105 protein-coding genes and 3 tRNA genes (2 of these 108 running past the window's edge) are annotated in these 114,422 nt (G+C 74.6%); 46 read left to right on the top strand and 62 right to left on the bottom strand.

Features of this window, described 5'->3' with window-relative positions; all coding sequences use genetic code 11:
- Positions 1–1,161, top strand: partial view of a beta-ketoacyl synthase gene (locus INN71_RS05235; RefSeq protein WP_277498935.1) — the 3' portion only. It extends 87 nt beyond the left edge of the window; 1,161 of the gene's 1,248 nt are visible here — the last part of the coding sequence; the start codon falls outside the window, past its left edge; the stop codon is at positions 1,159–1,161.
- Positions 1,161–2,645 carry an acyl-CoA carboxylase subunit beta gene (locus INN71_RS05230; protein WP_277498936.1) on the top strand — a complete coding sequence of 495 codons (1,485 nt, stop codon included), beginning with the start codon at positions 1,161–1,163 and terminating at the stop codon, positions 2,643–2,645. Before INN71_RS05235 ends, INN71_RS05230 begins: the two co-directional genes overlap by 1 nt.
- Positions 2,646–2,746: 101 nt before the next feature.
- On the opposite strand, the gene INN71_RS05225 is transcribed toward INN71_RS05230, so the two are convergent.
- Positions 2,747–3,265: a DUF3145 domain-containing protein gene (locus tag INN71_RS05225; RefSeq protein ID WP_277498939.1), complete on the bottom strand. Its 519-nt coding sequence runs from the start codon at positions 3,263–3,265 to the stop codon at positions 2,747–2,749.
- Positions 3,266–3,483: 218 nt separating this feature from the next.
- Here INN71_RS05225 and INN71_RS05220 point away from each other — a divergent pair, with 218 nt between their 5' ends.
- The 13 genes from INN71_RS05220 (at position 3,484) to INN71_RS05160 (ending at position 17,259) form a co-directional block, all read left to right on the top strand.
- Positions 3,484–5,025, top strand: a complete 1,542-nt coding sequence (locus INN71_RS05220) for an aminotransferase class V-fold PLP-dependent enzyme (RefSeq protein ID WP_277498941.1) — start codon at positions 3,484–3,486, stop codon at positions 5,023–5,025.
- A complete protein-coding gene (locus INN71_RS05215; RefSeq protein ID WP_277498943.1) occupies positions 5,025–6,332 on the top strand; it encodes a lysine N(6)-hydroxylase/L-ornithine N(5)-oxygenase family protein in 1,308 nt (435 codons plus the stop codon). The genes INN71_RS05220 and INN71_RS05215 overlap by 1 nt, the downstream gene beginning before the upstream one ends.
- Positions 6,329–6,910, top strand: a complete 582-nt coding sequence (locus INN71_RS05210) for a GNAT family N-acetyltransferase (protein WP_277498944.1) — start codon at positions 6,329–6,331, stop codon at positions 6,908–6,910. The genes INN71_RS05215 and INN71_RS05210 overlap by 4 nt, the downstream gene beginning before the upstream one ends.
- Positions 6,907–8,739 (top strand): IucA/IucC family siderophore biosynthesis protein, encoded by a 1,833-nt coding sequence (locus INN71_RS05205; RefSeq protein ID WP_277498947.1) that lies wholly within the window; start codon positions 6,907–6,909, stop codon positions 8,737–8,739. Before INN71_RS05210 ends, INN71_RS05205 begins: the two co-directional genes overlap by 4 nt.
- A gap of 45 nt (positions 8,740–8,784) precedes the next feature.
- A complete protein-coding gene (locus tag INN71_RS05200; RefSeq protein WP_277498948.1) occupies positions 8,785–10,125 on the top strand; it encodes an acyltransferase in 1,341 nt (446 codons plus the stop codon).
- A 51-nt stretch (positions 10,126–10,176) separates the two neighbouring features.
- Positions 10,177–13,395 carry a PAS domain-containing hybrid sensor histidine kinase/response regulator gene (locus INN71_RS05195; protein ID WP_277498950.1) on the top strand — a complete coding sequence of 1,073 codons (3,219 nt, stop codon included), beginning with the start codon at positions 10,177–10,179 and terminating at the stop codon, positions 13,393–13,395.
- A gap of 110 nt (positions 13,396–13,505) precedes the next feature.
- Positions 13,506–13,889: a hypothetical protein gene (locus INN71_RS05190; protein ID WP_301799799.1), complete on the top strand. Its 384-nt coding sequence runs from the start codon at positions 13,506–13,508 to the stop codon at positions 13,887–13,889.
- Between the two features lie 70 nt (positions 13,890–13,959).
- The gene (locus tag INN71_RS05185; RefSeq protein WP_277498955.1) at positions 13,960–14,223 is read left to right on the top strand and encodes a DUF3072 domain-containing protein; all 264 of its coding nucleotides are present in this window, start codon (positions 13,960–13,962) and stop codon (positions 14,221–14,223) included.
- A 69-nt stretch (positions 14,224–14,292) separates the two neighbouring features.
- Positions 14,293–14,366, top strand: a tRNA-Ile gene (locus tag INN71_RS05180).
- 57 nt (positions 14,367–14,423) lie between these two features.
- Complete coding sequence (locus tag INN71_RS05175; RefSeq protein ID WP_277501143.1) at positions 14,424–15,374, top strand: NAD(P)-dependent oxidoreductase; 951 nt, start codon at positions 14,424–14,426, stop codon at positions 15,372–15,374.
- A gap of 75 nt (positions 15,375–15,449) precedes the next feature.
- On the top strand, positions 15,450–15,944 hold the full coding sequence (locus INN71_RS05170) for a transporter substrate-binding domain-containing protein (protein ID WP_277501144.1): 495 nt from the start codon (positions 15,450–15,452) through the stop codon (positions 15,942–15,944).
- Positions 15,941–16,972, top strand: a complete 1,032-nt coding sequence (locus INN71_RS05165) for a cation transporter (RefSeq protein ID WP_277501145.1) — start codon at positions 15,941–15,943, stop codon at positions 16,970–16,972. The genes INN71_RS05170 and INN71_RS05165 overlap by 4 nt, the downstream gene beginning before the upstream one ends.
- Before the next feature lie 59 nt (positions 16,973–17,031).
- Positions 17,032–17,259 (top strand): hypothetical protein, encoded by a 228-nt coding sequence (locus tag INN71_RS05160; RefSeq protein ID WP_277501146.1) that lies wholly within the window; start codon positions 17,032–17,034, stop codon positions 17,257–17,259.
- A gap of 137 nt (positions 17,260–17,396) precedes the next feature.
- Here INN71_RS05160 and INN71_RS05155 read toward each other — a convergent pair whose 3' ends face one another.
- The 9 genes from INN71_RS05155 to INN71_RS05115 form a co-directional block, all read right to left on the bottom strand.
- Positions 17,397–18,428, bottom strand: a complete 1,032-nt coding sequence (locus tag INN71_RS05155; protein ID WP_277501147.1) for a GNAT family N-acetyltransferase — start codon at positions 18,426–18,428, stop codon at positions 17,397–17,399.
- A gap of 142 nt (positions 18,429–18,570) precedes the next feature.
- Positions 18,571–18,643 (bottom strand) — tRNA-Asn (locus INN71_RS05150).
- A 72-nt stretch (positions 18,644–18,715) separates the two neighbouring features.
- The gene (locus INN71_RS05145) at positions 18,716–19,297 is read right to left on the bottom strand and encodes a hypothetical protein (protein ID WP_301799797.1); all 582 of its coding nucleotides are present in this window, start codon (positions 19,295–19,297) and stop codon (positions 18,716–18,718) included.
- Positions 19,294–21,207, bottom strand: a complete 1,914-nt coding sequence (gene dnaG / locus INN71_RS05140; protein ID WP_301799796.1) for a DNA primase — start codon at positions 21,205–21,207, stop codon at positions 19,294–19,296. Before dnaG ends, INN71_RS05145 begins: the two co-directional genes overlap by 4 nt.
- 11 nt (positions 21,208–21,218) lie before the next feature.
- A complete protein-coding gene (locus tag INN71_RS05135) occupies positions 21,219–22,580 on the bottom strand; it encodes a deoxyguanosinetriphosphate triphosphohydrolase (RefSeq protein ID WP_301799795.1) in 1,362 nt (453 codons plus the stop codon).
- A gap of 38 nt (positions 22,581–22,618) precedes the next feature.
- Positions 22,619–23,608: a hypothetical protein gene (locus INN71_RS05130; protein ID WP_301799794.1), complete on the bottom strand. Its 990-nt coding sequence runs from the start codon at positions 23,606–23,608 to the stop codon at positions 22,619–22,621.
- Positions 23,609–23,771: 163 nt separating this feature from the next.
- On the bottom strand, positions 23,772–24,932 hold the full coding sequence (gene dusB / locus INN71_RS05125; protein WP_301799793.1) for a tRNA dihydrouridine synthase DusB: 1,161 nt from the start codon (positions 24,930–24,932) through the stop codon (positions 23,772–23,774).
- Positions 24,933–24,983: 51 nt separating this feature from the next.
- Positions 24,984–25,745, bottom strand: a complete 762-nt coding sequence (locus tag INN71_RS05120; protein ID WP_301799792.1) for a hypothetical protein — start codon at positions 25,743–25,745, stop codon at positions 24,984–24,986.
- A 121-nt stretch (positions 25,746–25,866) separates the two neighbouring features.
- Entirely contained in the window at positions 25,867–27,264 is a 1,398-nt protein-coding gene (locus INN71_RS05115) for a glycine--tRNA ligase (protein WP_301799791.1), read from the bottom strand.
- Positions 27,265–27,416: 152 nt separating this feature from the next.
- Here INN71_RS05115 and INN71_RS05110 point away from each other — a divergent pair, with 152 nt between their 5' ends.
- Genes INN71_RS05110 through INN71_RS05095 form a run of 4 tightly spaced genes read left to right on the top strand, consistent with a single transcriptional unit; the run spans position 27,417 to position 30,870 of the window.
- A complete protein-coding gene (locus INN71_RS05110; RefSeq protein WP_301799790.1) occupies positions 27,417–28,559 on the top strand; it encodes a metal ABC transporter substrate-binding protein in 1,143 nt (380 codons plus the stop codon).
- Positions 28,556–29,509 (top strand): metal ABC transporter ATP-binding protein, encoded by a 954-nt coding sequence (locus tag INN71_RS05105; protein WP_301799788.1) that lies wholly within the window; start codon positions 28,556–28,558, stop codon positions 29,507–29,509. Before INN71_RS05110 ends, INN71_RS05105 begins: the two co-directional genes overlap by 4 nt.
- Positions 29,506–30,381: a metal ABC transporter permease gene (locus tag INN71_RS05100; protein ID WP_301799787.1), complete on the top strand. Its 876-nt coding sequence runs from the start codon at positions 29,506–29,508 to the stop codon at positions 30,379–30,381. Before INN71_RS05105 ends, INN71_RS05100 begins: the two co-directional genes overlap by 4 nt.
- 24 nt (positions 30,382–30,405) lie before the next feature.
- Complete coding sequence (locus INN71_RS05095; protein ID WP_301799786.1) at positions 30,406–30,870, top strand: Fur family transcriptional regulator; 465 nt, start codon at positions 30,406–30,408, stop codon at positions 30,868–30,870.
- 42 nt (positions 30,871–30,912) lie between these two features.
- Here INN71_RS05095 and INN71_RS05090 read toward each other — a convergent pair whose 3' ends face one another.
- The gene (locus INN71_RS05090) at positions 30,913–31,713 is read right to left on the bottom strand and encodes an isoprenyl transferase (RefSeq protein ID WP_301799785.1); all 801 of its coding nucleotides are present in this window, start codon (positions 31,711–31,713) and stop codon (positions 30,913–30,915) included.
- Positions 31,714–31,751: 38 nt separating this feature from the next.
- On the opposite strand from INN71_RS05090, the gene INN71_RS05085 reads away from it, so the two are divergent.
- Positions 31,752–32,216, top strand: a complete 465-nt coding sequence (locus tag INN71_RS05085) for a MarR family winged helix-turn-helix transcriptional regulator (RefSeq protein WP_301799784.1) — start codon at positions 31,752–31,754, stop codon at positions 32,214–32,216.
- A gap of 4 nt (positions 32,217–32,220) precedes the next feature.
- Here the strand turns inward: INN71_RS05085 and recO are convergent, their stop codons facing one another.
- Positions 32,221–32,985 carry a DNA repair protein RecO gene (gene recO / locus INN71_RS05080; protein ID WP_301799783.1) on the bottom strand — a complete coding sequence of 255 codons (765 nt, stop codon included), beginning with the start codon at positions 32,983–32,985 and terminating at the stop codon, positions 32,221–32,223.
- 118 nt (positions 32,986–33,103) lie between these two features.
- On the opposite strand from recO, the gene INN71_RS05075 reads away from it, so the two are divergent.
- The 3 genes from INN71_RS05075 to INN71_RS05065 all read left to right on the top strand — a co-directional run bounded on the left by INN71_RS05075 (position 33,104) and on the right by INN71_RS05065 (position 36,487).
- The gene (locus INN71_RS05075) at positions 33,104–33,907 is read left to right on the top strand and encodes an ion transporter (protein WP_301799782.1); all 804 of its coding nucleotides are present in this window, start codon (positions 33,104–33,106) and stop codon (positions 33,905–33,907) included.
- 103 nt (positions 33,908–34,010) lie between these two features.
- A complete protein-coding gene (locus INN71_RS05070) occupies positions 34,011–35,489 on the top strand; it encodes a hypothetical protein (protein WP_301799781.1) in 1,479 nt (492 codons plus the stop codon).
- Complete coding sequence (locus tag INN71_RS05065; protein WP_301799780.1) at positions 35,486–36,487, top strand: phosphatase PAP2 family protein; 1,002 nt, start codon at positions 35,486–35,488, stop codon at positions 36,485–36,487. Before INN71_RS05070 ends, INN71_RS05065 begins: the two co-directional genes overlap by 4 nt.
- Here the strand turns inward: INN71_RS05065 and leuA are convergent.
- Positions 36,474–38,177 carry a 2-isopropylmalate synthase gene (gene leuA / locus INN71_RS05060; RefSeq protein ID WP_301799779.1) on the bottom strand — a complete coding sequence of 568 codons (1,704 nt, stop codon included), beginning with the start codon at positions 38,175–38,177 and terminating at the stop codon, positions 36,474–36,476. The two genes, INN71_RS05065 and leuA, sit on opposite strands and share 14 nt — an antisense overlap.
- 206 nt (positions 38,178–38,383) lie before the next feature.
- Here leuA and INN71_RS05055 point away from each other — a divergent pair, with 206 nt between their 5' ends.
- From INN71_RS05055 to INN71_RS05045, 3 genes are read left to right on the top strand one after another with little or no spacing between them, the layout of a single operon-like run.
- A complete protein-coding gene (locus INN71_RS05055) occupies positions 38,384–38,911 on the top strand; it encodes a flavodoxin family protein (protein ID WP_301799778.1) in 528 nt (175 codons plus the stop codon).
- A gap of 56 nt (positions 38,912–38,967) precedes the next feature.
- Positions 38,968–39,810: a septum formation family protein gene (locus tag INN71_RS05050; RefSeq protein ID WP_301799777.1), complete on the top strand. Its 843-nt coding sequence runs from the start codon at positions 38,968–38,970 to the stop codon at positions 39,808–39,810.
- A complete protein-coding gene (locus tag INN71_RS05045; RefSeq protein ID WP_301799776.1) occupies positions 39,807–40,652 on the top strand; it encodes a septum formation family protein in 846 nt (281 codons plus the stop codon). Before INN71_RS05050 ends, INN71_RS05045 begins: the two co-directional genes overlap by 4 nt.
- 56 nt (positions 40,653–40,708) lie before the next feature.
- Here the strand turns inward: INN71_RS05045 and era are convergent, their stop codons facing one another.
- From era to INN71_RS04995, 10 genes are all read right to left on the bottom strand, one after another.
- Positions 40,709–41,644, bottom strand: coding sequence for a GTPase Era (gene era, locus INN71_RS05040; RefSeq protein ID WP_301799775.1), 936 nt, complete (start codon positions 41,642–41,644; stop codon positions 40,709–40,711).
- Positions 41,641–42,465, bottom strand: a complete 825-nt coding sequence (locus INN71_RS05035) for a siderophore-interacting protein (protein ID WP_301799774.1) — start codon at positions 42,463–42,465, stop codon at positions 41,641–41,643. The genes era and INN71_RS05035 overlap by 4 nt, the downstream gene beginning before the upstream one ends.
- A 52-nt stretch (positions 42,466–42,517) precedes the next feature.
- Positions 42,518–43,183 (bottom strand): N-acetyltransferase, encoded by a 666-nt coding sequence (locus tag INN71_RS05030; protein ID WP_301799772.1) that lies wholly within the window; start codon positions 43,181–43,183, stop codon positions 42,518–42,520.
- A gap of 1 nt (position 43,184) precedes the next feature.
- Positions 43,185–44,492, bottom strand: a complete 1,308-nt coding sequence (locus INN71_RS05025) for a class I SAM-dependent methyltransferase (protein WP_346812815.1) — start codon at positions 44,490–44,492, stop codon at positions 43,185–43,187.
- Complete coding sequence (locus tag INN71_RS05020; protein WP_277498482.1) at positions 44,489–45,880, bottom strand: FAD-binding oxidoreductase; 1,392 nt, start codon at positions 45,878–45,880, stop codon at positions 44,489–44,491. The genes INN71_RS05025 and INN71_RS05020 overlap by 4 nt, the downstream gene beginning before the upstream one ends.
- Before the next feature lie 116 nt (positions 45,881–45,996).
- Entirely contained in the window at positions 45,997–46,362 is a 366-nt protein-coding gene (locus tag INN71_RS05015) for a cytidine deaminase (RefSeq protein WP_277498483.1), read from the bottom strand.
- Positions 46,359–47,654, bottom strand: coding sequence for a hemolysin family protein (locus INN71_RS05010; protein WP_277498484.1), 1,296 nt, complete (start codon positions 47,652–47,654; stop codon positions 46,359–46,361). The genes INN71_RS05015 and INN71_RS05010 overlap by 4 nt, the downstream gene beginning before the upstream one ends.
- Positions 47,655–47,668: 14 nt before the next feature.
- Entirely contained in the window at positions 47,669–48,124 is a 456-nt protein-coding gene (gene ybeY / locus INN71_RS05005) for an rRNA maturation RNase YbeY (RefSeq protein WP_277498485.1), read from the bottom strand.
- Complete coding sequence (locus INN71_RS05000; protein WP_277498486.1) at positions 48,121–49,176, bottom strand: PhoH family protein; 1,056 nt, start codon at positions 49,174–49,176, stop codon at positions 48,121–48,123. The genes ybeY and INN71_RS05000 overlap by 4 nt, the downstream gene beginning before the upstream one ends.
- A gap of 110 nt (positions 49,177–49,286) precedes the next feature.
- Positions 49,287–49,625, bottom strand: a complete 339-nt coding sequence (locus INN71_RS04995; RefSeq protein WP_277498487.1) for a histidine triad nucleotide-binding protein — start codon at positions 49,623–49,625, stop codon at positions 49,287–49,289.
- A gap of 125 nt (positions 49,626–49,750) precedes the next feature.
- Here INN71_RS04995 and INN71_RS04990 point away from each other — a divergent pair, with 125 nt between their 5' ends.
- Positions 49,751–50,656 carry a Gmad2 immunoglobulin-like domain-containing protein gene (locus INN71_RS04990; RefSeq protein ID WP_277498488.1) on the top strand — a complete coding sequence of 302 codons (906 nt, stop codon included), beginning with the start codon at positions 49,751–49,753 and terminating at the stop codon, positions 50,654–50,656.
- Between the two features lie 26 nt (positions 50,657–50,682).
- Here INN71_RS04990 and INN71_RS04985 read toward each other — a convergent pair whose 3' ends face one another.
- The 3 genes from INN71_RS04985 to hrcA all read right to left on the bottom strand — a co-directional run bounded on the left by INN71_RS04985 (position 50,683) and on the right by hrcA (position 53,737).
- Positions 50,683–51,426: a 16S rRNA (uracil(1498)-N(3))-methyltransferase gene (locus INN71_RS04985; protein ID WP_277498489.1), complete on the bottom strand. Its 744-nt coding sequence runs from the start codon at positions 51,424–51,426 to the stop codon at positions 50,683–50,685.
- Positions 51,427–51,434: 8 nt separating this feature from the next.
- Complete coding sequence (gene dnaJ / locus INN71_RS04980) at positions 51,435–52,625, bottom strand: molecular chaperone DnaJ (RefSeq protein WP_277498490.1); 1,191 nt, start codon at positions 52,623–52,625, stop codon at positions 51,435–51,437.
- Positions 52,626–52,708: 83 nt separating this feature from the next.
- Positions 52,709–53,737: a heat-inducible transcriptional repressor HrcA gene (hrcA, locus tag INN71_RS04975; RefSeq protein ID WP_277498492.1), complete on the bottom strand. Its 1,029-nt coding sequence runs from the start codon at positions 53,735–53,737 to the stop codon at positions 52,709–52,711.
- A gap of 168 nt (positions 53,738–53,905) precedes the next feature.
- Between hrcA and INN71_RS04970 the strand changes: the two genes are divergently transcribed.
- The 4 genes from INN71_RS04970 (at position 53,906) to INN71_RS04955 (ending at position 57,095) form a co-directional block, all read left to right on the top strand.
- Entirely contained in the window at positions 53,906–54,607 is a 702-nt protein-coding gene (locus INN71_RS04970; RefSeq protein ID WP_277498495.1) for a hypothetical protein, read from the top strand.
- A gap of 75 nt (positions 54,608–54,682) precedes the next feature.
- Positions 54,683–55,564 (top strand): MBL fold metallo-hydrolase, encoded by an 882-nt coding sequence (locus tag INN71_RS04965; protein ID WP_277498497.1) that lies wholly within the window; start codon positions 54,683–54,685, stop codon positions 55,562–55,564.
- A gap of 79 nt (positions 55,565–55,643) precedes the next feature.
- Positions 55,644–56,501 (top strand): DUF3097 domain-containing protein, encoded by an 858-nt coding sequence (locus tag INN71_RS04960; RefSeq protein ID WP_277498499.1) that lies wholly within the window; start codon positions 55,644–55,646, stop codon positions 56,499–56,501.
- A gap of 15 nt (positions 56,502–56,516) precedes the next feature.
- Positions 56,517–57,095 (top strand): DUF4870 domain-containing protein, encoded by a 579-nt coding sequence (locus INN71_RS04955; protein WP_277498501.1) that lies wholly within the window; start codon positions 56,517–56,519, stop codon positions 57,093–57,095.
- Positions 57,096–57,114: 19 nt separating this feature from the next.
- On the opposite strand, the gene hemW is transcribed toward INN71_RS04955, so the two are convergent.
- The 3 genes from hemW to INN71_RS04940 form a co-directional block, all read right to left on the bottom strand.
- Entirely contained in the window at positions 57,115–58,356 is a 1,242-nt protein-coding gene (gene hemW, locus INN71_RS04950; protein ID WP_277498502.1) for a radical SAM family heme chaperone HemW, read from the bottom strand.
- 23 nt (positions 58,357–58,379) lie between these two features.
- On the bottom strand, positions 58,380–59,321 hold the full coding sequence (locus INN71_RS04945; protein ID WP_277498503.1) for a 3,4-dioxygenase subunit beta: 942 nt from the start codon (positions 59,319–59,321) through the stop codon (positions 58,380–58,382).
- A 100-nt stretch (positions 59,322–59,421) separates the two neighbouring features.
- Positions 59,422–61,251 (bottom strand): long-chain fatty acid--CoA ligase, encoded by a 1,830-nt coding sequence (locus tag INN71_RS04940; RefSeq protein ID WP_277498504.1) that lies wholly within the window; start codon positions 61,249–61,251, stop codon positions 59,422–59,424.
- Between the two features lie 161 nt (positions 61,252–61,412).
- On the opposite strand from INN71_RS04940, the gene INN71_RS04935 reads away from it, so the two are divergent.
- Both INN71_RS04935 and INN71_RS04930 read left to right on the top strand, forming a co-directional pair.
- Complete coding sequence (locus INN71_RS04935) at positions 61,413–61,883, top strand: hypothetical protein (RefSeq protein WP_277498505.1); 471 nt, start codon at positions 61,413–61,415, stop codon at positions 61,881–61,883.
- Positions 61,880–62,200 (top strand): transcriptional regulator, encoded by a 321-nt coding sequence (locus INN71_RS04930; RefSeq protein ID WP_277498506.1) that lies wholly within the window; start codon positions 61,880–61,882, stop codon positions 62,198–62,200. The genes INN71_RS04935 and INN71_RS04930 overlap by 4 nt, the downstream gene beginning before the upstream one ends.
- Here INN71_RS04930 and INN71_RS04925 read toward each other — a convergent pair.
- Positions 62,197–63,093 carry an aminoglycoside phosphotransferase family protein gene (locus tag INN71_RS04925; RefSeq protein WP_277498508.1) on the bottom strand — a complete coding sequence of 299 codons (897 nt, stop codon included), beginning with the start codon at positions 63,091–63,093 and terminating at the stop codon, positions 62,197–62,199. The genes INN71_RS04930 and INN71_RS04925 overlap by 4 nt on opposite strands.
- Entirely contained in the window at positions 63,090–63,941 is an 852-nt protein-coding gene (locus INN71_RS04920) for an AraC family transcriptional regulator (RefSeq protein WP_277498509.1), read from the bottom strand. The genes INN71_RS04925 and INN71_RS04920 overlap by 4 nt, the downstream gene beginning before the upstream one ends.
- A gap of 51 nt (positions 63,942–63,992) precedes the next feature.
- Between INN71_RS04920 and INN71_RS04915 the strand changes: the two genes are divergently transcribed.
- Positions 63,993–64,610: a TIGR03086 family metal-binding protein gene (locus tag INN71_RS04915; RefSeq protein ID WP_277498511.1), complete on the top strand. Its 618-nt coding sequence runs from the start codon at positions 63,993–63,995 to the stop codon at positions 64,608–64,610.
- 37 nt (positions 64,611–64,647) lie between these two features.
- Here INN71_RS04915 and INN71_RS04910 read toward each other — a convergent pair whose 3' ends face one another.
- Both INN71_RS04910 and lepA read right to left on the bottom strand, forming a co-directional pair.
- A complete protein-coding gene (locus INN71_RS04910; protein WP_277498513.1) occupies positions 64,648–65,586 on the bottom strand; it encodes a serine/threonine dehydratase in 939 nt (312 codons plus the stop codon).
- Complete coding sequence (lepA, locus tag INN71_RS04905) at positions 65,583–67,475, bottom strand: translation elongation factor 4 (protein WP_277498515.1); 1,893 nt, start codon at positions 67,473–67,475, stop codon at positions 65,583–65,585. Before lepA ends, INN71_RS04910 begins: the two co-directional genes overlap by 4 nt.
- 199 nt (positions 67,476–67,674) lie before the next feature.
- On the opposite strand from lepA, the gene rpsT reads away from it, so the two are divergent.
- On the top strand, positions 67,675–67,935 hold the full coding sequence (gene rpsT, locus INN71_RS04900; RefSeq protein ID WP_277498517.1) for a 30S ribosomal protein S20: 261 nt from the start codon (positions 67,675–67,677) through the stop codon (positions 67,933–67,935).
- A 111-nt stretch (positions 67,936–68,046) separates the two neighbouring features.
- On the opposite strand, the gene holA is transcribed toward rpsT, so the two are convergent.
- From holA to leuS, 5 genes are all read right to left on the bottom strand, one after another.
- Entirely contained in the window at positions 68,047–69,063 is a 1,017-nt protein-coding gene (holA, locus tag INN71_RS04895) for a DNA polymerase III subunit delta (RefSeq protein ID WP_277498519.1), read from the bottom strand.
- A gap of 55 nt (positions 69,064–69,118) precedes the next feature.
- The gene (locus tag INN71_RS04890) at positions 69,119–71,566 is read right to left on the bottom strand and encodes a ComEC/Rec2 family competence protein (RefSeq protein WP_277498521.1); all 2,448 of its coding nucleotides are present in this window, start codon (positions 71,564–71,566) and stop codon (positions 69,119–69,121) included.
- A 3-nt stretch (positions 71,567–71,569) separates the two neighbouring features.
- Positions 71,570–72,547 carry a ComEA family DNA-binding protein gene (locus INN71_RS04885; protein WP_277498523.1) on the bottom strand — a complete coding sequence of 326 codons (978 nt, stop codon included), beginning with the start codon at positions 72,545–72,547 and terminating at the stop codon, positions 71,570–71,572.
- A 96-nt stretch (positions 72,548–72,643) separates the two neighbouring features.
- Positions 72,644–73,561: a DegV family protein gene (locus INN71_RS04880; RefSeq protein WP_277498524.1), complete on the bottom strand. Its 918-nt coding sequence runs from the start codon at positions 73,559–73,561 to the stop codon at positions 72,644–72,646.
- A 10-nt stretch (positions 73,562–73,571) separates the two neighbouring features.
- Positions 73,572–76,070: a leucine--tRNA ligase gene (leuS, locus tag INN71_RS04875; protein ID WP_277498526.1), complete on the bottom strand. Its 2,499-nt coding sequence runs from the start codon at positions 76,068–76,070 to the stop codon at positions 73,572–73,574.
- A gap of 330 nt (positions 76,071–76,400) precedes the next feature.
- Between leuS and INN71_RS04870 the strand changes: the two genes are divergently transcribed.
- The 3 genes from INN71_RS04870 (at position 76,401) to INN71_RS04860 (ending at position 79,978) form a co-directional block, all read left to right on the top strand.
- Positions 76,401–77,771, top strand: coding sequence for an MFS transporter (locus INN71_RS04870; protein ID WP_277498528.1), 1,371 nt, complete (start codon positions 76,401–76,403; stop codon positions 77,769–77,771).
- Between the two features lie 99 nt (positions 77,772–77,870).
- Entirely contained in the window at positions 77,871–78,587 is a 717-nt protein-coding gene (locus INN71_RS04865; protein WP_277498529.1) for a response regulator transcription factor, read from the top strand.
- Positions 78,584–79,978 (top strand): HAMP domain-containing sensor histidine kinase, encoded by a 1,395-nt coding sequence (locus INN71_RS04860; protein WP_277498532.1) that lies wholly within the window; start codon positions 78,584–78,586, stop codon positions 79,976–79,978. The genes INN71_RS04865 and INN71_RS04860 overlap by 4 nt, the downstream gene beginning before the upstream one ends.
- Here INN71_RS04860 and INN71_RS04855 read toward each other — a convergent pair.
- The 3 genes from INN71_RS04855 to INN71_RS04845 are packed head-to-tail and all read right to left on the bottom strand — an operon-like array spanning position 79,908 to position 83,013.
- Positions 79,908–80,912, bottom strand: a complete 1,005-nt coding sequence (locus INN71_RS04855; RefSeq protein WP_277498533.1) for a TAXI family TRAP transporter solute-binding subunit — start codon at positions 80,910–80,912, stop codon at positions 79,908–79,910. The genes INN71_RS04860 and INN71_RS04855 overlap by 71 nt on opposite strands.
- Before the next feature lie 2 nt (positions 80,913–80,914).
- The gene (locus INN71_RS04850; RefSeq protein ID WP_277498534.1) at positions 80,915–81,931 is read right to left on the bottom strand and encodes an aldo/keto reductase family protein; all 1,017 of its coding nucleotides are present in this window, start codon (positions 81,929–81,931) and stop codon (positions 80,915–80,917) included.
- Positions 81,932–81,960: 29 nt separating this feature from the next.
- Positions 81,961–83,013, bottom strand: a complete 1,053-nt coding sequence (locus tag INN71_RS04845; protein ID WP_277498535.1) for an AraC family transcriptional regulator — start codon at positions 83,011–83,013, stop codon at positions 81,961–81,963.
- 71 nt (positions 83,014–83,084) lie between these two features.
- Here INN71_RS04845 and INN71_RS04840 point away from each other — a divergent pair, with 71 nt between their 5' ends.
- The 3 genes from INN71_RS04840 to INN71_RS04830 are packed head-to-tail and all read left to right on the top strand — an operon-like array spanning position 83,085 to position 86,943.
- A complete protein-coding gene (locus INN71_RS04840; protein ID WP_277498536.1) occupies positions 83,085–84,620 on the top strand; it encodes an NAD(P)/FAD-dependent oxidoreductase in 1,536 nt (511 codons plus the stop codon).
- Positions 84,581–86,323 (top strand): FAD-dependent oxidoreductase, encoded by a 1,743-nt coding sequence (locus INN71_RS04835; RefSeq protein WP_277498537.1) that lies wholly within the window; start codon positions 84,581–84,583, stop codon positions 86,321–86,323. The genes INN71_RS04840 and INN71_RS04835 overlap by 40 nt, the downstream gene beginning before the upstream one ends.
- Positions 86,320–86,943, top strand: a complete 624-nt coding sequence (locus INN71_RS04830; RefSeq protein WP_277498538.1) for an acetoacetate decarboxylase family protein — start codon at positions 86,320–86,322, stop codon at positions 86,941–86,943. The genes INN71_RS04835 and INN71_RS04830 overlap by 4 nt, the downstream gene beginning before the upstream one ends.
- A gap of 15 nt (positions 86,944–86,958) precedes the next feature.
- Here the strand turns inward: INN71_RS04830 and INN71_RS04825 are convergent, their stop codons facing one another.
- On the bottom strand, positions 86,959–87,519 hold the full coding sequence (locus INN71_RS04825) for a TIGR03086 family metal-binding protein (RefSeq protein WP_277498539.1): 561 nt from the start codon (positions 87,517–87,519) through the stop codon (positions 86,959–86,961).
- Positions 87,516–89,834 carry an FdhF/YdeP family oxidoreductase gene (locus INN71_RS04820; RefSeq protein WP_277498540.1) on the bottom strand — a complete coding sequence of 773 codons (2,319 nt, stop codon included), beginning with the start codon at positions 89,832–89,834 and terminating at the stop codon, positions 87,516–87,518. The genes INN71_RS04825 and INN71_RS04820 overlap by 4 nt, the downstream gene beginning before the upstream one ends.
- Positions 89,835–89,897: 63 nt before the next feature.
- Between INN71_RS04820 and fdhD the strand changes: the two genes are divergently transcribed.
- Together fdhD and INN71_RS04810 are read left to right on the top strand one after the other, a co-directional pair.
- The gene (fdhD, locus tag INN71_RS04815) at positions 89,898–90,785 is read left to right on the top strand and encodes a formate dehydrogenase accessory sulfurtransferase FdhD (RefSeq protein WP_277498541.1); all 888 of its coding nucleotides are present in this window, start codon (positions 89,898–89,900) and stop codon (positions 90,783–90,785) included.
- A gap of 340 nt (positions 90,786–91,125) precedes the next feature.
- Positions 91,126–92,649, top strand: a complete 1,524-nt coding sequence (locus tag INN71_RS04810; protein ID WP_277498542.1) for an HNH endonuclease signature motif containing protein — start codon at positions 91,126–91,128, stop codon at positions 92,647–92,649.
- A gap of 275 nt (positions 92,650–92,924) precedes the next feature.
- Here INN71_RS04810 and INN71_RS04805 read toward each other — a convergent pair whose 3' ends face one another.
- The 6 genes from INN71_RS04805 to INN71_RS04780 are packed head-to-tail and all read right to left on the bottom strand — an operon-like array spanning position 92,925 to position 100,630.
- Positions 92,925–93,608, bottom strand: a complete 684-nt coding sequence (locus INN71_RS04805) for a response regulator (RefSeq protein WP_277498543.1) — start codon at positions 93,606–93,608, stop codon at positions 92,925–92,927.
- Positions 93,605–96,175: an ATP-binding protein gene (locus INN71_RS04800; protein ID WP_277498544.1), complete on the bottom strand. Its 2,571-nt coding sequence runs from the start codon at positions 96,173–96,175 to the stop codon at positions 93,605–93,607. The genes INN71_RS04805 and INN71_RS04800 overlap by 4 nt, the downstream gene beginning before the upstream one ends.
- Before the next feature lie 10 nt (positions 96,176–96,185).
- Positions 96,186–96,806 carry a potassium-transporting ATPase subunit KdpC gene (gene kdpC, locus INN71_RS04795; RefSeq protein WP_277498545.1) on the bottom strand — a complete coding sequence of 207 codons (621 nt, stop codon included), beginning with the start codon at positions 96,804–96,806 and terminating at the stop codon, positions 96,186–96,188.
- A gap of 28 nt (positions 96,807–96,834) precedes the next feature.
- Positions 96,835–98,850, bottom strand: a complete 2,016-nt coding sequence (gene kdpB / locus INN71_RS04790) for a potassium-transporting ATPase subunit KdpB (RefSeq protein WP_277498546.1) — start codon at positions 98,848–98,850, stop codon at positions 96,835–96,837.
- The gene (gene kdpA / locus INN71_RS04785; protein WP_277498547.1) at positions 98,847–100,511 is read right to left on the bottom strand and encodes a potassium-transporting ATPase subunit KdpA; all 1,665 of its coding nucleotides are present in this window, start codon (positions 100,509–100,511) and stop codon (positions 98,847–98,849) included. Before kdpA ends, kdpB begins: the two co-directional genes overlap by 4 nt.
- Positions 100,508–100,630 (bottom strand): hypothetical protein, encoded by a 123-nt coding sequence (locus tag INN71_RS04780; RefSeq protein ID WP_277498548.1) that lies wholly within the window; start codon positions 100,628–100,630, stop codon positions 100,508–100,510. The genes kdpA and INN71_RS04780 overlap by 4 nt, the downstream gene beginning before the upstream one ends.
- A 166-nt stretch (positions 100,631–100,796) precedes the next feature.
- On the opposite strand from INN71_RS04780, the gene INN71_RS04775 reads away from it, so the two are divergent.
- Positions 100,797–101,831 carry a mechanosensitive ion channel family protein gene (locus INN71_RS04775; RefSeq protein ID WP_277498549.1) on the top strand — a complete coding sequence of 345 codons (1,035 nt, stop codon included), beginning with the start codon at positions 100,797–100,799 and terminating at the stop codon, positions 101,829–101,831.
- 38 nt (positions 101,832–101,869) lie between these two features.
- Here INN71_RS04775 and INN71_RS04770 read toward each other — a convergent pair whose 3' ends face one another.
- The gene (locus INN71_RS04770) at positions 101,870–102,022 is read right to left on the bottom strand and encodes a hypothetical protein (protein ID WP_277498550.1); all 153 of its coding nucleotides are present in this window, start codon (positions 102,020–102,022) and stop codon (positions 101,870–101,872) included.
- Positions 102,023–102,192: 170 nt separating this feature from the next.
- On the opposite strand from INN71_RS04770, the gene INN71_RS04765 reads away from it, so the two are divergent.
- The gene (locus INN71_RS04765; RefSeq protein ID WP_277498551.1) at positions 102,193–103,713 is read left to right on the top strand and encodes a PLP-dependent aminotransferase family protein; all 1,521 of its coding nucleotides are present in this window, start codon (positions 102,193–102,195) and stop codon (positions 103,711–103,713) included.
- A gap of 110 nt (positions 103,714–103,823) precedes the next feature.
- On the opposite strand, the gene katG is transcribed toward INN71_RS04765, so the two are convergent.
- From katG to INN71_RS04705, 12 genes are all read right to left on the bottom strand, one after another.
- Positions 103,824–106,076: a catalase/peroxidase HPI gene (katG, locus tag INN71_RS04760; protein WP_301799771.1), complete on the bottom strand. Its 2,253-nt coding sequence runs from the start codon at positions 106,074–106,076 to the stop codon at positions 103,824–103,826.
- 65 nt (positions 106,077–106,141) lie between these two features.
- Positions 106,142–106,549, bottom strand: a complete 408-nt coding sequence (locus INN71_RS04755) for a Fur family transcriptional regulator (RefSeq protein ID WP_277498575.1) — start codon at positions 106,547–106,549, stop codon at positions 106,142–106,144.
- A gap of 204 nt (positions 106,550–106,753) precedes the next feature.
- Positions 106,754–106,829: transfer RNA gene (locus INN71_RS04750), tRNA-Ala, on the bottom strand.
- An 88-nt stretch (positions 106,830–106,917) separates the two neighbouring features.
- Entirely contained in the window at positions 106,918–107,580 is a 663-nt protein-coding gene (locus INN71_RS04745) for a histidine phosphatase family protein (RefSeq protein ID WP_277498553.1), read from the bottom strand.
- Complete coding sequence (gene rsfS / locus INN71_RS04740; protein WP_277498554.1) at positions 107,573–107,950, bottom strand: ribosome silencing factor; 378 nt, start codon at positions 107,948–107,950, stop codon at positions 107,573–107,575. The genes INN71_RS04745 and rsfS overlap by 8 nt, the downstream gene beginning before the upstream one ends.
- Entirely contained in the window at positions 107,947–108,597 is a 651-nt protein-coding gene (gene nadD / locus INN71_RS04735; protein WP_277498556.1) for a nicotinate-nucleotide adenylyltransferase, read from the bottom strand. Before nadD ends, rsfS begins: the two co-directional genes overlap by 4 nt.
- 1 nt (position 108,598) lies before the next feature.
- Complete coding sequence (locus INN71_RS04730; RefSeq protein WP_277498557.1) at positions 108,599–108,745, bottom strand: hypothetical protein; 147 nt, start codon at positions 108,743–108,745, stop codon at positions 108,599–108,601.
- A gap of 36 nt (positions 108,746–108,781) precedes the next feature.
- Entirely contained in the window at positions 108,782–110,029 is a 1,248-nt protein-coding gene (locus tag INN71_RS04725; RefSeq protein WP_277498558.1) for a glutamate-5-semialdehyde dehydrogenase, read from the bottom strand.
- 182 nt (positions 110,030–110,211) lie between these two features.
- Entirely contained in the window at positions 110,212–111,165 is a 954-nt protein-coding gene (locus INN71_RS04720; protein WP_277498559.1) for an electron transfer flavoprotein subunit alpha/FixB family protein, read from the bottom strand.
- Positions 111,166–111,181: 16 nt separating this feature from the next.
- Complete coding sequence (locus INN71_RS04715; protein WP_301799770.1) at positions 111,182–111,982, bottom strand: electron transfer flavoprotein subunit beta/FixA family protein; 801 nt, start codon at positions 111,980–111,982, stop codon at positions 111,182–111,184.
- A gap of 85 nt (positions 111,983–112,067) precedes the next feature.
- Positions 112,068–112,478, bottom strand: coding sequence for a hypothetical protein (locus INN71_RS04710; protein WP_277498561.1), 411 nt, complete (start codon positions 112,476–112,478; stop codon positions 112,068–112,070).
- Positions 112,479–112,641: 163 nt separating this feature from the next.
- A complete protein-coding gene (locus INN71_RS04705; RefSeq protein ID WP_277498562.1) occupies positions 112,642–113,421 on the bottom strand; it encodes an enoyl-CoA hydratase/isomerase family protein in 780 nt (259 codons plus the stop codon).
- A gap of 160 nt (positions 113,422–113,581) precedes the next feature.
- On the opposite strand from INN71_RS04705, the gene glgX reads away from it, so the two are divergent.
- On the top strand, positions 113,582–114,422 hold the start of the coding sequence (gene glgX, locus INN71_RS04700; RefSeq protein WP_277498563.1) for a glycogen debranching protein GlgX. 1,337 nt of this gene lie beyond the right edge of the window; 841 of the gene's 2,178 nt are visible here — the first part of the coding sequence; it begins with the start codon at positions 113,582–113,584; the stop codon falls past the right edge of the window.

Raw genomic sequence — 114,422 nt, 5'->3', positions numbered from 1 at the left:
GAGGGCCGCTCCGGGGTCCGGCAGCTCACCGAGGAGTGGGCGGAGCCGCTGGGCGCGCGCATCGCGGCCCAGGTCGCCGTCGAGCCGACGGAGGTCCTGGAGCGCGTCAAGGCCCGCCGTCTCGACCGCTCCGGCCAGCTCGCGCTGGTCGCGGCGATCGAGGCGTGGGCCGACGCCGGGTTCACGGGCCCGGCGGGCGAGGTCGACGTCGACCCCGAGCGGCTGGCCGTGGCCGTCGCCTCGGGGATCGGCGGCGTCACCACGCTGCTCTCCAACTACGACAACCTGCTCGCCGCGGGCCCCCGCCGGGTCTCGCCGCTGGCGATCCCGATGCTCATGCCGAACGGCCCCGCGGCCGCGGTGGGCCTGCGGTTCAACGCCAAGGCCGGCGTGCACACGCCCGTCTCGGCCTGCGCCTCGGGCAACGAGTCGATCGCCCTCGGCGTCGACCTCATCCGCCTGGGCCGCGCCGACGTCGTCCTCGTCGGCGGCACCGAGGCAGCGGTCCACCCGCTGCCGATGGCCGCGTTCGGCCAGATGATGGCGCTGTCGAAGCGCAACGACGACCCTGCCGGGGCCTCCCGGCCGTGGGACAAGGGCCGCGACGGCTTCGTCCTCGGCGAGGGCGCGGCGGTGCTCGTCCTCGAGTCCGCCGAGCACGCCGCCGCTCGCGGCGCGCGGGTGTACGCCGAGGTGGCCGGCGCCGCGATCACCGCCGACTCGCACGACATCGCGCAGCCCGACCCCGCCGGTCTCGGCGCGACCCGGGCGATGAAGCGCGCCCTCGTCGAGGGCGACCTGGCGGCCGGCGACGTGCTCCACATCAACGCCCACGCCACCTCGACGCCGCAGGGCGACGTGGCCGAGGCGCTCGCCATCCGCAACGCCCTCGGCGACGCGGCCGGCGGTGCCGTGGTCACCTCGACGAAGTCGATGACCGGGCACCTGCTCGGCGCCGCGGGCGCCCTGGAGTCGGTCGCGACCGTGCTGGCCCTGCACCACCGCACGGTGCCCGGCACGATCAACCTCACCGACCCCGAGGACGTCGGCCTGGACCTCGCGGACAAGACCCGCGACCTGCCGGCCGGGGACATCGCCGCGCTCAACAACTCGTTCGGCTTCGGCGGCCACAACGTCGCCATCGCCTTCCGGAGCGCCTGATGACCCCGACCGTCGCCCCTGCCACCGAGCCGGCCGCCGCACCCGTGGCCGCGGGCAGCGTCCCGCGGGCGCAGAAGCCGAAGGTGCCGCGCGAGCAGGACCCGCGCAACCCGCTGCACCGCCTCACGGCGCTGCTCGACGAGGGCTCGCTGGAGCTGCTGACGCCGGACGACCTGTCGGGCATGCTCGCCGCGACCGGCACGGTGCGCGGCACCCGCGTGGTCGCGTTCTGCTCCGACGCCACCGTCATGGGCGGCGCCATGGGCACCGACGGCTGCCAGGTCGTGATGACGGCGTACCAGCGGGCGCTGACCGACGGCGTCCCGATCATCGGGCTGTGGCACTCGGGCGGCGCCCGGCTCGCCGAGGGCGTGGCCTCGCTGCACGCCGTGGGCCGCATCTTCGCGATCATGACGCAGGCCTCGGGCCGCATCCCGCAGATCTCCGTGGTGCTCGGTCCCGCCGCGGGCGGCGCGGCGTACGGTCCCGCCCTCACCGACGTCGTCGTGCTCGGGCCCGAGGGGCGGATCTTCGTCACCGGTCCCGAGGTCGTCCGCTCCGTGACGGGCGAGGACGTCGACATGCTGCGGCTCGGCGGCCCGGAGCCGCACGGGCGCCGCTCCGGTGTCGTGCACCTCCTCGCCGACACCGAGGAGGACGCCCTCGAGCACGCGCGGGCCACCGCCTCGCTGCTCGGCGGCCAGGGCACCCTGCGCCCCGAGGACGTCGAGGACACCGACCTCGCCGACCTCCTGCCGGAGTCGCGCAAGCGGGCGTACGATGTGCACCCCCTCATCGAGGGCATCCTCGACGAGGGCACCGCGCTCGAGCTCCACCCCCGCTGGGCGCCGAACGTCGTCACCTCGCTCGGTCGCCTCGGTGGCCGCACCGTCGGCGTCGTCGCGAACAACCCGCTGCGCCTCGGCGGCTGCCTCGACTCGCTGTCGGCCGAGAAGGCGTCGCGCTTCGTGCGGCTCTGCGACGCCTTCGGCGTGCCGCTCGTGGTCGTCGTCGACGTGCCCGGCTACCTGCCCGGCGTGGGGCAGGAGTGGGACGGCGTCGTGCGCCGCGGCGCGAAGCTGCTGCACGCCTTCGCCGAGTGCGTCGTGCCCCGGGTGACGCTGGTGACCCGCAAGACGTACGGCGGCGCCTACATCGCCATGAACTCGCGCTCGCTCGGCGCGACGAGGGTGATGGCCTGGCCGGGCGCCGAGGTGGCGGTCATGGGGGCCGTCGCGGCCATCCGGATCCTGCACCGCCGCAAGCTGGCGGAGGTGCCGCCCGACATGCGCGAGCAGGTCGAGGCGGAGCTGGCCGCCGAGCACGAGCGGATCGCGGGCGGTGTCGACAAGGCCGTGGAGATCGGCGTCGTCGACGAGATCGTGGAGCCGTCCCGCACCCGCACCGCGCTCGCCGCGGCGATCGACGTCGAGGTGCAGACCTCGGGCGTGCGCCGGGGCGCGCACGGCAACATCCCGCTCTGACCCACCCACCCCGGCACGGCACCACCCCGGCACCACCCCGCACGACGAACGGCGGCCCCCGAGAGCCTCGGGAGCCGCCGTTCCGCGTCGCGGGTGGAGGGTCACACCACCTGGTGCAGCCACCTCACGGGAGCGCCGTCGCCGGCGTGGCGAAACGTCTCGAGCTCGTCGTCCCACGGCTTGCCGAGGAGGCGGTCGATCTCGTCGAGGACGTCGGCCTCCCCCAGCGCCGACTTGAGCACGGCGGCCTTCAGCCGGTCCTCGGGGATGAGGATGTCGCCGTGCACGCCGGTGACGGCGTGGAAGATGCCGAGCTCGGGGGTGGCGGAGAAGCGGCTGCCCTCGGCGCCGGAGGACGGCTCCTCGGTGATCTCGAAGCGCAGGTGCTCCCAGCCCCGGAGGGCGGAGACGACCCGAGCGGCAGAACCGACGGCGCCCGTCCACGACAGCTCGGCGCGGTAGGTGCCGGCCTGCGCGGGCTGGGGGGTCCAGTCGAGGTTCACGGGCACGCCGAGGACGCCCGCGACGGCCCACTCGACGTGCGGGCAGAGCGCGGACGGCGCTGAGTGCACGTAGAGGACGCCCCGGGTCGCGGCGCGAACGGTGCTGTGGTTGGTCATCGGATCTCCTTCGTCCTCGGCGAGCTACGCCTTCCCCAGCGGTCTCGCGTGGAGGATCGAGGTGATCGAGATGACACGTGTGTGATTGTGCGTGGTTCCGTCGGCCATTGTGGCTCAACTCGCGGCGGACCACCAGTGGCCTGCCTCACTCGACTTGACACCCGGGACCTCCCGTACGGTTAGGTGAGCCTTGCCTAATCCACTCCCAGGAGGTCTGCGTGAGCTCGGCACCCACCACCCCCGTGGTCCCCCCGTCCCCGGGCGTCGACCGGCAGCGCCCCCTCGCTGCACTCCTCGACGCGACGTCCGCCGACGACCTCGGCACCCAGCTCGACGCGACGCGCGACCTGCTCGCGCGCGCCTTCGGCAGCGTGCGCCAGCCGCTGTCCGGCGTCTCCCCCACCGAGGCCGCCGCCCTGGTGGCCGAGGTCGACCTCGACGCCCCCCTCGCGAGCACCGCGGAGGTGCTGGAGGAGGTACGGCGGGTGTACCTCGACCACGCGGTCTGGTTCCACCACCCGCACTACCAGGCCCACCTCAACTGCCCGGTCGCGCTGCCCGCGGTCATCGGCGACGTCATCGCGGTCGCCGTGAACTCCTCGCTCGACACCTGGGACCAGTCCGGCACCGCCACCCACATGGAGCGCCACCTCCTCGCGTGGACGGCCCGCCGCATCGGCCTGCCGCGGGACGCCGACGGCATCTTCACCACGGGCGGCACCCAGTCGAACCTGCAGGCGCTCCTGCTGGCGCGCGGCGAGGCCCTGGCGGGCGGCGCCGACCTGGCCGACCTGCGGATCGTGGCCTCGGCCAACGCCCACTTCTCGAGCCGCAAGGCGGCCATGGTGCTCGGGCTCGGGGAGGACGCCGTCGTGCACACGGACGTCGACGCCCAGGGCCGGCTCGACGTCGAGGACCTCGACCGCGTGCTCACCCGGCTCCGCGCCGAGGGCCGCACCGTGATGGCCGTCGTCGCGACGGCCGGCACCACCGACCTCGGCTGCATCGACCCGCTCGCCTCCGTCGCCCGCGCGTGCCGCCGGCACGGGGTGTGGTTCCACGTCGACGCGGCGTACGGCGGGGGGCTCGTCACCTCCCGTCGGCGCCGGCACCTGCTCACCGGCATCGAGCGCGCCGACTCCGTGACCGTCGACTTCCACAAGACGTTCTTCCAGCCGGTCGCGTGCAGCGCCGTGCTCGTGGCGGACCGCCGGACCCTGCGGCACGTGACGCACCACGCGGCGTACCTCAACCCCGCGAGCGACGTCGTCGACGAGATCCCCAACCAGGTCGACAAGAGCCTGCAGACGACCCGGCGCTTCGACGCGCTCAAGCTCTGGACGACGCTGCGCGCGCTCGGGCCGGACCGCATCGGCGAGCTCCTCGACACGGTCATCGACCTCGCCGCCCGCGTGCGGGAGGACCTCGTGGGCGACCCCGACTTCCGCGTGGTGCCCGACGGCGACCTGTCGACGGTGCTGTTCCGCTTCGTGGAGTCCGACGTCGACGACGACGTGCTCGACGTCGTCAACGAGAGCGCCCGGGGCCGCCTCTACGCCACGGGCCTCGGCGCCGTGGCCCGCACCCGGTACGACGGGCGCACCTGGCTCAAGCTGACGCTGCTCAACCCGGCGACGACGCTCGCCGACGTGCAGCAGGTGCTCGACCTGGTGCGCGGGCACGCCCGCGCGGCCCTCGCTCAGGGCCTCCCGCACGACCTCGTCGGCCCCCGCCCCCTCGCGGACGGGGAGGTCGCCTGATGCGCGTGCACGACGTGGTCGGCATCGGGCTCGGCCCCTTCAACCTCGGCCTGGCGTGCCTCGCGGAACCGTTGCCCGACCTCGACTGCGTCTTCCTCGAGGCCCGCAGCGAGTTCAGCTGGCACCCCGGCATGCTGCTGCCGGACGCCACGCTCCAGGTGCCGTTCCTGGCCGACCTGGTGACCCTGGCCGACCCCACCTCGCCGTTCTCGTTCCTCGCCTACCTCAAGGAGGTGGGCCGGCTCTACCCGTTCTACGTGCGCGAGTCCTTCTACCCGATGCGCCGCGAGTACGACGCGTACTGCCGCTGGGCGGCCGAGCGCCTGCGCTCGCTGGAGTTCGACCGCGCCGTCGGCTCGGTGGAGTGGGACGACACGGTCGAGGGCGGCGCCTACGCCGTCCGCAGCACCGACCCCCGCACCGGCGAGCAGCACACCCACTGGGGTCGCCACCTGGTGCTCGGCGTGGGCACGCGGCCCTACCAGCCGCCCGCGCTGCGCGACCTGGACGGACCGGCGTGGCACAGTTCGCGCTACCTCGAGGTGCGCGACGAGCTGCTGGCCCGGCCCGACGTGACCGTCGTCGGCTCGGGACAGAGCGCCGCCGAGATCTTCAGCGACCTGCTGGCGTCGGCGGACACCGACGTGCAGCTGCGGTGGGTGACGCGCTCCCCGCGGTTCTTCCCGCTGGAGTACACGAAGCTGACGCTCGAGCTGACGTCGCCGGAGTACAGCGCGCACTTCCGCTCCCTGCCGCCCGAGCGGCGCGAGCGGCTGCTGGCCTCGCAGGCGGGCCTGTACAAGGGCATCAGCGGCGACCTCGTCGACCAGGTGCACGAGCAGCTCTACCGCCGCAGCCTCACCGACGCTCGCCCGCCCCAGCTGCTCACGGCGGCCGAGGTCACCGCGTGCCGCCACGACGGCGGGCGCTACGACCTGACGCTGCACCACCAGGAGAGCGACGAGACCTTCCACCTGACGACGAGCGCCCTCGTCACCGCGACGGGCTACCGCGCGGTGGTGCCGCCGTTCCTGACCCCGGTCGCCGACCGGATCCGCTGGGACGAGCGGGGCCGTCCGGTCGCCTCGGAGCACTTCACCGTCGACCACGACGACCGCTCCGTCTTCGTGCAGAACGCGGAGCTCCACACGCACGGCTTCGTCGCTCCCGACCTCGGCATGGGCGCGTGGCGCAACTCGGTGATCCTCGCCCGGGTGCTCGGCCACGAGCCGTACCCCGTCGAGCGCCGCGTCGCTTTCCAGGAGTTCGGCGTCCCGACCGCGCGGCCGACGGAGGTGGCGCGATGACCGCCGGCCCCGACGCACCCACCGCCGCCTCCGCTGCCACCACCCCCGCGACCGGGTTCACCACCCGGCCGCTCGACCTGGAGTGCGACGTACCGCTCGTGCACGCCTGGGTGACCAACGAGCGGGCGCGCTTCTGGGGAATGCAGAACGCGTCGCTCGACGACGTGCGCCGCGAGTACGCCGCGATCGCCGCCTCCGGGCACCACCGGGCCCGCATCGGCTCGCGGGACGGCACCCCGGTCTTCCTCGTCGAGACCTACGACCCGCACCGGCACGAGCTCGCCGCCCGCACGACGCTCGCCCCGGGCGACCTCGGCATGCACTTCCTCGTGGCGCCGCCCACGGGCGCCACCGAGCGCGGCTTCACCCGCTCCGTCATCGAGGCCGTGCTCGCCGAGTGCTTCGCGGACCCGGCCGTCGGTCGGGTCGTGGTGGAGCCCGACGCCCGCAACACCGCCGTGCACGCGCTCAACGCCGCCGTCGGCTTCGAGGTGGAGGGCGAGGTGCGCCTGTCGGACAAGACGGCGCTGCTCAGCACCTGCACCCGTGCCGCCTTCGAGGGGAGGACCCGCCGATGACCGCCACCCAGCTGCGCCCGCCGGTGACCCCGGCCGTGACCGGGACCGGCACGAGCGCCGACCCGGTCGCGCACCTGACGCCCGAGCGGATGGCGCGCGCCCAGCACGACCAGGTCGCCAAGATGCTCGGCGAGCTCGCCCACGAGTGCCTCGTGGAGCCCCGCGAGGACGCCGGGCGCTGGCTCGTCGCCGGCGACGACCCGTCCGTCGTGTGGGAGTTCGCCGCCCGGCGCCTCCCCCTCGACCACTGGCAGGTCGACCCGGCGTCGGTGCGCCGCACCGTCGACGGCGCAGGCTCCCCCGTCGACGCGCAGCAGCTGGTGCTGGACCTGCAGCGCCGGCTCGGGCTGTCGGAGGCGGTGCTCCCGACGTACCTGGAGGAGATCGCGGCGACCCTGGCCGGTCGGGCCTGGAAGCTGCGCCCCGAGGCGCCCTCCTCGGCCGAGCTCGCCGACGCGGGCTTCCAGCAGCTCGAGGGCGCGATGACCGAGGGCCACCCGTGCTTCCTCGCCAACAACGGCCGGATCGGGTTCGGCGTCGACGACTACCACGCCTACGCCCCCGAGACCGCGCCGCGCGTGCACCTGGAGTGGGTCGCGGTGCGGGCCGAGCACGCGGTGTACGCCGGCGTCGCGGGCCTGGAGGACCAGCGCGTCCTGCTCGCCGATCAGCTCGACCCCGACGAGCTCGCGGCGTTCGAGCGGGTGCTGCGGGCGCGCGGTGTGGAGCCCGGCGACTACCTGCTCGTCCCGTGCCACCCCTGGCAGTGGCGCAACAAGCTGGCGGTCACCTTCGCGCCGCAGCTGGCGACGGGCGACCTCGTCCACCTGGGCACGGGGCGCGACGCGTTCCAGCCGCAGCAGTCGCTGCGCACGTTCTTCGACCTCGACCGCCCCGAGCGCCACTACGTCAAGACCGCCCTGTCGGTGCTCAACATGGGGTTCATGCGGGGGCTGTCCGCGGCGTACATGGCGGTCACCCCGGCGATCAACACCTGGGTCGACGACCTCGTGGCGGGCGACGAGGAGCTGCGCTCGCTGGGCTTCTCCGTGCTCCGCGAGGTCGCGGCGGTCGGCTACCGGCACCCGGTCCACGAGCAGCACGGGCCCTCGCCGTACCAGAAGATGCTGGCCGCGCTGTGGCGCGAGAGCCCCGTGACGCGGGTCGCGCGGGACGAGCGGCTGATGACGATGGCCGGCCTGCTGCACGTGGACGCGCAGCGCCGGTCGCTCGCGGCCGAGCTCGTCGACCGGTCGGGGCTGGAGCCGCGGGCGTGGCTGGCGACGTACCTGCGGGCCTACCTGCGCCCGGTGCTGCACTGCTTCTACGCGCACCGCCTGGTGTTCATGCCGCACGGGGAGAACCTCATCCTCGTGCTGCGCGACCACGTGCCGGTGCGGGCGCTGATGAAGGACATCGGCGAGGAGGTCGGGCTGTTCGACCTGGAGTCCGAGCTGCCCGAGGAGGTACGGAGGATCCGCGCCGACCTGCCCGAGCACCGGCAGGTGCTGGCCATCGCCTCCGACGTCCTCGACTGCTACCTGCGGTTCCTGGCCGCCGCGCTCGACGACGCCGGCACGCTCCCCGCCGCCGCGTTCTGGGCCGAGGTCGCGGCGTGCGTGGCGGGCTACCAGGCCGACCACCCGGAGCTCGCCGAGCGGTTCGCCGCGCACGACCTGTTCGCGCCGACGTTCGAACGGATGTGCATGAACCGCCTGCAGCTGCGCGACAACCAGCAGATGGTCGACATCGCGGACCCCTCGAGCGCGTTCGAGCTCGCCGACCCGCTGCCCAACCCGTTGAGCGCCCACCGGCCCGTGACCGGGTAGGCGTACTCAGGCCCTCCCCCCTCGCCCGGGGGGAGGGTCGGGGGCATGTCCGTGTCCACGCCCTCCTCCCGCCCGTCCCCGTCGGTCGCCGACCTCGTCGCCGCGACGCCTGCTGACCGCAACCGCGTGGTCGACCTCCTGCGCGGCGCCGCCATCCTCGTCGTGTGCCTCGGCCACTGGCTGATGGCGGGCGTCCACGTCGACGGGGACGGCGAGCTGCGCCGTACCGGCCTGCTCGGGATCGCCACCTGGACCCACCCGCTCACCTGGGTGCTGCAGGTCATGCCGGTCTTCTTCCTCGTCGGCGGCTACGCCAACGCCATCTCGTGGCGCGGCGCGCGGGCCCGCGGCACGACGTACGGCGGGTGGCTGCGGGCCCGGCTGCGGCGGCTCACCGTCCCGCTGCTCCCCCTCATGCTGTTCTGGGCCGTCGTGGCGCCGCTGGCCAGCGCGCTCGGCGTCAGCGGCGGCACCCTGCGGATCGCCTCCATGGCCTCGCTGGTGCCGACGTGGTTCCTCGCGGTCTACCTCCTCGTCGTCGCCCTCACCCCGCTGACGCTGGCGCTGTGGGAGCGCTGCGGCTGGTGGTCGGTGCTGGGCGGCGCGGCGGTCGCGGGCCTGGTCGACCTCGTGAGCGTGGGCGGTGACCTCCTGGCCGTCGGCTTCGTCAACTACCTGTTCGTGTGGGGCACCGTGCACCAGCTGGGCTACGCCTGGCGCGACGGCGCGCTGCCCGGCCCGGCCCAGCGGCTCGGGATCGCCGCCGTGGGGCTGGTCGGCCTGCTGCTGCTCGTCGGCCCCGGCCCGTACGGCGTGAGCATGGTCGGCGTGGGCGGCCACGGCGTCGACAACTCCTACCCGGCGCGCGTCACCCTGCTGTTCCTCGGTCTCCTGCAGGCCGGCCTGGTGACCGCGCTCGAGCCGGCGCTGGCCCGGTTCGCCGCCCGTCCCCGCGTCTGGGCGGCGACCGTGCTGGTGAACGCCCGGATCATGACGATCTACCTGTGGCACCTGACGGCGCTCGGCATCGTCGTCGGCGTCTCCCTCGCGGTCGGGGGTCTCGGCCTGCACCTGGACCCCGGGAGCGGCGCCTGGTGGGCCACCCGCCCGCTGTGGTTCGCGGTGCTGGCCGCCACCACGGCCGCACTCGTCGCGCTGCTGGGTCGCCTCGAGCAGCCCGCCCCGGACCCGCGGCCCGCTCCCCCGGCGGTGCTCCCCGTCGCCGCGCTCCTGGCGACGTGCGCCGGGCTCGCGGTCATGGCGGACCTCGGCATCGCCGCGGTCGACGGCACCGTCAACGCCTGGCTGCCGTGGGTGCCGCTGGTCGCCGCGGTCGTCCTCGGGACGGTCCGGCTCCCCACCACGTCGTCGCGTCGGGGCCGTTAGGCGCCGCGGGCGCCCCCTCGCGCCGTAGGCTTCCCCGCGGAGGGAGGCCACGTGGAGCAAGAGGACCTGTACCGCCAGGTGGTCAGTTCGTTCACGGACGGCATCGTGGTGGTCGAGCTCGACGGCACGATCCGCTACGCGAACGAGTCCTGCGGAGCCCTCCTCGGGATCGACGCGGCCGCGCTGACGGGGCGCTCGATCTCGGCGTTCCTCGACGAGGACGGCCGGGTGCACTCCGAGGCCCACCTCGAGCGCGCCGCCCGGGGCGAGCTGCTCGCCGACGAGGTCGACACCATGCTCGTGGACGTGGAGGGCCGCCCGGTCTGGGTGCGGCTGAAGCAGACGGGGCTCGTCGAGGACGGGCGACCCAGCGGCGTCATCCTCCGGCTCACGGACAACCACGAGACCAAGCAGCTGCTCGACGAGCTGGAGACGAGCCGGCGCGGCTTCGTCCAGGCCGAGCGCATCGCCCGCATCGGGAGCTGGTCGTGGGACGTGCGCACCGGCGCGGTGTGGCGCTCCGAGGGCCTGGAGGAGCTCTACGGCAGCCGCACCGACGACCTGCTGAGCCGGGACCTGGACCGCGTGCTGAGCGTGACCCACCCCGAGGACCACGCGCGGCTCGCCGAGGCGGTGCGGGCCCTGATGAACGGCGTCCGGACGCGCGTGGACGCCGAGGTGCGTCAGCTCGGCGACGAGGGCTACATGTGGGTGCGCATGCGTGCCGTCGCCCGCCACGACCCGGCCGGCACGGTCGTCAGCGTCTCGGGCACGTACCAGGACATCACCCGGTCGCGGGCCACCGAGGACGAGCTGCAGGACCTCGTCACGCAGAACTCGCTGATGCAGGCGATCACCAGTGCCGCCAACGAGGCCACGACGCTCGACGACGTGCTGGTGCACGCACAGGCCATGGTCGTGCTGCACGACGACTGGAAGCGCGGCCGCGCCTTCCTCCCCACGCCCGACGGCACGGACGTCGCCCCCCGCTACTACAGCGAGGAGGACCGCACGAGCGACCTCGCGGAGCCCGAGCTGGCCGCCCGCGAGCTGGCCACCGCCCGGGAGTGCCTGCGCACCGGCGAGCCGGTGTGGGACCCCGACGTGCAGCTGACGATCGCGTTCCCGGTCGTCCTCGGCGGCGAGCCGCTGGCGGTCATCACCATCACCTCGGACCCGCCGCTGTACCGCCACGACATGATCCGCCGCCTGGTGGAGCAGGCCGCGGTGCAGCTCTCCCGCGTGGCCGAGCGCGAGCACGCGGCCCGCGAGGTCGCGGAGGCGCGCGACCGCGCGCTCGAGGCCTCGCGCCACAAGTCGGAGTTCCTGGCCACGATGAGCCACGAGATCCGCACCCCGCTGAACGGCATCCTGGGCCTGACGGAGCTGCTCGAGCGCACCGCCCTCGGCGCCCAGCAACGCCACCTGACCTCCGGCATCGCCGTGTCGGGACGGGCCCTGCTGTCGGTCATCAACGACATCCTCGACTTCTCCAAGATCGAGGCCGGCCGCCTCGAGGTCGAGAGCGTCGACTTCGAGGTGCGCGACGTCTTCGAGCAGGTCACGGCCGTCCTCGCCGAGAGCGCCCGCGCCAAGGGGCTCGACCTGCAGGTCTCCTGCCACCCCGACGTGCCCGAGGTGCTGGCGGGCGACCCCACGCGCCTCGCCCAGGTCATCACCAACCTGGGCTCGAACGCCGTGAAGTTCACCTCGCGCGGGTCGGTCTCGATCCGGGCCACCTCGACCACGCTGGAGGACGGCGGCACCTGCCTGCGGGTCGAGGTGCGCGACACCGGCGTCGGCATCCCCGAGCAGCAGCGCGCCCACGTCTTCCAGCCGTTCACGCAGGCCGACACCTCCACCACCCGCCGCTTCGGCGGCACCGGTCTCGGCCTCGCCATCTCTGCCGAGATCGTCGAGGCCTTCGAGGGCGAGATCGGGGTGGAGAGCACCCTGGGCGAGGGCAGCACCTTCTGGTTCACCGCCCTGCTGCGCCCCCCGACCGGGAGCCGCCACGACGCGCGGCTGCGCCGTACCCGGGAGCTCCTGGGCGACCAGCACGTGCTGGTCGTGGACGACAACGTGCAGAACCGCCTCGTGCTGCGCGAGCAGCTCGGCTGGTGGCACGTCACCTCCACCGGGGTGGCCAGCGCCCACGAGGCCGTCAGCGCCCTGACCGCGGCGGCCGAGGCCAACCGCCCGTACGACGCCGTGCTCCTCGACATGGCGATGCCCGGCCGGGACGGCGCCATGCTGGCCCGCGAGCTGCGCGCGGAACCGCGCTTCGCCGACCTGCCCCTGGTGGTGCTGTCGTCGTCGGCGCCGGGCTCCGACGACCTGGAGGGCCTCGACATCGCGGAGCGCCTGACGAAGCCGGTGCAGGCACCGCAGCTGCGCGAGGTGCTGCTGCGGGTGCTGGCGGGCCGCGACGCCGGCGACGACGCCCAGCCCGACGACGCGGCGGAGGACGCCCGCGGCAAGCGCGTGCTGGTGGTGGAGGACAACGCGGTCAACCAGGTCGTCGCGCGGGGCCTGCTCACGTCGATGGGCTACCTGGTCGACACCGCCGACGACGGCCAGGAGGCGCTGGACCTGACCGCGACCGTCGCGTACGACGCCGTGCTCATGGACCTGCAGATGCCCCGCCTCGACGGGTACGCCGCGACCCGGGCGCTGCGCGAGCGGGAGCGGACGACGGGCGCCCACCGTACTCCCGTGCTGGCCATGACGGCCGCCGCGATCACCGGCGAGCGGGACAAGTGCCTGGCCGCGGGGATGGACGACTTCATCACGAAGCCCGTCGCCCCCGCCACGCTGGCGACGGCCCTCGCGCGGTGGACCTCGGCCGAGGTGCCCGCCGACGCGGAGCCCCGCGGCGACGTCGGCGCGGCAGGGCCGGCCAGCACCCACCTCGACCTCGAGCGCCTGGAGATGCTCCGGGAGCTGTCACCCGACGACAACGCCTACCTCGACCGCGTGATCGACGGGTTCGTGGCCCGCTCCCCCGACGGGCTCGCGCGGCTGCGGGCGGCGGTCGGGGCCACCGACAGCGCGCTGGTCTCGGCCGAGGCCCACAGCCTCAAGGGCACTGCCCTCAACATCGGGCTGCCCACCGTCGGGGCCCTCGCGGCCCAGCTCGAGGCGCTCGGCCGCTCGGGCGACGTCACCGGGGCCGGCGACATCCTCCTGCGCCTCGACGCGGTCGCGCTCGACGCCACGGAGGCGCTGCGGACCTACCAGGACTGGTACCGCTCGCTGCCCCGCGGGTAGCGGACTGCGCCCCAGCGCGCCGGGTACCGGCCGCCGCGCCGCCCACCCGGGCGGTGCGACGACGAGCGAGGCGGTGCACGGTGGGCGAGGTCGCAGCAGTGGTGTGGGGGGTGACCGCCGCGATCGGCGCGTTCATGTTCACGCGGACGGTCACGGGTCCCCGGACGGCCACGGGCGCGTCGCCGACGGCGCTCCCCAGCAGCCTGGTCTTCGGCCACGGCAGCCTCGCACTGGCGTCGCTGGCCGTGTGGGGCATCGCCTGGGGCTACGGCAACGAGCTGATCGCGTGGATCGGCGCAGCCGGGCTGATCGGCGTCATCGGCGGGGGCAGCCTGCTGCTCGTGAAGTGGCTGGGCGCCCGGCGCGCCCACGCCACGGGGCCGGGGAGCACGCCGTACGCCGAGGAGCAGATCCCCGTCGGTGTCGTGCTGGCCCACGGTGTCGGGGCGCTCGCCACCGTCGTGCTGGTCGTCGCGGCCAACCTGGCCCTGTGACGTGCCTGTGAGGGGCCCGCTCGGCCCGGGGCCGCTTGGGAACGTCCGGGCGAGCCGGTAGCGTCGTCGCATGGAATCGAACACGCGTACGAACGACGACCAGAACGAGCCCGAGGTGCTGGGATCCGAGACAGCCGACCCGTCGGCGACCGTGAAGGACCCGTCCGACTGGGTGACGGGCGACCAGCCGGCCACCGGCGCGCAGAAGAGCTACCTCGACACGCTCGCGCGCGAGGCCGGCGAGACGATCCCCGCCGAGGGCCTCACCAAGGCCGAGGCCTCCGAGCACATCGACCGGCTGCAGGACGAGGACGGGACCGCGGGCGACGCCTGACGCCCGCCGCCGCGCGGCGGTCGCCGCGCCGGTAGGCTCACCGCGCCCCGGGTGACCCAGGGGCCACCCGGGGCGGTAGCTCAGTCGGTCAGAGCAGAGGACTCATAATCCTTGGGTCGTGGGTTCGAGCCCCACCCGCCCTACAAGTCGACGTGCGTGGAGTGGGCACCGCTCACCACCACCCTGGTTGGCTGCGGAGCATGCGCATCCTCTTCACCGGCGGCAGCGGCAAGGCCGGGCGGCACGTCGCGCCGTACCTCGCCGCCCAGGGCCACCAGGTCGTCAACGCCGACCTCGTCCCGCTCGGTCACCCCGACGTCGCCGACGTCCGCGTCGACCTGACCGACGCGGGCCAGGTGTACTCGGCGCTGGCGGCCGTGCCGACGCAGGGCGACCTCGACGACCTCGACCTCGGCGCGAGCGGCGGCTCGACCGGCGGCCCGACGCGCGGCTCGGCGTACGACGCCGTGGTCCACTTCGCCGCGGTCCCGCGCCCCTGGATCGTGCCGGACGCCACGACGTACGCGACGAACGTCCTGTCGCAGTACCACGTCTTCGAGGCCGCGACCCGGCTCGGCATCCGCAAGGTCGTCTTCGCGTCGTCGGAGACGACGTACGGCGTGTGCTTCGCACAGGGTGAGCGCACGCCGCTGTACCTGCCGGTCGACGAGGAGCACCCGGTCGTGCCCGAGGACTCCTACGCGATGTCGAAGGTGGCCGGCGAGGTGACGGCGCGCTCGTTCCACGCCCGCACCGGCGCCGACCTCTACGGGCTGCGCATCAACAACGTGGTCGAGCCGCACGAGTACGCCGAGCTGTTCCCGGCCTTCCTCGCCGACCCGGCGCTGCGGCGGCGCAACCTGTTCGCCTACATCGACGTGCGCGACCTCGCTCAGCTGACGCTGCGCTGCCTGGAGACCGACGGCCTCGGCTTCGAGGTCTTCAACGTCGCGAACGCCGACCTGTCGGTCGCCGCGACCAACCAGGAGATCGTGGACCGGTTCTACGCCGGCGTCGAGGTGCGCCGCGCGATGGGCCGTGACGAGACCTTCTACAGCATCGACAAGGCCCGCACCCTGCTCGGCTTCGAGCCCGAGCACTCGTGGCGCGACGTGCTGGCCGACCCCGGCGCACCCCGCGCCGGCGCCTGAGCGCCGGACCGCCGCGTTGGTCCACCCCGGTCCCGGCGCCGGTGCCACCGCCGTCAGCCGGGTACCGAGGTGGACATGAAGCTCGAGCCGGTACCGGGGCGGTGGTCGCCGCCCGCGTCGATCCTCCTGGTGCTCGTCACCACCCTGTTGTCGGCCTGCGGTCTGTCCATCCCGACCGATCCAGACGGCACCCTCGACGCCGTCCGACGCGACGGGGTGCTGCGCGTCGGCGCCTCGCCGAGCCCTGGCTGGGTGGAGGTCGGAGACGACGACCCCACCGGCCGTGAGCCCGAGCTGGTCGAGGACTTCGCGCACCACCTCGGGGCGAGCGTCGAGTGGACGGTCGCCGGCGAGGAGCACCTCGTGGAGATGCTCGAGAAGGGCGAGCTTGACCTCGTGGTCGGTGGGCTGACCGACCAGAACCCCTGGACCGCCGAGGCCGCGCCCACCCGCCCGTACACCGAGGAGCGGACGGCAGACGGCACGAAGGCGCACGTGATGCTGGTGCCGATGGGTGAGAACGCCTTCCAGTCCGAGCTGGAGCGCTGGCTCGACGGGGCGGCGTCGTGAGCCGCCGGCCCCACGGGGGCGACGAGGCGGGCGAGCGCGGCTACCCCCGCTCCCGGTTCGGGCACACCGACCTTCCCGAGGAGCAGGCATCGGCCCTGCGGCGCGCAGTGCGCCTCGAGATCGCCACGCTCGCGTTCATGGTGACCGCCGTGATCGTCGTCTTCCTCACGATGGGCAGCTCGCAGGCCATGCAGACCGCGTGGGCCGAGGACCTCCTGGCGCTGATCCCGCCGTTGGCGTTCCTCGTCGCCGTGCGCCGGGCGCGCAAGCGACCCACCAGCGACCACCCGTACGGCTTCCACCGCTCCACCGGCATCGGCCACCTCACCGCCGCCGTCGCCCTCCTGGCGGTAGGCGTCAGCCTCGTCGTCGACTCCGGGCTGGGGCTGCTGCGCGCCGAGCACCCGCCGATCGGCACGACGGAGCTCTTCGGCCACGCCGTGTGGTCGGGCTGGCTGATGATCGCCGCGATGGTCTACACCGGCATCGGCCCCTACCTCCTCGGCCGGCTCAAGCTGCCGCTGGCCGAGCAGCTGCACGACAAGGTGCTCTACGCCGACGCCGACATGCAGAAGGCGGACTGGATGACCGCGCTCGGCACCATCGTCGGGGTGATCTCCATCGGTCTGGGCCTCTGGTGGGCCGACGCGGCCGCGGCCCTGCTGATCTCCGGCTCGATCGTCCGCGACGGGTGGCGCAACCTGCGCGCCGCCTCGAGCGGGCTCATGGACCGACGCGCCCGCACCTTCGACGACGCGCACCCCCACCCGCTCACGCTCGCCGTCGACGACGTCCTCGGTCGTCAGGAGTGGGTGGCGGGCAGCAGGTCCCGCGTCCGCGACCAGGGGCACGTCTTCCACGTCGAGGCGTTCGTGCGGCCCCGGGCGGGACGGAACGTCAGCGTCGACGACCTCGAGACCGCCGTGGACCAGCTGCGGGAACTGGACTGGAAGATCAACGACGTGGTCCTCATGCCCGTGCGCGAGCTCCCCGACACGATCCCCGACCCCGCCCGCGACCAGGACTGACCGCGGCCCCGCACGCCCCGCGACTGCCGGGTCCGGCGCGCGACCCCTAGGGTCGTCCCGTGCGCAGCGAGCTGACCAGGGGGGCGGCGGTCGTGACGGCCCTGTGCCTCACGGGCCTGCTGGCGATGGTGCTGGCGGTGCCGGGCACCTACGCCGGGCCGGTCGTCGTGTCGGTGCGGGAGCGGGGACTGCACCTGCTCGACGTGCCGGCGCTGTTCCTGTGGCTCGTCGGGGTGCTGGGTTGCGCGACCACGTGGCGCCTGGCCGGACGTGGACCGCGGGACTGAGCAGCCGAGGGCGAGCCGCGGCGAGGACACGAAGAAGCCACGCGCCCCGAACGGCGTACGTCGGGTGCGCGTGGCTGTCCACCAGGTACCCGAGGCGCGGTGCGACATACGCCACGCTCGGAGAATTTCCTCGCAGGTCAGTCGACGCGGGCCTCGACGACGTGCTCGCGGTCCACCAGCACGAAGCCGAACGCCCGGTTGACCGCCTGCATCGGTGCGTTGTCGGTGGCGACCCAGGTGTGCACCGACGTCCGCTCCGGGTGCTCCTCGGCTACCACCTCGATCGTCGTGAGCTTGAGCAGCGTGCCGAGGCGACGACCCCGGTGCTCCGGCATGACGAGGGTGTCCCCCTGGTACGCCGACTGCTCCCCCGGCTGCAGCACCAGCACGGTGTAACCGGCCATCGTGCCGTCCTCGACCCGGCGGGCGGCCGCGGTGATCGTCGTGTACGACGCGGCGCGACGCCGGTCCTCCTCGCGGCGCAGGCGCTCGGGGGTCACGACGACGGCCTCGACGTCGGCGTCGCCGGTCGGGACGTCCTGGTTCATCCGCGTCCGCATCGTGCAGAACGCGTCGACGAGGTCGTCGGGGCACCGGTCGGTCCAGGTCACCACGTCGTACCCCGCGGCGGCCGCCAGCGCCTCCTGCCCCAGCCGTTCGAGGTGCGCCGGGTCGACGGGCAGCGGGAGCGCCAGGTGGTCCTCGACGAGCACGGTGCGCACGCCGAGCGCCTCGGTGAACCCCACCCCCGGGGCGTCACCACCGGCCGGCGTCGTCACCTCGCCCGCGATCGTGGTGCGGCCGAGCTCGCGGGTGCGCCGGGCCATCTCCTCCCACAGCACGCGACCGGCGCCGCGCCGGCGGTGGGCCGGCAGCACGTGCACGTCGAACTCGACGAGGTGGGTGTTGTCCGTCAACGGCCAGCAGAGCTCGGCGACGCCGACCATCGTGCCGTCCTCGTCGTGGGCGGCGAGGAGCACGCCGTCCTCGAACTCGCCCCAGGCGTCACGGGTGGCCCGCAGCGCCTCCAGCGTGCGGTGGGGCGCCGTCGGGTCCTGCGCCGTCACCGACGCGTGCTCGACCTCCCACCACGTGCGCAGCGCCTCCTCGTCGCCCGGCGCGAGCGGGGAGACGGTGAAGGGCGCGGGGAGGGGATCCGAGGACGTCATGGGCCCACCCAAGTCGGCCGCCGCGGCACGCGCAAGCCCGCAGGCCGGTACGGCGGAGCGGTCACCGCCGCGCCCCCGGAGGCCGGGCGCGGCCCGGGACGACGAAGGGCCTGGCCGGCTGACGCCGACCAGGCCCTTGCTGCTCCCCCAATTGGACTCGAACCAATAACCCTCCGATTAACAGTCGAATGCTCTGCCAGTTGAGCTATGGGGGACTGCTCGAGGAGCGGGAGATACGTTAGCAAGTCCTCCGCCGCCGTGCGAATCGGGTGCGGGACGGCGTGCGGTCAGCGCGGTCCCGGCGGGAGGCCGAGGTCGGCGCGGGCGGCCTCGAGGGCGGCGGCCGCGGCGCGGCGTACCTCGGGGGCGTCGGGGTCGATGCCGGCGTCGAAGCGCAGCCCCCAGGCGATCGCGTCCCCGCCCGGCGCACGGCGGGCCAGCACGTGCACGCCGGCCGCCCCCGCGAGACGCACGTGACGCTGCAGGACGACGGTGGCCGTGATGCGCTCGCGCACGAACTGGAGCAGCCGGTCGCGGGCCGGGGTCGCCGGCTCGCCCGGCGCCGTCAGGCGCACGCGGTGGCGGGGGGCGAAGTCGGGCTCCGGCCCGAGCTCGCGGACCGTCAGGACGCCCTCCTCGGCGTCCCAGTCCGCGGCGTCGACCCGCTCCCACGGCACACGGACCGGCCCGTCGCCCGGGCCGTCGACCGGCCCGTCGCCCGGCCCGTCGCCCGGCCCCGCCGTCACGTGCAGGGCCTGCTGCGTGCCCACGACCGCTCCCCCGTCGACCTCGACGGCCGCGAGCACCCGCTCGCCGCGGACGGCCGAGGCCGGGAGCCGCGGCCGGGCCCCGCGGCCGGGGATCCTCACTCGCCGACGGCGCGCTCGCGCAGGGCGCGACGGGCCTGCTCGAGCGCCACGAGCTCGCCGAACATCTTGTTGTACTCCGCGGCGTCGTCGACGGGGTTGGTGCGCTGCAGGCGCGACTTCAGGGTGTCGATGCGCCGGGCCAGCGTCAGCTCCTGCAGCCGGTAGACGTGCGCGGCGACGTAGCGCGGGTCCGGCGCCGCCGAGCCGCGCAGCGACTCCACGGTGAGCTCGCCCAGCACGCGCGCGACGACGGCGTCGTCACCCGCGGCCGCGCGCAGCCGGCTCGACCAGGCCGGGTCCGCGCTGCCCGCGGCCGGCCCGCCCGCTCGCGCGACGGCCTCCCACACCCCCCGGTACGTCGGGTGGGTGAAGTCGTCGCCGTCGACGCCGGCGATGGTGCTGCCGACGGCGCCGGGGTGCTGCACCACGAGCTTGAGCGTCTCGCGCTCGATGAGGAACCGGGGGTCGCGGAGGTCCGGCAGCCGGGGCGCGGGCGGCGGCGCCGCGGCGGCCTCGTCCTCGGCCCGCCGGGCGGTCCGCTCGCCCCGGGTGGAACGGTCGGGGGCCGCCGCGGGCCCGCGGGCCGCGGCGCGGCGCACCTCGGCGCGGGCCTCGTCGATGTCGATCCCGATCATCTGCGCCACCTCGCGCGCGAAGGCGTCGACCTTCGAGCGGTCCCGGATGCTCGAGACCAGGCGGGCGGCCTCGCGCAGCGCGTCGACGCGGCCGTCGGCGCGGTCGAGGTCGTACTTGCCGACGATGTTGCCGAGCACGAACCGGTAGAGCGGTACGCGTCGGGCGACGAGCTCGCGCACCGCCGCGTCGCCCGCCTTGATCCGCAGGTCGCACGGGTCCATGCCGGAGGGCTCGACCGCGACGTACGTCTGCGACACGAAGTTCTGGTCGCCGCCGAACGCGCGCAGCGCGGCCTTCTGGCCCGCGGCGTCGCCGTCGAACGTGAAGATGACCTCGCCGCGGAACTCCTCGTGGTCGTCGAGGAAGCGGCGCAGGACGCGGGCGTGGTCGTCGCCGAACGCCGTGCCGCAGGTGGCGACGGCGGTGGTGACGCCGGCCAGGTGGCAGGCCATGACGTCGGTGTAGCCCTCGACGATGACCGCCTGGGAGGTGCGCCCGATCTCGCGGCGCGCGAGGTCGAGGCCGTAGAGCACCTGGCTCTTCTTGTAGAGCGTCGTCTCGGGGGTGTTGAGGTACTTCGCCTCGATCTTGTCGTCGTCGAAGAGCCGGCGGGCGCCGAAGCCGATCGTGGCGTTCGAGGCGTCGCGGATCGGCCACAGCAGGCGGCCGCGGAAGCGGTCGTAGGGCGATCGGCCGATGGCGACGACACCGGCGGCGACCGCCTCGTCGGTCGTGAACCCGCGGTCGAGCAGGTGCCGGTGGAGCGCCTCGCCGTCCCGGGGGGCGAAACCGAGACCGAAGGTCGCGGCCGCGGCCTGGTCGAAGCCGCGCTCGTCGAGGAAGCGCCGGGCGACGACGGCGTCGGGCCCGGCCAGCTGCTCCGTGTAGTACTCCGCCGCCACCCGGTTGACCTCGACGAGCCGGCTGCGCTGCGGGCCGCGGGGGCCGGACTGCTCCCGCTCGCTGCCCTCCTCGCGCTGGAGCACGACGCCGAAGCGGTCGGCCAGCTGCTCGACGGCCTCGACGAAGCCCAGCCCGGCCATCTCCTGCAGGAAGGAGATGACGTCGCCGCCCTTGCCGCAGCCGAAGCAGTGGAAGAAGTGGCGGGCCGGGGTGACGTGGAACGAGGGCGACTTCTCGTCGTGGAAGGGGCACAGGCCCTTCATGGAGCCCCCGCCCGCGTTGCGGAGGGTGACGAAGTCGCCGACGACCTCGTCGATGCGCGCCGTCTCACGGACCTCCGCGATGCTGGAGTCCCTGATCTTCCCGGCCACGACGCCCGAGTCTACGCACCCGTGCGGGCGCCGGACGCCGGCCCGCACAGGCGCCGCCACCAGGCGTGGGCGCTGCCGTCGGTGAGCGACGCGACCTGGTCCACCACGACCCGCAGCCGGGCGGCGTCGTCGGGTGCCGCGGACCAGTCGTCGGCGAACGGGCGCTCCAGCGCGTCGGGCCCGCGGTCGGCCAGCACCCCCACCAGCTCGGCCAGCAGGTCGCGCTGGCGGCCCATCAGCGCGATGCGGTCGTCGGCCCGCATGACGAGGTGCGCGGCGATGCCCTTCAGCACCGTGATCTCCAGCGCGGTGCGCTCGGGCACGACGATGTCGGCCCGGTGGCGCACCGGGGCGCCGTCGACCCCGGCGGCGAACGTGGCGGCCTGCACCGAGCCGCAGAAGCGGCCGACCAGGTCGCTGGTGAGGTTCTTCAGCGCGGCCAGCGCGCGGCGGCTGCCGTCGTACGGCGCCCGCGGCCACGACCCGACAGCCCGCAGGTCGGCGAACACCGCGTCGAGGTCGGCGTCGACCGCACCGGGGGCGTACCACTCCCGCACCGTCGCCCAGATCGCCGGCAGCTCGGGCTCCAGCGTCGTCAGGTCGATACGGCCGGCGACCACGCCGTCCTCCACGTCGTGCACCGAGTAAGCGACGTCGTCGGCCAGGTCCATCACCTGCGCCTCGACGCACTGGCGGCGGGCGTCCCCCGCTCCCCCGCCCACCCCGTCGCGCAGCCACGCGAAGGCGGGCAGGTCGTCGTCATACACCCCGAACTTCACCACCACGCGGGGCGAGCCGTCGCCGTGCACGCCCGCCGGGGCGGGTGCGTCGGCGCGCACCCAGGGGTACTTCGTGCAGGCGTCGAGGGTGGCGCGCGTCAGGTTGAGCCCGGCCGAGGCGCCGTCGGCGTCGAAGGACTTCGCCTCGAGGCGGGTCAGCAGCCGCAGCGTCTGCGCATTGCCCTCGAAGCCCCCGCACGGCTGGGCGAGCTCGGCCAGGACCGCCTCGCCGTTGTGGCCGAACGGCGGGTGCCCGAGGTCGTGCGCGAGCGCGGCGGTCTCGGCGATGTCGGGGTGGCAGCCCAGCGCCCGGGCGAGGTCGCGCGCGACCTGCGCCACCTCGAGGCTGTGGGTGAGGCGGTTGCGGACGAAGTCGTCCGCCTGCGGACCCATGACCTGCGTCTTGGCGGCCAGCCGCCGGGTCGAGGCGGCGTGCACGACCCGGGCGCGGTCGCGCTCGAACGGCGCCCGCTCCGGGGCGTCGACCCGCTTCGGGGGCTCGGGCACCCACCGCGCGCGGTCGTGCTCGTCGTACGCCGCCGCCACGTGCGCGTCGGCGGTCGGCGCGGGGTCGAGGCGGGCGGGGGTGGTCATCGCGCGCAGCCTACGGCGGGGCGCCTCAGGGGTGCGGCTCAGTAGACGCTGACGTGCACGTGGTCGAAGTGGTTGGCCGTGACGGACCCGCGGTCCTCCATCGCGCGCCAGCCCTCGCCCGAGCGCTCCACCGACCAGATCTGCTGCTCGTAGATGACGTTGTTGACGTCCCACGTGGAGTAGTTGGCGCGCACGAACTCGGCGACCTCCCAGCCCCGGTCGCCCGAGACCATGATGTCGAGCGCCAGACCGCGGCCGTGGTCGCCGTCGCCGCGCCACCCGCCGTACTGCGTGATGTCGGGGAAGGCGGCGCAGACGGCCTCGTGGAGGGCGACGATGTTGGCGCTCACCCCGGAGCCGACGGACGAGCCGTTGTCGCAGGTGCCGCCGACGGCAGGCGTGTCCGTGGTCCCGGAGGCCGCGGAGGTGCCGGCGGCCTCGGCGACGGGTGCCTCGGTGGCGAGGTGGCCGGCGGTGACCCAGCGCGACGCACCCTCCCAGACGACCTCCTCGCGACCGTGGGCGCTGCGGCCCGTGACGAGCACCTCGGTGCCCTCCTCGAGCAGCCCCACGACCTCGGCACCCTCGGTCGAGGCGGCGTGCAGGTCGAGGTCGGTGTCGGCCCAGCGGGGGGTGTCGGCCGCCGCGACGGCCGCGGCGGTGGCCGCCGCCTCGCCGCGCGCCCGCTCGAGCACGGCCGCCTGGTGGCGCCACACGGCGTACTGCTCCAGGGCCGCGTCGCGGGTCAGGCCCGCCTCGACGGCCGCAAGGGCGTCGCGGCGCGCGGACCGGCTGGTGGCCTCCGCGCGCTCGGCGAGGAGCCGGTCGGCGTCGATGCCGTCCGCGGCCCGCGCGGAGACGGCGGCGGGCGGGGTGGCCACGTCGGTGCCGACCACGCCCACCCCCACCACGCCCAGCGTGGCGGCGACGGCGAGCGGGGCGGCGATGCGGGCGCGCGCGGGGACGCGGGCGAGCAGTCGACGGGTTCGGGCGAGACGGTCGTCCCGCTGGTGGCTGAGGTAGGCCACTGCGCTGATCCTCCAAGTTGCCGGGCATGTCGTGGCCCCGCAGGTCGTGCCGGGCCGCCGACGAGTAGAGCACAGGGCCTCCGGCGAGGTCGAACCGACGACCACCCCCCGGACGCCCGGCCGACTCCCCGGTCGACTGCCCGGCCGACTCCCCGGTCGAGCCTCAGCCGCCGGAGGTCTCCCCCACGTCCTCGCTCATGCAGAGGTCGCGCCCGTCGGTGTCGTCGAGCCACCCCTCGGGCAGCACGACGCGGTCGCGGGGCGAGCCCTGGCGACCCCGGGGGGAGCCGAGCTCGGAGACCGGGTACGGCGCGGCCGGGTCCAGCTGCGCGAGCAGGCCGTCGAGCTCGTCCAGGGTCGTCACCAGCGCCAGCGCGCGCCGCAGGTCGCCGCCCGCGGGGAAGCCCTTGAGGTACCAGGCCACGTGCTTGCGGAACTCCTTGCAGCCGCGCTCGGCGCCGAGGTGCTCCACCAGCAGCTCGGCGTGCCGACGCATCATCACCGCCACCTCGCCCAGCGTGGGCAGGGTCTGCACCTGCTCGCCCGCGAAGACGGCCGCGAGGTCGCGGAACAGCCACGGCCGGCCCAGGCACCCGCGCCCGACGACGACGCCGGCGGCCCCGGTCTGCTCGACCATGCGCACCGCGTCGGCGGCCTCCCAGATGTCGCCGTTGCCCAGCACCGGGATGTCGACGGCGGCCGCGAGCTCGCCGATCGCCTCCCAGTCGGCCACACCGGAGTAGGCCTGCGCGACGGTGCGGCCGTGCAGGGCGATCGCCGCGACCCCGGCGTCCTGCGCGATGCGCCCCGCGTCGAGGAACGTCAGGCGCGTCTCGTCGAGGCCCTTGCGGGTCTTCATCGTCACGGGCACGCCGTACGGCTCCGCCGCCCTCACCGCGCGGGTGAGGATCTCGCCCAGCAGCCCCCGCTTCCACGGGAGCGCTCCGCCGCCGCCCTTGCGGGTGACCTTGGGCACGGGGCAGCCGAAGTTGAGGTCGACGTGCGCCACGCCGTACTCGTCGCAGAGGATCTCGGTCGCCCGCGCCACGTACGTCGGGTCCGTGCCGTAGAGCTGGACGGACCGGGTCGTCTCGAGCTCGTCGAAGACGAGCATCCGCCGGGTGACGTCGTCACCCTCGACGAGGCCGCGGGAGGTGATCATCTCGCAGACGTAGAGGCCGGCGCCCTGCTCGGCGCACAGCCGGCGGTAGGCCGCGTTCGTGATGCCCGCCATCGGCGCCAGCACCACCGGCACGTCGACGACCAGGTCGCCGAGGTGCAGCGGTCCCGGCAGTCGCGGCGCGGACACGGTGGAGGTGCTCATGGCCCCATCTTCTCGCGCGCTCGCCCGGGCGCGGGAATCGACGGGGACTGCTCAGGGGGTGCCCGGGGCCGACGACGGGGTGCTCGGGGCCGGGGCCGCGGCGACCTCCCACACGACGGGCTCGAGCCCGTCCCAGGGCTGGAACGCCAGACCCTCGACGGTCGTGCCGTCGGCGGCGAGGTGGACCTGGCACTGGGTGGCGCTGGCGCCGGGCCCGAACGGTGCCGGCAGCGCGGTGCTCGGGCAGGCGGGGAACTCCGCGCCGAAGCGGGACGCCGGCACCAGCGCGGCGTCGTCGCGCAGCAGGTAGAGCGGCACGTCCTGCCCCGCCAGGTCCCCCTCCCCCACGTTCTCGACGGTCGTCGTCACGAAGTACGGCGTGGCCGCCACGTCCGCGCCGCCCACGAGCCAGCCGTCGAAGGCGCCGGCCGGCGCCGGCTGCACCGCGGTGACCCGCACGGCCAGCACCCCGACCCGCTCCGCGGCCGGTCGCCACGCGATCGTCGCGACGTCCCCGAGCGCGAGGCGGGCGCCGGGCTGCGTCAGCGTGACCCCGGACGGCACCTCGAGGTAGTCGGCGTCGCGCCCCGTCGCCGACGACGTGGGCGCGGACGGGGTGGCGGACCCGGGCGCGGACCCGGTGGCGTCCGCCGTACCGGCCCCGTCGTCGCCGCCCCCACCGGTCCCGCCGTCACCGCCGCACGCGGCGAGGGGCAGCAGCAGCGCGACGCCCAGAGCGGCGGCGGTGCGGCGGGAGAGGCGGCGGGAGAGGCGGCGGGAGGGCAGGACGGCACGACGGCGGGAGGGCGTCATGCGCGTCATTGTGCACCCGCGCCGTCGCCGGCCCCGGGGACGGCGACGGCCGCACACCCGTGGGGGTGTGCGGCCGTCGTGGGCCGGGCCGGCGCGAGCCGGCCGGTGCAGCGGGGGCGGCTCAGGCGCCGACGAGCCGCTCGGCGAAGTAGCCGACGATGCGGTCGAGCCCGACGCGCTCCTGACTCATCGAGTCGCGCTCGCGGACGGTGACCGCGTCGTCCTCGGGGGTCTCGAAGTCGACCGTGACGCAGAACGGCGTGCCGATCTCGTCCTGGCGGCGGTAGCGGCGGCCGATGGCGCCGGAGTCGTCGAAGTCGACGTTCCAGTTCTGGCGCAGGTCGGTCGCGAGCTGCTTGGCCTTCGGCGAGAGGTCGGCGTTGCGGCTCAGCGGCAGGACCGCCACCTTGACCGGCGCGAGGCGCGGGTCGAGGCGCAGCACGGTGCGCTTGTCGACGCCGCCCTTGGTGTTGGGCGCCTCGTCCTCGTGGAACGCGTCGACGAGGAACGTCATGAGGCTGCGCGAGAGACCGGCGGCCGGCTCGATGACGTACGGCGTGTAGCGCTCGTTGCTCGCCTGGTCGAAGTACGACAGGTCCTGGCCCGAGTGCTGCGCGTGGGTGGAGAGGTCGAAGTCGGTGCGGTTCGCGACGCCCTCGAGCTCACCCCACTCGGAGCCGGCGAAGCCGAAGCGGTACTCGATGTCGACGGTGCGCTTGGAGTAGTGGGACAGCTTCTCCTTCGCGTGCTCGTAGTGGCGCAGGTTGTCCGGGTTGATGCCGAGGTCGGTGTACCAGCGCGTGCGCTCGTCGATCCAGTACTGGTGCCACTCCTCGTCCTCGCCCGGCTTGACGAAGAACTCCATCTCCATCTGCTCGAACTCGCGGGTGCGGAAGATGAAGTTGCCGGGCGTGATCTCGTTGCGGAAGCTCTTGCCGATCTGCGCGATGCCGAACGGCGGCTTCTTGCGGCTCGAGGTCACGACGTTCGCGAAGTTGAGGAAGATGCCCTGGGCGGTCTCGGGGCGCAGGTAGTGCAGCCCGGACTCGTCGTCGACGACACCGAGGTAGGTCTTCATGAGGCCCGAGAACTCGCGGGGCTCGGTCCACGCGCCGCGGGTGCCGCAGTTGGCGCAGACGACGTCGCTCATCGGCACGGCGTCGGGGTCGTCGAGGCCCTTCTTCTCGGCGTACGCCTCCTGCAGGTGGTCGGCGCGGTAGCGCTTGTGGCACGACTGGCACTCGGTGAGCGGGTCGGCGAAGGTCGCGACGTGGCCCGAGGCCTCCCAGGTCTGGCGCGGGAGGATGACGCTGGAGTCGAGGCCGACGACGTCCTCGCGGGCCTGCACCATGGACTTCCACCACTGGCGCTTGATGTTGTCCTTCAGCTCGACCCCGAGCGGTCCGTAGTCCCAGGCCGAGCGGGTGCCGCCGTAGATCTCGCCGCAGGGGTAGACGAACCCCCGGCGCTTGGCGAGCGAGACGACGTGGTCGACGGTGGTTGCGGGCGGCTTGGCCACGAGAGGTGCTCCTGGAGTGCGAGTACGCCGGCTGGCTGCCGGTTGCGACCGCAGAAGGCTATCCGTCCCGCGCCGCACCGCCCCGCGCGGGGGCGGGGCGAGCCGGCGCCGTTGAATTGACAAGCGTTCTCACCGTTCTGAGAATGTTTCTCATGCCTTCGTCGCTCCGCCGCTCCGTCCGCCGACCCACCGCCCGTCCGGGTCGCGCGCCCGGGTTCGCACCGCTCGCCGCGGCGCTGGCGCTGCCGCTCGTGCTCGCCGGTTGCGGCGCGCTCGGCGTGGGCGACGACGACACGGCCGCCGACGGCGGCGCGGGGGGCGGGGTCGACGACGTCGTCGCCGCCTTCTACCCGCTGCAGTACGCCGCGCAGCGCGTCGTCGGTGACGACGTCGAGGTCGCGAACCTGGTCGAGGCCGGTGGCGAGCCGCACGACCTGGAGCTGAGCGTGGAGCAGACGGGCCGCATCGCCGACGCGGACCTCGTCCTCTACCTCGCCGGCTTCCAGCCGAGCGTCGACGCCGCCGTCGAGCAGTCCGCCGCCGACACCGCGCTCGACGTCCACGACAGCGTGTCGCTGCAGCCCTTCACCGACGGGGGCCACGCGCACTCCGAGGACGAGCACGCCGAGGAGGGTCACGACCACGCGGAGGAGGAGCACGCGGAGGAGGAGCACGCGGAGGAGGAGCACGCGGAGGAGGAGCACGCGGAGGAGGGCCACACCGAGGAGGAGCACAGCGAGGACGCGCACGCCGAGGAGGAGCACGAGCACGACCACGGCTCCGAGGACCCGCACTTCTGGCTCGACCCGCTGCGCCTCGCGGACGCGGCCGACACGATCGCGCAGCGCCTGGGCGAGCTCGACCCCGACCGCGCAGACGAGTTCGAGGCCAACGCGGCCGACCTGCGCAGCGACCTCGAGACCCTCGACGGCGAGTTCACCGAGGGACTCGCGTCCTGCGAGCGCGACCTGGTGGTCGTCAACCACGACGCCTTCGGCTACCTCACGAAGTACGGCCTCACGTTCGCCCCGGTCGTCGGCCTGACGCCCGACGCCGAGCCCACCCCGGCGGCGCTGGCCGAGCTCCAGGCCCTCATCGCCGCCGAGGGCATCACGACGGTGTTCTCGGAGCGCCTCGCGAGCCCCGCCGCCGCCGAGTCGCTCGCGTCCGACACGGGTCTGGCCACCGAGGTGCTCGACCCGATCGAGGGTCTGACCGACCAGACGGCCGACGAGGACTACCTTTCCCTCATGCGTTCCAACCTGGCTGCCATCGCGGAGGCGAACGGCTGTTGAGCCGTCGCCCCGGGACCCCGGAGGTCACCGCACCCGTCGTCGACGTCGCGGACGTCACCGTCGCCATCGAGGGGCGCGCGGTGGTCCGCGACGTCAGCCTGACGATCACGGCGGGTGAGTTCGTCGTCCTCATGGGCGCGAACGGCTCGGGCAAGTCGACCCTCGTGCGGGCGATGACGGGCCTGCGCCCGGTCGCGGCGGGCGAGGTCCGGCTGTTCGGCACGCCCCTGGCGCGCTTCCGCCGTCGCGACCGCATCGGCTACGTGCCGCAGCGGGCCGGAGCCTCCGGCGGGGTGCCGGCCTCGGTCGCCGAGGTCGTCGCGTCCGGGCGGATCTCCCGGCGCGGCCCCTTCCGCCCCTCCGGCGCCGCCGACCGCCGGGCGGTGGCCGAGGCGCTCGACGTGGTCGGCCTGGCCGACCGGGCCCAGGAGACCGTGACGGCGCTGTCCGGCGGGCAGCAGCAGCGCGTGCTCATCGCCCGCGCCCTCGCGGCCGAGCCGGAGGTCCTGTTCCTCGACGAGCCCACCGCCGGCGTCGACCTGCCGCACCAGCAGGCGCTCGTCGCGACCCTGGGCCGGCTCTCGGAGCGGGGCGTGACGGTCGTCCTCGTCGCCCACGAGATCGGCGTCGTGGCCCCCCTCATCGACCGCTGCCTCGTCATGCGGCAGGGCCGGCTCGTGTACGACGGGCTCCCCCTCAGCGAGGCGGACGTGCACCGCGCGGGCGCGCCGGCGGGGGTGCCGCTCGTCGTACCCGGACTCCACACCCACGTCGGCGACCACGCGCACGACCACGGCCACCAGCACGAGCACGGGCACCACCACGACCACGCGCACGAGCGGGCGCCGCACGAGTGCCCGCCCGGGCACTCCGACGTCGTGCCCGACATCGCGGGCCCGTTCGACCGCACGTACGACCGCCGCGGCGGCCAGGAGGGCAGCGCGTCGTGATCGACCTGCTCGGCTACGAGTTCATGCAGCGCGCCCTGCTGGCCGCGCTCTTCACCGGCCTGGCGGCCCCCGTCATCGGCACCTACCTGGTGCAGCGACGGCTCTCGCTCATGGGCGACGGCATCGGGCACATCGCGGTCACCGGCGTCGCGATCGGCCTGCTGACCGGCTGGTCCCCGACGTGGACCGCGGTGCTCGTGGCGGCCCTCGGGGCCATGCTGCTGGAGGTGATCCGCGAGCGCGGCAACACCTCCGGCGACCTCGCGCTCGCGCTGCTCTTCTACGGCGGCCTGGCCGGCGGGGTGCTCATCACGGGCCTGGCCGGGCAGAGCGGGGCCCGGCTGCAGCAGTACCTGTTCGGGTCGCTGACCACCATCTCGGTGGCCGACGTGTGGTTCACGATGGCGCTCGCCGTCGTCGTGCTCGCGCTGGGCCTCGGCCTGCGGCCGCAGCTGTTCGCCATCGCGCAGGACCGCGACTTCGCGGTCGTCGCCGGCCTGCGCGTGCAGGCGTACAACATGCTCGTCGCCGTGCTCGCCGCCGTGACGGTCACCATCGCGATGCGCACCGTCGGCCTGCTGCTCGTCTCCGCGCTCATGGTCGTGCCGGTCGCCGCGAGCCAGCAGCTGGCGCGCTCGTTCCGCGGCACCCTGCTGCTCGCGATGGCGTTCGGCGCGACGGCCGGCGTGGGCGGCCTGCTGGTCTCGGCGGAGCTGTCGTTCCACGCCACCGTCGCCCCCGGCCCCGCCATCGTGCTCGTCGCCCTCGCCGGGTTCGTGCTGGCGTGGCCCACCGGAGCCCTGCTGCGGCGGCGCGCCGAGGCCCGCCGCACCGGGGAGGACGCGCTCGTCGACGACGCCGTCGCCCCGTGAGCGCGAGCCAGTAGGTTGTCCCCCATGACGAGCACCGACGAGCACCAGCCCGGGCAGGGCGGAGGATCCGCCCCGGCCCGCACGGCCGCACCGGGCGTCCCGGGCACCCGTCCCACACGTCAGCGTCGGGCCGTCGGCGAGGTGCTCGCGTCGTTCGACGACTTCCGCTCCGCGCAGGAGATCCACGTGCTGCTCGGCCAGCGGGGCGAATCCGTGGGGCTGGCCACCGTCTACCGCACGCTGCAGCTGCTCGCCGACGCCGGCGAGGTCGACGTGCTGCGCAGCGAGGACGGCGAGTCGATCTACCGCCGCTGCTCCAGCACACACCACCACCACCTCGTGTGCCGCTCGTGCGGCGCCACCGTCGAGGTCGAGGGCCCCACGGTCGAGCGGTGGACCTCGGCCATCGCCGACGAGCACGGGTACGTCGACATCAGCCACACGCTCGAGATCTTCGGCACCTGCAGCGCCTGCGCCGCCCGCGCCTGAGCGGCGGCCCCGCGCGGCGCGGGAGGTCCGCCGTACCCGGTCTCAGGCGTTGGGCTGCGCGCCCCCGAAGCGGCGGTCGCGCCGCGCGTAGGTCTCGATCGCGGCCCACAGGTGGCGGCGGTCGACGTCGGGCCACAGCGTGTCTGTGAAGACCATCTCGGCGTAGGCCGCCTGCCACAGCAGGAAGTTGGAGAGCCGCTGCTCCCCCGAGCTGCGCCACACCAGGTCGGCCTCCGCGAGCTCGGGCACGTAGAGGTGACGGGCGAGCGTGCGCTCGTCGACCTTGTCGGCGCGCAGCCGGCCGGCGGCGACCTCCTGCGCGATCGAGCGGGCGGCGTCCGCCAGCTCCGCGCGACCGCCGTAGTTGACGCACATCGTGAGCGTCAGCACGTCGTTGTCGCGCGTCAGCTCCTCGGCCACCTGCAGCTCGCGGATGACCGAGCGCCACAAGCGCGGCGCCCGTCCGGCCCAGCGCACCCGCACGCCGAGCTCGTGCATCTCGTCGCGGCGGCGGCGGATGACGTCGCGGTTGAAGCCCATGAGGAACTTGACCTCGTCGGGCGAGCGCGACCAGTTCTCGGTGGAGAACGCGTAGGCCGAGATCGCCTCGACCCCGATCTCGATGGCGCCCTCGACGACGTCGAAGAGCGACGACTCCCCCGCCTCGTGACCGGCGGTGCGGGGCAGCCCGCGCTCCTTGGCCCACCGGCCGTTGCCGTCCATGACGACCGCGACGTGGCGGGGCACGAGCTCGGCAGGCAGCTCGGGCGGCCGGGCGCCCGAGGGGTGCGGCCGGGGGGCCCGGACGGGCGGACGCGGGGTCGGGCGGGCGGGCTTGCTCACGGGGCGCAGCCTATGCTTCGCCCCGACGAGGAGGCCGAGTGGACGAGCAGCAGGTGACGCCGACGGGCGCGGACGCGAACCGCCGGATCGAGCAGCACCTGTTCGCGCTGTTCCGTCGCACGAACTCGATCCACGTCGAGACGACGCACGGCGACCACGAGCTCGAGCGCTCGACGTACGGCATCCTCTGCCTGCTCGACGACGCGGGGCCGCAGCGCCTCGGGTCGATCGCCGCGGCGTACCACCTCGACCCCTCGACGGTGACCCGGCAGGCGCAGGCCGTCGTGCGCCTCGGGCTGGCGCAGAAGTCGCCGGACCCCGACGACGGCCGCGCCTCGCTGCTCGCGCTGACCCCGGAGGGGCAGGTCGCGATCCGCCGGGCGCGTGCGCACCGCCGCGAGCGGCTCGAGCAGATGATGGCCGACTGGACCGACACCGAGCGCGACCAGTTCGCGCACTCCCTCGAGCGCTTCAACGAGGCCCTGGCCCGCTGGGTGGAGTGACCGCTCAGCCGCGGGCGACGGGCCGGGGGCGGCCGCGCTCGACGTACGGCAGCGAGCGCAGGTCGCGCTCCAGGTGCCACGACAGGTACGCCGACACGAGCCCGCTCGCCTCCCGCTCGGCACGCGGCTCGGCGGCGACGATCCGCTCGACCTCGGGCCAGTCGCCGGCCAGCAGCCCGGCCAGCAGCTCCAGCGACGCGGGGGCGGGGGTCGCGCACCCGGGGACGCGGCACGTCACGCAGAGCACGCCGCCGGCGCTGTTGTTGAAGTAGCGGTGCGGCCCCTCGAGCCCGCAGCCCGCGCAGTAGAGGAACGACGGGGCGTACCCGGCGACGGCCAGCGAGCGCAGCAGGAACGAGTCGAGCACGTGGCTCGGCGCCCGCTCCCCGCCGGTCATGGCGCGCAGCCCGCCGACGAGCAGCAGGAACTGCTGCACGGCCGGCTCCTTGTCCTCCGTCACGAGCCGCTCGGCGGTCTCGAGCATGACGGTGCCGGCGGTGTAGCGGTCGTAGTCGAGCCCGATGCCCGCGGCGAAGGGGCTGAGCGTCTCGGCCTGGGTGATCGTGTCGAGGTTGCGGCCCTCGGCGAGCTGCAGGTCGACGTGCGTGAACGGCTCGAGGCGCGAGCCCCACCGCGACGTCGTGCGCCGCACCCCGCGCGCGACGGCGCGCACCCGGCCGTGGCGGCGGGTCAGCAGCGTGATGATGCGGTCGGCCTCGCCCAGCTTGTGGGTGCGCAGCACGACGGCTTCGTCACGGTAGAGGGGCACCCCTCCATTGTGACGACGCGGTCCAGCGTCGCCGCGGCCGACACGCACGGCTGACACGCACGGGGCCGCGCCGGGCCGCCCCGCGCCCGCGCGGGGTGCCATGACCGACACTGGGGGCGTGAGCACGCCGACGCCCGACCTGAGCGCCTACCCCACGAAGCCGCCCGGCCGCCCGCTCGAGTGGATCATGCTCGCTCTGGCGATCGTGTCGGTCGTGCTCCTGTCGTGGGTGACCTTCTTCGACGTCGCCGACGACGTCGAGCACTGGGTGATCCGCGCCGACTACGCCATCTGCGCGATCTTCGCCGTCGAGTTCGTCGTCCGGTGGCGCCGCGACCGCGGTGACTGGAAGTACCCGTTCCGCTACTGGTACGAGGTCATCGGCATGATCCCGCTCTCGGACCCGGCGTTCCGCGCGTTCCGGCTGCTGCGGATCCTCGTCATCCTCATGCGCCTGGGCCGCGCCGCCGACCGGGCCTTCGGCGACCGCATCACCGCGGCCATCATCGACCGGTCGATGGACACGATCGTGCGGGCGATCAAGCGGCCCGTCACGGTCGCCGTGGTGGACGAGGTGATCGCCGTCCTCAAGACCGGGCACTACACCGCCAACATCGCGCGGGCGCTCGGCGAGCACGAGGCCGAGGTGAAGTCGATGGTGCTGGAGAAGGTGAAGCAGGACCCGGTGACCTCGCGGCTGCGCTACGTGCCGTTCCACGACGACATCGTCGAGCTGGTCGCCGACACGACGTTCCGCATCGTCTTCCAGGTGCTGGCCGACCCGCGCACCGACCAGATGGTCACGGACGTGCTCGAGGAGAACACCGACCAGATCCGCGCCGCCGTCGCCGGTCGCGCCCACGAGCGCGTCGCCGAGGGCATCGACGACCGGCTCGACGACCGGCTCGACGGGCGCGCCTGACTCCTGGACCGACCCACCCGCCCGGAGGGTCGTCCGCCCGGCGGGGCCGTTCGTCGGGCAGGATGAGCCGGTGAACGCAGGGGGCTCGCGCGCTGACGCGCGCGTGAACGACCGCAGGACGGTCGTCGGCGTCGCGGCGCTGGCGGCGCTCGCGGTGCTGCTGCGGCTCCCCTTCCTGGGCGCCCCGACGGGCTCCGACGAGGCCGGGTTCCTGCTCGTCGCGCACCAGTGGCGCGACGGCTCCTCGCTCTACGGCGACTACTGGGTCGACCGGCCGCCGCTGCTGCTGGCGCTCTTCGCGCTCGTGCCCGACGTCACCGGGCTGCGCCTGCTGGGCTGCGCCTGCGCCGCGGCCGTCGTCGTGCTCGCAGCCCTGGCGGCCGGCGCCGCCGTCGACGCCTCCCGCTCCCGTACGGCGGCCCTCACCGCCGCGGCCACCGCGGCGCTGCTCTGCTCGGCGCCCTGGCTCGGCACGGTCCGCGTCAACGGGGAGGTGCTGGCGGCGCCCTTCGTGGCGGGCGCGCTGGCCCTCACCGTGCTCGCCCTGCGGGAGGACGCCCGCCGGCCCGTGGTGCTCGCCGCGGCGGCCGGCGTGCTCGCCGCGTGCGGCGTCGGGGTGAAGCAGTCGAGCGTCGACGGGGTCGTCCTCGGCGCCGTCGCCCTGCTCGTGCTGGCCCTCACGCGCCCGGCGCGGCGCCGGGCGGCGCTGACCCTCCTCGGCGCGGCGGTCGCCGGCGCGGTCGCGACGACCGCGCTGCTCGTCGGGGCGGCGGCGCTGCGCGGCACCGACCCGCTCGCGCTCCTCGACGCCGTCGTGACGTTCCGCGTCGACGCGGGCGAGACCATCCGCTCGTCGGCCTCCGGCGCCACGACGGACCGCCTCGTCGTGCTCCTCGGGACGTGGGCGGTCTCGGGCCTCGCCGTGCTCGGCGTGGCGGCCCTCGTGCTGGCGGCGCGGCGGCGTACCGACCCGGTGGCGGTCGCCACCGCGGCCACGGTCGTCGTCGGCTCGCTCGTGGCGCTGCTGGGCGGCAGCTACTGGGCCCACTACCTGCTGCAGCTCGTGCCGGCCTCCGCGCTGGCGGCCGGGCTCCTGGCCGCCCGGCTCCCGGTGCCCGTCGTGCGCGCGGGCGTCGCGGTGCTGGCCGGGGTCACCGCCGTACCGGTGGTGCTCAACCTCGTCGCGGGCGTCGACGAGGGCTCGCGCGCGGAGGCGGTGGGCGGCGCGATCGCCCGGGCCGCTGAACCCGGTGACACCGCCGTCGTCGCCTACGGCCAGCCGAACGTGCTGGCCGGGGCGGGCCTGGCGAGCCCCTACCCCTACCTCTGGAGCCTGCCCGTGCGCGTGCTGGACCCCGACCTGGACGAGCTCACCACCACCCTGCGCTCCCCCGACGCCCCCACGTGGGTCGTCGAGTGGTCGCCGGGCTTCGACTCGTGGGCGCTCGACGCCGACGACCTCGCGCGCACCGTCGAGGAGCGCTACGACCGGGTCGCCGAGGTCTGCGGCCGCGGTGTCTGGGTCCGCCGGGACGTGGAGCGCGGGGCCGTGCCCGCCGTCCCGGCCGAGGAGTGCGCGTGACCGCCCCCGCCACCGCGCCGCCCGCCGCGCCCGACGAGGCCGTCCCGCCCGGCCGCCCCCGGTGGTGGCGTCCCGCGGCGCTCACCGCCTACGCGGCCGCCCTCGTCACGTGGGTGGTGACGGTGGGGCTGCCCACCGACCCGTTCCTCGTGTTCGGGTGGCTCTGGGCGGCGACCGTCGCCTGGTACGTCGGGCAGCCGTGGCGCCGGCAGCTCGACTTCGTGCGGGACTGGTGGCCGGCGTTCGCCGTGCTCGTCGTCTACATGTACAGCCGCGGGCTCTCCGACGAGCTCATCGGGATGCCCGTCAGCTACACGATGCCGGTGCGCGTCGACGAGTGGCTCACGGGCGGCACCCTGCCGACGGCGTACCTGCAGGACGCGCTGTGCGGCGACCCGTGCCTGCGCAGCAGCGACCCGCGCTGGTACGACGTCGTCCTCACGACCGTCTACTACACGCACTTCGTGGCCTCCCTGACGCTGGCCCTCGTGCTGTGGGTGCGCGACCGCGCCGCGTGGGTCGTGTGGCTGACGCGCTACCTCGCCATGAACGTCGCCGGGCTCGTCGTCTACGTCCTCTACCCGATGGCGCCGCCGTGGCTCGCGGCGCAGGACGGCTACCTGGCCGAGGAGGTGGTGCGGCTGACGGGGCGTGGCTGGCGCGACCTCGGGCTCGGCGGGTTCCACACCGCGCTCGCGGCCGTCGGCAACCCCGTCGCGGCCATGCCGTCGCTGCACGGCGGGATCGCGATGCTGATCGCCCTCTACGCCGTCACCCGCCTGCGCGGGCGCTGGTGGCGCGGCCTGGTCCTCGCCTACCCCGTGGTGATGGGCTTCGCGCTCGTCTACTACGCCGAGCACTACGTCGTCGACATCGCCGCCGGCTGGGCGCTCGCGGTGGTCGTGACCGGGGCCTGCGTGGTGTGGGAGCGGCGGCGGGCCGGGCGACAGGTGGCCGCCCGGCCCGACGGGGCCGGTCCGGGCGTCAGGCGCGGTTGACGGCGGAGACGATGGCGCGCATCGAGGCGCGCACGATGTTGGGGTCGATCCCGACGCCCCACAGCACCTTCTCGCCGACCGCGCACTCGACGTACGCCGCGGCCTGCGCGTCGCCGCCCGAGGAGAGGGCGTGCTCGGCGTAGTCCAGCACCCGCACGTCGTACCCGAGGCCGTTGATCGCGTCGACGAACGCGGCGATCGGGCCGTTGCCGGAACCCTCGAGCGTGCGCGGCTCGCCGTCCACGGCGACGCCGACCGTGAGCGCGTCGCGGTCGCCGGCCGACGAGGTCGAGTGCACCGAGTCGAGGCGCAGCGGCGTGGTGGGCGTCAGGTACTCGCCGGAGAACACGTCCCAGATCACCTCGGGGGTGACCTCGCCACCCTCGGCGTCGGTGCGCTCCTGGATGACGCGGCTGAACTCGATCTGCGCGCGCCGGGGCAGGTCGAGCTTGTGCTCCGCCTTGAGGATGTAGGCCACGCCGCCCTTGCCGGACTGGCTGTTGACCCGGATGACCGCCTCGTAGGTGCGGCCGACGTCCTTGGGGTCGATGGGCAGGTACGGCGCCTCCCACGGCAGCTCGCCGACCGGCTTGCCCTGCTCGGCGGCCTGGCGCTCCAGCGCCTCCAGGCCCTTCTTGATGGCGTCCTGGTGGGAGCCCGAGAAGGCGGTGTAGACCAGGTCGCCCGCGTAGGGGTGCCGCGGGTGCACCGGCAGCTGCGTGCAGTACTCGACCGTGCGGCGCACCTCGTCGATGTCGGAGAAGTCGATCATCGGGTCGACGCCCTGGCTGAACAGGTTCATGCCGAGCGTCACCAGGTCGACGTTGCCGGTGCGCTCGCCGTGGCCGAACAGGCAGCCCTCGACGCGGTCCGCCCCGGCCATCAGGCCCAGCTCGGAGGCGGCGGCCGCCGTGCCCCGGTCGTTGTGCGGGTGCAGGCTGATCGTCGAGTGGGCCCGGCGCGACAGGTGCCGGGAGAAGTACTCGATCTGGTCGGCGTAGGTGTTCGGCGTCGACATCTCGACCGTCGCCGGCAGGTTGAGGATGATCTCGCGGTCCGCCTCCGGCTGCCACACGTCGGAGACCCGCTCGCAGACCTCGAGGGCGAAGTCGGTGTCGGACTGGGTGAAGATCTCCGGCGAGTACTGGTAGCCGAAGTCCGTCCCTGCCAGCAGCTGCTCGGCGTGCTTCACGACCCACTCGGTGCCGCGCGTGGCGATCGCGATGCACTCCGCCTCGGTCACGCCGAACACGACCCGCTGGAACAGCGGGGCGGTCGCGTTGTAGAGGTGGACGGTGGCCTTGCCGGCGCCGACCAGGGAGGCGACGGTGCGCTCGATGAGGTCCTCGCGGGCCTGGGTCAGCACCGAGATGCGGACGTCGTCGGGCACCAGGTCCTGCTCGACGAGCTGGCGCACGAAGTCGAAGTCGGTCTGGCTCGCGGCCGGGAACCCGACCTCGATCTCCTTGTAGCCCATCCGCACCAGCAGCTCGAACATCTTGAGCTTGCGGGCGGGGCTCATCGGGTCGATCAGCGCCTGGTTGCCGTCGCGCAGGTCGGTGGACAGCCACCGCGGGGCGGCGGTGATCTTCCGGTCCGGCCACGTGCGGTCCGGCAGCGTCACCGGCTCGAACGGGCGGTAGCGGTGGACGGGCATGCCGCTGGGCTGCTGGCTGGGGATGGTGGTCATGGGGTTCCTCGCTGGGGTGGTCACGGGGTTCGGCCCGTGGTGACGGGCGCGAGCCGGGCGCAGCACGATCTCCGCAGCGAGGGGGTCCGGCACACCTCTGCTCCCGCGTGGGAGTGGGTCAGACCTCGCTGCGGCAGCGAAGGAGGAGCTGGCGCACATGCATGACGGTTGCCGATGCTAGCACCGGGGCGCCGTAGGGTGGCGCGATGGCCCGGCTCCTCGTCGTCCACCACTCCCCCACGCGCTCGGTGCGCGCGCTGACCGACGCCGTGCTCGCGGGCGCCGGCGACGACGCGCTCGAGGGTGTCGAGGTGGTCGAGCGGCCGGCCCTGGAGGCGACCGCCGACGACGTGCTGGGGTGCGACGGCGTCGTGCTCGGCACCCCGGCGAACTTCGGCTACATGAGCGGCGCGCTCAAGCACTTCCTCGACTCGACGTTTCTCTCCATCGGCGGGGCGCTGGGCGACGACGGCGGCACCGGTGGAGCGACAGGCGGCGGCGACCCCGTGTCACCGACCGTGCCGCCGGCCGGTCGGGGTCGGCTGCCCTTCGGGCTCTACGTGCACGGCCGCTACGACACCGAGGGGGCCGTGCGCTCGGTGCTGGCCATCACGGGCGCGCTGCCCTGGCGGCGCTCCGCGGAGGTGCTCGCCGTGCTCGGCGACGTCGGTGACGCCGACCTGGCCGGCGCCCACGAGCTGGGCGGTACGATCGCCGCGCTGGCGGCGGGGTGAACCGCCCCACCAGCCGGACACCCCGCCCACCGTCGACCGAGGAGGAGCGCCCCGCCGTGCCCCTGACCCCCCTCCGGGCACCGCGCGCGCTCGGCCGCGCACTCCTGCCGCCGCCGCTGCTGGTCCTGCTGCTGACCCTGCTGGTGGCCTGCACCTCGTCGGGCGACCAGGGCGACAACACCGACCCCGAGCAGGTCGACGCCGTCGAGGTCCCCGAGCTGAGCGCCTGTCGCGACCTCACCCCGGCCGACGTCGCCAAGCCCAGCAACGCCACCCGCACCGTCGACTGCTCCGAGCCGCACACCGCCGAGACCTACAAGGTCGGCACCCTGCCCGAGGAGCTCCACGACCTCGCCTACGACTCCGACTCGCTCGGCACGTGGGCCTACACGACCTGCGGCGACGCGTTCGAGGCCTTCCTCGGTGCCGACGAGAGCGTCGTCATGCGCGCCCGGGTCAGCTGGGCGTGGTTCCGTCCGTCGGAGAAGGCGTGGGACGAGGGCGCGCGCTGGTACCGCTGCGACGCGATCGGCGGCGGCGAGGCGTCGGAGGAGTACGACGAGCTGCCCGAGACCGCCGAGGGCCTCCTCGTCGGCGTCCAGCCGGACGACCGCTGGATGACCTGCGCGAACGGCGAGCAGGTCGACACCGCGGAGCGCGTCGCGTGCTCGGAGCCCCACACCTGGCGGGCCGTCACCACCGTCCAGGTCGGCGACGAGACGACGGAGTACCCCGGCGACCGCGTCGTCGAGGTCCGCAGCCGCGACTACTGCGCCGAGTCGGTGAGCGCCCGCCTGGGCTACCCGCCGGACTACGACTACGCCTACACCTGGTTCGGCGAGGGCCAGTGGAACGCGGGCAACCGCCGCAGCATCTGCTGGGCGCGGACGGACCAGTGAGCGTGCGGGCCGCCGCCCGTCGTACGACGGTGCTCGCCGCCGCGGCCGTGCTCGCGCTCGCCGGGTGCTCCGGCGGGGACGAGGGCGACGGCAGCGGGACCCCGCCGGCGCCGAGCAGCAGCACGACCACCGCGGCGGCCCCGCCGACCGCGGCCGGCGTCCCCCGCCCCCCGCTCGACGCCTGCTACGCGCTCAGCGCCGAGGAGGCCGTCGCGCCGACCTCGGCGGCCGACCCGGTCGACTGCGCCGCGTCCCCCACCGCCGTGACCTACGAGGTCGGCGCCCTCGACCTGTACGACGCCGGCCACCTCCTCGCGGTCGACTCCGCCCAGGTGCAGCGGACGCTGGCCACGACCTGCCGGGCGGGGCTGGCGTCGTACCTGGGGACGGACGAGACCACCCTGCGGCTCAGCGTGCTGCGCTCCGTCTGGTTCTCCCCCAGCCTGGAGCAGAGCGACGCGGGCGCCGACTGGTACCGCTGCGACGTCATCGCCGTGGTCGCCGAGGCGACCCTCGGGGAGCTCGAGCCCACGATGCGCGGCGTGCTCGCCGACGGGGTCCGCAGCTGGGGCCTGTGCGGAACGGCGCGCCCCGGCGAGGCCGGGTTCCAACGCGTCGCCTGCGGTCTCGACCACACGTGGCGCGCGGTCGAGGTCGTCGACCTCGGCACGGGGGCCTACCCGGGCGCCGAGGCCGCCCAGGGTGCCGGCAGCGAGCCGTGCCAGGAGGCCGCCCGGGAGCTCGCGGCCGACGCCCTCGACTACGAGTGGGGCTACGAGTGGCCGAGCGCCGAGCAGTGGGCCGCGGGGCAGACCTGGGGCACCTGCTGGGCGCCGGCCTGAGCCACCCCGCGGGGTCCGGGTCGGCCGCGGCTGCGGCTGCGGCTGCGGCTGCGGGGCTAGAACCCCATCCGGCGCAGCTGGCGCGGGTCGCGCTGCCAGTCCTTGGCGACCTTGACCCGCAGGTCGAGGTGCACGGGGGTGCCGAGCATGGCCTCGATCTGGGCGCGGGCGCCCGTGCCGATCTCCTTCAGGCGCGAGCCCTTGTGGCCGATGATGATGCCCTTCTGCGAGTCGCGCTCGACGAAGAGGTTGGCGTGCACGTCGAGCAGCGGCCGGTCGGCCGGGCGGTCGGGACGCAGCTTCATCTCCTCGACCACGACGGCGATCGAGTGGGGCAGCTCGTCGCGCACGCCCTCGAGCGCGGCCTCGCGGACGAGGTCGGCGACGATCGCCTCCTCCGGGGTGTCGGTGAGCTCCCCGTCCGGGTAGAGCGGCGGGCCCTCCGGCACCAGGGCCACCAGCAGGTCGGCCAGCAGGCCCACCTGGTCGCCCGAGACCGAGGAGACCGGCACGATCTCGGCCCAGTCGGTCGACGTCTCGCGGCCCAGCTCGGCGATGGACAGCAGGTGGGCGCCGAGCTGCTCCGGCGTCGCCAGGTCGGTCTTGGTGGCGATCGCGACCTTCGTGGTGCGGCGCACCTTCGCCAGCTCGTTGACGATGAACCGGTCGCCGGGCCCGATCTTCTCGTCGGCCGGGAAGCAGACGGCGACGACGTCGACCTCCGCCCACGTGGTCGTCACGAGGTCGTTGAGCCGCTCGCCGAGGAGGGTGCGGGGGCGGTGCAGCCCCGGGGTGTCGACCAGGATCAGCTGGGCGTCGGGCCGGTGCACGATGCCGCGCACGACGGTGCGGGTGGTCTGGGGCTTGGAGCTGGTGATGGCGACCTTCTGGCCCACCATCGCGTTGGTCAGCGTCGACTTGCCGGCGTTGGGTCGGCCGACGAACGAGACGAACCCGGACCGGAACTCCCCCTCGGTACCTGCGGTGCTCATGGGGTCTCCTCCTGGTCGCGGGCGGCGTCGTAGTCCGCCCAGATCTGCTCGTCCGTCCGGCCGGCGGCCTTGCCCGCCCTCCAGATCGGACCCGGGTCCACGGCGCGCGGCCGGCGCACCTGGCCACCGCCCCGCCAGTAGCCCATCACGTCGTAGGCGGTGCTCGGCAGCTCCACGACCCGCATCAGGTGCTTGCGGATCGCGCGCATCTGCGCCGACTCACCCGCCATCCAGAAGTAGCCGGACCCCTCGGGCCACGCGATGCCCTCGACGACCGCGGCGAGCTCGCTCTCGCCGTCGCCGGGCGGGGCGCACCAGGTCACGTCGGCGCCCGCGGGCAGGTACGACGCCAGCACCGCCGGGTCGTCGGGCACCTCGGCCCACACGCGCACCGGCAGGTCGGGACGCGCGGCGGCCACGGTCTCCAGGGTGCGGGCGATCGCGGGCAGCGCCGTGAGGTCGCCGACGAGCAGCAGCCAGGCCGCGTCGTCGGGCAGCGCGAAGGAGCCCTTGGGCTCCGTGATCGTCACGGTCTCCCCGACGCAGTCGCGCCGCGCCCACTCGGTGACGAGGCCGACGTCGTGGACGACGACGTCGAGCACGAGCTCGCCGCCGTCCCCGGCGGCCGGGTCCCACGAGCGGACCGTGTAGTAGCGGCTCTGGAACTGGCCCGGGACCACGAGCCCGACCCACTCGTCGCTCGTGCCCGTCGAGGTGAACCCCGCCAGGCCCGGCCCCGTCAGCACGAGGCGGACCAGGTGGGGCGTCAGCTGCTCACGGCGGGCGACCCGCGCGACGTACTGCTCGGCCCGGGTGCTCATCCGCAGCAGGGTACGGCGCGCGCCCGCCCCGGCGCACGTCCGCGGCTCCGCCTCACGCGGGGGGCGGCTGCGGCGGGCGCAGCATCGGCACGGCGCCGGCGGCGACCGGGTCGGTGATCGCGCCGACGGCGACGAACCCGTGGCGCTCGTAGAGCCGGCGGCTGGCCGGGGTGGTGGCCTCGAGGAACGCGGGGAGGCCCGCGGCGTCGACGTCCGCGAGGCGGCGGGCGAGCAGCGCCCGCCCGACGCCCAGACCCCGCGCCGACGGGGCCGCGCCGATGTCGTGCAGGTGGAAGCACGGCCCGGGCGGCAGGTGCGCGGCGACGACGCGGTCGTAGCGCCGGGCGGCCCGCAGGCCCCGGAGCCGCAGCGCGGCCGCGGCGCGCAGCGCGACGAGCGGGTGCCGCCACGCGGGCTCATCGCCCGCCGGGGTGCCCCAGACCGCCGCCCCGAGCACCTCGCCGCCGGGTCCGCGCCGGGCCACGTCGACCCCGTCGCGACCCACCGAGCGCAGGTCGCCGGCGAACAGCGCCACCAACCGGGCGTGGCGCCGACGGGCGTCGGGCGGCACGAGCCGCGCGACCGCGGGGTCGTCGGCGAACGCCGCGGCGAGCACCTCCGCCGCGGCCCGCAGGGTGCCGGGGCCGCCGCGCTCGACGTGCACCGCCCCGGCCGCCCCGGCTGTCCCGGCTGTCCCGGTCGTCCCGGCTGCGCTCACCTCACGCGCCGAACGTGTGCCGCAGCGGGTACCCGCTGACGCCGCGGTCGTCGGTGCGGGTCGCCAGCACCTGGTGGAGCTGGATCTCGTTGCGCTCGAAGGCGATGCGGGAGCCGGTCATGTAGATGCCCCACACCTTCGCGGTGCCCTCGCCGACCTCGGCGACGGCGTCGTCCCAGTTGCGCTCCAGGTTCTCCGACCAGCCCTGCAGGGTGCGCGCGTAGTGCATCCGCAGGTTCTCCGTGTGCTGCACCTCGAGACCGGCGTCCTGGGCGTCCATCACCATGCGACCCGAGCCGGTCAGCTCGCCGTCGGGGAACACGTAGCGGTCGATGAACGCCCCCGTGCGCGTCGGCAGGTTGTGGGCGCGGGTGATCGAGTGGTTGAGCAGGCGGCCCTCGGGCCGCAGGCGGTCGCGCAGGAACGCGAAGTACGCCGGGTAGTTGCGCACCCCGATGTGCTCGGTCAGCCCGATGGAGCTGACGGCGTCGAACCCGTCGTCCATCACGTCGCGGTAGTCGAGGTGGCGCACCTCGGCCAGGTCGGAGAGCCCCGCGGCGTCGATCGCCGCCTTCGCCCACGACGCCTGCTCGAGGCTGAGGGTGACGCCGAGCGCCTTCACGCCGTACTCCCGCGCGGCGTGCATGACCATGCCGCCCCAGCCGCAGCCGACGTCGAGGAGCCGCTGACCGGGCTGCAGGTCGAGCTTGCGGGCCACGAGGTCGAACTTGGCGGCCTGCGCCTGCTCGAGCGTCGCGTCCTCGGTCTCGAACAGCGCGCACGTGTAGGCCATCGACGGGCCGAGCACGAGCTCGTAGAACCGGTTCGACACGTCGTAGTGGTGGCCGATGACCTCGGCGTCGCGGGTCAGCGAGTGCCGCAGGCCCTCGACCGCCCGGCGCCAGCGGGGCAGGTGTTCCTGCGGCGGCACCGGCGGCGGCTTGAGGTGGCCCAGCCCGAGACCGCGCAGCAGGCGGAGGGCCTCGCCCGCGCTCGGCCGGCGGAACGACAGCTGGCTCAGCAGCAGCACGAGCCCGTCGTACGGGTTGCCGGGGTGCACGCCGGAGACCTCGAGGTCGCCCATCACGTACGCGCGGGCGATGCCGAGGTCGCCGGGCGCGGTGAGGATGTAGGACAGGCCGCGCTCGTTGCGCAGGTGGAGCCCCACCGCCGCGTCCGCCGGGCCGGCCGAGGAGCCGTCGTACGCCGTGAACCGCACGGGCATGCCGTGCTTCATCAGCGTGCCGATGGCGTCGCCGATCGTGATGGTCCTGCCGTTGTTGCCGTCCTTGCCGATGTCCTGGGTCACTGCCTCCGCACCGCTTTCTCGTAGAGGGTCGACAGCCGCTGCTGCGGGTCGTAGCGCTCCTTGACGCGCGCCAGGTTGGCGCCGTCGTAGAGCCGGTCGAACGTCTCGGGGTCGTAGAACGCCTCGGAGTAGAGGGACTTGTGGCCGTCGAGCTCGTGCACCCGCGCCTCGATGGCCCGGTTCGTCGGCGCGTCCGGCGCCTGCGGCCCGACCGCGACGGTGCCCCAGAACCCGGCGTTGACGTAGGTCGTGCCCGGCTCGAGGGGGTACGACGACCACGTGCGGGCGCTGCCCGGACCGTCCGGCTCGCGCAGCCGCAGGGGGCACAGCCACACGGGGCGCATGCCGACGTGCTCGTCGAACCAGGTGAGGAACTCACCGAGCCGCTCGAGCGGTACCTCGACGTCCTGCACGACGCGCTCGCGCTGCGGGCGACGCTGCAGCCGGTCGAGCGTGGCGACGATGCCGAAGCGGGTGTCGAGGCCGACCAGGCGGTGGTAGACGTCCGAGCGGCGCTTCGAGCGCGGCCAGAGGCGGCGCACCCGCGGGTCCTGCAGCCCGAACGCGCCGGAGCACCAGAACCAGTCGGTGTCCCAGCGCCAGAGGTAGTCCTCGACCGTCAGCAGGTCGCTGGTGCGCTGCTGGACCGAGCGGTAGTAGACCTCGTCGACGTACGTCGAGGGGCGCTGCCCCGCGGCGTCGTCGGTCCAGCGGGCCAGCGTCAGGTAGAGCTCGTCGGGGCTGAACGCGGTGCCGTCGAGGCCGTCGACCCGCTCCCCCTCCCAGGCGCCGTCGGCCACGATCGTCGCGACGGCGCCGACCAGCGCGGCCGCGTCGTCGAACCGCACGTGCCGCAGCGCGACGTACGCCGGCACGGGCTCCAGCTCGATGCGCAGTCGGGTGGCGTAGCCCAGCGAGCCGTAGGAGTTGGGGAAGGCGTCGAACAGGTCGGCGTGCTCGCCCGTGGGGCGGGCGGTGACGATCTCGCCGGCGCCGGTCAGCACGTCCATCTCGAGCACGCTCTCGTGCGGCAGGCCGTTGCGGAACGACGTCGACTCGATGCCCAGGCCCGTGACCGCGCCGCCCAGGGTGATGGTGCGCAGCTGCGGCACCACCAGGGGCACGAGACCGTGGGCGAGGGTGGCGTCCACGAGGTCCTCGTAGGTGCACATGCCCTGCACGTCGGCCGTCCGGGCGACGGGGTCGACCGCGACCACGCCGTCGAGGCCGGCGACGTCGAGACCGGGCGCGGTGGTCGCCGTGCGGGTGCGGAAGAGGTTCGAGGTGCGCTTCGCCAGCCGCACCGGGGACCCGGCGGGGATCGCGGCGTACGACGCCAGCAGCGCCCGGGTGGCCGCCTCGTGCGCCTGCGTGCCGACCGTGTTCACCCGGTCGACCCTAGACCCGGCTCCGGGCGGCGGCGTACCGACTTTGGTCGATGATGTTGTGATCTACAACCAGTTCGGCGTGGCCTCCGCCACGCGCCGCACCCCCGCGGGTCGGCTCAGGTCGCGACGGTGGTCGCGACGGTGCCGCGGGGGTCCCCCACGTGCACGGGTACGCCGGTGCCCGCGAGGTCGCGGACGGCCGCCAGGTCGGCGTCGGCCACCGCACCGGCGTCGCCGAGCACGACGGCGGCCTCGAGCGAGCGGGCCCCCGACGCGACGGCCATGGCGACGCACACGCCGAGCGCGCTGACGCGCAACGACGGCAGGTCGACCGTGGCGGCGGCGTAGGTGCGGCCGTCCTGGTCGCGCACCGCGGCACCCTCGCGGGCCCCGGTGCGGGCCCGCGTCGCGCGGGCCAGGGTGACGAGCTTGCGGTCCTCCGCGGACAGGTCGCTCACGGGGTCGCTCACGGGGTCGCTCACGGTGCCTCCTCCTCGTCGCCGTCGGCCCCCAGGCGGGTGACGACCACGGTGCTGATCTTGTTGCGCCGCCCGCGCACGCCCTCGGCACGGAACCCGAGGCCGTGCGCCTCGACGGTCGAGCCGGGGATGGGCACGAGCCCCAGGTGCTTGGCCATGAGGCCGCCGACGCTGTCGACGTCCTCCTCCTCCACGTCGAAGCCCGGGAACAGGTCGTCGAGGTGGTCGACGGGGAAGCGGGAGGAGACGCGCCAGGCGTCGTCCCCGATCCGCTCGACGTCGACCTCGTCCACGTCGTGCTCGTCGGCGATCTCGCCCACGATCTCCTCGAGGACGTCCTCGATGGTGACGATGCCGGCGGTGCCGCCGTACTCGTCCACGACGACCGCGATGTGCTGGCGCGAGGCCTGCATCTCCGCCAGCAGCGACGCGACCGACTTGGAGTCGGGCACGTGGTGCGCGGGACGCATGTGGGTCTCGATGCGCTCGGTGATGTCGGCGTCGCCCTCGCGGTCCTCGAAGTCGAGGCGCGCGACGTCCTTGAGGTAGGCGAAGCCCAGCACCTCGTCGAGGTTCTCGCCGACCACCGGCATGCGGGAGTAGCCGCTGCGCAGGAACAGCGACATGGTCTGGCGCAGGTTGCGGTGCCGCTCGACGAACACCACGTCGGGGCGGGGCACCATGACCTCGCGGGCGATGGTGTCGCCGAACTCGAAGACCGAGTGGATCATCTTGCGCTCGCCCGACTCGATGACGGCGCTGGCCTCCGCCAGGTCGACGAGCTCGCGCAGCTCGGTCTCGGACGAGAACGGGCCCTCGCGGAACCCCCGGCCCGGGGTCAGGGCGTTGCCGACCAGGATCAGCAGGCGGGGCAGCGGGCCGAGCAGGCGGGTGAGCGCCCACACCGGCGCCGCCGAGCCGAGCGCCACCCGGTCGGGGTGCTGGCGGCCCAGCGTCCGCGGCGCGACGCCGATGGCGACGAACGACACCACCAGCATGATCGCGACGGTCAGCAGCACGCTCCCCCACCAGCTGCGCACCGCCTCGTCGACCTGCAGCGTGACGAGCACGATGGCGGCGACCTCGGCGAGCAGGCGCAGCAGGATGAGGGAGTTGAGGTAGCGCGGCGGGTCGTCGAGCACCCGCAGCAGGTACGTCGCGCCGGTGCGCCCCTCGGCGGCCAGCTCCTCGGCGCGCGCGCGGGAGAAACCGGACAGTGCCGCGTCGGCCGCGGCGATCAGGCCGGCCACGACGACGAGGCCGCCGGCCGAGACCAGCACCCAGAGGTCGCTCATGGGCGCCGATCCTCTCAGGACCGGCTGCGCCAGCGGGCCAGCAGGGTGTCCTGCAGCCCGAACATCTCCGCGTGCTCCTCCGGCTCGGCGTGGTCGTAGCCGAGCAGGTGGAGGATCCCGTGCACCGTCAGCAGCTCGATCTCCGCCAGCGTGCCGTGGCCCGCCGTGGCGCCCTGGGCCGCCGCGACGGCGGGGCTCAGCACGAGGTCGCCGAGCACGCCCTCCTCGGGCTCCTCGTCCGCGAGCCCGGGGCGCAGCTCGTCCATGGGGAAGGCGAGGACGTCGGTCGGCCCCTCCTTGCCCATCCACTGCTCGTTGAGCTCGGCGATGGTGTCCTCGTCGACGGCCTTCAGGCAGAGCTCCGCCTCCGGGTGCACCCGCATCTCGTCCATGACGAAGCGGGCCAGCCGGGCGAGGTGCTCCGGCTCGACGAGGTCGGTGCCGGACTCGTCGATGATCTCGATCGTCACGAGGGACGTCCTCCCCGCGTGGTGCGGCGGGGGCCGGTGGGCTCCGGGGTGCCGGAGGCCTCGCCGGCGTCGTACGCGTCGTAGGCGGCGACGATGCGGGCCACCAGGCGGTGGCGCACCACGTCGCTGCTGGTCAGGCGGTTGAACGAGACGTCCTCGACGCCTTCGAGGATGCCCTCGACCACCCGCAGGCCGGAGCGCGTGCCACCCGGCAGGTCGGTCTGGCTGGTGTCGCCGGTGACGACGATGCGCGAGCCGAACCCGAGGCGGGTGAGGAACATCTTCATCTGCTCGGGCGTCGTGTTCTGCGCCTCGTCGAGGATGATGAACGCGTCGTTGAGGGTGCGTCCGCGCATGAACGCGAGCGGGGCGACCTCGATCGTGCCGGCCGCCATCAGCTTGGGGATCGACTCCGGGTCCATCATGTCGTGCAGCGCGTCGTACAGCGGGCGCAGGTAGGGGTCGATCTTCTCGCTCAGCGTGCCCGGCAGGTAGCCCAGGCGCTCGCCGGCCTCGACGGCCGGGCGGGTCAGGATGATGCGGGTGACCTCCTTGGCCTGCAGCGCCTGCACGGCCTTGGCCATCGCCAGGTAGGTCTTGCCGGTGCCGGCGGGGCCGATCCCGAAGGTGATGGTGTGGGTGTCGATCGCGTCGACGTAGCGCTTCTGGTTGAGCGTCTTCGGGCGGATCGTGCGGCCGCGGTTGGAGAGGATGTTGAGGCTCAGCACGTCGGCCGGCCGCTCCTCGGTCTCGGTGCGCAGCATGCCGATGACCCGCTCGACCGTCTCGCTGCTGACGCCCTGACCGGTGCGGATGAGCGCCACCAGCTCGCCCAGGAGGCGCTCGGCGAGGGCGATCTCGGCCGGCTCCCCCATCAGCGTGATGCGGTTGCCCCGCACGTGGACGCGGGCCCCGAAGGCCTGCTCGATCGCACCGAGGTGCTCGTCGCCGGCGCCCAGGAGGCTCACCATGTCGATGCTGTTGGGCACCGTGACCGTGTGCTTGGCGGCGGTCGGCGATGCGAGCTGCGGTGCGCTGTCGGAGTCAGTCATGGATGCCCGGGAGGGCTCCCCTTCTGGTGCGGCGGGACGGCGGGACGAACCCCTCCATCGTACGCCGCCGCCCCCACCCCCCGGCGAGCCGTTTCCGGCGCCGGACGGGCTCAGGAGGGCCAGCCCATCCGCTCCCCGCCGAGCACGTGCAGGTGCGCGTGGAAGACGGTCTGGCCCGCGTCGGCGCCCGTGTTGAACACGAGGCGGTAGCCGTCGAGGTCGTCGGCCTGCGCCACGGCGGCCGCGCTGGTGAGCAGGTCAGCGGCGGTGCGCGGCTCGGCCGCCGCGAGCGACGCCGCGTCCGGGTGGTGGCTGCGGGGCACGACGAGCACGTGGGTCGGGGCGACCGGGGCGATGTCCCGGAACGCCAGCGTCGTCGGCGTCTCGTGCACCACGGTGGCCGGCACGTCGCCGGCGACGATCTTGCAGAACAGGCAGTCGGCGCTCATGACGCCAACCTAGCGCCGGCCGGGCTGCTCGCCCCTCGTCGCAGGAGCCACTACCGTCACAGGAGCAACTGCACCCGGCCGCCTCGCGAGGACGACCGTCGGCGCCCGACCCTGGGAGGAATCGCATGACCGCTCGCCGCACCCCCGCCCGCCGCACGACCGCCCCGCTCGCCGTCGGCGCGGTGCTGGCCCTGACGCTGGCCGCCTGCGGCGACGACGGCGCGGACGACGGCGCCACCGACCCGGGAGCGAGCCCGTCGACCCCCACCAGCTCGGCGACGGCGACGACCACGCCGAGCGACGACGAGGGCGGCACGGGCGGCGGCACGGGCGGGGCGGGCACCGGGGCCGTGCCGGTCTACTACGTGCTCGAGGGGGACCGCGCGGGCCTGGTGCGCGAGTTCCACGCCGGCCAGGGCGACGACGCCCTCGCCTCGGCGGTCACGCTGCTCTCCAGCCCGCCCTCGGACCCGGACTACACGTCGTACGTCGACGGGTGGGTCACCGCGGCGCAGGAGGCGGACGGCGAGATCGTCGCCACCGTCAGCGGCCCGGTGCCCGGCGACGACGCCGAGCTGGCGGTGCAGCAGGTCGTCTACACGCTGCAGGCGGCGGCCGGCCGGGTGCTGCCCGTGCGCTTCCTCGGCGAGTCGGGCGGGGACGCCGTCGGACTGCCCGGCACCAACCCCGTCAGCACCTCGCCCGAGCTCGAGACGCTCGCGCTCGTCAACATCACCGACCCCGCCGAGGGCACCACCGTGTCGGGGTCGATGACCGCGACCGGGCGTGCGAGCTCGCCCGAGAACAACGTCCGGTGGGAGGTCCGCTCCGGCTCCGAGGTGGTGCTGGAGGGCTTCACCACGCACGAGGGCTCGTCCACCGACGAGCGCCTGGACCCGTGGACCGTCGAGGTCGACCTCAGCACGCTGGCCCCCGGCACCTACACGTTCGTCGCGATGACCGACGACGCGAGCGGCGGCGAGGAGGGCTCCGGCCCGGCCACCGACACGCGCACCATCGTCGTCGGCTGACCCCGCGGGGCAGGCCCGGCGGGCGGTCAGGCCCAGCGGGCGGTGCGGGCCAGGAGCGCCGCGACCGCCACGACCCCGGCGGTCGAGGTGCGCAGCACCTCGTCACCCAGCCGCACGGTCGTGGCGCCGGCCGCCTCGAACGCCGCGACCTCCTCGTCGGTGAGCCCGCCCTCGGGACCGACGACGAGGCCCAGCGAGCGCACCTCGCCCGACAGCGGGACCGAGGCCAGCGGCGTGGTCGCCGCCTCGTGGAGCACCAGCACCACGTCGAGGCCGGCGAGGAACGCCGCCGCCTCGGCGGTCGACGCCAGCGGCGCGACCTCGGGGAACCACGCGCGCCGGGACTGCTTGGCGGCCTCCCGCGCCGTGGCCGACCACCGCGCGTGCGCCTTGGTCGCGCGCTCGCCGCGCCAGACGGCCACGCTGCGCGCCGCCGCCCACGGGACGATCCGCTCGACGCCCACCTCGGTGAGCACCTCGACGGCCAGCTCGCCCCGGTCACCCTTGGGCAGCGCCTGCACGACCGTCACGGCGGGCACGGGGGCGGGTACGTCGGCGACGTCGGCGACCTCGACCTCCAGCGCGCGCTTCGCCGTCGCCGTGACGACGCCGGTCACGGCCCGCCCGGCCCCGTCGACGAGACGCACCTGCTCCCCCACGGCGAGCCGGCGCACCGCGACGGCGTGGTGGGCCTCGTCGCCCTCGACGCGGACGAGGGACCCGGGTCGGGCCCCGCCCAGGTCGGGGTGCAGGTGGACCGGCAGCGACACCGCGGGCCTCAGTGGGTGTGGAACTTGTCGCGGAAGCGGCCGAAGACGCCCCCGCGGCGGTGCACCTGGACCTGGCCGTCGGTCGCCTCCTCGCCCCGCAGCTCGGCGAGCTCGCGCAGCAGCGCCTCCTGGCGCCCGTCGAGCTTCTGCGGCGTCGCGACCGCGATGGTGACCACGAGGTCCCCGCGCCCGGCACCCCGCAGGCCGGGGACGCCCCGCCCGCGCAGCACCTGCTCGGTGCCCGACTGCGTGCCCGGCTTGATCTCCAGGCGCAGCTCGGTCTCCAGCTCGGTCTCCGCGCCGTCCTCCACGAGGTCGGCCTCGAGCAGCGGCAGGGTGACGTCGGCGCCGAGCGCGGCGGCGGTCATCGGGACGGTCACGGTGCAGTGCAGGTCGTTGCCCTGGCGCAGGAACAGCTCGTGCTCGGCGACCCGGATCTCGACGTACAGGTCACCGGCGGGACCGCCTCCCGGGCCGACCTCGCCCTGCTCGGCCAGCTGCACGCGGGTGCCGTTGTCGACGCCCGCGGGGATCTTGACGGTGAGGTCGCGGCGCGAGCGCACCCGGCCCTCGCCCGAGCAGGTGCGGCAGGGGTCGGGGATGACCGAGCCGAAGCCGCGGCACGCGGCGCAGGGACGCAGGGTGCGGATCTCGCCGAGGAACGAGCGCTGCACGTGCGCGACCTCCCCCGCACCGCGGCACGTCGTGCAGGTCTGCGGGCTGCTGCCGGGGGCCGCGCCGTCGCCGTGGCAGGTCTCGCAGACCACCGCGGTGTCGACCTTGAGCTCGCGGGTGACGCCGAAGGCGGCCTCGGCGAGCTCGACGTCGAGGCGGATGAGCGCGTCCTGGCCGCGCCGCATCCGCGGTCGCGGGCCGCGGCCCGCCCCGCCCCCGCCGGGCTGGCCCGGGCCCCCGCCGCCGAAGAAGGCGTCCATGATGTCGGTGAACGAGAAGCCCTGGCCCGCGCCGCCGAACCCGGCGCCGCCGAACGGGTCGCCGCCGCGGTCGTAGGCCGCCCGCTTCTGCGGGTCCGACAGCACCTCGTAGGCCGCGCTGACCTCCTTGAACCGCTCCTGGGTCTCGGGGTCGGGGTTGACGTCCGGGTGCAGCTGGCGGGCCAGACGCCGGTACGCCTTCTTGATGGCGTCGGCGTCGGCGTCGCGGTCGACGCCGAGCAGCTCGTACAGGTCCTGGCTCACGTGTGTCCTATCCATCGCTTCCGTGCAGGTGGGGCAGGTCGGGCGGGTCGGGCGGGTGGGGGCGCCGTCGATCGGCGCCCCGGTCAGGCGTTGTTGTTCTCGTCGAGGATGCGCGACATGTAGCGGGCGACCGCGCGCACGGCGGCCATGGTGCCCGGGTAGTCCATGCGGGTGGGGCCCACGATGCCGAGCGCGGAGAGCATGTCGGCACCCGCGCCGTACCCCGTCGTGACGACGCTCGTGCCCGCGAGCTCCTCCACGGGGCCCTCCGCGCCGATGCGCACCGTCACGGCGCCGCCGGTCGTGGCCTCGCCCAGCAGCCGCAGGAGCACGACCTGCTCCTCCAGCGCCTCGAGCATGGGGCGCAGCACGGTGTCGAAGCCGTCGCCGAAGCGCGCCAGGTTGGCCGTGCCGCCCACCACGACGCGCTGGTCGGACGAGTGGTCCGACAGCGCGTCGACGAGCACCCCGACGACCTCGCTCGTCGGGCCGTCGGCCGGGGCCTCGTCGGTGCGCAGCCGGGCCAGCGCGTCGGCGGCGACACCGAGCCGCTGGCCCACGACCGCGCGGTTGACCTGGGAACGCAGGTCACCGACCTGGGCCTCGTCGAGGTCCCGGTCGAGCTCGACGAGGCGCTGCTCCACCCGCCCGCTCGACAGGATGAGGACGACGAGCAGGCGGTGCGGCGCCAGGGCGACCACCTCGACGTGCCGCACGGTGCTCTGGCTGAGGATCGGGTACTGCACCACGGCCACCTGGCGGGTCAGCTGGGCCAGCAGCCGCACGCTGCGGCGCACGACGTCGTCCACGTCCACCGCACCCTCGAGGAAGGTGGAGATGGCCCGCTTCTCGGCCGCCGTGAGCGGCTTGACCGTGCCGAGCCGGTCCACGAACAGGCGGTAGCCCTTGTCGGTGGGGATGCGGCCGGCGCTCGTGTGAGGCTGGTGGATCAGCCCCTCCTCCTCCAGCACGGCCATGTCGTTGCGCACGGTCGCCGGGGAGACCCCCAGCCCGTGCCGTTCGACGAGGGCCTTCGAGCCGACCGGCTCCTCGGTCGACACGTAGTCCTCCACGATGGCCCGCAGCACGGCGAGCCGACGCTCCTCGACCATCCCTGCTCCTCCCGCGTGGCGTCCACCGGTGGCCGAGACCCTCGGGGTCCTGGCACTCCACCGGCGCGAGTGCCAATGGTACTCCGCCCCGTCCCACTCCACGGGAACCACTTGACCCGGGGCCGGTGAGCGGTAGGTTAGGCTTGCCTTAGTCATCCAGGAGGTCCTGTGCTCCCCTTGCTCGCCTCGGCCGATCCCGACCAGCTCGCCGCGCGCGCCCGCAGCGCCCTGTCCTGCCCGGCGGCGGCCAGCATGGTCATCAAGGGCACCGAGCACCTCTTCGGCGGTGACGACCTGGGCCTGCAGGACCGGGGCGGCGTCCCCACCCTGGTGTGCCGCACCGGCTCGGTCGTCGAGCGCGCCGCGACCGCCCACCAGAAGGCGCTGCTGCGCATCATCTCCGGCGTGGTCGAGGACGACGGCACCACCGAGTCGGTCGTGCTGGCCGGCAAGCTGGCGAGCCCGCGGCCCTGCTGCGACCCGTCGCTGCAGGCCGTCGCCATCGACCCCACCATCATCATGCTCATCCGCACGCACGCGGACGGCTCCACGCGGCAGTACCGGGTGCCCACCGCCCTCTTCCGCAGCCCCACCCACGCGCTCAACCGCGGCTACCTGCGCCGGTGCACCGAGCACGTCAACGAGTGCCACGACGCCGAGCTGCGCCAGGCCGTCTCCCTGTGCACCGGCACGCCCGCGCCGTACCTGGCCGGCGCCGCCCTCGCCGACCTCTCGCCCACCGGCGTGGAGGTCCGGTGGGTCGACGCCGACGGGGCGCACCGCCGCCCGGTCACCTTCGACACTCCCGCCCGCACCCCGGACGACCTCGCCGAGGCGCTGCGCACCCACCTGCACGCCGGCCTCTGCTGACTCGCCCGCCGACCCGCCCGCCGACCCGCCCGCCGACCCGCCCGCCGACCCGCCCGCTGGCCTAACCTCACGGGCATGGCCCGCGACACCGTCCTGCCCGACCCGACCGAGGTCGCCGACCGGGTCTGGGTCGCCCGCCACCCCTGGTTCGACGCCATCGTCACCGTCGTCGCCGGCGAGCGCGGCGTCGTGGTCGTCGACACCCACGCCGCGGAGACCGTCGGCGAGCAGCTGCGCGACGCCGTGCGCCGGCTCGCCCCCGCCCTGCCGCTCCTCGCCGTCGTCGCCACCCACGACCACCTCGACCACGTGCTCGGCACCGCGCCGCTGCTGGACGCCTGGCCCGACGCGGACGTCGTCGCCCACGAGGACGCAGCGGCCCGCATGGCGACCAGCGTCCCCGCGCAGGTGGCGGCGTACGACGCTCCCCCGGCCCTGCGCAGCGCCGTGACGAGCAGCCGCCTCGTGCTCCCCACCCTCACGCTCTCCGGCGCGCGGGCGCTCGACCTCGGGGACCGGGTCCTCGAGGTCGTCCACCCCGGTCGCGGCCACACCGGCGGGGACCTCTGCGTGCGGGTGCCCGACGTCGACGTCCTCGTCGCGGGCGACGTCGTCGAGGCCGCCGACGACCCGGCCGACGCGGTGCCGGCGTACGGCGACGACTCCTGGCCGCTGGAGTGGCCGGGCAGCCTGGAGCTCGTGATCGGGCTCCTCACCCCGGCCAGCACCGTGGTCGCCGGCCACGGCCCGGTCGTGGACCGCGCGTTCGTGCACGCCCAGCAGGCGGCCGTCGCGGAGGTGGCCGGCCAGGTGAGCGACCTCGCGGCCGCCGGCGTCCCGGCCGACCGGGCGCTCGCAGAGGGGCGCTGGCCCTTCCCCGCCGACGCGCTCGTCGCGGCCGTGCGCCTCGGCTACGCCCACCTGCCGCCCGGGGCACGACGGCTGCCGCTGGTCTGACCCCCGCGGCGTGCTCCGGCGGCGTGCTCCGGCGGCGTGCCTGGCGAGGACGGTCGGTCCCGCGCCCTAGCGTGGGGACGTGACCCCGCACGACCGCTACGGATCCGACGTCCTCTCCGGCGACTGGCGCGCGCCCAAGCGCGGCCGGGCCACGGAGCACCCCGCCGACGTCGGCCTGGTCGTCGAGGAGGTCACGACCGACTGGTGCGGCGAGATCGTGACCGTCGACCGCGACCTCGACACCGTCACGCTGGAGGACCGGCGCGGCAAGCGGCGCACCTTCCCGCTCGGTCCCGGCTTCCTCCTCGAGGGCCGCCCGGTCATCCTCACCGCCCCGGTCCGGGTCGCGGCGCCGCGCCGCCCCAGCCGCACGGCGTCGGGCTCGATCGCGGTGCCGGACGCGCCGGCCCGGGTCGCCCGCGCCTCCCGCATCTTCGTCGAGGGCCGCCACGACGCGGAGCTCGTCGAGAAGGTGTGGGGTGACGACCTGCGCGTCGAGGGCGTGGTGGTGGAGTACCTGGGGGGCGTCGACGACCTCGCCGACCACCTCGTCGGGTTCGAGCCGGGCCCGGGCCGCCGCGTGGGCGTGCTCGTCGACCACCTCGTGCGCGGCTCGAAGGAGAGCCGCATCGCCGACGGCATCGCCCGCTCGGCCGTCGGGAAGCACGTGCTCATCGTCGGCCACCCCTTCGTCGACGTCTGGCAGGCCGTCAAGCCCGAGCGCGTCGGCCTCACCGCCTGGCCGACCATCCCGCGGTCGGTGGAGTGGAAGCACGGGGTGTGCCAGCATCTGGGGTGGCCCCACCGCAACCAGACCGACATCGCGCGGGCCTGGAAGCACATCCTCGGGCGGGTGGAGTCCTACGCCGACCTCGAGCCGGCCCTGCTGGGCCGGGTCGAGGAGCTGATCGACTTCGTGACCGCCCCCGACGCGTAGCACCAGGAGACCCCCGTGAGCACCTACGGCGACCAGCCCGGCGGCCCCTACGGCCAGGACCCGTCCCCGGGATGGGGCGCCCCCGGCCAGCCGTGGCAGCCGGGGCAGCCCGACCAGGGCCAGCAGGGCTGGGGGCAGGCGCCCCACGGCCAGGGCTACGGCCAGGGGTACGGCCAGGGGTACGGCCAGGGGTACGGCCAGCCGGGCGGGTACGGACCGGGCCAGCCGCCCTCGTCGTCGGAGGACCGCGCGTGGGCCGTCACGGCCCACCTCGGCGCGCTCGTCACGGCGTGGTTCGCGTTCGGGTTCATCGCGCCGCTGATCGTGCTGCTGGTGCGCGGCCGCTCGCCCTTCACGCGCCAGCACGCGGTGGAGTCGCTGAACTTCCAGTTGTCGCTGCTCCTCTACAGCGTGGCCGCGACGGTCGTGGGGTTCGTCTTCGTCGTCGTGACCCTCGGACTCGGGGCCCTGCTGCTGGTCCCGCTCTACTTCGTCGCGCTGCTCGCCGTCCTGGTCGTCGTCATCATGGCGTCGGTGCGCGCCGGGGCCGGCGAGCAGTACCGCTACCCGCTCACCCTGCGCCTCATCCGCTGAGGCGCACCGTCGCGCTGGCTCAGCCGAGCAGGTCGCGCACGACGCCGTCGGCCAGCAGCCGGCCCTCGCGGGTGAGCACCACCCGACCCGCGGCACCGCCGTCGAGCGGACCCGCCTCGACCAGCCCGCGCCGCACGAGGTCGGGCAGCGCCGCGCGGCCGTCGTCGTCGAGCACGTCGAGCGTCAGGCCCTCGCGCAGCCGGGTCTCGAGCAGCACGCGCTCGACGCGTCGTACCTCGTCGTCGAGCAGCTCGCGCTCGTGGCCGGGCGAGCGGCCCGCGGCCAGCAGCTCGGCGTACGGCGCGGGGTGGCGCACGTTCCACCAGCGCACGCCCCCGACGTGGGAGTGCGCCCCGGGGCCCACGCCCCACCAGTCGTCGCTGCGCCAGTAGGCCAGGTTGTGGCGGCACTCGCTGCCGGGGCGCGACCAGTTCGACACCTCGTACCAGCCGAGCCCGCCGGCGGTGAGCACCTCGTCGGCGAGGTGGTACTTGTCGGCCAGGTCGTCCTCGTCGGGCGCTGCGACCTCGCCGCGCCGCACGCGGCGGGCCAGCGCCGTGCCCTCCTCCACGATGAGCGAGTACGCCGACACGTGGTCCGGCGAGCACGCCAGCGCCGCGTCGAGGCTGGCGCGCCAGTCGGCGAGCGACTCCCCCGCCGTGCCGTAGATGAGGTCGAGGCTGATCTCGTCGAAGCCCGCGGCGCGGGCGTCCGCCACCACGCCGGGGACACGGGCGGGGTCGTGGGTGCGCTCCAGCACCTGGAGCACGTGGGGCACGACCGACTGCACACCGAAGGACAGCCGGGTGAAGCCGCCGGCCCGCAGCACGTCGAGGTCGGCCCGCGAGACCGAGTCGGGGTTGGCCTCCGTGGTCACCTCGGCGCCCGGCGCCAGCCCGAACTCGTCCTCGACCGCGCGCAGCACCCGCACCAGGTGCTCGGGCGGCAGCAGCGTCGGCGTCCCGCCGCCGAAGAAGACGGTGTCGACCGGACGATCGACGTCCCCGAGCACCCGCCGGGCCAGGCGCACCTCGGCGACGGCCGCGTCGGCGTACGTCGTGCGCGACGCCCCGGGCGGGGCGGAGGGGCCGCCGAGCTCGGTCGCGGTGTAGGTGTTGAAGTCGCAGTAGCCGCACCGCACCCGGCAGAACGGGACGTGGACGTAGAACGCGAGGCTGCGCTCCCCCAGGCCCGCGAGCGCCGACGCCGGCAGGGCGCCGTCGGCGGGGACCGGGTCGCCGGGCGGAGGGGTGGAGGGCATCCGCCCAGTGTCCCAGAGCGTGCTCAGACGGGCACGTTGAGGCGCAGCACGTAGCCCTCGTCGACGGAACCGGTCAGCGTGGCCATCTGCAGCGAGTGGCCGTCGGAGAACACGTTGTCGGTGTCGAGGCTGACCTCGGCGAAGTTGCGCACGCTGGACTCGTAGCCCTCCGCGGTGCCGTACACCTCCTCGCAGACGTCCGCCGGGAAGGCGATCTGGGAGGTGCGCAGCTTGCCGCTCGCGCTCGTGGCGTCGTCGACGGTCGGGTAGACCTCGAAGTGCAGGTGGGGCCACCGACCGGCGTACGTCGCCGGGAAGATGCTGGTGAAGGCGAGCGAGCCGTCGGCCGCCGCGACCTGCACCCCGCGCAGGTAGTTCTCGCCCTCGATGCCCGAGGAGTAGAGCGAGTAGTTCCCGTCACGGTCGCAGTGCCACAGGTAGACGGCTGCCCCCTCGTACGGCGTGATGCCGTCGGCGCCGTTGTCGTAGACCGTCAGCTCGATGCGCAGCGGCACGCCCTCGGCCACCCCGGAGGCGTCGCCGAAGCTCGTGGTGATGTCCTCGCGCACGATGCCCGACGCGGTGAGCACGTTCACCCCGTTGCTGCCGTCCGCCGGGTAGGGACCGTTCGTCTCCTCGGGGATGTCGCCGTCGTCCAGGCCCTCCTGGCTGACGCCTCCTCCCCCGCCACCCGCCCCGCCCGCCGGCGGGGCGCCGCCGGGGCCACCCGCCGTACCGGCGCCGGCAGCGCTGCTCGCGGCGCCCGACGCGGACGAGCCCGAGGTCGCCGCCTCGCCCCCGCACCCGACGAGGGCGACGGCGCTGATGCCGCCGAGCAGGCCAAGCACGCCGCGGCGGGCCATCCGACGCCCGACCATGCCGGCGTCCTGCATGACGGGCAGGTCGTGGGCGAGGCCCTCGCGGTGCTCGTCGTGGTCGTGGGGGCCGTGCGGGGCGGGGGTCATCGGGGCTCCTCGGGAAAGGCGGATGGGTGCCGGCGCGTTCGCCGACACCCATCCGATCCCGCGGTGCTGTGGGCGCCCTGTGGACGCCCTGTCCTGGACGTCAGGAGGTGTAGAGACCCTCGATGACGCTCTTGTTGTTGGCCTCCACGACCGGGCGCTTGACCTTGAGCGACGGCGTGAGCTCGCCGGCCTCGATCGTCAGGTCGTGGTCGAGCACCTCGTAGCGCTTGACCGTCTCCCAGCGGTTGAGGCGGGCGTTGAGCTGCTCGACGTACCCCGCGACCAGCTGCTGCATCCCCTCGGAGCGGACCACCTCGGCGTACGGCTTGCCCTCCATCCCGTTCTGCGCGGCCCAGCCGTCGACCTGGTCGGGGTCGAGGGTGATGAGGGCGACCACGTAGTTGCGGTTGTTGCCGACGACGAGGAACTGGCTGGCGTAGGGGCACAGCGCCTTGAACTGCGACTCGATCGCCGACGGCGCGATGTACTTGCCGCCGGAGGTCTTGAACAGGTCCTTCTTGCGGTCGGTGATCTTGAGGAACCCGTCTTGGTCGAGCTCGCCGATGTCGCCGGTGTGCAGCCAGCCGTCGGCGTCCAGCGCCTCGGCCGTCTTGTCGGGCAGGTTGTGGTAGCCCTGCATGACGTTCGGGCCCTTGATCAGGACCTCGCCGTCCTCGGCGATCTTGACCTCGCCGCCCGGGAAGACGTGGCCCACGGTGCCGAACTTGTTCTGCTCGGGGTGGTTGACGAACGCGCCCGCCGCGGTCTCGGTGAGGCCGTAGCCCTCGAGCACGAGGATGCCGGCGGCGTTGAACCACTCCGCCACCTCGCTGTTGAGCGCGGCCGAGCCCGAGATGAAGAAGCGCACCCGGCCGCCGAAGCGGTCCCGCACCTTCGAGAAGACGAGCCGGTCGAACAGGCGGTGCTGCACCTTCATGCCCACCGGCACGGAGCGACCGTCGCGCTTGCGGCGCTCGACCTCGAGGCCGACCTCGAACGCCTTCTTGAAGATCTTCTCCTTGGCCCCGCCCTCGGCGGCCTGCATGGTGACGATCTTGCCGTGCGCCTTCTCGAAGATGCGCGGCGCGGCGCCCATGAACGTCGGCTTGACGACGCCCAGGTTGTCGACGATGCGCTCCACGCGGCCGTCGATCGCGGTGGCGAAGCCGCAGGCCAGCTGCGTGCTCAGCAGCACCTTGCCGAACGAGTGCGCCATGGGCAGCCACAGGAACTGCAGGTCGGTCTCGTCGAGGATGCCCTGGCTGCGGATCGCCTCGCCCTCGTAGACCCACGCCCGGTGCTGCAGGCGCACGCCCTTGGGGCGGCCCGTGGTGCCGGAGGTGTAGATGAGGGTGGCGAGGGCCTCGGGCTCGATCGAGTCCGCGACCTTCCGCACGGCGTCGGGCGTCTCGGCCAGCAGGGCGTCGCCGAGCACGGCCAGGTCGTCCAGCCCGATGACCCAGTCGCCGTCCGTCGTGCCCGCGAAGGTGACGACCTTGGAGACGCTGGGGATCTGCTCGCGGTGGGCCCGCAGCTTCGCGACCTGCTCGTCGTCCTCGGCGAAGACGACCTGGCACTCGGCGTCGGCCACGATGTACGCCGTGTCGTCCGCGTTGGTGGTCGGGTAGACGGTGGTGGTGGCGCCGCCGGCACACATGACGGCGAGGTCGGCGAGCACCCACTCGTAGCGGGTCGCCGACGCGATGCCCACCCGCTCCTCGGCCCCGAGCCCGAGCGAGAGCAGGCCGGCGGCCATGCGGTTGACGCGGTCGCCCACCTGGCGCCACGTGACGGAGTCCCAGCCGTCGTCGCCGGCGTTCGGGAAGCGGTAGGCCTCGCGGTCACCGGACTGCTCGACGCGGTCGAGGAACTGGACCGCCACGTTGCGCGGCATGCGCTCGATGAAGGAGGCGTCGTGGTTGATCGGCATTGCGTGCGTACCTGCTTTCTCGGGGCCGTGCCCTCGGTCGCGGGCCCGGAGGGGTTGCCTCCGTAACCTAGATCACGTCACTACCCCGCGGTAGCCGAACCCCCGACCCGACCACCACTTTCCACTTGCACAACCGGAAAGTGATGCCTATGGTTTCCAGCATGGAAAGCAACGAGCTCCGCACCAGCCTGCGCGACCTCGAGCGCGCGGAGGCCGCCCCCTACGTCGACTTCCCGCCCACCCCGTGGTGGTACTTCCTCGCCGTCCCCGCCTGGGCGGCGGCGATGACCACCGCCGTGCACCTCGCCCTCGTCGAGGACGTCTCGAGCTGGTGGCTCACGCTCGCACTGGTCGCCCTGGCCCTGCTCGTGGGCGCGTTCGTGGGCTGGTACGGCCGCTACCACGGCGCGGTCCCGTCGCTGCGGGGCAGCAAGCCCCGGGAGATCCGGACGGCCTACCGGCAGTACGCCATGGGTGCCGTCCTCGTGCTCCTCGCGATCGGCGTCGCGGTCGCGACCCTCCCCTGGTGGGGCAGCGCGGCCGTCGCGTTCGTCGCCGTGGGCGCGGGGATCGGGATCTACGAGGTCGCCTACTCGCGCGCCGCCGCGGCGGCGCGGGAGCGCCTCGCGTGAGCCCCGGTGCCCTCGGCGACCTCGACCCCGTCATCCACGCGCCCAAGCGCCTGGCCGCCGTGGCGGTGCTGTTCTCCTCCGACCAGGTGAGCTTCCAGTTCCTCAAGGAGCACCTCGGCGTCGCCGACGCCGACCTGTCCAAGCAGATGTCCGCGCTCGAGGCGGCGGGCTACGTGAAGGTCCACAAGACCGGCCGCGGGCGCGGGTCGAGCACGACGTACGCCCTCACCCGGGACGGTCGCGCCGCCTACCGGCGCCACCGGGCGGCGCTCCGGGCGCTGCTGGGCGAGGACGGGACGGCCCCGGGGGCGGACTAGTCCTGCACCGCCTTGGCGATGGTCACGGCGCGCGTGACCCGCTCGCGGTCGCCCGCGTGGCGGTGCGCGTCGAGGACGCTGCGCACCACCGCCCAGTCGCGGGCCCGGTGCTCGTCGAGCCCGGCGACGTCGACGAGGGTGTGGAAGCGCCGCCGGATCCCGTCGCGCACCGAGTCGCCGGGCACCGCGCCGTACTGCTCGAAGTCGTGGCGCAGCGCGGGCTCCGGCTCGAAGTGCGGGTCCCCCGACAGCGGCTCGGGGTCGATGGCCAGCCAGCCGCGGTCGGCCGAGCGCAGGACGTTGCCGGGGTGGAGGTCGCCGTGGAGGGTGGTGCCCGTGCTCGCCGGGTCGGCGCCCAGGTCGCGGGCCAGCGCCAGGCACTGCTCGACCAGCCGGCGCGGGACCGGGACCGAGCGGGCGTCGCGGGCGAGCGCCGCGGCGCGCTCCCCGACGTACGACGCGAGCGTGCGCAGCTGCGGCGGCGCGGGCCGGTGCAGCTGTCCGTAGAGGCCGCCGAGCACCTCGCAGGCCTCCACGTCCCACAGGTCGGTGAGCACGTCGGGGCCGGCCCGCTCCAGCAGCAGGGCCCGCCGCCCGGGGTCGGCCCGCAGCAGCCGCACGGCCCCGCGCCCGGCCCAGCGCTGCAGCACCAGGTGCTCGTGCTCGGACGCGTCGTCGGGGAACCCGAGCTTGAGGACGGCCGGCTCCCGGCGCGTCGTGCGCGCGGGCACGACCAGCGCGTCCGCGCCGTGCGTCGCGGGCCCGTCGACGACGAGCTCCCAGGCCTCCAGCACCTCCGCCGCGCGGCGCGGGAGGAGGTCGAGCCACGCGGCGCGCTCCTCCCCGGCGGCGCGCTGCGCCGCGAGCCCGGCGGGCAGCGCGACCGGGGTCACCGGGCGCCCGGCTGGTCGGCGAGGTAGCGCCCCGGGGTCGTGCCCGTCACCGACCGGAAGTCGCGGGTGAAGTGCGCCTGGTCGGTGTAGCCCAGGTCGGCGGCCACCGCCGCCAGCGAGGTCGTGCCCGCCTTGAGCGCCACGACGGCGTCGTGCAGCCGCCGGCGCTGCACCAGCCACTTGGGCGACAGCCCGACCCGCTGCTCGACGAGCCGGTGCAGCGCCCGCTCCCCCAGGCCGTGCGCGGCCGCCACCTCGCTGACGCGGGTGACCTCCGGGTGGGCCTGCAGCCAGGCCACGACGTCGTTGATGAGGAGACCCTGCGGGTCGACGGGCAGGAGGGTGCGCAGCCGGCGCTCGTACGCCGCGATCGCCGCCCGGTGGCCGCCCTCGGCGGTGGGGTCGGGCTCGACGGCCGCCCGGACCTCCGCGGTCAGCGCCGCACCGTCGAGGGTGGCGAGCTGCGCGAGGTCGCACCACCCGTCGACGAGCTCGCCGACCGGGCGGCCCAGCACGAGCCGACCGGCGGCGGGCCGCAGCATCACGCCGACGGCGTACCCGTCCCCCTCCAGCACCACCGTCGACAGGCCGCGGGAGACGCCGTAGCACCGGGCGTAGGTGCCGCTGACCACGAGCAGGCACACGGGGTGCTGCAGCGTGCTCTGCGTCGACGGCTCGCGCAGCGACCAGACGGGGATCCAGTACCGGTCCACCAGGTCGACGAGGTCGGGCGAGGGCAGGTAGCGGTGGATGGGCGGCGTCGGCCGGCTCACGCCCGTCAGGTGGGCGCGGTCGATGGGCGTCACGTGCTCCCCGCCACTCCCGACCCCGCCGGCGCCGCCGTCCACGTGTCCGATTATCACAAGCGACGCCGCGCGGCGGGCCCTAGCGTCGCGCCCATGAGCTCCCCGACCGCCGCCCTGCACCCCACCGCCGCCTACTACCGCGACCAGTCCGCCCGCTTCGCCGCCGTGCTCGACGGCGTCGCCGCCGCCGGCGGGCGCTGGGACGCGCCCACCCCCTGCGAGGGCTGGACGGTGCGCGACGTCGTCGCCCACGTCGTCGACACGGAGCGGGAGTTCCTCGAGCGCCACGACCTGGCGGGCGACCTGCCCGCGGTCGCCGTCCCGGGTGACGGGGCCGGTGACGGGACGGGTGACCCGGCCGCCGCGTGGCGCACCTGGTCGGCCGCGGTGCTCGGCGTGCTGACCGCGGACGGGGTCGCCCAGCGGCCCTTCGACGGGTACTTCGGGCCGACGACCATCGGGGAGACGCTCCGCGACTTCTACGCGTGGGACTTGGTCGTCCACGGGTGGGACGTGGCGCGGGCCACCGGGCAGGACTACCCGATCAGCGACGCCGAGGCCCGCGAGGTGGGCGCCCGGGCCGACGGGTGGGGCGACGCGCTCTACTCCCCCGGCGTCTGCGCGGGGCCCGTGGCCGTCGGCGACGACGCCAGCGAGGCCGAGCGCCTGCTGGCGCGGCTGGGCCGCAACCCGTACTGGACGGCGCCCTGAGCGGGACCGGCTCCCGGGCCCGCCGTGGAGCGCGTCCTCAGAGCTCGGCGGGGTCGCCGTTGCCGCCGCACACGACGACCGCCACCCGCTCGTCCGAGGCCGGCACGTAGGCGCCCGAGCGCAGTGCCGCCAGGGCCGCGGCGCCACCGGGCTCGGCGGCCAGCCGGGTCTCGGCCCACAGCCACGAGCGCGCCTCGCGGATCGCGTCCTCGGTGACGAGCACCGACGTGGCGTCCCGCAGGGCCGCGAACCCGATCTCGCCGATGCGCGAGGCGCCGAGCGAGTCCGCGCCGAGACCGGAGGGGGTCACGTCGACCGGCTCGCCGGCGGCGAGCGCGGCGTGCAGGGTCGGGCAGCCGACGGGCTCGACGGCGACGACGCGGGTCGTCGTACCGGCGAACCAGGCGGCGACGCCGCCGGCCAGCCCGCCGCCACCGACGGCCACGAGCACCGTGTCGAGGCGGTCGCCGACGGCGCCGTCGGCCACCTGCTGCTCCAGCTCGCGGGCCAGCGTCCCCTGCCCGGTCACGGTGAGGGGCGCGTCGTACGCGTGGAGGGCGAGGGCGCCGGGGGCCGACGCGGCCTCGAGGCTGGCGGCGTAGGCCTCGGCGTACGTCGTGCCGACGAGGTGGACGTGCGCCCCACGGGCCCGCAGGCCCGCGACCTTGACGGCCGGGTCGGTGGCGGGCACGAACACCTCGGCCGGGATGCCGAGGGTGGCGCCGACGTGGGCGACGGCGAGACCGTGGTTCCCGCCGGAGGCCGCGACGAGCCGTGCGGGCGGCTCCGGGGCGGCGAGGACGCTCGCGAAGGCACCGCGTGGCTTGAACGAGCCCGCGTGCTGCAGCAGCTCGAGCTTGAGCGTCACGAGCTGCCCGTCGACGTCCACGTCGAGGACGGGGGTGCGCCGCACGTACGGCGCGATCGCCGCCGCGGCCTCCTCGACCCGGGCGCGGGTCGGGACGACCGTGCTCACTTCTTCGGCTTCTCCGCCGCCTGGGTGGTCGACAGGGCCGCCACGAACGCCTCCTGGGGGACCTCCACGCGACCGACCATCTTCATGCGCTTCTTGCCCTCCTTCTGCTTCTCCAGCAGCTTGCGCTTGCGGCTGATGTCGCCGCCGTAGCACTTGGCGAGCACGTCCTTGCGGATCGCGCGGATGTTCTCGCGGGCGATCACCCGGGCGCCGATGGCGGCCTGGATGGGCACCTCGAACTGCTGGCGCGGGATGAGCTCCTTGAGCTTGCCGGCCATCATCACGCCGTACCCGTACGCCGCGTCGCGGTGCACGATGGCGGAGAAGGCGTCGACCGGCTCACCCTGCAGCAGGATGTCGACCTTGACGAGGTCGGCGGTCTGGTCGCCGGAGCGCTCGTAGTTCAGCGAGGCGTAGCCCTTGGTCTTCGACTTCAGCTGGTCGAAGAAGTCGAAGGCGATCTCGCCCATCGGCAGCGTGTAGCGCATCTCCACGCGGTCCTCGGACAGGTAGTCCATGCCGAGGAGGGTGCCGCGCTTGGCCTGGCAGAGCTCCATGATCGTGCCGATGTAGTCGGCCGGGGCGAGGATCGTGGCGGACACGACGGGCTCGCGGACCTCGTGGATCTTGCCGTCGGGGTACTCGCTGGGGTTGGTGACCGTCAGCTGCGTGCCGTCCTCCATCACGACCTCGTAGACCACGTTGGGCGCGGTCGAGATGAGGTCGAGGTTGAACTCCCGCTCGAGCCGCTCGCGGGTGATCTCCATGTGGAGCAGGCCCAGGAAGCCGCAGCGGAAGCCGAAGCCGAGCGCCCCGGACGTCTCCGGCTCGTAGGTCAGCGAGGCGTCGTTCAGCTGCAGCTTCTCCAGCGCGTCGCGCAGCTCGGGGTACTGGTCGCCGTCGATCGGGTAGAGCCCGGCGTAGACCATCGGGGTGGGGTGTGCGTAGCCGCCGAGCGGGTCGCTGGCCCCGTGGTGCTGGCTGGTGACGGTGTCGCCGACGCGGGACTGGCGGACGTCCTTCACGCCGGTGATGAGGTAGCCGGTCTCGCCGACGCCGAGCTCGCCGGCCTTGAGCGGCTCGGGGCTGATCACGCCGACCTCGAGCATCTCGTGCACGGCGCCGCTCGACATCATCTTGATGCGGTCCCGGTGCTTCAGCGAGCCGTCGACCACCCGCACGTAGGTGACGACGCCGCGGTAGGTGTCGTAGACGGAGTCGAAGATGAGCGCCCGGGCCGGCGCGTCGGCGTCGCCGACGGGGGCAGGGACCTGGCGGACGATCTCGTTGAGCAGCGCCTCCACGCCCACACCGGTCTTGGCGGAGGTCAGCAGCACGTCCTCCGGCTCGCACCCGACGAGGTTCGCCAGCTCGAGGGCGTACTTCTCGACGTTGGCCGACGGCAGGTCGATCTTGTTGAGCACCGGGATGATCTGCAGGTCGGCGCCCATGGCCAGGTAGAGGTTCGCGAGGGTCTGCGCCTCGATCCCCTGCGCCGCGTCGACCAGCAGGATCGCCGCTTCGCAGGCCTCCAGCGAGCGGGAGACCTCGTAGGTGAAGTCGACGTGCCCAGGGGTGTCGATCATGTTGAGCACGTAGGTGCCGGGCCCGGCGTCGATGCCGTGCTCCTGCGCCGCCTCCTCGGTGACCGTCCAGGGCATGCGCACGGCCTGCGACTTGATGGTGATGCCGCGCTCGCGCTCGATGTCCATCCGGTCGAGGTACTGCGCCTTGGCCTCGCGCTCGCCGACGACACCGGTCAGCTGCAGCATCCGGTCGGCGAGGGTCGACTTGCCGTGGTCGATGTGCGCGATGATGCAGAAGTTGCGGATGATCGCGGGGTCGGTGCGCCCCGGCTGGGGCACGGCGGACGCAGGCGTAGCAGGCACCGACCGATCCTCCCATCCCGCAGCGGTGGCGGCACAACCGGCGCTCGGGGCCGGCGCCCGGGTCACCGATTTGAGGCGGCCGCCGTCGCGCTGGTAGTTTCTCCCCTCGCGTGTCTGGCTGCTCCTGCCCTCAGGGGGTGAGCGCCGGCCGCCCCCGTACGACGCACCCGACGACGAGCACCGAAGGCAGAGGCGCACAGTGGCCAACATCAAGTCCCAGATCAAGCGTAACCGACAGAACGAGCTGCGCCACGAGCGCAACAAGTCGGTCAAGTCCGCCCTGAAGACCGCGGTCCGCAAGTTCCGCGAGGCGGCCGACGCCGGCGACAAGGACCAGGCCGTCCAGCTGGGCCGCGACGCCGCCCGCAAGCTCGACAAGGCCGCGTCCAAGGGCGTCATCCACGCCAACCAGGCCGCGAACCGCAAGTCGGCCATCGCGAAGCGCTCCGCCTCCCTCTGACCTGCTGCGAGCCGGCGCACCGCGCCGCTCGACGTCGTCGTACGCACAGGGCGTCGACCCCTCCGGGGGTCGGCGCCCTTCGGCGTGCCCGGCCCGGACGCCCCGGCGAACCTAGCGACCACGCAGGTCGGCGACGGTGAGCACGAGCCGCTCGAGCGTGTACGACGCGTCGCCCCCGGCGCCCTTCACGTCGGCGTCGGCCGAGGCCACGGCGCGGATCGCGGCGCGCAGCGCCTCGTCGTCCCAGCCGCGGGCCTGCTCGCGCAGCGTGCGCAGCTTCCACGGCGGCACGCCGACCTCGCGCGCGAGGTCCGCCTCGCGCAGGCCGCGGGGCGCGGAGCGGAAGCGGGCCAGCCCGCGCGCGCCGGCCGCGAACGCCGACGTGACGAGCACCGGCGCGGTGCCCGTGTCCATCGCCCAGCGCAGCTCCTCCAGCGCCTTGGCGCGGCGCCCGCCGTACGCGTGGTCGGCCACCGCGAACGAGGTGGCCTCGGCCCGGCCGCCGAAGTAGCGGCCCACCTTCTCCGCGTCGATGCGCTGGCCCGCGAAGTCGCTGACGAGCTGGCCGGCGGCGGCGCTGAGCGCCCGCAGGTCGTTGCCGACCGCCTGCACCAGCGCCTCGGCCGCCGGCTCGTCGATGGAGCCCCCCGCGGCGCGCACCTCGCCGGCGACGTAGCGCGGCAGCTCGTGGGCGCGCAGCTCGGCCGACTTCACCTCGGTGACCGTCGCGAGCTTGCGCAGCTTCGTCAGCGTGCCGCTGCCCTTCGGCCCGCCGGAGTGCACGAGCACGATGGCCACGTCCTCGGCCGGGGACGCCGCGTAGGACAGCAGCCCGTCGACGGACTCGTCGGGCAGGTTCTCCAGCGCCCGCACGACGACGCAGCGGGTGGTGGAGAACAGCGAGGGCGCGGCGAGCTCGCCGAGCGTGCCCATCGTCAGCTCGGAGGCCGCGCACTCCGACAGCTCCGCCTCCGCGTCGTGACCGCGCACCGCGGCCCGCACGGCGACGACCGTGCGCTCGTTGAGGAACTCCTCCTTGCCCGTGACCAGCACGATGCGCCCGAGCACGTCGGCGGCCGAGGGCGCCGAGGTCGAGGCAGGGGCGGAGGACCGGGACCGCGGGGGCATGGCGGCAGCCTGCCACAGCGCGCCGACGGTCCCGGAACCGTCCTCACCGCACCCGTCACCCCCGCCGGGACGTCGTCGCGAGGCCCGCGCCGTCGAGGGTCACGGCGAGGTCGCCGAGCAGGTCCGTGCGCAGCACGCGGGCCCCCGCGCCCTCCAGCGCGTGCAGGACCGCCGGGGCCGGGTGGCCGTAGGTGTTGTCGGCGCCGACGCTCACCAGGGCAACCTCCGGGCGCACCGACGTCAGCAGCCCCAGGTGCTGGTGGGGGCTGCCGTGGTGCGGCACCTTCAGCACGTCCACGTCGAGTCCGCGACCCCCGTCGCGCGCCTCCAGCAGACGTAGCAGCCGCCGTTGGGCGGGCGGCTCGACGTCCCCGGTGAGCAGCACGCGCACCCCTCGGACCTCCGCGAGCAGCACGAGGCTCGCGTCGTTGACCCCGTCGCCCTCCTCCCCCTCCCCCGGCCCGTCCCCGCCGTCGGTCCGCACCGCGCCCGGCGCGGGCCACAGCACCTCCAGGCGCACGTCGCCGACGGTCCGCACGCTGCCGTGGGCCGGTACGGCGACCGCGGCGCCCCGGGCGGCGGCGAGCCGGCGTACCTCGTCGGCCCCCGCTGCGGGCGACGCCAGGGGGCTGACGTCGACCGCGCCCACCGCACGGTCGGCGAGCACGCCCGCGACCCCGCCGGCGTGGTCGTCGTGGAAGTGGGTGACGACGAGGAGCGGCACGGCCCTCACCCCGAGGTCGTCGAGGCAGGCGTCGACCGCCGCGGCGTCGCCGCCGGCGTCGACCACCACCGCCTCCGCCGGGCCCGATCGCAGCGCGAGAGCGTCGCCCTGGCCGACGTCGCAGGCGACCACCACCCATTCGCCGGGCGGCCAGCCCGGCGTCGGCGGGCGCACCAGCACCACGAGGCCGACCACCGCGCAGGTCGCGGCGACCACCCGGCGTCGGCGCAGGGCGTGCGGGACCACGGGCACCGCAGCCACGCAGAGCGCGGCCAGCAGCACGACCGCGCCGGCCGAGCTGCCCCACGGCACCGCGGCGGCGGGTAGGTCGGCGCCGGCGCGCGCGACCGCGATGACCCACCCGACGCACCAGGCCGCGACGGTGCCCGGCACCCGGGCGAGGGGCGGGGCGACGAGGCCCACCAGGCCGCCGGCCAGGCCGAGCACCGTCGCGGGCCCGACGACGGGGGCGACGAGCACGTTGGCGAGCACCGCCACGAGGCTGACCTCGCCCGAGATGCCCGCCACCAGCGGCGTGCAGGCGAGCTGGGCGGCGGCGGGCACGGCGACGGCCTCGGCCACCCAGCGCGGCAGCCAGGTCGCGAGGGCGTCACGCCACGCGGGGGCCAGGAGGAGGATGCCCGCGGTGGCGAGCACCGACAGCGCGAACCCCGCCGTCAGCGCCAGCCACGGCTGCACGAGCAGGAGCGCGACCACGGCGACCCCCAGGCTGCGGGTGCCGCGCTGCAGGCCGTTGCGCCCCAGGCCGATGAGGGCGACCGTGCCCATCGCCGCCGCCCGCACGACGCTCGGCTCCGTGCGCGCCAGCAGCGCGAAGCCGACGATGCCGAGCACGGCCACGACCACCTGGCCCCGGCCGCGCACCCCCACCCAGCGGCCGAGCACCAGCAGGAAGCCGACGATGAGGGTCAGGTTGGTGCCCGAGACCGCGAGCAGGTGGGTGAGACCGGTCGTGGCGAAGTCGTCCGCCAGCGCAGGATCCAGGCCGGCGTCGTCGCCCACCACCAGCGACGGCACCAGCACCGCCTGCTCCGGCGGCCGGTGCGCGACGCTGGCACGTAGGGCCCGCCGGACGGCAGCCGCACCGTCCCACCACGCGTCGGGCGCCCGGCGCACCTCCGGGTCGCCGCGGGCCTGCAGCACGGCGGCGAGGTCACCGCCGTCCGGCTCCGCGAGACGACCGGCCACCGCGAGTCGCGAGCCCAGCTCGACCCGTTCCCACGCGGGCGGGGCGATGACGAGCACGGACGCGGCCACCGCGTGGGTGCGGCCCCGGCCGGTCACCTCGTCCAGACGGCCCCGCAGCACGACGTAGTCGCTGAACCGCCCCTGGCGCAGCCGGGGGTCGCCCGTCACCACCAGCTCGCCGCGGACGCTGGCGCGCTCGGCCGCCAGGTCGGCCACCGGGCCCGTCCCGGCGTCGACCCGGTGGACGGTCGCCACGACGCACGCCACCACCGCGACGCCGAGCAGCGCTCCGGCGGTGCGGACGGCGGCCCCGCGGTCGGCCCCGCGGTCGGCCCCGCGCCGGGACCCGCGTCGTGCCAGCAGGGCCGTCGTCAGCGCGACCAGCAGGCCGAGGGCCGCCAGGGCGAGCACGGTGCGCCCGCCGGGGAGGAGCAGGCCGACCAACGCCCCCACCCACGCGGCGAGGCCCAGCGCGGGGGCCCGCAAGTCGGGCGGCGCCGGCGCCGCGCCGCCGTGGCCGTCCGGCGCACCGTGACCGCCGTGGACACCGTGGCCGTCGCGGGGGTCCACCCCCTAGACCGTGACGAGTGGGGCGAGGCGGGCCAAGGTGGCCTCTCCGATCCCGTCGACCTCGACGAGCTCGTCGACGGAGGTGAAGCCGCCGTTGCTCGCGCGCCACTCGACGATCGCCTGCGCGGTGACCGGCCCGACGCCGGGCAGCGTGTCGAGGGCCGCCTCGTCGGCGGTGTTGAGGTTCACCAGCCCGCCCGCGCCCGGCGCGCCGGGCGCTCCCCCGGCTCCCCCGGCTGCCCCGCCACCCGGCTGCGCGCCGGTGGGGGCGGGGACGCCCTCCACCCCGACCAGCACCTGCTCGCCGTCGACGAGGAGCCGCGCCAGGTTCACCCCGGTGAGGTCGACGTCGGGCGGGGCCCCTCCGGCCGCCTCGACGGCGTCGGCGACGCGGGAACCCACCGGCAGCACCACGATCCCCGGGCGCGCGACCCGGCCGGCGACGTGCACCACCAGCTCGCCCGTCGCCGCGCCCGTCGTACCGGGGGCGGTGGGGTCCGCCGTGCCGGCGCCACCGGAGGCCGTGCCCGCGGGCGCTGTCGCCGCGGCACCCTCGGCCGGCGCCATCGGGGTGCCGGCCACCTCGGTGGTCGCGGCCCGCGGCGCGGCCACCTCGGTCGGACGCGAGGCGAGCACCCACCAGGCCAGGACGGCGAGCGCCACGGCCGCGACGACGGCGAGCACCGCCACCTGCGCCGGACCCACCGCCACCCGTCCCCGCAGCCCGTCGGGCACGGCGAGGACCCGCGGCACGCCCACGACGGGCACCGAGGCACCCGCCCGCGCCGCGTGCCGCCCGGGCACGGGCAACGCCGGGGGCCCGGCGTCACCGGGCTCCGGGTCCTCCTCGTCGGGCACCACCACGGCGCCCATCCGGTCCCAGCGGCCGGCGCTGATCCGGGTGTGGTCGTCGAGCAGCGCCACCGGCTGGAGCCGGGACCGCAGCACCTCGGGGTCGAGCTCGGGTCGTCGCACGCGCATGGGGCGACGCTAGGAAGCGGCCCGACCTGGCGCAGCGGGGCGACGCCGATCTGGGGAGGAGCGAGCCCGTGCGGCGCCCTGGGGACGAACGGTGGCTCAGGCGGGGTCGGTGCGAGGGGCCACGCAGACCGCGACCGTGCCCGGCCCGGCGTGCACGCCCAGCACGGCGCTCAGCTCGCCGCACCGCACGGGCCGGTCCTCGAGCTGCTCCGCCAGGCGCTCCGCCAGTTGCTCGGCCAGGCTGCCCGCCGGCTCGGGGTTCGCGAGGTGGGCGACGCCGACGTCCACCGGGCGGTCACCGGCCGCCTCGACCGCCAGGTCCGCCAGGCGGGCCAGCGCCTTCGAGGCGGTGCGCACCTTCTCCCGGCTCGCCACGGTGCCGTCGGCGATCGTGAGGATCGGCTTGACGGCCAGCACCCCGCCGAGCAGGGCGGCGGCGGCGCCGACCCGGCCGCCGCGGCGCAGGAACTCCAGCGTGTGCACGTAGAACAGCGACGTCGCCGCGTCCGCGCGCTCGCGGGCCGCCGCGGCGGCCTGCTCGATGCTCGCGCCGGCCCGGAGGCGCGCGACGGCGGTCTCCACGGCGTACCCCGTCGCCGGTCCCACCTGGCGGGTGTCGACGGTGACGACCCGCAGGTCGACCTGACGACCGGCCAGCACCGCCGACTCGTGGGTGCCGCTCACGGCGCCGGAGAGGTGGACGGACAGCACGGCGTCGTACCCCTGCGCGGCGAGGTCGCGGTAGACCTGCGCCAGCACCGCGGGGCCGGGGCGCGACGTGCTGACCGACGCCCGCGCCCGCAGCGCCTCCGCGACGCGGCCGGCGTCGTAGCCCTCCGCGCCCTCGTCGTGCACCTCGTCGTCGACCACCACCTGCAGCGGTACGACGGTCACGTCCAGCTCGCGCGCCGTGGCCAGGTCGAGCTGGGCGGTGGAGTCGGTGACGACCGCGACCCGCGGGCCACCGGCCGGCCCACCGGTCGACCCGCCGCTCCGCTCCTCCGCGTCGCTCATCGCCACGGCCTCAGCCGACGACCAGGTTGACGAGCTTCGGGGCCCGCACGATCACCTTGCGCACCGACTTGTCGCCGATCGCGGCCACGACCGCAGGGTCCGCGAGCGCCGCGGCCTCCAGGTCGGCCTCGCTGACGTCGGGCGCGACCTCCAGGCGGGCCTTGACCTTGCCCTGCACCTGCACGACCGCGGTGACCGACTCCTCGACGAGCAGCGCCTCGTCGACCGCGGGCCAGCCGGCGCGGGCCACGGTGGGCTCGTGACCCAGGCGCTCCCACATCTCCTCGGCCGTGTACGGCGCGACGAGCGACAGCAGGACCGCCACGGCCTCGGCGGCTTCGCGCACGGCGGGGTCGGCCGGGCCGCAGCCGGAGTCGATCGCCTTGCGGGTGGCGTTGACGAGCTCCATCGTGCGGGCCACGACGACGTTGAAGCGCATGCCCTCCAGCAGCGCCTCCGTCTCGTGCAGCGTGCGGTGGGTGACGCGGCGCAGCGCGACGTCGCCCCGAGCGGGGTCGGTGCCCGGCTCCGAGGTCACGTCGCCGGCCAGGCGCCAGGCGCGCGCCAGGAACTTCAGCGAGCCCGACGGCGAGACGTCGGCCCAGTCGATGTTGTCCTCCGGCGGGCCGGCGAAGACCAGCGTCAGGCGCACGGCGTCGACGCCGAACTCGTCGAGCTGCTCGCCCAGGTTGACGCCGTTGCCGAGCGACTTGCTCATCTTCTTGCCCTGGTTGATGACCACGCCCTGGTTGAGCAGCGAGGTGAAGGGCTCGGTGAAGTCGAGCAGGCCCATGTCGTGCAGGACCTTCGTGAAGAACCGGCTGTAGAGCAGGTGCAGCACCGCGTGCTCGACGCCGCCGACGTACTGGTCCACCGGGCCCCAGCGCTTCAGGTCCGCGGGGTCGAAGGCGCCGTCGGTGAAGCCCGGCGAGCAGTAGCGCAGGTAGTACCAGGACGAGTCGACGAACGTGTCCATCGTGTCGGTGTCCCGCTCGCCCGGGCCGCCGCAGGCCGGGCAGGGCACCTCGACCCAGTCGCGGGCCGCCGCCAGCGGCGAGGAGCCCTTCGGCTTGAGGTCGGCTCCCTTGAGGTCGGGCAGCACGACCGGCAGCTGGTCGTCCGGCACCGGCACCTCGCCGCAGTCGGGGCAGTGCACGATCGGGATGGGCGCGCCCCAGAACCGCTGGCGGCTGAGCAGCCAGTCGCGCAGGCGGAAGTTGACGGCACCGCGACCGGTGCCGTCGGCCTCCAGCCGCTCGAGGATGGTGCGGATGCCGGCCGCCTTGTCGCTCAGCCCGTCGAGCGGCCCGGAGCTGACGTAGGTGCCGTCGCCGGTGGTGGCCACGAAGGTCTCCGCCGGGTCGTCGGCCCCGGTGTCGATGACGCGGCGCACGGGCAGGCCCATCGCCTTCGCGAAGTCGAGGTCGCGCTGGTCGTGGGCCGGCACGCCCATGACCGCGCCCGTGCCGTAGTCGGCCAGCACGTAGTCCGAGGCCCAGACGTCGAGCTGCTCGCCGTTGACCGGGTTGGTCACGGTGATGCCCAGCGGCACGCCCGTCTTGGGGCGGTCGGTGGCGAGCCGGTCGATGTCGGAGGCCTTGCGGGTCTCCTCCAGGTACGCCGCGAGCGCGTCCGCCTGCTCCGGGGCGACGACCTCGGCGGCCAGCTTCGCGTCGGCCGCGACGACCATGAACGTCGCGCCGAACAGCGTGTCGGGCCGGGTCGTGTAGACGGTGACGACGCGCGTCGTGCCGTCCGCGAGGTGCAGGTCGAAGTCGACGTGCGCGCCCTCGGAGCGTCCGATCCAGTTGCGCTGCAGGGTCAGCACCCGCTCGGGCCAGCGGCCCTCCAGCTGGGTCATGTCGTCGAGCAGGCGCTGCGCGTACTCGGTGACCCGGAAGTACCACTGCGTCAGCTCGCGCTTGGTCACGACGGCGCCGCAGCGCTCGCAGGCGCCGTCGACGACCTGCTCGTTGGCCAGCACGGTCTGGTCGTTGGGGCACCAGTTGACGGGGCTGGCCTTGCGGTAGGCCAGGCCGCGCTCGCGGAAGCGCAGGAACAGCCACTGCGTCCAGCGGTAGTACTCCGGGTCGGAGGTGTGCAGGCGCCGCGACCAGTCGAAGCTGAGGCCGTACGTGCGGAACGAGCCGGCCTGGGTCTCGATGTTGGCGTAGGTGTACGTCGCGGGGTGCTCGTCGCGCTTGATGGCCGCGTTCTCCGCCGGCAGGCCGAACGAGTCCCAGCCGATGGGGTTGAGCACCTCGTACCCCCGCTGCCACCAGTAGCGGGCCAGCACGTCGTGGAGCGCCGTGACCTCGGCGTGGCCCATGTGCAGGTCGCCCGAGGGGTAGGGGAACATGGTCAGGGCGTAGCGCTTCTCCCGCTCGCCCGCGTCGACCAGCGCGTCGTCGGCACGGAAGGGGTCGAGGGCCTCCCACACCGGCAGCCACTTGGCCTGCAGTGCCGCCGGGTCGTAGGTCTCGCGCTCGTCCGCGTGCGTCTCGCTCATCTCTCGCTCTCCTCGGTGTCCCTGCTCGTCCGACTGCCGACATGAAAAAACCCCTCGCTCACGGAGGGGTTGCCGCGCGACCGGGGGGTCAGCGCGGCGGCAGGAGGAGCAGGGGGTACGTCGCCACGAGCGGCATCCTAGCGCCTGCGGCCGGTGCCGGCGTGCCGCGGGCGCCGCCCGGCGGGCGCGGCGACCCGCTCTGCAAAGTCTGTGTAAAGCAACCCGGGACGAGCCCGTGCTATGACCGCGGTCACACCTAGCGTCGACCCCCGTGAGCGAGGCGACCGGCCCCTCGTCCACGGCGATCGACCGGCCGGAGAGGTGAGACGCATGACCACAGCACCATCGGCCCCGCCCGCGGCTCCCGCGGACCAGCCCGGGATCCGCCGCGCCGTCCTGAACACCGTGCGGGGCTCGCTCGGCAACCTCGTCGAGTGGTACGACGTCTACGTCTACACGGTCTTCGCCAGCTACCTCTCCTCGAGCTTCTTCGCCGAGGGCGAGCCCAACGCGGGCATCTACACGATGGCGATCTTCGCCGTGACGTTCCTGATGCGTCCGGTCGGCTCGTGGTTCTTCGGCCGCTACGCGGACCGCCACGGCCGCCGCCCGGCGCTCGTCTTCTCCATCTCGCTGATGGCGGGCGCCTCGCTCGTCATCGCGCTCACCCCGACGGCGGAGACGATCGGCGGCGCGGCCGTCGTGGTCCTGATCCTCTGCCGGCTGCTGCAGGGCTTCGCCACCGGCGGCGAGTACGGCACGTCCGCGACGTACATGTCGGAGGCCGCGACGCCGGGCCTGCGCGGCTTCTTCTCGTCGTTCCAGTACGTCACGCTGGTCGGCGGCCACGTGCTCGCGCAGGTGACCCTCCTCGTGCAGCAGACGTTCCTGTCCGACGCGCAGATCTCCGCGTTCGGCTGGCGCATCGCGTTCGGCATCGGCGCCGTCAGCGCGGTCGTCGTGCTCGTCCTGCGCCGCAGCATGGACGAGTCGCTGCACGACGACGGCGTCGCCCGGAGGTCGGGCTCGATGGTCGAGCTGCTCACGGCGTACCCGCGCCAGCTGCTCGTGTGCTTCCTCGTCACCCTCGGCGGCACGGTCGCCTTCTACACCTACAGCGTCAACGGCCCGCTCATCGTCAAGAGCACCTACGCCGACGACCCGAGGACGGCCACCTGGATCAACCTCGCCGCGCTCGTCCTGCTGATGCTCATCCAGCCGCTCGGCGGCCTGCTGAGCGACCGCGTCGGCCGCAAGCCGCTGCTCGTGGGCTTCGGCGTCGCCGGCGTGCTGTGGACCTGGACGTTCCTGCACCTGCTGCCGCAGGTCACCACCCCGATCGCGTCGTTCCTGCTGCTGGCCGGCACCTACGTGATCCTCACCGGCTACACCTCGATCAACGCCGTGGTGAAGGCCGAGCTGTTCCCCGCGCACGTGCGGGCGCTCGGCGTGGGCGTCGGGTACGCCGTGGCGAACTCGATGTTCGGCGGCACCGCGCCGCTGATCTACGAGGCCGCGAAGGCCCGCGACGTGCTCGACGCGTTCGGCGTCTACGTCACCGTCGCGATCGGCGTCTCGCTCGTGGTCTACGTCTTCGTGCTGAAGAACCGGGCGCCCACGTTCCTCGACCGCGAGCAGGCCGGCGCCGGGCCGTCGACGCGGCCCGGCGCCGAGCGGGAGGCCGCCCCCGCCGGGCGGTGACCCGTTCCCCCGGTCCGTCGCGCACGGCGGGTGCCGCGCGCACCCGCCGTGTGCGACGCTGTGCCGCCGTCAGGGCGAGCCGCAGGAGAGGAGGCGCCCGTGCGTGCCCTCCTCGTCGAGGACGACACCGGTCTGGCCGCGGCCCTCGTCCAGGCGCTGCGTGCGCAGGGCTGGCGGGTGCTGCACGCCGCCACCGGTCGCTCGGCGCTCGAGCACCTCGACGCCGCGCTCGGCGGCGGGCCCGACGACGCAGTCGACCTCGTGCTGCTCGACATGGGCCTGCCCGACCACGACGGGCTGTGGGTCTGCCAGCAGGTGCGGGCGCGCTCCGGCGTACCCATCGTCGCCGTCACCGCCCGCCGCAGCGAGGCGGCCGTGGTCGGCGCCCTGCGCGCCGGCGTCGACGACTACGTGACGAAGCCCTACAGCCTGGCCGTCCTGCTGGCCCGCATGGAGGCGGTGCTGCGTCGCAGCCGGGGGCGCGCCGGCGAGGAGCCCGTCGCCGACCTCGGCTTCGCCCACGACCGCGCCGCCCGCGCGGTGCGGCTGCCCGACGGCACCCGCGTGGCGCTGACCGCCAAGGAGTCGGAGCTCCTCGGGGCGCTGGCCCGCACGCCGGGCGACCCCGTCACCCGGGCGGCCCTCATGGAGGAGGTCTGGGACACGACCTGGGTCGGCGCCTCGCGCACGCTCGACGTCCACGTCGCCGCGCTGCGCGCCAAGCTCGGGCCCGCGGTGCCGATCGAGACGGTCCGCGGGATCGGCTACCGGCTGGCGCCGCGGGACGGGGCACCCCCGCGGGACGACGGCGCGTGAGGCGGCGTCTGCTCGCTCTGAGCCTCAGCGTGACGGTCGCCGTGCTCGCCGCGCTGGTCGTGCCGCTGGTGGCGGCCTACGCGGAGCAGCGCGCCGTGCGCCTGCACGAGGAGCGGCTCGCCGCCGCCACCCGCTTCGCCACCCTCGCGGGCGCGCCCGGCATCGACAGCGACCCGGCGCTGCTCGCGGCCGACCTCGAGCGGTACGACGCGGTCACGACCACCACCCGCACCTTCGTCCTCGACGCCGACGGCTCCGTCCTGGCGCCCGCCGGCACCACCCTCCCGGCGGACGTGGCCGGGCTGGACGACGCCGTGCGCGACGCGCTGGCCGGCACCCCGACCTCGCCCCCGGAGCCCCTGTGGCCCTGGAACGACGACCCCGTGGTCGTGGCCACGCCGATCGGGCGGGACGCCCAGGTGCTCGGCGCGGTGCTGCTCGTGGAGCAGACCGACGACCAGCGGCGCGCCGTGGCGACCCGGATGGCCCTGGCGGCCGGCGCCGGCGCCCTCTTCGTGGCGGCGCTCGCGTGGCTCGTCGGCGTGCCGCTCGTCGGCTGGGTCGTGCGCCCCGTCGAGGAGCTCGACGAGCGCGCCCGCGACCTCGCCCGCGGCCGCACTCCCCCGGCGGGCCGGATCGAGGGGCCACCCGAGCTGCGCCGCCTCGTGGAGTCGTTCAACGCGATGGCGGCGAGCGTCGAGCACTCCCAGCGCCAGCAGCGCGAGCTCGTCGCCGACGTCTCCCACCAGCTGGCGAACCCCCTCACCGCGCTGCGGCTGCGGCTCGAGGGCATCGGAACGGACGACCCGGCGGTGGAGGCGGTGCTGGCCGAGACCGACCGCCTCGCCCGCGCCCTCGACGCGGTGATCGAGGTCAGTCGTGCGGGCGGGTTCGACCGCGTCGCGGTGCGCGTCGACGCCGCGGCCCAGGTGCGCGAGCGGATCGAGCTGTGGGCGCCCCTGTTCGGCGACCGCCTGGTGGCGCGGGTGCCCGACGGACCGCTGCCCGCGGTGCTGGAGGAGGACCTCCTCGCGACCGTGCTCGACGCGCTGCTGGACAACGCGCTGAAGTACGCCGCGGACGCGGCGGTCGAGGTGGACCTCCACCGGGACCCCGGGCACGTGGTGCTCGTCGTCCGCGACCACGGCCCCGGCGTCGACGACGCGGAGGCCGCCGCCCTGGGGCACCGCTTCCGCCGCCTGGAGCGGCACGCGGACGTCGAGGGGACCGGTCTCGGCCTGGCGATCGTGCTGCTGCGGGCGCAGGACGCGGGCGGCCGCGCGGACGTCGAGGCGGCCCACCCCGGCCTGCGGGTGCGGCTCAGGTTGCCCGTCGGTCCCGTTCGCGGAACCACTGCAGCGAGCCCGGGTGGAGCGGCACCGGCTGGGTGAAGATGCCGGCGGCGGCCGTCGGTTGCCGCACGTCCGGGACGGCGCTGCCCAGGGCGGCCTGCCGCTCGAAGACGACGGCCGTGAACCCGTGGGCCAGGTCGTCGGCGAGGTCCGGCCGGGCCACGAGGTACGTCTTCACGCTCACGGTCGCGACCGGCGCCGGCAGCCCGTAGGGCCCCGCCGGGAGCGGGCCCGCGACGTACTGAGGGCCCCAGCGCCCCACCAGGTCGCCGACCGCGTCGCCGACGTCGAGGGCGCGGAGCGGGACGCGACGACCGGCCTCGACCAGCGCCGGGATCGGGAAGCCGCTGACGAACGCGAGGGCGTCGACCTGGCCGGAGGCGAGCCGTGCCACCCCGTCCTCCAGCGCCAGGTCGACCAGCTCCACGTCGTCGGGTGCGACACCGAGGGCCTCCAGCGTGCGGGTGGCGACGACCCGGGTGCCCGAGTCGGCCTCGCCGGCGGTGACGCGTCGTCCCACGAGGTCCGCGGGCACGGCGATGTCCGCGTCGGCGCGGACCAGCACCTGCAGGAAGCTGTCGTAGAGCCGGGTCAGGGCGACGAGGTCCGCCGGCGGACCCAGCGGTGCGGTGCCGGCGATGGCCTGGGCCGCGCTGTCGCCCAGGGAGAACGCGACCTCCGCGTCACCGTCGAGCACGGCGCGGAGGTTGCCGAACGAGCCGCCGGTGGGCACCACGCCCGACGTGACCCGCGGCATCGCGCGCTCGACCTCGGCGGCCAGCGCGCGGCCGTAGCGGTCGAAGACCGCGCCGGTGTTGCCGGTCGCGATCCGTAGCCGCCCGGCCGCGTCCGCCCAGCCGGGCGCGCGGGAGCGCGAGACGGCGACACCGGTGGCGCCGAGCGCCCCGACGGCGCCGACGGCTCCTGCGAGGAGGAGGCCGCGGCGCGTCGGGGCGGTCGGCAGCAGGGGCACCGTCAGACGACGCGCTGCTTCGGCGTCGACTCGGCCACGAGCGCGGCGTCACGGGTGACGACACCGCCGAGCACCTCGTCGATCCGGGCCAGGGCGTCCTCGGGGATGGTGACGCCCGCGGCCTTGACGTTGTCCTCGAGCTGCTCGGGCCGCGAGGCGCCCACGATGGCGGCGGAGACGTTGTCGTTCTGCAGCACCCAGGCGATGGCGAGGGCCGCCATGGTGAGGCCGAGGTCGTCGGCCACCGGCTTGAGCTCCTGCACCGCGGTGAGGGTCTCGTCGTTCATGAACCGCTTGATCATGTTGGCGCCGCCCGACTCGTCGGTGGCGCGCGAGCCCTCGGGCAGCGGCTGGCCCGGCACGTACTTGCCGGTGAGCACGCCCTGGGCGATGGGCGACCAGACGATCTGGCCGATCCCCAGCTCGGCGCAGGTCGGGACGACCTCGTCCTCGATGATGCGCCACAGCATCGAGTACTGCGGCTGGCTGGAGACGAGCGGGATCCGCAGCTCCTGCGCGAGGTCGTGGGCGGCGCGGATCTGCTCCGGCGTCCACTCGCTGACGCCGATGTAGTGGGCCTTGCCCGCGTGCACGATGTCGGCGAACGCCTGCATCGTCTCCTCGAGCGGCGTGAAGGAGTCGAAGCGGTGGGCCTGGTACAGGTCCACGTAGTCGGTCTGGAGGCGGCGCAGCGAGGCGTCGATCGACTCCATGACGTGCTTGCGCGACAGGCCCGTGTCGTTCTTGCCCTTGGGGTCGGGCCCGACGGGCCAGTAGACCTTCGTGAAGATCTCCAGCGACTCGCGGCGCTGGCCCTTCAGGGCCTCGCCGAGCACCGTCTCCGCCTTGCCGTTGGCGTAGACGTCGGCGGTGTCGAAGGAGGTGATGCCCAGGTCGAGCGCCTTGTGGACGCACTGGGTCGCGATGTCGTTCTCCACCTGGGACCCGTGGGTCAGCCAGTTGCCGTAGGTGATGGCGGAGATCTGCATGCCGGAGCGGCCGAGGTGACGGAATTCCATGCACCCCATCCTGCCCGGGCCCCGGTGAGTCACCCCCGCTGGCGCGGCGTCCGCCCGGTCCACCGCCGGTGCGCGTGGATGAAGCTGGACGCCTCGGCGTACCCCAGCCGCAGCGCCACGTCGTCGAGGCTCAGGGTGGTGGCCAGCAGCTCGACCGCGAGCGTGCTGCGCACCTCGTCGAGCAGCTCCGAGTACGACGTGCCCTCCCCCGCCAGCCGTCGGCGCAGCGTGCGCTCGCTCAGCCCGAGCCGCGCGGCCACCGCCGCCGCGGGGGCGCCGTGGGAGAGCTCCTGCGCGACGAGCACCCGCACCTCCTGGGCGACCCCGGTCCGCGCCCGGCGCCGGGACACCAGGTCGGCGCACAGGCCCTCGCAGACCGCGACCGTCTGCGGGTTGCCCTGCGGCAGGCTGCGGCCGAGGTGGCGGGCGGCGAAGGTGATCTCGGCGCGCTCCGCGGAGTGCTCGGCGCGCACGGGCATGTCGGGCAGCAGCTCGACGAGCGCGGTCGCGATGGCCACGGCGTCACGGGCGACGAGGAACGCGCGCACGTCCGCGGGCAGGGTCGTGCCGTCGACGACGACCCGCACCGCCGCGTCCGCCGTCCCCGCGGCCGGCACCAGCTCGGCGCGCGGCAGCGCGAAGGTGAAGCTGAGGTCGAGGTAGCGCGTGGCCATCGTGACGGCGTCGGCCAGCGTCGGGCTCGCCAGCAGGGCGAACCCGAAGATCCCGAACGAGCTGAGGTGGTAGGCACCGCCGACCTCGGCACCGAGCCGGGCGTCCTCGCCCGTGCCGGCCGTCCCACCCGCCCCGCCGGGTGCACCCGCACGCAGGTGGCGCAGCAGCGCCCGCACGACGGTGAGCTCCTGGTCGGCCGTGACCTCCCGCTCCCCCGCCGGACCGACGTGCACGTCGGCGACGGCCAGCCCGGTGCCGCGCAGCAGCTCGGCCGCGTCGAGCCCACGCGAGCGCGCCCAGTCGAGCAGCACCGCCACCCCGGCCACCGAGCGCGGGAAGTGCCAGTCCCGCGGCACCGGGTCGGGGAACGACGCCGGGGACGCGGCGTCGACGGGGAGACCAACCATGGCCGGAATCATGGATCACCTGGCCGCGAATGTCTCGTGGCTCACACCCCGCTCCTCCTAGCGTCACCACCATGTCGACCACCCGCCCCCTCCCGGAGGCCCCCGTCCGGCTCTCGGCCGTCGTCATCGGCGCCGGCTTCGCCGGCCTCGCCGCGGCGGACACCCTGCGCGCAGAGGGCGTCGACGTCGTCGTCCTCGAGCGCGCCGACGGCGTCGGTGGGGTCTGGCGCGACAACACCTACCCCGGCGCCGCGTGCGACGTCCCGTCCTCGCTCTACTCGTTCTCGTTCGACTCCAACCCCGGCTGGCGGCGGGTCTACTCCGAGCAGCCGGACATCCTGGCCTACCTCGAGCGGGTCGCCGACCGGCGTGGCCTGCGCCCCCTCGTGCGCACCGGCGTGCGGGCCGTGGCCGCGACGTACGACGACACGACCGGCCGCTGGACGGTCACGCTCGCCTCGGGCGAGACGCTCGAGACCGACCTGGTCGTCAGTGCGGTGGGGCAGCTGAGCGAGCCCGTCGTACCGGCCCTGCCGGGGCTCGAGTCCTTCGCCGGGCCCGTCTTCCACTCCGCCACCTGGCGCCACGACGTCGACCTCGCCGGGAGGCGCGTGGCGGTCGTCGGCACCGGCGCGAGCGCGATCCAGCTCGTGCCGGGCATCGCGGACCGGGCGGGCTCCATCACGGTCTTCCAGCGTTCGGCGCCCTACGTCGTGATGAAGCCCGACGGCGCCTACCCCGGGTGGCTGCGCCGCCTGCTGGCCCGCTCGGCGGTGCTGCGCCGTCTCGAGCGGCGAGCGGTGTGGCACCTGTCGGAGTGGCTCAACGGCGCGCTCACCGGCGCACTGCCCCGCTCGGCGCTCCCCCGCGTGCTGCACCGCGCGTGGCGGCTGCACCTGCGTCGACAGGTGCGCGACCCCGCCCTCCGCGCCCGTCTCGTGCCGAGCGACCCGCTGGGCTGCAAGCGGCTGCTCTTCTCCAACGACTGGTACCGCACCCTCGACCGCCCGCACGTCGACGTCGTCACCGCGCCCGTCGCCCGCGTCGAGCCCGACGCCGTCGTCGACGCGGACGGCCGACGCCACGAGGTGGACGTGGTCGTCTGGGGCACCGGCTTCGCCGCCACCGACTTCCTGCGCCACCTCGAGGTCACCGGCCGCGACGGCGAGCGGCTGCACGAGACGTGGCGCCACGGCGCGAGCGCCCACCTCGGCGTCACGGTCCCCGGCTTCCCGGGACTGGCGCTCATGTACGGCCCCAACACGAACCTCGGCGGCTCCAGCATCCTCGGGATGATCGAGCCCCAGGCGGCGTACGTCGCGCAGCTGGCCCGCGCCACGGCTGCGGCCCGCGCCCGCGGGGCGGTGGGTCTCGAGGTGCGGCGGGAGGCGTTCGAGGCCTACGACCGCGAGGTGCAGGAGCGGCTCTCGCGCAGCGTGTGGGCGGGGTGCGCGAGCTGGTACCGCACCGTCACCGGCCGCATCACGACGAACTGGCCGGGCACGGTGGCGGAGTACCAGCGCCGCACCGCCGAGCTCGCGCTCGACGACTACGAGGAGGTGAGGGCATGCCGCACGACCCCGCACACGACCACGACGTCCTCGTGATCGGCTCCGGCTTCGGCGGCAGCGTCACGGCGCTGCGCCTGGTCGAGAAGGGCTACCGGGTCGGCGTGCTCGAGGCGGGGCGCCGCTTCGCCGACGACGAGTTCGCGACGTCCTCGTGGCGCCTGCGCGACTACGTCTTCGCGCCCCGCATGGGCCTGTCCGGCATCCAGCGGATGACGCTGCTCGGCGACGTGCTCGTGCTGTCGGGGGCGGGCGTCGGCGGCGGCTCGCTCGTCTACGCCAACACGCTCTACGAGCCGGGCGAGACCTTCTACCGCGACCCCTCGTGGGCGCGGTTCACCGACTGGCGCGACGAGCTGCGCGGCCCGTACGACCAGGCCAAGCGGATGCTGGGCGTCACGACGTACCCCCGCCGCACCCCCTCGGACGACGTGATGCGGCGGGCGGCCGAGGACCTCGGGGTCGCCGACTCGTTCGTGCCGACGCCCGTCGGCGTGCTGCGGCCCGAGGACCACGGCGTCGCGCCCGGCGAGCGCGTGGCCGACCCCTACTTCGGCGGGGTCGGTCCGGAGCGCACGGCCTGCACCGACTGCGGCTCGTGCATGACCGGGTGCCGGGTCGGGGCCAAGAACACGCTGGTGAAGAACTACCTCCACCTCGCCGAGCAGGCCGGCGCGGAGGTCCACCCGATGACCACCGTCACCGACGTCCGACCGCTCCCCGGGGGCGGGTACGCCGTCACGACCCGCCCGTCGGGCTCGCTCCGGACGGGCCGCACGTTCACCGCGGAGCAGGTCGTGTTCTCGGCGGCCGCGCTCGGCACGCAGCGGCTGCTGCACCGGCTGCGCGCCTCGGGCTCGCTGCCGGGCATCTCGCCGCGGCTCGGCGAGCTGTCGCGCACCAACTCCGAGGCGATCCTCGGGGTGCGCGCGAAGCGCTCGGGCCGGCACGGCACGACCGACTTCAGCGAGGGCGTGGCGATCACCTCCTCGATCCACCTCGACGAGTCGACGCACGTGGAGCCGGTGCGCTACGGCCCCGGGTCGAACGCGATGGCGCTGCTGATGGCGACGCTCGCCGACCCCGAGGAGGGCGTGCTGCGCTGGCGCGTCGGCCTGCGCGAGATGTGGCGCAAGCGGCGCTCGCTGCTGGCGTTCCACGACCCGCGGGACTGGTCGGAGCGCACCATCGTGCTGCTCGTCATGCAGTCGCTCGACAACTCGCTGACGACGGGCCTGCGCAAGCGGCGGCTCACCGGTCGTCCGGGGCGCCGCCTGACGGCCCGTCCGGGCGAGGGCGAGCCGAACCCCGTGTGGATCCCCGCCGGCCACGCCCTCGCCCGCCGCATCGCCGAGCAGGTGGACGGCGAGCCCGCCGGCGCCTGGAACGACCTGGTCGACGTGCCGACCACCGGCCACTTCACCGGCGGCTGCCGGATGGGGGCCAGCGCCGAGGAGGGCGTCATCGACCCCTACCACCGCGTCCACGGCCACCCCGGGCTCCACGTCGTCGACGGCTCCGCGCTGTGCGCCAACCTCGGGGTCAACCCGTCGTTGTCGATCACCGCGCTGTCCGAGCGCGCGGTCTCGCTGTGGCCGAACAAGGGCGAGGCGGACCCCCGCCCGCCGCTGGGTACGCCGTACCAGCGGATCGCGCCGGTCGCACCCCGGCACCCGGTGGTGCCGACGTCCGCCCCCGCCGCCCTGCGGCTGGGCCCGACCGTCACGAGGGAGCCGGCATGAGCGGGTACCCGCCGCAGCCGTGGGACCTGACGGGCCGCGGCTGGATCAGCGCGTGGCGCGTGCGCGGGTCGCTGCCGCCGCTGCCCGCGGGGGTGCGGCCGGTCGGCCGGGTGGCGCTCACGATGTTCGTCGACTACCGCCCGCCCGGGCAGATGACGTACGGCGAGCTCCTCGCCGGCGTCCTCGTGCGCTCGGGCGCCCGGGTGGGGCTGGCGATCACCGACATCTGGGTCGACTCCCCCGCCTCCCGCGACGGCGGGCGCGCGCTGTGGGGGGTGCCGAAGAACCTGGCGTCGTTCCCCGCCCTCGGCGACGGCGCGCTGGAGGCGCGCCGGGACGGCACCCCGCTGGCCCGCGCGACCTTCCGGCCGGGCCGCCTGCCCGGCGTACCCCTGCCGTTCCCGGCCACCGCCCACATCGCGCAGACCCTGCCCGTGGGGCCGCCGGACGCGCCCGGCGCCGCGACCGTGTGGACGCCGGTGCGGGCGAGCGCGCGGTCCGTGCGGCTCGCCCGCGCCACCTGGGAGTCACCGGCCGACGGGCCGCTCGCGTGGCTGACCGGTGCCCGTCCCCTGGCCAGCGTGCGGGTCGACGGGTTCGCGATGCGCTTCGGCGCCTGAGGTCGGTCCGCGGCCTCAGGGACGCCAGGCGGGGTCGCGGCCCAGGAAGGCCATGAGCCGGTCCGGCGCCGGGGCGTCGTCGGGTACGGCGACCCGCTCGCCGAACTGCCCGCTGGCCCGCAGCACCGCCTCGGCCGGCTCCATGCCGGCGAGCACGGCCGCGCACCACTGCGGGTCGAGGCCGTGGGGCTGGCCGGAGGACCGGGCGAGGTCCCAGGCGTGCAGGAACACGTCGGTCGTGTAGAAGCGGTCGACGGCGTCCGGCACCGGCAGCTCGCCGACGTGCGGGTTCGCGAGGACGAGCCCGTCGGTGGCCGGGTCGTCGAGCAGCTCCTGCACGGCGACGGCGTGGTGACGCCAGGCGGCGACCGGGTCGGTGGCGGCCCCGGGCCCGCCGGGCAGCTCGACGCCGGACCCGCCGAGGAACCCCGGCAGCCACTCGACGAGGTGTCCGACGACGTCCCGCGCGCGCCACTCGGCGACGGGCGTGGGCGCGGCCCAGTCGGTGACGCCGTCGACGATCGCGGAGAGGTTCGCGACCGCGGCGGCGTGCGTGCGGGCGTGCTCGGCGCTCACCGGTCACCGCCCGTGACGGGCTCGAGCCGCACGACGACCGACTTCGACGTGGGCGTGCGGCTCGTGTCGGCGTAGGAGCCCAGGGGGACGAGCACGTTCGTCTCCGGGTAGTACGCCGCCACGCAGCCCCGCGGGGTCGCGTACGGGACCACGCGGAAGTCCGGTGCGCGGCGATCGCCGTCCGCCCACTCCGAGACGAGGTCGACGAGGTCGCCGTCGGCCAGGCCCAGCGCGCGCACGTCCTCGGGGTGCACGAACACCACCCGACGCCCGCCGCTGATGCCCCGGTAGCGGTCGTCGCGGCCGTAGATCGTGGTGTTGTACTGGTCGTGCGAGCGGATCGTCTGCAGGAGCAGGCGCCCGGGCGGCACGCGGGGGTACTCCAGGGCGTTCACCGTGAGCTCGGCCCGGCCCGACGCCGTCGCGAAGCCCCGCTCGTCGCGTGGCTTGTTCGGCAGCACGAAGCCACCCGGGGAGTCGATGCGCCGCTCGAAGTCCTCGAACCCGGGTACGACGCGCTCCACCGCCGCGCGGATGGTGGCGTAGTCCTCCCGGAAGGCCCGCCAGTCGGCGACGGGGGCACCCGGGCGGCCGGCGAGCAGCCGCTCCGCGAGCTCGGTGATGATCGCGACCTCGCTGCGCAGGTGCTCGCTCGGGGGCTCGAGCCGACCCTCGGAGGCGTGCACCGCGCTCATCGAGTCCTCGACCGTGACGCGCTGGGGGCCGGTCGCCTGCACGTCGCGGTCGGTGCGGCCCAGCGTCGGCAGGATGAGGGCGCGGCGCCCGTGCACGACGTGGGAGCGGTTGAGCTTCGTGGAGACCTGCACGGTCAGCTCGAGCGAGGCCAGCGCCGCCTCGGTCACCGCGGTGTCGGGGGTCGCCCGGGCGAAGTTGCCGCCCATCCCGAGGAAGACCTTCGCCGTGCCGTCGCGCATGGCCTCGATGGCGGCGACCGTGTCGTGGCCGTGGGCGCGGGGGGACGCGAAGGAGAACTCGGCGTCGAGCGCGTCGTGGAACTCGTCCGGCATCCGCTCGAAGATGCCCATCGTGCGGTCGCCCTGGACGTTGGAGTGGCCCCGCACCGGGCACACACCCGCACCGGGCTTGCCGATGTTCCCCTGGAGCAGCAGCAGGTTGACGGCGTCGCGCAGCGTGGGCACCGAGTGCTTGTGCTGGGTGAGGCCCATGGCCCAGCACAGGACGGTCGAGCGGGACTCGCGCAGCAGGTCCGCGACCTCCGCGATCTGCGCGCGGGGCAGGCCCGTGGCGGTCTCGACCTCGGACCAGTCCAGGGCCCGCAGGTGGGCGGCGTACTCCTCGAAGCCGTGGGTGTGGTCGGCGAGGAACTCGTGGTCGAGCACCGTGCCGGGGGCGGCGTCCTCGGCCTCGAGCAGCAGGGCCCCGAGGGCCTGGAAGAGCGCCTGGTCGCCGCCGAGGCGCACCTGGAGGTAGACGTCGGCGAGGTCGGTCCCGCTGCCCACGACCCCGCGGACCTTCTGCGGGTTGTCGAAGCGCAGGAGCCCGGCCTCGCGCAGCGGGTTGATCGCCACGATGCGCCCGCCCGCCCGCTTCGTCTTCTCCAGGGCGGAGAGCATGCGGGGGTGGTTGGTGCCGGGGTTCTGGCCCGCCACGACGACGAGCTCGGCGGTCTCGACGTCGAGCAGCGAGACGCTGCCCTTGCCGATGCCGATGGTCTCGGTGAGCGCCGAGCCGCTGGACTCGTGGCACATGTTGGAGCAGTCCGGGAGGTTGTTCGTGCCGAGGCCGCGCGCCAGCAGCTGCCAGCAGAACGCGGCCTCGTTCGACGTGCGGCCCGACGTGTAGAACACCAGCTCGTCGGGGCTCGACAGGCGCGCGACCTCCTGCGCCACCACGTCGTACGCCTCCTCCCAGCTGACGGGCCGGTAGTGCGTCGCGCCCTCGTCGAGCAGCATCGGCTGGGTGAGTCGGCCCTGCTGGCCCAGCGAGTAGTCGTCCCAGGTGGCCAGCTCGGCCACTGGGTGGGCGGCGAAGAACTCCGGCGGCACCCGCCGCTTCGTCGCCTCCTCGGCCACCGCCTTGGCGCCGTTCTCGCAGAACTCGGCGCGGCTGCGGTGCTTCGCCTCCGGCCACGCGCAGCCGGGGCAGTCGAACCCGTGGGTCTGGTTGACCAGGGCGAGCGTGCGCGCGGTGCGGGCCGCGCCCATCTGCTCGACCGCCATCTGCGTGGCGCGGGCGACGGCCGGCACGCCGACGGCGCGCTCCTTCGGCGGGCCCACCTCCAGCGCCGACTCGTCGATGTTCTCGACCGCGCGGTCGACCGAGCTGCGACGCACCACGACGTCCTCCCCTGCTGGCTAGGCTGGCGGCCAACCTACTCCTCGTGAAGGGGGCCCTGCGTGGCCGGCAAGCGGGTACGACGCGTGCGCGCCACCGTGCTGCGCCTGCCCGAGGCGACCGGGCCGGGAGCGCCGGGCGGCTCGGGCGGGCCGGGAGGTACGGCCGTGCTGGCCCGCCGTACCCGCGAGGAGCACCTGGCGGTCGAGGAACCGCTGGAGGTGCGCGTCGCGGGCGCGCCGTACGCCGTCACCATGCGCACCCCCGGCGACGACTTCGACCTCGTCGCCGGGTTCCTGGTCGGCGACGGCGTGCTGCGCGCGCCGACCGACCTGGTGGAGCTGCGCTACTGCGCGGGCGTGGGCCCCGACGGGCTGCAGACCTACAACGTGGTGGACGCCGCCGTGTCCCCCGTCGCGGCCGCCGTCGCCGCGACCCGCGGGCGGCGGGTGGAGGGCACCAGCGCCTGCGGCGTCTGCGGGCTGGAGTCGATCGACGCGGTCGCCACCACCTCGAGCCACGACCTGGGCGACGACCCCACCGTCGTCGACGCGTCCGTGCTGGCCGCCCTGCCCGACGGCCTGCGGGAGCAGCAGGGCGACTTCGAGCGCACCGGCGGGGTGCACGCCGCCGGCCTGTTCACCGCCGCCGGCGACCGGCTCGTCGTGCGGGAGGACGTCGGACGCCACAACGCCGTCGACAAGGTGGTCGGCTGGGCGCACCGCGAGCAGCGCCTCCCCCTCCGCGGCACCGTGCTGCAGGTGAGCGGACGGGCGTCCTTCGAGCTGGCGCAGAAGGCGGTCATGGCCGGCATCCCCGTCCTCGCCGCCGTCGGCGCGCCCTCGTCGCTCGCCGTCGAGCTCGCCCAGCGCACCGGCCTGACCGTCGTGGGGTTCTCCCGCGGCGATCGCCTCACCGTGTACGCCGGCGGCGACCGCGTCGGCGGGTGACGGGGGGCGGTCCGGGGTCGGGGGCGGTCCTCGGTCCGGTGGTCGAGGTGGCTCCGGTCGGTGGTTGAGGTGGCCGCCCCAGCGGCCCTCGAAACCACGGGGTTCGACGCGGCTGTGCCCTTCCCGGTGGTTGTGGCGGCCGCGCTCGACCCGGTGGTTGAGGTGGCCGCCCCAGCGGCCGAACCGGTGGTTGAGGCGGCCGCCCCAGCGGCCCTCGAAACCACCTCGAGAACGGTCGCCGGCCGAGGGGCTCTGGCGACGCTCAGACTCCTAGATCTTCTTTCCCCAGCCCCCGCTCTCGGACCCGGAACTGTCGGTGGTCGCCCCTAGCGTTGTCCGTATGAACCACCCGAGCACCGCCGTCGTCGAGGCCCCTCCGGCCATCGACTCGACGGCGCTGCTCGCAGCCGCCCGAGCCGCTGCAGCGGCTCAGCGCGCGGCGGAGGTGGCGGCGTTCGTCGCGGTCGCGGACTGGGCCGACGCCCACACCGACGGCACCGTGGGCGACCCGATCGGCCCGCTCGGGCTCTGGTCGGAAGACCCCACCTCGGTCCCCGGCGGGGATCGGTTCCTCGAGCTCGGCGGTCCGGGCGCGCCGCTGGTCTCAGAGTTCTGCTTGTACGAGATCTCCGCAGCCCTCGGCCGCTCCGTCGCCTCCGGCCGACCGCTCGTCGGTGACGCGATCGAGCTGCGCCACCGCCTCCCCCGCCTCTGGGACCGTGTCCTCGCCGGGGCCGACCCCCTGACGCAGAAGCAGGCGCTGCCAGTGTGGCGCGCGAGGAAGATCGCCGCCCTCACCCGCACCCTCACCCCCGAGGCCGCGGACTTCGTCGACCGCAACCTCGCCCCCCTCGCGCACCGCGCCACGATGCCGACCGTCGAGCGCCTCGTCGCCGAAGCGGTAGCCCGGTTCGACCCCGAGAACGCCGAGCTGGACCGGGCGGACGCCGACGCGGGTCGGTACTTCGCGATCGAGACGACCCCCGCCGACAGCGCGTCGCCGTGGACCGGAGTTGTCGCCGTGCACGGATCCCTCGACGTCGCCGACGCCCTCGACCTGAACAACGCCGTGCAGCGAGTGGCGGCCGACCTCGCCGCCGCCGGATGGGACGCCGACCTCGACGTCCGCCGCTCCATGGCGGTGGGCGAGCTCGCCCGGCGACAGACCGCGCTCGACCTGGACGGCGCCGACCCAGACCGGGACACGCCGGTCGGCTCGACCCGGACACCTGCGCGGCAGGTCGTGCTCTACGTCCACCTCAGCGACGCCGCGACTGCCTCGCACCGCAGCGGCGACGGAATGGACGCAGGACCCAGCATCGACCCCGCCACCGGCAGCGTCGGAATCGACCTGGCCCGCCTCGAGAACACCCGCGGCCTCGTCACCGCCGACCAGGTCCGCGACTGGTGCCGCACGCCCGGCACCAAGGTCACCGTCATGCCCGTCATCGACCTCGCCGAGCACGTCGCCGTCGACGCCTACGAGATCCCCGACCGCATCGCCGAGAGGGTCCGGCTCGACCGACCCACCTGCGCGTTCCCCTACTGCGGACGACCAGCACGAGACCTCGACCTCGACCACACCGAGGCCTACCGGCGAGAAGCAGCACCCGGCGCCGGGCAGACCTCGACCAGCAACCTGGCGCCACTGTGTCGGGGCGAACACCGGATCAAGACACACCCCTCCCCGACCGGGGCCAGCCCACTCGACTTCGGTCCACCCAGCAGCGACCCACCCGACGTGCACCCGCCGCCTGACCGGCGATGGCACTACTACCGCGATCCACTCGGCACCTACATCTGGACCAGCCCGCACGGGCTCCGCTACGCCGTCGACTCCACCGGCACGACGCCGTTCGACTGAGCCAGGCAGCAGCGCACCGCCGACCCCGCCACCGAGCACCACCGTGGCGGGGCCACCGGCATGTCCAGGCGTGGTTTCGAGCGCCGCCAGGGCGGCCACCTCAACCACGGGACGGGGCCACCGGCATGCCCGACCTGGTTTCGAGCGCCGCCGGGGCGGCCACACCTCAACCACCGGACGGGGCCACCGGCATGCCCGACCTGGTTTCGAGGGCCGCCGGGGCGGCCACCTCAACCACCGGACGGGGCACCGCGCGGGCCAGGCGGCCGCCGGGCCTACGGCTCGAGCGTGTACCCGAGCCCGGCGGAGGTGACGAGGTGGCGGGGGTGGGCCGGGTCGGCCTCGAGCTTGCCGCGCAGCTGGGCGGCGTAGACGCGCAGGTAGTGCATCTCGTGCTCGTAGCCCGGGCCCCACACCTCGCGCAGCACCTGCTCGCGGGTCACGAGCCGGCCGACGTTGCGCGCCAGCAGCTCGAGGAACCCCCACTCCGTGGGGGTGAGCCGCACGTCCACACCTCCCCGGGCGACCTTCTTGCGGGCCAGGTCGATCATCAGGTCACCGACCTCCACGACGGGGTCGACGGAGGGGGCGGCGGTGGCGCCGCGCCGTACGGCCGCGCGCAGGCGCGCCATCAGCTCGTTCATCGCGAAGGGCTTCGTCACGTAGTCGTCGGCCCCGAGGTCGAGGGCCTCGACCTTGTCCTCGCCGTGCTGGCGCGCGGAGAGCACGACCACGGGCACGCTCGTCCAGCCGCGCAGGCCGGCCAGCACCTCCGTGCCGTCCATGTCGGGCAGGCCGAGGTCGAGCAGCACGACGTCCAGCCGGGTCGAGGCCGCGGCCTCGAGCGCCCCGCGCCCGTCCGCGGCGGTCACGACCTCCCAGCCGTGCGCCCGCAGGTTGATCGCCAGCGCCCGCGCGAGGGCCGGCTCGTCGTCGACGACCAGCACCCTCGGGCTCACCGCGCGACCTCGGCCGCCGTCGGGGACGCAAGACCGGCGCCCGCCTCCGCCTCCGCACCCGCCTCCGCACCGCCCGGTACGGCGCGCGGCAGGGTCAGCACGAGGGTCAGTCCCCCGCCGGGCGTGTCCTCGGCGGACAGCGCCCCGCCGACGGCCTCGGTCAGCCCGCGGGCGACGGCGAGGCCGAGCCCGAGGCCGCCACCACCGGTGTCGGAGAGCCGCTGGAACGGCTCGAACATGCGCTCCCGCTCGGCGGCGGGCACGCCAGGCCCCTGGTCGACGACGAGCACGTCGACGTTGGTCGGGCCGGCGTGCACGAGCACCCGCACCGGGGCGCCGCGCGAGACGCGCACGGCGTTGCCCAGCACGTTCGCCACCACGCGCTCGACGAGCCCGGGATCGGTGCGCACCAGCGGCGTCGCCTCGTCCAGCTCCAGCCGCACCGCGCCCGGCGGGTGCCCCGCCACCGCCAGCGGCAGCACCTCGACGAGGCTGAGGTCGCGCAGCACCGGGCGCAGCACGCCGGTCTGCAACCGGGACAGGTCGAGCAGGTTGTTGATGAGACGCTCCAGCTGGTCGGTCGCGTCGTCGACCGACTCGACGAGCGCGGCCCGGTCCTCGGCGTCGAGCCCGCCGACCAGCAGCCCGTCGACGCTGGCGCGCATCGTGGCGAGCGGGGTGCGGAGGTCGTGCGAGACGGCCCGCAGGATCGCGGTCGTCGTCGACTCGGCGCTCTCGAGGGCGGCGGCGCGCTCCTCGCGGGCGCGCAGGCGGCGGTACTCCAGCACCAGGCTCGTCTGCACGGCGAACGCCTCGAGCACCCGCCGGTCGCTGGCCCGCAGGGGCTCGCCGCAGAGCACGAGCACGTGGTCGGCGTCGACCTCGGCGCGCGTGCGGCCGGCCTCGGGCGACCCCGCGTCGCCCTCGCCGGAGCGCGCGACCGTCGCCCACCCGGCGCCCGAGCGCTCCAGCAGGGCGACGGCGTCCTGCCCGAACACCTCCCGCACCTTGGCGACGATGGCCTCCGCGGTGTCCTGCCCGGTCAGCACCGAGCGCGACAGCGCCCCCATGGTCGCGGCCTCCGTGCGGGTCCGCACCGACTCCGCGGCCCGTCGCGAGGCCCGGTCGACGACCGTCGCGACGGCCGCCGCCACGGCGAGGAACACCGCCAGCGTCACCGCGTTGCGCGGCTCGGCGATGGTGAGGCTGTCGAAGGGCGGCGTGAACCAGACGTTGAGCGTCACGAACGCCACCAGCGCCGCCAGCAGCGCCGGCATCAGCCCGCCGACGAGCGCCACCAGCACGGTCGCGGCGAGCAGCAGGAGGGTCGCCAGCGGCAGGTCGTCGGTGGCAGCCACCTCGTGCAGCGCCGCCCCGAGCGCCACCGGGAGCAGCACGGCCAGGGCCCACCCGATCCCCTGCCGCAGCGGGCTCAGGGGGCTCAGCGTCGAGCGGGTGCGCGTCAGCCGCGCCACGTGGTCGTGGGTCACGAGGTGCACGTCGATCGCGCCGGCGAGCGAGGCGATGCGGTCACCGGTCGTGCCGGCGAAGAGCCGGCGTACCCGGCCGTGGCGCGAGACGCCGACCACGACCATCGTCGCGTTGACGCCCGTCGCGAAGTCGACCACCGCGGCGGGCACGTCGTCGGCGGCCACGGCGTGGAAGGTGCCGCCCAGGGTGGCGACGAGCTGCTGCGACCGGGCCAGGCGGCGCTCGTCGGTGCCGCGCAGGCCGTCGGTGGCGATGACGTGCACCGCGAGCAGCTCCGCCCCCGCCGCCCGCTGCGCGAGGCGGGCGCCGCGGCGCAGCAGCGTCTCGCTCTCGGGTCCGCCGGTGACGGCGACGACGATCCGCTCCTTGGCGGGCCACGGCTCGGCGATGCGGTGGGCGCGGCGGTAGTCCCCCAGCGCCGCGTCCACCCGGTCGGCCAGCCACAGCAGCGCCAGCTCCCGCAGCGCGGTCAGGTTGCCCACCCGGAAGTACGACGCGAGCGACGCGTCGACGTTCTCCGCCCGGTAGATGTTGCCGTGGGCCATCCGGCGCCGCAGCGCGTCCGGGGACATGTCGACGAGCTGGATCTGCTCGGCGGTGCGCACCACCTCGTCGGGCACCGTCTCGCGCTGCCGGACGCCCGTGATGCGCTCCACCTCGTCGTTGAGCGACTCCAGGTGCTGGATGTTGACCGTGGTGATGACGTCGATGCCGGCCGCGCGGATCTCCTCCACGTCCTGCGCGCGCTTCTCGTGGCGCGAGCCCGGCACGTTGGTGTGCGCGAGCTCGTCGACCAGCACCACCGCCGGGCGCCGGGCGATGACCGCCTCGGTGTCCATCTCGGTGAAGGTGGCGCCGCGGTAGGTCACGGTGCGCCGCGGCACGACCTCCAGGCCCTCCACCTGCCCGACGGTGTGGACGCGGTCGTGGGTCTCGACGTACCCGACGACGACGTCGGTGCCCCGCGCCGCCCGGCGGTGGGCCTCACCGAGCATCGCGTAGGTCTTGCCCACCCCCGGGGCGGCCCCGAGGTACACGGTCAGCCGACCGCGCCTCCCCTGGTCCGACGGCGTCATGCGCGCCAATCTAGTCGCCCTCGCCCGCGGCCCCGAGCACCGCGATGTTGAGCCCCAGCACGTCGACGTGCGGCTCGCCGAGGACGCCGAGCGTGCGACCGGACGTGTGCTCGGCGACGAGCGCGCGCACCTCGTCCTCGGCCAGGCCCTGGGCGGCCGCGACCCGCGGGACCTGCAGCGCGGCGTACTCCTGCGAGACGTGCGGGTCCAGGCCCGAGGCCGACGCGGTCAGCGCGTCCGGGGGGACGTCGGCGGGGTCGACGCCCTCGCGGGCCGCGACCTCGGTACGGCGCTCCTCGACCAGCGCGAGCAGCTCCGGGCTCTCGGGGCCGAGGTTGGAGCCGGCCGTCGCCAGCGGGTCCCAGCCGTCACCGGCCGCCGAGGGGCGGGGCTGGAAGAGCCCGGCGTCGTCGACTCCCTGGCCCAGCAGGGCCGAGCCGACGGCCTCGCCGGGGTCGGTGGTGCGGTCCCCGTCCGCGGTGACGAGCGAGCCGTTCGCGCGCCACGGGGAGACGGCCTGGGCGATGCCGGTGACGGCGAGCGGGTAGGCGACGCCGACGAGCAGCGTGGCGGCGAGCAGGACGCGCAGCCCGGCCAGGGACTGGCGCAGCAGGGTGAGGAGGTCTCTCACGGGTGGTTCCTCTCGGGGGACGGCCGGGTCACAGACCGGGCAGGAGGGAGACGACGAGGTCGATGAGCTTGATCCCGACGAACGGGGTCACGAGGCCGCCGACGCCGTAGACCAGGAGGTTGCGGCGCAGCAGCCGGTCCGCGGAGTCGGGCCGGTAGCGCACGCCGCGCAGGGCGAGCGGGATCAGCGCGACGATGACGAGCGCGTTGAAGACGACCGCGGAGAGGATGGCCGACTCCGGGCTGGAGAGCCGCATGACGTTGAGGACGTCGAGCTGCGGGAAGGCCACGACGAACATCGCCGGCAGGATCGCGAAGTACTTCGCCACGTCGTTCGCCACCGAGAAGGTCGTCAGCGCCCCGCGGGTGATGAGCAGCTGCTTGCCGATCTCCACGACGTCGATGAGCTTCGTCGGGTCGGAGTCGAGGTCGACCATGTTGCCGGCCTCCTTGGCCGCGGTCGTGCCCGTGTTCATCGCGACCCCCACGTCGGCCTGGGCCAGCGCCGGCGCGTCGTTGGTGCCGTCGCCGCACATCGCGACCATGCGCCCGCCCGCCTGCTCCTCGCGGATGAGGTCCAGCTTGTCCTCGGGCGTGGCCTCGGCGAGGAAGTCGTCCACGCCGGCCTCGTGGGCGATGGCGGCGGCGGTGATCGCGTTGTCGCCGGTGATCATCACCGTGCGGATGCCCATGGCCCGCAGCTCGGCGAAGCGCTCCCGCATGCCGTCCTTGACGACGTCCTTGAGGTGCACGACGCCGAGCAGCCGCACCGGCTCCTGGCCGCGCCGCTCGGCGACCACCAGGGGCGTGCCGCCCGCGGCGCTCACCTGCTCGACGGCCGCGAGCACCTCGGCGGGCTCCGCTCCCCCGGTCTCCCGGGCCCAGGCGCACACCGCGGACGCGGCCCCCTTGCGCACCGAGCGGTCCGCCAGGTCCACGCCGCTGGTGCGGGTCGTGGCCGAGAAGGGCACGAGCACCGCCCCGGCCGGTACGGCGTGCTCGCCCGGCCCGGCGAGCAGCTCCACGATGCTGCGCCCCTCCGGGGTCTCGTCGGCGAGCGAGGACAGCAGGGCCGCCTCGACGAGCTCCTCGCGGGGCACGCCCGGCGTGGTCAGCACCTCGTGCGCCCGACGGTTGCCGTGCGTGATGGTGCCGGTCTTGTCGAGCAGCAGCACGTCGACGTCGCCCGCGGCCTCGACGGCGCGGCCCGACATGGCGAGCACGTTGCGGCGCACCAGGCGGTCCATGCCCGCGATGCCGATCGCCGAGAGCAGCGCGCCGATCGTCGTGGGGATGAGGCACACCAGCAGCGCGGCGAGCACGAGGACGGGCACGCGGGCGCCGCTGTGGTCGGCGACGACCCACAGGGTCGCGCAGACCACGACGAAGACGGCGGTCAGCGCCCCGAGCAGCACGTCGAGCGCGATCTCGTTGGGCGTGCGCTGGCGCTCCGAGCCCTCGACGAGACCGATCATCCGGTCGACGAACGAGCGGCCCGGGTCGGAGGTGATCCGCACGACGATGCGGTCCGACAGCACCGTCGTACCACCGGTGACGGCGCAGCGGTCGCCGCCCGACTCGCGGATGACCGGGGCCGACTCGCCCGTCACGGCCGACTCGTCGACCGACGCCACGCCCTCGACGACGTCGCCGTCGCCGGGGATGCGCTCCCCCGCCTCGACGACGACGAGGTCGCCGGCCCGCAGCGCGGTGCTCGGCACGTCCTCGAGCGTGCCCGCGGGGGTACGACGCCGCGCCGTCGTCTCGGTCTGCAGCGCCCGCAGGCTGGCCGCCTGGGCCTTGCCGCGCCCCTCCGCGACCGACTCGGCGAGGTTGCCGAACAGCACGGTCAGCCAGAGCCAGACGGTGACGGACCAGGCGAAGAAGCTCGGGTCGAGGACGGCGAGCACCGTGGTCAGCACGGCCCCCACCTCGACGACGAGCATCACGGGGGTGGCGACGAGCGCCCGGGGGTCGAGCTTCGCGAGGGCGCCGGGCAGGGCGGTGGCGAGCTGGGCGGGGTCGAGCAGTGCGGTGCGGTTCACGAGAGGGACTCCACGATCGGGCCGAGGACGAGCACGGGGACGAAGGTCAGGCCGACCACGACGAGCGCGACGCCGACGAGGAGGACCACGAACAGGGGGCGGTGGGTCGGCAGGGTGCCGGCGCCGGCAGGCAGCCGCTTGGCGGTGGCGAAGCGCCCCGCGAGGGCGAGGACGAGCACCATCGGCAGGAACCGGCCGAGCAGCATGCAGACGCCGAGCAGCGTGTTCCAGAACGGGGTGCCCGAGGTCAGGCCGCCGAAGGCGCTGCCGTTGTTGTTGGAGGCCGAGGCCACCGCGTAGAGCGCCTCGGAGAGGCCGTGCGGCCCGTCCTCCTGCAGCCCGGCCAGACCGGCGGGGACCGACAGGGCGACCGCGGTGCCGACGAGCACGAGGAACGGCGTAGTCAGCACGTAGCCGGCGACGAGCACGATCTCGCGCTGGCCGATCTTCTTGCCGAGGTACTCCGGCGTGCGGCCGACCATCAGCCCGGCGACGAACACCGTGACCACCGCGAGCACGAGCATGCCGTAGAGCCCGGACCCGACGCCGCCGGGCGACACCTCGCCGAGCAGCATGCCGAACATCGCCACGCCGCCACCGGGCGCCGTCAGGGAGTCGTGCATCGCGTTGACCGCCCCGGTCGACGTGCCGGTCGTGGCCGCCGCGAAGAGCGCCGAACCGGCCGTGCCGAACCGCAGCTCCTTGCCCTCCAGCGCCCCGCCGGCCGCCTCGGGCACCGTGCCGGGCCCTGCCATCTCGGCCCAGGTCAGCAGGGTCACGCCGACGAGGAACAGCCCGCCCATCGCGCCGAGGACGGCCGCGCCCTGGCGCCGGTCGCCGACGATGAGGCCGAACGCCCACGCCATCGCGAGGGGCACCAGCAACATCAGGCCGATCTCGAGGAGGTTCGACAGCGGCGTCGGGTTCTCGAACGGGTGCGCCGAGTTCGCGTTGTAGAAGCCGCCGCCGTTCGTGCCGAGCTCCTTGATCGCCTCCTGGCTGGCCACCGGACCGCCGGTGACGCTCTGCTCGCCGCCCGTGAGCGTCGAGACGACGCGCGGGGCGTGCAGGTTCTGCACGACGCCGAGCAGCACGAGCAGCACGGCGGAGACGAGGGCGACGGGCAGCAGCACGCGGACGACGCCGCGCACCAGGTCGGTCCAGAAGTTGCCGATCCGCCCACCGGCCTCGCTGCGCGCCAGCGCGCGGGCGAAGGCGGCCGCCACCGCCATGCCGGAGGCCGCCGAGACGAAGTTCTGCACCGTGAGACCGGAGGCCTGCGCGAGGTGGCCCAGCGCCGCCTCGCCGGAGTACCACTGCCAGTTCGTGTTGGTCACGAAGCTGACCGCGGTGTTCCAGGCGCCGTCCGCGGGCAGCGCCCCGAACCCGAGCGAGAACGGCAGGTGCTGCTGCAGCCGGCCGAGCGCCTGCAGCGCGAGGATGCCGACGAGCGAGAAGCCGAGCACCGACAGGGCGTACGTGCGCCAGTGCTGGTCGGCGTCGGGGTCCAGGCGCAGCGCGCGGTAGGCCACCCGCTCGATCCCGAGGTGGTCCGCGGAGGTGTAGGTGCGGGCCAGGTGGCGGCCCAGCAGGGGCACGGCGAGGGCGAGGACGGCCACGAGGACCAGCACCTGGCCGACGGCGGGGACGACGGCGCTCACCGGTCGGCACCCGCGTCGCGAGCCGCCGTACCCGGTCGGTCCCGGTCGAGCCGGCCGACCAGCAGCGTGAGGAGCGCGAACACGACGAGCGTCAGCGCCACGAGGAGGAGATCAGTCACGCCCGGGATCGTGGCGCCGCCCGCCGCGCCGCACCGACGTCCTTGACGGTTCCCTGACGCCCCGCGGGCCCGTCTTGACGCGACGCTGACCGGGCCGTGGCGCGCCTCACGCGCACCTCCGGCGCAGCGACTTGAGGCAGCGGCGCCGTTCCCCCATGGTGGAGTGATGCCTCCCGAGCTCCTGCAGCTGCTCTGGTCCACGGGCGTCGTGGTGGCCGTCTCCGTCGCGATCGGCGCGGTCGTCCCCGCCGCCGTACGACGGGTCGGTCACCGCTGGCCGCCCGCCGAGGACCTCGTCCGCACGGCCCGCTTCCCGTTCCGCGTGCTCGTGCTGGTCATCGGCCTCAACGCCGTGGTCGCCGCCAACAGACCCCGCGGCGACGGGGCGGAGCTGTGGGACACGGTGGCGCTGGGCCTGCGCATCCTCGGCATCGTCAACGGGGCGTGGCTGCTCGCGGTCGTCGTGCTCTTCGTCGTCGACGCCGCGCTGCGCCGCGCGGACCTCGAGCTGGACCCCCGCAACGCGAAGCGCGTGCGCACCCAGGTGCAGGTCGCGCGCCGGCTCGTCGTGGTCGGCATCGTGGTCGTCGCGCTCGGTGCCATCCTGCTGTCGTTCCCCGGCGTGCGCGCCGTCGGCGCCAGCCTCCTGGCCTCCGCGGGCCTCGTCTCCGTCGTGGCCGCCCTCGCCGCCCAGTCCACCCTCGGCAACCTCTTCGCCGGTCTGCAGCTCGCCTTCAGCGACGCCATCCGCATCGACGACGTGGTGATCGTCGAGGAGGAGTACGGGACCATCGAGGAGATCACGCTCTCCTACGTCGTCGTGAAGATCTGGGACGACCGCCGCCTCGTGCTCCCCTGCACCTACTTCACGAGCAACCCGTTCGAGAACTGGACGCGCAAGGACTCCGAGATGATGGGCACCGTCGAGCTCGACCTCGACTGGCACATCGACCTCGACGGCCTGCGCAGCGAGTTCGAGAGGGTGCTCGCCGACACCGAGCTGTTCAACGGCCGGGACAGCGGTCTCGTGGTCACCGGGGCCACGCAGGGCTTCGTGCAGGTGCGCGCCAGCGTCACCGCCGACGACCCCGGCACCCTGTTCGACCTGCGGTGCCTCGTGCGCGAGCGCCTCGTCGCCTGGGTGCAGGAGCACAACCCCGAGGCCCTGCCCCGCCAGCGCCTCGAGGTCGTCGCCGCCTGACGCACCCGCACCTCCCGGCACCCGCCGCTCCCGACGCCCTAGGGCCGGGGTCGGCGGGTGTCGTACGCCGCGTCCGTCCGCTGCGGTCGCGCACGGTCCGCGCCGACCACCCACAGGGTCCGGGCGCCCAGCGCCAGCAGCGCTCCCCCGGCCGCCACCGCACCCACCAGCTCCGTCAGCTCCACCGTCATGGCCCTTCTCCTCGTCCGGCCCCGGGTGGGGCCACGGTGCGAGTGGACCGGTCGCGGCGTGGTGCGCGCGCGGTCCAGTGCACGCGGACTGGTCCGCTGCGGGCGGTTCGAGGTCCACCCGCGCGCGGTTGGACCTGCGCCGGGGCCGGGCGGACTGGTGGAATGGCCCCGTGCCCCCGTCTCGTCCTGTCCCCGACACCACCGCCGCCCCCGCTCCCCTGCCCCTCGTCGCGCGCCCGGCCGTGCGGGCGCACGTGGGGGCACGGCGCCTCGCCACCCTCCTGGGGCCGGACTGGGACGCCGGGCGCGGCGCGGCGTACGTCGCCCTCGCCGACCGCGTGCGACTCCTCGTCGAGGACGGACGCCTCGCCCCGCAGACCCGCCTGCCCGCGGAGCGTGAGCTGGCCGAGGAGCTGGGCCGCAGCCGCACGACGATCGTCTCGGCCTACGCGCGGCTCCGCGAGACCGGCCACCTCGTGAGCGTGCGGGGCTCCGGCAGCGTGACGGTGCTCCCGGCGCCGCGGGACGGCGAGCGGGCGGCCGTCGACTTCGCCCACGCCGTGCCCGGCCCCGTCGTCGGCCTGGCGGACGTCCTGCGCGAGGTGGCCGCCGACGCCGAGGGCGTGCTAGCGCTCGGCGGCTTCGACGTGCTGGGCGACCCGGCCCTGCGGGCCCGCATCGCCGACCGCTACACCCGCCGCGGCCTGCCCACCACGCCCGAGGAGGTCATGGTGACCCTCGGCGCCCAGCACGGGCTGGCGCTGGTGGCCCGCACGCTGCTGCGGCCCGGTGACCGCGTGGTGGTGGAGTCCCCGACGTACCCCCACGGCTACGAGGCGCTGCGCGAGGCCGGCGCCCGCCTGGTGCCGACGCCGGTCGGGTCCGACGGCTGGGACGTCGACCACCTCGTCGACGTGCTCGACCGGGTGCGCCCGGCCCTGGCGTACCTCCTGCCCGACTTCCACAACCCGACGGGCGCGACCCTCGGCGCCGAGGACCGCCGGCGGGTGGCGGCCGCCGCCCGGCGCAGCGGCACGGTGCTCGTGGTGGACGAGACGACCGTGGACCTCGACCTGGACGGCCGGCCCGCCGGGGAGCCGTTCGCGGCCCTGTGCACCGACCGCCTCGCGAGCGCCGTCACGCTGGGCTCGCTCGGCAAGGTCGCGTGGGGCGGGCTGCGGATCGGCTGGGTCCGCGCGGACGCCCGGACCGTGCACCAGCTGGCCCACCGCCGCCCGGCGGGCGACCTCGGCACCCCGGCGTTCGAGCAGCGGGTGGCGGGCGTCGTGCTCGACCGGTACGACGCCATGGTGCGCGCCCGCAGCGAGGAGCTGCGGGAGCGGCGCGACCTGCTCGTCGGGCTGCTGCGTCGCGACCTGCCGGCCTGGCAGGTGCCCGACGTCGCGGGCGGGCTGTGCCTGTGGGTCGACCTCGGGGTGCCGGTCAGCTCGGCTCTCGCCTCGGCGGCCCAGGCCCGCGGGCTGCGGGTGACCGCCGGGCCGAAGTTCTGCATCGACGGCACCCACGAGCGGTTCCTGCGCGTGCCGTTCACGGCCGCGCCCGAGGTCATCGCCGCGGGCGTCGCGGTGCTGCGGGAGGTGTGGGACGACCTGCACCGCGACGTCACCCACCTGCGCCGCACCGCCCGCGGCGCCGCGCCGGGCCCGCACCGCCAGCCCCTCACCCTCTGAGCGGGCGGCTCGCGGAGGGGCGGACGGGACCCGCAGACGGGACGAGGCCCGCGGCGGGTGCCGCGGGCCTCGTCGTACGTCGTGCTCCCGGCGCGTGCGCCGGGTCGTGCTCAGACCAGGTCGAAGCGGTCGGCCTCCATGACCTTCGTCCACGCGGCGACGAAGTCGCGCACGAACTTCTCGCCCGCGTCGTCGCTGGCGTAGACCTCGGCGATGGCGCGCAGCTCGGAGTTCGCACCGAACAGCAGGTCGACCCGGCTGCCGACGACCGTCTCGCCGGTGGCCGTGACGCCCGTGTAGGTCTCCTTGGTGTCGTCGGTCGCCGTCCACGTGGTGCCGAGCTCGAGCAGGTTGACGAAGAAGTCGTTCGTCAGCACGCCCGGGCGGTCGGTGAGGACGCCGGTGGCGGAGCCGTCCTGGTTGGCGCCGAGCACCCGCATGCCGCCCACGAGGACGGTCATCTCGGGCGCGGTCAGCCCCAGCAGGTTGGCGCGGTCGACGAGCAGGAACTCCGCCGGGAGGCGGTTGCCCTTGCCCACCCAGTTGCGGAAGCCGTCGGCGGCGGGCTCGAGGTAGCTGAAGGACTCGACGTCCGTCTGCTCGGCGCTCGCGTCGGTGCGGCCGGGCGTGAAGGGCACCTCGACGTCGACGCCGCCCTCCTTCGCCGCGTGCTCGACGGCCGCGGAGCCGGCCAGCACGATGAGGTCGGCCAGCGACACCTGCTTGGCGCCCGCGTTGGCGTTGAAGTTCTCCTGGATGCCTTCGAGCACCTGCAGGACCCGCGCCAGCTCGTCGGGGTTGTTGACCTCCCAGCCGCTCTGCGGCTCGAGGCGGATGCGGGCACCGTTGGCGCCGCCGCGCTTGTCGCTGCTGCGGTACGTCGAGGCCGACGCCCACGCGGTGGTGACGAGCTGGGCGGTGGTGAGGCCGGAGCTGAGCACCTGGCTCTTGAGCACGGCGATGTCCTCGCCGTCGATGGCCTCGTACGTCGCCGCCGGCACCGGGTCCTGCCAGATCAGCACCTCGGAGGGCACCTCGGGACCGAGGTAGCGCTGGATCGGGCCCATGTCGCGGTGCGTGAGCTTGAACCAGGCGCGGGCGAACGCGTCGGCGAACGCCTCGGGCTCGTCGCGGAAGCGGCGCGAGATCTGCTCGTAGACCGGGTCGAAGCGCAGCGCCAGGTCGGTGGTGAGCATGCGGGGCTCGCGACGGCCGTCGCCGTGGGCGTCCGGCACCATGTCGGCGCCCGAGCCGTTCTTCGGGCGCCACTGCTTCGCGCCCGCGGCCGACTCCATCAGCTCCCACTCGTAGGCGAAGAGGATGTGGAAGAACTCGTTGTCCCAGCGGGTCGGGTGGTAGGTCCAGGTGACCTCGAGACCGCTGGTGACGGTGTCGGCGCCGTGGCCCTCGCCGTACCCGTTCTTCCAGCCGAAGCCCTGGTTCTCCAGCGGCGCGGCCTCGGGGTCGGGCCCGAGGCGGTCGTCCTGGTGGGCGCCGTGGGTCTTGCCGAAGGTGTGGCCGCCGGCGATGAGCGCGACGGTCTCCTCGTCGTTCATGGCCATCCGGCCGAAGGTCTCGCGGATGTCGCGGGCCGCGGCGACCGGGTCCGGCACGCCCTCGGGGCCCTCGGGGTTGACGTAGATGAGGCCCATGGTCGTGGCGCCCAGCGGCTTCTCCAGCTCGCGGTCGCCCGAGAAGCGCTTGTCGGTGCCGAGCCACTCGGTCTCGGGGCCCCAGTAGACGTCGTCGTCCGGCTCCCACACGTCGGCGCGGCCGCCGGCGAAGCCGAAGGTCTCGAAGCCCATGGACTCGAGCGCCACGTTGCCCGTGAGGATCATGAGGTCGGCCCACGAGATCTTCTTGCCGTACTTCTTCTTGATCGGCCAGATCAGGCGGCGGGCCTTGTCGAGGTTGACGTTGTCGGGCCAGCTGTTGAGCGGCGCGAAGCGCTGCATGCCGGCGCCCGCGCCGCCGCGGCCGTCGAACACGCGGTAGGTGCCGGCGCTGTGCCACGCCATGCGGATCATGAAGGGGGCGTAGTTGCCGAAGTCGGCCGGCCACCACGGCTGCGAGGTGGTGAGCACCTCGGCGATGTCGCGCTTCACCGCGGCGAGGTCGAGCGAGGAGAACTCCGCGGCGTAGTCGAAGTCGGGGTCCATCGGGTCCTTGGCCGGGGCGTGCTTGGCCAGGATGTCGACGTTGAGCTTGTTCGGCCACCACACGCGGTTGGGCTCGCCCTGCGTGGGGTGCGGCAGCGTGCTGCCGTGGGCGACCGGGCAGCCGGACGCCTCGCCGGGTGCCGGTACCGGGTCGTCCGTGGTGATCTGGCCGTGCTCGTTGCCGGGAGTGGGCTCGGTGGACATCGGGTTCCTTCCGTGGGGGCGGATGAGGGGCGGAGCAGGAGCAGCGAGGAGGGGTACGGCGCGCGTCAGGCGCCGTGCGCCGCGGCCGTGCAGGCGGGGCAGGTGCCCCAGTAGGTCACCTCGGCCTCGTCGATGACGAAGCCGTGGTCGTCGGAGGCGGTCAGGCACGGTGCCTGGCCGATCGCGCAGTCGACGTCGACGACCGCGCCGCAGGAGCGGCACACCAGGTGGTGGTGGTTGTCGGCGATGCGGGTCTCGTAGCGGGCCACCGAGCCGGCGGGCTGGATGCGCCGCAGCAGGCCCGCGCCGGTGAGGGCGTGGAGGGAGTCGTAGACGGCCTGGTGGGACACGGCCGGCAGCTCGGTGCGGACCGCGCCGATGATGGTCTCGGTGTCGGCGTGCGGGTGCGCGTGCACGGCGCCCAGCACCGCGACCCGGGGGCGGGTCACCCGCAGCGTCGCGGCCCGCAGCAGCTGCGGGAGGTCGACGCCGGCCGTGCCCGCGGCGCCGGGGACGCCCGGGGCGTCGAGGTCGGCGGCTTCGGTGGTCACGGGGACAACCTTGGCGCCTTTTCTTGAAGGAGTCAAGAAAAGGCGGTGTCGGGGACGCCACGTCGCGGCCGCCGCCCACGACGCAGAAGACCCCTCCACCGCGGTCGGTGGAGGGGTCTTCATGGATGGTGGAGCTGAGGGGACTCGAACCCCTGACCCTCTGCATGCCATGCAGATGCGCTACCAGCTGCGCCACAGCCCCATCCGTCTCGCGGCGGTCACCCGCCGATCGACTCGGAGAACATTAGCGCCTCCCCCGGACGGACGCGAATCGGGGGTCGGGGTGCGCCTCAGGCGCCGGCGTCGGCCGTCCGGTTGTAGGCCACGAGCCGCCAGCGGGGCTCGCCGGAGCGGCGCAGGGGGCGCTCGCGGAGCACGGCGTACCCGCAGTTCGTCATGCCCGAGTACGCCGAGGGCTCGCTCGCCGTGCCCGCGACGAGGGCCTCGACGGCGACCCGCAGGGCGGCCCCGTGGGCGACGGCGACCGCCAGCCCGTCGGCCGGGAGCGTGTCGGCCAGCTCGGTCAGGCACGCCTCGACGCGGGCGCGGACCTCCTGGAGCGTCTCGGCGCCCGGCACCGAGCTCCAGCGGCCGGTCACAAAGTCGACGTACTCCTGGGGCCACCGCTCGGCGTAGTCCTCGTGCGTGACCCCCTCGCGCTCCCCCAGCCCGAACTCGCGCAGGCGGGGGTCGGTGCGGACCTCGAGCCCCGCCGCACCGGCGACGTGCCTCGCCGTGACCGCCGCACGCTGCAGGTCCGAGGTCCACACGGCGACGGGGCGCAGCGCGGCGAGCCCGGGGGCCACCGCGGCGGCCTGGGCCAGCCCCGTCGGGCTCAGCTCGGAGTCGACCTGGCCCTGGATGCGGTGCGCCGCGTTCCAGGTGGTCTCGCCGTGGCGCAGCAGCACGAGGGTGCGCGCGGCGCCGGGCGGCTCGGTGCGGGACTCACTCACCGCCGGGGGTGACCTCCGCCGGGAGCGGCAGCACGGGGCAGTCGCGCCAGAGCCGCTCGAGGGCGTAGAAGCGGCGCTCCTCCTCGTGCTGCACGTGCACGACGATCTCGCCGTAGTCGATGAGCACCCAGCGCCCGTCGCGCTCGCCCTCGCGGCGGATCGGCTTGGCGCCGATCTCGCGCAGCTTGTCCTCGACCTCGTCGACGATGGCCTTGACCTGGCGGTCGTTGCTCGCGCTGGCCAGCACGAAGGCGTCGGTGATCGCGAGCTGCTCGCTCACGTCGAAGGCCAGGATGTCGGTCGCGAGCTTGTCGGAGGCGGCGCGGGCGGCGGCGTGCACCAGCTCCACGGCGTGGTCGGTGGCGGTCATGCAGGGCCTTTCACGGGGCTGCTGGAGGGACTGCTGGAGGAGCTGGTGCTCTCGTAGAGGTGGTGCTTGCCGATGTACTGCACGACGCCGTCCGGCACGAGGTACCAGACCGGCTCGCCCCGCCCGGTGCGCTCGCGGCAGTCGGTCGACGAGATGGCCAGGGCGGGGATCTCGAGCACCGTCACGCGGTCGCTCGGGATGGTCTCGAGCACGGCGGGGTCCATCGCGTAGCCGGGGCGGGTCACGCCGACGAAGTGGGCGAGGTCGAACATCTCCCCCGTGTCGCGCCACGTGAAGATGTTGGCGAGGGCGTCGGCGCCGGTGATGAAGAACAGCTCCGCCCCGGGCAGCTGGGCCCGCAGGTCGCGCAGGGTGTCGACCGTGTACGTCGGACCCGCGCGGTCGATGTCGACCCGGGACACCCGGAAGCGCGGGTTCGAGGCCGTCGCGACGACGGTCATGAGGTAGCGGTGCTCCGCCGGGGAGACCTGGCGCGCGGACTTCTGCCAGGGGTCGCCCGTGGGCACGAAGACGACCTCGTCGAGGTCGAAGGAGGACTGGACCTCCGAGGCGGCGACGAGGTGCCCGTGGTGGATCGGGTCGAACGTCCCGCCCATCACGCCGATGCGCCGCCCGGGGGTGGTCACCTCAGCTGTGCTCGCGACCGCCGGCGAACGCGAGGAGGCCCGCCATGAGGAGCAGGAAGATCAGCAGCACCACGCCACCGATGACGTAGGGCCAGATGGTGTGCTCCTCGCCGCCCGCCTCGGACGCCAGGACAGCGAACTCGCTCATCGACATGGCGGGGATCCTACCGGGCGGCGCTCGACCTCAGCGCACGTGCCCGTCACCGGTGACGACGTACTTGGTCGACGTCATCTCCGGCAGGCCCATCGGGCCCCGGGCGTGCAGCTTCTGCGTGCTGATGCCGATCTCCGCGCCGAAGCCGAACTCGCCGCCGTCGGTGAAGCGGGTGGAGGCGTTGACGAGCACCGCGGCCGAGTCGACGGCCGCGACGAAGCGGCGCGCGGCGGCCTGCGACTCGGTGACGATCGCGTCGGAGTGCCCGCTCGACCAGCGGCGCACGTGCGCGATCGCGCCCTCGAGGTCGTCGACGACGGCGGCCGCGATGTCGAGCGAGAGGTACTCCTGGCCCCAGTCGTCGTCGGTGGCGGCGACGACCCCGTCGTACTCGCCGAAGCGGTCGTCGCCGTGCACCGTCACGCCCCGCTCGGCCAGCGCGTCGATGAGGAGCGGCAGGAAGTCGTCGGCGACGTCCGCGTGCACCAGCACCGACTCCGCGGCGTTGCACACCGAGGTGCGGTGGGTCTTCGCGTTGACCACGATGGCGAGCGCCTTGTCGAGGTCGGCGGAGGCGTCGACGTACACGTGGCAGTTGCCCACGCCCGTCTCGATGACGGGCACGGTCGACTCCTCGACGACCGAGCGGATGAGCCCCGCCCCGCCGCGCGGGATGAGCACGTCGACGAGGCCGCGGGCGCGCATCAGCGCCTTGACGCTCTCGTGGGTGTCCCCCGGCACGAGCTGGACGACGTCGGCGGGCAGGCCCGCGGTGACGACGGCCTCGCGCAGCGCGGTCACGATCGCGGCGTTGCTCGACCGGGCGCTCGAGCTGCCGCGCAGCAGCACCGCGTTGCCCGACTTGAGGCAGATCCCGGCGGCGTCGGCCGTGACGTTCGGGCGGGCCTCGTAGATCATCCCGACCACGCCGAAGGGCACGCGCACCTGGCGCAGCTCCAGCCCGTTCGGCAGGGTGCCGCCGCGCACGACCTCGCCCACCGGGTCGGGCAGCGCCGCCACGTCACGCAGCCCGGCGGCCATCGCGGCGAGCCGCTCAGGGGTCAGCCGCAGCCGGTCGACGATGTTCGGCGGCGTGCCACCGGCCTCGGCCCGCTCCACGTCCTCGGCGTTGGCCGCCAGGATCGCCGCCTCGTGGGCCCCCAGCGCCGCTGCCATCGCCTCGAGCGCGGCGTCCTTGACCGCCCGCGTCGCCGTGGCGAGCTCGTAGCCCGCCTCCTTCGCACGCGCGGCCGCGGCGTGGACGTCCTCGGTGCTCATGCGCCGAGGGTACGGCGGGTGCCCCGCCCCCGCGCACCCGTTCCCACGGGTCGGGAAGGTCCCCGGGGCCCCGCCCGCGTGGGTCCGGACGCGCGCCCGGACGCACGCCCGGACGCACGAACGGCCCGGGTCCACGAGGGACCCGGGCCGTGCGTGCGGTGGCGGCGCGGAGGCCGCCACGCTCAGTTCTTGCGGGCCTCGACCGCGTCGGCCAGGGCGGGCAGGACCGAGTGCAGGTCGCCCACGACGCCGAAGTCGACGAGCTCGAAGATCGGCGCCTCCTCGTCCTTGTTGACCGCGACGATCGTCTTGGACGTCTGCATGCCGGCCCGGTGCTGGATGGCGCCGGAGATGCCGTTCGCGACGTACAGCTGCGGGGAGACCGTCTTGCCCGTCTGGCCCACCTGGAAGGTGTGGGGGATCCAGCCGGAGTCGACGGCCGCGCGGGACGCGCCGACGGCCGCACCCAGGGCGTCCGCCAGCTTCTCGACGGGGGCGAAGTCGCCGCCGGTGCCACGGCCACCGGAGACCACGATCGCGGCCTCGGTGAGCTCGGGGCGACCGGTCGACTGACGCGGCTGCGAGGCCACGACCTGCGCGCCCTTCGCGGCGTCGGAGATGGTCGGGGAGAACTGCTCGACCTCACCGGCGCCCGCGGCGTCCTCCGGCGTGGCGGAGTTCGGCTTGACCGTGATGATCGGCGTGCCGTGGGTGACCTTGCCGGTCAGCGTGTAGTTGCCGGCGAAGACCGACTGGGTCGCCGTGCCGTCCTCGGCCACGTCGACGGCGTCGGTGATGATCCCCGACGACGTCTTGATGGCCAGGCGCGCGGCCACCTCCTTGCCCTCCGAGCCCGACACCAGGAGCACCGCGGCCGGGGACGTCTTCTCCACGAGCTGCGCGAGCACCTCGGCCTTGGGCGCGACCAGGTAGCCCCGCACCTCGGCGTCGTCGACGACGTAGACCTTCTCCGCGCCGTACTTCTTCACCGTCTCCACGACGCCGGACGCGGCGTCCGCGCTGCCGATGAAGACCGCGGAGGGCGAGCCCAGCTTCTTCGCGATCGCGAGCAGCTCGTTGGTGGGCTTGCGCACCGCACCGTCGACGTGGTCGACCAGAACCAGAACCTCGGACATCAGCTGCAGCCCCTTCTCAGATGAACTTCTTCGAGGCGAGGAACCCGGCGAGCGCCTCGGCGCCGGACCCGTCCTCGTCGGTGACGATCTCGCCGGCGGTGCGCGGCGGCCGGGCGGTGGTGTCCTCCACCGCGGTCCACGCCGCAGCGGCGCCGACCTCGGAGGACTCCACGCCGATGTCGGCCAGCGTGAGCGTCTCGAGCGGCTTCTTCTTCGCGGCCATGATCCCCTTGAAGGAGGGGTAGCGCGCCTCGCCCGACTGGTCGGTCACGCTGAGCACGATGGGCAGCGTGGCGCCGACGACCTCGGTCGCGGTGTCGCCGTCGCGCTTGATGCGCACCTGGTCGCCCTGCGTCTCGACGACGGACGCCAGCGTGACCTGGGGCAGGCCCAGGCGCTCGGCGACCATGGCCGGCACGACGCCGCCGGAGCCGTCGGTGGAGGCCATGCCGAAGACGACGAGGTCGACCTTCGACTCGGCGCCCAGCTTCTCGACGGCCTTGGCCAGCACCAGCGAGGTGCCGACGTAGTCGGAGCCGGCGATGGCGTCGTCGCTCACGTGGACACCCTTGTCGGCACCCATCTGCAGCGCCTTGCGGACCGCGTCGACCGCCTTGGCGGGGCCGACGGTCAGCGCGGTGATGGTGATGTCCTCACCGTCGCGCTTCTCGCGCAGCTGCAGGGCCTGCTCCACGGCGTACTCGTCCAGCTCGGAGAGCAGGCCGTCGACGCCCTCGCGGTCGACCGTGTTGTCGGACTCGAACTTCCGGTCCGCCGTGGCGTCCGGGACGTGCTTCACACAGACGATGATGTTCATGGTGTGTGGCCTCGCGGCCCCTCCTGTGCACTCGGGTGTGTAGCTGAGGCTACTAGCAGGTAACGAGCTTGCGACGTGGCGTGCGTCACGGGCGGATCAGGCGCTCGAGCACGCGTCCCAGCACGAGCCAGAAGGCAGCACCGAGGCCGTAGTTCACCAGCGCGTTCTTCGTGTCGGCGTTGTCGCCGGTGAAGGCCATGATCCCGTCGTCCAGGGTGAAGACGCCGAGGTCGAAGAACCCGGCCAGGTCGAGCACCAGGCCCACGAGCCCGTTGCCCTGGTTGGCGTCGACGGCGATGCAGAGCGCGGCGACGGCGAGCGAGGTCGCGGCGACGAGGCACACGATCCAGACCACCTGGGCCACCACGGTGCGCGCCCGGCCGACGGAGAACGACGGCCGACGGCGCGGCTTCGACGCGCTCGACCCCTCCGCCGCCGACGACCCGGTCGTCGCGGTCGACGTCTCTCCAGCTGCTGGCTTCTCAGGACCGACCACGGGCTCCATCCTCGACCTCGCCTACGGGACGGGGGTCAGTGTGGCACAGGTCTCCAGGACCCCGGACGGCGTCCCACCTGCGCGGGCCGCCGTCCCACGGGCCGTCGTCCCCCACGCCTCCCCCACGCCTCCCCCGCGCCTTCCCCCGCGCCTCCCCCGGGGGTCAGCGACCGGTGAACCGCGCCTTGCCGGGACCGTTCTCGACGAACGAGCGCAGACCGACCCGGGCGTCCTCGGTCGCGAACAGGCCGGCGAACTGAGCCCGCTCGATCGCCAGTCCCGTCGGGAGGTCGACCTCCAGGCCCTGGTCGACCGACTCCTTGACCGCCCGCAGGGCGTACGGCGCGGCGGTGGCGAGCTGCCGCGCCCACGCCAGGGCCTCGTCGTACACGTCGCCGGCCGGGACCACCCGGTCGACGAGGCCGATGCGCAGCGCCTCGTCGGCCTTCACGAAGCGGCCCGTGAACATGATGTCCTTCGCCCGCGACGGGCCCACGAGGCGCGCGAGGCGCTGGGTCCCGCCGGCGCCGGGGATGATGCCGAGGAGCACCTCGGGCTGGCCCAGCACCGCGTCCTCGGCGGCGAACCGCACGTCGGCCGCGAGCGCGAGCTCGCACCCGCCGCCCAGGGCGTAGCCGTTCACCGCCGCCACGACGGGCTTGGGGATGGCCGCGACGGCCGTCACGGCCGACTGCACCGAGTGGGACAGCTCGACCATCTCGGCGTAGGAGACCTCGGCCATCTCCTTGACGTCGTTGCCCGCGGCGAAGACGCGCTCCCCGCCCCAGATCACGACGGCGCGCACGTCGGCGCGCTCGGTGGCCTCGGCCGCGGCCGCGCGCAGCTCGGCCTGCACGGCGAAGCTGATCGCGTTCATCTTCGGCCGGTCCAGGCGCAGCGTGGCGACGCCGTCGGCCACCTCCAGTCGTACGAACTCACCCATCGGTTCCCACCTCGTCGTGTGCGTGCGGTCGTGTGCGTGCTGCCCCGCGCATCATGCCGTGCGCGGCGCGGGCGGGCGTGACCCGGACCACGGCGAGGGATCCCGGCCGGTCGGCCGGGTCGGCGGACGCGGGCGGCTCGCGTCGCCCATGATGGGAGGCATGAGTCCGGGCCTGTGGAGCTATGCGGGACAGGTCGCGCCGGTGTGGCCGGGACGCAACTGGCCGCTCGGCGCGACGTGGTCGCCCGAGTCCACCAACTTCGCCGTCTACTCCCCCCACGCGACCGCCTGCTGGGTCTGCGTCTTCGACGAGGACGGCGCCGAGGTGCGCCACGCCCTCACGGAGCGCTCGCTGGGCATCTGGCACGGGGCGCTGCCCGACCTGCCCCCCGGCACCCGCTACGGCTACCGGGTCGACGGCCCGTGGGACCCCGCCCAGGGGATGCGGTTCAACCCCGCCAAGCTGCTGCTCGACCCCTACGGCCAGGCGGTGAGCGGCACGATCGACCCGGGCCAGCCGCTCTTCGGCTACCGGTTCGACGACCCCACGCGGCGCAACGACGACGACTCGGCGCCGTGCACGGCCCGCAGCGTCGTGGTCGATCCCTCCTTCGACTGGGAGGGCGAGCGGCCGATGCAGCGCCGCTGGCGCGACACGGTCGTCTACGAGCTGCACGTCAAGGGCTTCACCCAGCTCCACGACCGCGTGCCCGAGGAGCTGCGCGGCACCTACGCCGGGCTCGGCACGCCGGCCGTGACCGACTACCTGAACGACCTCGGGGTGACGGCCGTCGAGCTCCTGCCCGTGCACCAGTTCTTCTCCGAGCCGGGGCTGACGGCGCGCGGGGCAGCGAACTACTGGGGCTACAACTCCATCGGCTACTTCGCCCCGCACAACGCCTACAGCGCGTCCGGCGACCGCGGCGAGCAGGTCACCGAGTTCAAGCAGATGGTCAAGGACCTGCACCGGGCCGGCATCGAGGTCATCCTCGACGTCGTCT

Source organism: Nocardioides sp. ChNu-153 (genome assembly GCF_030466625.1).
Taxonomy (GTDB): domain Bacteria; phylum Actinomycetota; class Actinomycetes; order Propionibacteriales; family Nocardioidaceae; genus Nocardioides.
This window is presented reverse-complemented; position numbering and strand designations above follow the sequence as displayed.

What these genes read in the sequence shown, in the direction of transcription:
- INN71_RS05230 (WP_277498936.1), top strand. Translation starts at nt 1,161, where the DNA reads ATGACCCCGACCGTCGCCCCTGCCACCGAGCCGGCCGCCGCACCCGTG.
- INN71_RS05225 (WP_277498939.1), bottom strand. Translation starts at nt 3,265, where the DNA reads ATGACCAACCACAGCACCGTTCGCGCCGCGACCCGGGGCGTCCTCTAC.
- INN71_RS05215 (WP_277498943.1), top strand. Translation starts at nt 5,025, where the DNA reads ATGCGCGTGCACGACGTGGTCGGCATCGGGCTCGGCCCCTTCAACCTC.
- INN71_RS05210 (WP_277498944.1), top strand. Translation starts at nt 6,329, where the DNA reads ATGACCGCCGGCCCCGACGCACCCACCGCCGCCTCCGCTGCCACCACC.
- INN71_RS05205 (WP_277498947.1), top strand. Translation starts at nt 6,907, where the DNA reads ATGACCGCCACCCAGCTGCGCCCGCCGGTGACCCCGGCCGTGACCGGG.
- INN71_RS05200 (WP_277498948.1), top strand. Translation starts at nt 8,785, where the DNA reads ATGTCCGTGTCCACGCCCTCCTCCCGCCCGTCCCCGTCGGTCGCCGAC.
- INN71_RS05185 (WP_277498955.1), top strand. Translation starts at nt 13,960, where the DNA reads ATGGAATCGAACACGCGTACGAACGACGACCAGAACGAGCCCGAGGTG.
- INN71_RS05175 (WP_277501143.1), top strand. Translation starts at nt 14,424, where the DNA reads ATGCGCATCCTCTTCACCGGCGGCAGCGGCAAGGCCGGGCGGCACGTC.
- INN71_RS05170 (WP_277501144.1), top strand. Translation starts at nt 15,450, where the DNA reads ATGAAGCTCGAGCCGGTACCGGGGCGGTGGTCGCCGCCCGCGTCGATC.
- INN71_RS05155 (WP_277501147.1), bottom strand. Translation starts at nt 18,428, where the DNA reads ATGACGTCCTCGGATCCCCTCCCCGCGCCCTTCACCGTCTCCCCGCTC.
- INN71_RS05135 (WP_301799795.1), bottom strand. Translation starts at nt 22,580, where the DNA reads ATGACCACCCCCGCCCGCCTCGACCCCGCGCCGACCGCCGACGCGCAC.
- dusB (WP_301799793.1), bottom strand. Translation starts at nt 24,932, where the DNA reads ATGAGCACCTCCACCGTGTCCGCGCCGCGACTGCCGGGACCGCTGCAC.
- INN71_RS05120 (WP_301799792.1), bottom strand. Translation starts at nt 25,745, where the DNA reads ATGACGCCCTCCCGCCGTCGTGCCGTCCTGCCCTCCCGCCGCCTCTCC.
- INN71_RS05110 (WP_301799790.1), top strand. Translation starts at nt 27,417, where the DNA reads ATGCCTTCGTCGCTCCGCCGCTCCGTCCGCCGACCCACCGCCCGTCCG.
- INN71_RS05095 (WP_301799786.1), top strand. Translation starts at nt 30,406, where the DNA reads ATGACGAGCACCGACGAGCACCAGCCCGGGCAGGGCGGAGGATCCGCC.
- leuA (WP_301799779.1), bottom strand. Translation starts at nt 38,177, where the DNA reads ATGACCACCATCCCCAGCCAGCAGCCCAGCGGCATGCCCGTCCACCGC.
- INN71_RS05055 (WP_301799778.1), top strand. Translation starts at nt 38,384, where the DNA reads ATGGCCCGGCTCCTCGTCGTCCACCACTCCCCCACGCGCTCGGTGCGC.
- era (WP_301799775.1), bottom strand. Translation starts at nt 41,644, where the DNA reads ATGAGCACCGCAGGTACCGAGGGGGAGTTCCGGTCCGGGTTCGTCTCG.
- INN71_RS05035 (WP_301799774.1), bottom strand. Translation starts at nt 42,465, where the DNA reads ATGAGCACCCGGGCCGAGCAGTACGTCGCGCGGGTCGCCCGCCGTGAG.
- INN71_RS05010 (WP_277498484.1), bottom strand. Translation starts at nt 47,654, where the DNA reads ATGAGCGACCTCTGGGTGCTGGTCTCGGCCGGCGGCCTCGTCGTCGTG.
- INN71_RS05000 (WP_277498486.1), bottom strand. Translation starts at nt 49,176, where the DNA reads ATGACTGACTCCGACAGCGCACCGCAGCTCGCATCGCCGACCGCCGCC.
- INN71_RS04995 (WP_277498487.1), bottom strand. Translation starts at nt 49,625, where the DNA reads ATGAGCGCCGACTGCCTGTTCTGCAAGATCGTCGCCGGCGACGTGCCG.
- INN71_RS04990 (WP_277498488.1), top strand. Translation starts at nt 49,751, where the DNA reads ATGACCGCTCGCCGCACCCCCGCCCGCCGCACGACCGCCCCGCTCGCC.
- hrcA (WP_277498492.1), bottom strand. Translation starts at nt 53,737, where the DNA reads ATGGTCGAGGAGCGTCGGCTCGCCGTGCTGCGGGCCATCGTGGAGGAC.
- INN71_RS04965 (WP_277498497.1), top strand. Translation starts at nt 54,683, where the DNA reads ATGGCCCGCGACACCGTCCTGCCCGACCCGACCGAGGTCGCCGACCGG.
- hemW (WP_277498502.1), bottom strand. Translation starts at nt 58,356, where the DNA reads ATGCCCTCCACCCCTCCGCCCGGCGACCCGGTCCCCGCCGACGGCGCC.
- INN71_RS04945 (WP_277498503.1), bottom strand. Translation starts at nt 59,321, where the DNA reads ATGACCCCCGCCCCGCACGGCCCCCACGACCACGACGAGCACCGCGAG.
- INN71_RS04940 (WP_277498504.1), bottom strand. Translation starts at nt 61,251, where the DNA reads ATGCCGATCAACCACGACGCCTCCTTCATCGAGCGCATGCCGCGCAAC.
- INN71_RS04935 (WP_277498505.1), top strand. Translation starts at nt 61,413, where the DNA reads ATGGAAAGCAACGAGCTCCGCACCAGCCTGCGCGACCTCGAGCGCGCG.
- INN71_RS04915 (WP_277498511.1), top strand. Translation starts at nt 63,993, where the DNA reads ATGAGCTCCCCGACCGCCGCCCTGCACCCCACCGCCGCCTACTACCGC.
- holA (WP_277498519.1), bottom strand. Translation starts at nt 69,063, where the DNA reads ATGCCCCCGCGGTCCCGGTCCTCCGCCCCTGCCTCGACCTCGGCGCCC.
- INN71_RS04885 (WP_277498523.1), bottom strand. Translation starts at nt 72,547, where the DNA reads ATGCGCGTGCGACGACCCGAGCTCGACCCCGAGGTGCTGCGGTCCCGG.
- INN71_RS04880 (WP_277498524.1), bottom strand. Translation starts at nt 73,561, where the DNA reads ATGAGCGACGCGGAGGAGCGGAGCGGCGGGTCGACCGGTGGGCCGGCC.
- leuS (WP_277498526.1), bottom strand. Translation starts at nt 76,070, where the DNA reads ATGAGCGAGACGCACGCGGACGAGCGCGAGACCTACGACCCGGCGGCA.
- INN71_RS04870 (WP_277498528.1), top strand. Translation starts at nt 76,401, where the DNA reads ATGACCACAGCACCATCGGCCCCGCCCGCGGCTCCCGCGGACCAGCCC.
- INN71_RS04850 (WP_277498534.1), bottom strand. Translation starts at nt 81,931, where the DNA reads ATGGAATTCCGTCACCTCGGCCGCTCCGGCATGCAGATCTCCGCCATC.
- INN71_RS04845 (WP_277498535.1), bottom strand. Translation starts at nt 83,013, where the DNA reads ATGGTTGGTCTCCCCGTCGACGCCGCGTCCCCGGCGTCGTTCCCCGAC.
- INN71_RS04840 (WP_277498536.1), top strand. Translation starts at nt 83,085, where the DNA reads ATGTCGACCACCCGCCCCCTCCCGGAGGCCCCCGTCCGGCTCTCGGCC.
- INN71_RS04835 (WP_277498537.1), top strand. Translation starts at nt 84,581, where the DNA reads ATGCCGCACGACCCCGCACACGACCACGACGTCCTCGTGATCGGCTCC.
- INN71_RS04830 (WP_277498538.1), top strand. Translation starts at nt 86,320, where the DNA reads ATGAGCGGGTACCCGCCGCAGCCGTGGGACCTGACGGGCCGCGGCTGG.
- INN71_RS04810 (WP_277498542.1), top strand. Translation starts at nt 91,126, where the DNA reads ATGAACCACCCGAGCACCGCCGTCGTCGAGGCCCCTCCGGCCATCGAC.
- INN71_RS04800 (WP_277498544.1), bottom strand. Translation starts at nt 96,175, where the DNA reads ATGACGCCGTCGGACCAGGGGAGGCGCGGTCGGCTGACCGTGTACCTC.
- INN71_RS04775 (WP_277498549.1), top strand. Translation starts at nt 100,797, where the DNA reads ATGCCTCCCGAGCTCCTGCAGCTGCTCTGGTCCACGGGCGTCGTGGTG.
- INN71_RS04770 (WP_277498550.1), bottom strand. Translation starts at nt 102,022, where the DNA reads ATGACGGTGGAGCTGACGGAGCTGGTGGGTGCGGTGGCGGCCGGGGGA.
- katG (WP_301799771.1), bottom strand. Translation starts at nt 106,076, where the DNA reads ATGTCCACCGAGCCCACTCCCGGCAACGAGCACGGCCAGATCACCACG.
- rsfS (WP_277498554.1), bottom strand. Translation starts at nt 107,950, where the DNA reads ATGACCGCCACCGACCACGCCGTGGAGCTGGTGCACGCCGCCGCCCGC.
- INN71_RS04730 (WP_277498557.1), bottom strand. Translation starts at nt 108,745, where the DNA reads ATGAGCGAGTTCGCTGTCCTGGCGTCCGAGGCGGGCGGCGAGGAGCAC.
- INN71_RS04725 (WP_277498558.1), bottom strand. Translation starts at nt 110,029, where the DNA reads ATGAGCACCGAGGACGTCCACGCCGCGGCCGCGCGTGCGAAGGAGGCG.
- INN71_RS04720 (WP_277498559.1), bottom strand. Translation starts at nt 111,165, where the DNA reads ATGTCCGAGGTTCTGGTTCTGGTCGACCACGTCGACGGTGCGGTGCGC.
- INN71_RS04715 (WP_301799770.1), bottom strand. Translation starts at nt 111,982, where the DNA reads ATGAACATCATCGTCTGTGTGAAGCACGTCCCGGACGCCACGGCGGAC.
- INN71_RS04705 (WP_277498562.1), bottom strand. Translation starts at nt 113,421, where the DNA reads ATGGGTGAGTTCGTACGACTGGAGGTGGCCGACGGCGTCGCCACGCTG.